We start from the raw sequence: 115,343 nt of genomic DNA, 5'->3' as shown, positions 1-115,343 counted from the left end.
CGGAAATTGGAGGTGAGTGTGTCCAGTTCTTCTGCCGTGACAACGGAAGGCAGCCAGTCATCGTTGATAGCCGTGTTGCGCTCATTCATCCGGTGCATGAACACGAGGGAGACTACGCCGAGTGCGGTCAGGCCCAACAACAAAAAGGTTGTTTGCATAAGAAGTTTTGTTTTGATACGCAGATTTTTCATTTGTAACCCCTTTACCCCTTAAAATGTAATTTAATTTATATAAATATTATCAAAAGTTCCGATAATATAAGAATAGCATTAAATATAGAAAATACAACTATAATATAGAGTAAATTTAAAACAAAAAAATGAAAAGAAGTGAAAAAAAGTGCTTGACTATCGGACAAACATCGTGTATACTACATCTTGCTGTGTTAATGGGCTATCGCCAAATGGTAAGGCAACGGACTCTGACTCCGTCATTTCAAGGTTCGAATCCTTGTAGCCCAGTCTTGATAAAACCCGCAGGAAAGTTCCTGCGGGTTTTGCAGTATTTTGTGAGAATAGCGTCTTATAAATTGCAGAAACTTGAAAAGAAGCAGGAATCCATAAGGAACTGCTTCTTTTTCTGCAGTAGAATTGCTCCTTCTTCTGGACAAGACAGACAAAATGCTTTATAATGTTACTTAATTTTGATGAGAGGTGCAGTATGTACACATTTGGCAGCAGGATACGGTACAGTGAGACGGATGAATACGGTAAACTGACTCTTACAGGTATCATGAATTACTTACAGGACTGTTCGACGTTTCAGTCGGAAGACATCGGGCTGGGAATTTCCTATCTGACGGAACACCATCAGGCGTGGTGGCTTTCTTCCTGGCAGATCGTGATCGACCGGTACCCTGCGCTGGGAGAAGAAGTGGTCATCGGTACATGGCCCTATGACTTCAAGGGCTTTTACGGATACCGTAATTTTACTATCTGTGATCCGGCTGGGAATTACCTGGTGAGAGCCAATTCCGTATGGTTTCTGTTTGACACGGAGCTGGGTCGGCCTGTGAAGGTGAAGGAAGAGAATATCCGGGGATACGGCCGAGGCGACGAGAAGCGCCTGGAGATGGAGTACGCACCGCGAAAGATCACCGTTCCCGCTGAATATGAGGAAGCGGAGTGCGTTACGATCGCAAAACACCACATAGATACGAATCATCATGTGAACAACGCCCAGTATGTGGAGATAGCCAGGGAAGTGCTGCCGTCTGAAATCGAGGTGGGAGAACTCCGGGTGGAATATAAGAAAGCAGCCGTCTGCGGCGATGTGGTTTATCCGCATGTCAGCCGGACGGATGAAGGATACACGGTTTCTCTCTGTGACGAGCAGGGAGCCGCTTATGCAGTGATATGGCTGCGGGGAAAAACGAGAGAGGATGTAAGATGATAGAACTGGGAAAAGTGCAGACCCTGACGGTACAGAGGGTCAAGGAGTTCGGTGTATATGTGGGAGAGGGTGTGGCTTCAGAAGCTTCCGTGCTGCTTCCGAAGAAACAGGTTCCGGAAGGAGCGAAGCCGGGCGATGAAATCAGCGTATTTATTTATAAAGACTCGGAGGACCGTCTGATTGCAACCACGGGAATCCCGAAGCTTTCAGTGGGAGAGACCGCGATGCTTCCGGTAAAGGAAGTGGCCAAGATCGGAGCGTTTCTCGATATGGGACTGGAGAAGGATTTGCTTCTGCCGTTCCGGGAACAGACACATAAGGTACGCCAGGGAGAATCGGTTCTGGTGGCACTGTACGTGGATAAGAGCCAGAGACTGGCGGCCACCATGCGGGTTTACGCTTACATGAGCAGTGAATCGCCTTATAAGAAGGACGATCAGGTGACTGGAACGATCTACGAGATCAATGAGACTCTGGGGGCCTTTGTGGCAGTCGACAATAAGTACTATGGACTGATTCCGAAGAAGGAGCTTTTTGACGATTACCATGAGGGAGATACGGTTTCGGCCCGTGTTACCAAGGTGCGGGAAGACGGCAAGCTGGATTTAAGCCCGAGACAGAAGGCGTACTTACAGATGGATGACGATTCGGCGCGGGTGTTGGAAGTAATCGGAGACCAGTTCGGCGGAGTGCTTCCATTTACGGATAAAGCGGCGCCGGAAGTAATCAAGCGCGAGTTTCAGATGAGCAAGAACGCGTTTAAACGCGCGGTAGGCCATCTTTTAAAAGATGGAAAAGTAAAGATTACCGAGAAAACCATAGAGATATTGAAATAGAGTGGAAAGGAATAACAGGAGGATTGTTTTGGACTCGATAGACTATTATAATAAGTATGCGGCAAAGGTGTTCGAAGAGACAGTGGATCAGGATATGTCGGAGATAAGAACGGAGTTTCTAAATCTGCTGGAGGAAGGGGATACCATCCTTGACCTCGGATGCGGCTCCGGAAGGGACAGCCTGATTTTCTACGAACTGGGATACGATGTGACAGCCATGGACGCATCAGAGGAGATGTGTAAACTGGCGGAGATTCACACAGGGCTGGAAGTACTCAACATGACGTTTGAGGAGATGGATTTCGACAGCGTGTTTGACGGAATCTGGGCCTGCGCTTCCCTGCTTCACGTTCCGGAAAAGGAACTGTCTGCCATTCTTAAAAAGATAGCAAGGGCCTTGAAAGACAGCGGAATTCTTTATATGTCCTTTAAGCTGGGAGACTTTGAGGGCTTTCGGGGAGAGCGGTATTTCTGTGATTACACAGAGGATGCCATGGAGGAAGTACTGAAAGACAACGATCGGTTTGACGTGGTAAAGATCTGGGAAACCGAGGATGTCCGCTCTGGTCATTCTGACACACGGTGGCTGAATGTCCTGGTCAGAAAACAGTAAATCTTACGAAAATATTAACAAGACAGCGCGAAGAAATTCGGCGCTGTTTTGTCGTTTCCGCCCAAATCCGGCATGGAGATACCACAGGTTAGAGATATTAGACAGAAATGCCCAGCCGGATCTTTCTATATTTTGGCGTTTCAGTCATTTTTTTTATTGAATATACAAATTAGCCAAAAGGCAGATTTGGATTTTGGTTAAATGCCATATGGTAAAGATAAGGCCATTCATGTATGATAATGTCAGGAAATGAAAAGGACGGCAGCACAAGGGGCTGCGGGGTCCGAGGAAAAAACAAACACATATTTTTATTCAAAATTAGGAGGATTAAGCGATGGCTAGTTTATCATTGAAGAACATCACAAAGAAATATCCGAACGGATTCGAAGCTGTAAAGGATTTCAATCTGGAGATTGCAGACAGAGAGTTTGTCATTTTCGTAGGACCTTCCGGATGTGGTAAGTCCACAACCCTTCGTATGATCGCTGGTCTGGAAGATATTTCTTCCGGTGAACTTTACATCGATGGCAAATTAATGAACGACGTTGAGCCGAAGGACAGAGATATCGCAATGGTATTCCAGAACTACGCTCTGTATCCACATATGACCGTTTACGATAACATGGCATTCGGTCTGAAACTGAGAAAGACACCAAAGGACGAGATCGACAAGCTGGTTCATGAAGCAGCAAGAATCCTTGACCTTGAGCATTTATTAGACAGAAAGCCGAAGGCATTATCCGGTGGACAGAGACAGCGAGTTGCTATGGGACGTGCTATCGTACGTAATCCTAAAGTCTTCTTAATGGACGAACCGTTATCCAACCTGGATGCAAAGCTGAGAGGCCAGATGCGTATTGAGATCTCCAAATTACATCAGAGACTGCAGGCAACCATCATCTACGTTACACATGACCAGACAGAGGCTATGACACTTGGTACCAGAATCGTAGTTATGAAGGACGGCGTTGTTCAGCAGGTTGATTCTCCTCAGAACTTATACGACAAGCCAGGCAACAAATTCGTTGCCGGATTTATCGGAGCTCCTCAGATGAACTTAATCGAAGCAACCGTTGCAAAGAGCGGAAGCGACGTTACTCTTACATTCGGCGGACACACCATCGCACTTCCAGAAGGAAAAGCGAAGAAGTTAGAGGGCGCTGGATATATTGGCAAGACTGTTGTTTTAGGTATCCGTCCGGAAGATTTACATGACGAAGAAGCTTTCCTTGCATCTTCTCCGAACAGTATTATCGATGCAACCATCAGAGTTTACGAGCTCTTAGGTGCTGAAGTTTACTTATACTTCGATGTTGACGATGCAAACTTTACCGCAAGAGTGAATCCTCGTACAACAGCAAGACCTGGCGATACCGTGAAGCTTGCTCTTGACTTAACAAAGATCCATGTATTCGATAAGGACACAGAACTGGTAGTCTTAAACTAAATTTTATGAAAATTTAAGCAGGCGAGTGCTATACTCGCTTGCTTTTTTTTAGTTTTTGCTTTAATATAGAATAAGGGAAAATTTACGATAAGGAGAGTGTGCCATGATTTCGAATCAAATACTTCAAACGACAATTGAAGGATTAAAAGGAATTACGAGAATTGATTTATGCATTTGTGATACGGAAGGAAAGGTATTGGCAACAACATTTCCTGACGCAGAAGACTATGAGAGTTCTATCCTGGCATTTGTGGATTCTCCGGCTGACAGCCAGGTAATTCAGGGATACCAGTTTTTCAAGGTTTTTGATGAGCACCAGTTAGAATATATTCTTCTTGCCAAGGGAGGCAGTGACGACGTATATATGGTTGGCAAACTTGCCGCCTTCCAGATTCAGAGTCTTCTGGTTGCTTATAAGGAGCGTTTTGATAAGGATAACTTCATTAAGAATCTGCTTCTGGACAACCTGCTTCTGGTGGATATCTACAACCGCGCCAAGAAGCTTCATATTGAGACAAACATCAAGCGTGTCGTATTTATCATTGAGACACAGCACGAGAAGGATGTCAACGCATTAGAGACAGTCCGCAACTTATTTGCTGCCAAGACGAAGGATTTTGTTACTGCGGTAGATGAGAAGAACATCATCCTGGTCAAGGAAGTTCGGGACGGTGAGACGTATGAGGAACTGGAGAAGACGGCAAACACTATACTGGATATGCTGAACACAGAAGCCATGACCCAGGTTCATGTAGCCTTCGGTACGATCGTCGGAGAAATCAAGGAAGTATCCAGATCCTACAAGGAAGCCAAGATGGCGATGGATGTAGGCAAGATTTTCTACAGCAACAAGAATGTAGTCGCATACAGCAAACTGGGTATCGGACGACTGATCTATCAGCTTCCGCTTCCGTTATGCCGTATGTTCATCAAAGAAATCTTCGACGGCAAATCCCCTGACGAGTTCGACGAAGAGACACTCACCACGATCAACAAGTTCTTCGAGAACAGCTTAAACGTATCCGAGACATCGAGACAGTTATACATTCACAGAAATACGCTTGTATACAGGCTGGATAAGTTACAGAAGAGCACAGGGCTTGATTTGAGAGTATTTGAGGATGCAATTACGTTCAAGATAGCCCTAATGGTCGTCAAGTACATGAAGTACATGGAGAACCAGGACTATTAGTGAGGCATGAGCAGTGCGAAAAGAGACAGTAAGAAATCAGCGTTGTGCTGGCACAAAAGCGGATTTCTTGCTGGCTCTTTTCATAGGGCGAAGCCCGGAAACCGAGACAGCGTGCCCCGCTTCATCGGGTATGAAGCGAAGCGGAATCGAGGTTTGCACTGCGGGGGAGTGAGTCGCGACAAAGGAAATTAAAAGACTTCAGAGGATAAAGATGATCGAACTGTGGAATGTAAATAAAACATACGAAACCGGAAACAAGGCTCTGCGTAACATCAACATCACAGTTGAGGACGGGGAGTTCGTTTTCATCATCGGCCGGAGCGGCTCTGGAAAATCTACGCTTTTAAAGCTTCTTTTAAAAGAGGTGGAACCGACGTCCGGCAAAATTATTGTTAACGATATGAACCTAGGGAAGATGCCCAGGCGCTACATTCCAAAATACCGCAGGAGGCTGGGCATGATATTCCAGGACTTCCGGCTGTTAAAGGACCGCAATGTCTATGAGAATGTGGCATTTGCGCAGCGTGTCATCGGCGCTTCCGCAAGGAGCATCAGAGAATCGGTTCCAACCATGCTGACCATGGTGGGACTCTCATCGAAATACAAATTTTATCCGCAGCAGCTGTCAGGAGGCGAACAGCAGCGAGTTGCGATTGCAAGGGCACTGATTAACCGCCCGGAGATACTTTTAGCCGACGAGCCTACGGGCAATTTAGATGGCCACAACTCTATGGAGATCATGAAGCTGTTAGATGAGATCAACAAAAGAGGGACCACGGTAATCGTAGTTACCCACAGCCATGAAATCGTAGACCGCATGAAGAGGCGGGTTATCACCATGGATCGTGGAACCATCGTAAGCGACGAGAAAAAGGGCGGATATACACATGAGGATTAGTACATTTTGGTATTGCCTGAAACAGGGCGTAAATAATATATGCAGAAATATTCTGTTTTCGCTTGCTTCGATCGCGACGATTTCTGCGTGTATTTTTTTGTTTTGCCTGTTCTTTTCCATCGTAGTCAATGTGCAGTATGTGGTTAAGAATACGGAAAGCACGGTGGGAATCACCGTATTTTTTAATGAAGGTACAACGGATGAGACAATTGCCCAGTTCGGCGAGACTTTGAAAGCGAGACCGGAAGTAAAAGAGATCAAGTTCAAGTCGGCCGAGGAAGCATGGGAAGAGATAAAAGGTGATTATTTCGGAGAGGATAAGATGGATTTGGCGGAAGGCTTCCGTGACGACAATCCGCTTGCCAACTCTGCTTCTTACGATATTTTCCTGAATGATCTGGAAAATCAGGAAGAATTTGTTGCCTGGCTGAAGAGTCAGGACATTATCAGAAGGGTGAACTATTCCAGCACCGCGGCGGAAGGAATTACCAGCATCAATAAGGTAATTGGCGTTCTGTCCGTGATGATTATCGGTGTTCTCCTGGCGGTTGCCATTTTCCTGATCAGCAATACGATCTCGGTTGCGGCTGCATTCCGGAAGCATGAGAACGAAATTATGAAATTAATCGGAGCCACGAACTATATGATTCGTGCGCCGTTTGTAGTAGAAGGGGTGCTTTTGGGAATCTTCGGAGCTTTGATTCCCCTCGTCGCCATCTATTATCTTTACCGGAACGCGGTGGGATATGTGGTGGAGAAGTTCAGCATCCTGTCCGGCCTGTTCCAGTTTCTGCCGGTTGAGCAGATATTCCCGTATATGGCGGGAACCGCGCTGGCGCTGGGCGTCGGAATCGGATTTTTTGTAAGTTTCTTTACAATTCGTAAACATTTAAAGGTATAAGGGGAACTGCATATGAAATACAGAAAACGGATAGAGGCGGCCGTCATGACCGCAGTCCTTACCGTATCCTGTATATTTCCTTCCTATGGTACAAAGACTGATGTAGATGCGGCCAGAGAGAGCAAGTCAAATCTGGAAAACGAAAAGAAAGAAATAGAGAAGACGATTGAAAAACTGGAAGTGTTGAAATCTGACACCGCATCTTATGTAAATCAATTGGATGCGGAACTGAATTCCTTAAACAAGCAGGTGACCGCCCTTAATTCCCGCGTTGCGGCAAAGGAAGCGGAGATCGAGGAGGCGGAGGCAGAGCTGGCCGCCTCGAAGGAAGACGAGAGACGTCAGTATGAAAGCATGAAGCTTAGAATCCAATATATGTATGAAAAGGGTGAGACCAGTTATTTAGACTTGTTGTTTAAGTCGGCCGATCTCACCCAGCTTTTTAATCGTGCGGAATATATCAGTCAGATTGCGGCATATGATAGAAAAATGCTGGATCAGTATGAAGCGGCCAGTGAAGAGGTGGCTGCCAGAGAGGCGGACCTAAAGGCAGAACATGAGGAGCTGGTAACGCTTAAGACTAATACGGAAGAAAAGCAGAAGGACGCTGAGCGTCTGATGAATGAAAAGACAGCGGAACTGAAATCCTATAACAGTAAGATCGCAGCCAGCGAGGGAAATCTCTCTGATTTAGAAAAAGACATCGCTGCGCAGGAAGATAAAATTAAGGCTATTGAGGCTGAACTCAAACGAAAAGAAGAGGAAGCGAAGAAGGCCGCATTAGAGGCAGGGCAGAAGTATAATACCGTTAGTATTGGGAATATTAACTTCATATGGCCATGTCCGGCCAGCAGCAGGATCACCTCCTCGTTTGGAGACCGGGAATCTCCGACGGAAGGCGCGTCGTCCAGCCATCAGGGCATTGATATCGGCGCATCCACGGGCAGCAGCATTCTGGCGGCGGCTTCAGGTACCGTAACCATATCTACATACAGTTATTCTGCCGGCAACTATATCATGATCAATCATGGAGGAGGTGTCTCCACCGTTTACATGCACTGTTCGGAACTTCTCGTTTCTGCAGGGCAGGAGGTGACACAGGGGCAGGTAATTGCTAAGGTGGGCTCAACAGGTTATTCTACCGGCCCCCACCTTCATTTTGGCATCCGGGTGAATGGAAGTTACGTTAATCCCATAAACTATGTAAGTCCATAACCCGAAAGACAAGGAGAATAACATTGGAAAACAAAAATAAATTTTGGAAAGGCGCCCTGGTCGGCGCACTTCTGACAGCATTTGCAGGACTGATCATCGTGGGCATGTCCCTCGGAATATTTCTGATTGGGAGAACCGCGATCGACGGGCCACAGCAGGCGGCCGAATCGAATCAGGCAGAAAACCAGGATGGTTCGCTGGATTTAAACCGGATCACGAAGAAGATCACTACGCTTCAACAGATTATAGATAAATATTATCTTTTCGATGAAGATGCCACGAAGGTGGAAGACTGGATCTACAAGGGCATGATGTATGGCTTAAACGATCCGTATACGACGTATTACACCGCTGAGGAGTACCAGAAGTTAAGCGAGGATACGGAAGGCGAGTATCATGGAATCGGTGTCATGATCAGCCAGAACAGAAGCACCGGAATTATTACAGTGATCAAGGTATTTAAGGATACTCCGGCGGCGGAAGCAGGCATGAGGCCGGGCGATGTTCTCTATAAGGTAGGCGACATGGAAGTTACCGGAATGGATATGGATATTCTGGTAAAGGATTATATCAAGGGAAAAGACGGCTCCGAAGTGGCTCTCACTGTCTTCCGGCAGGATGAGGGCGAATACGTCGATTTGAAGATGGAACGCCGCAATGTCACGGTACAGACGGTGGAATACCAGATGCTGGAAGACCATGTGGGGTATATTGCGGTGAGCCAGTTCGATGTAGTGACAGCCGATCAGTTTAAGGCCGCGGTCGATGATCTGGAGAAACAGGGCATGAAGAAGCTCCTGGTTGATTTAAGGAACAACCCGGGCGGCGTTTTGGATACTGTGGTGGGTATGCTGGATTATATCCTTCCGGATGATTTGATTATCGAGGGTGATAAGAATCTGGTGCGTACCAACACGGAAGCGACGCTGCTTGTGTATATGGCCGATAAGAATGGCAAGGGAGGGCAGGAATACGCCTCCGACGGTCATTCTCTCGATATTCCGATGGCTGTTCTGGTCAATGGAGAGTCTGCCAGCGCCTCCGAGGTATTTACGGGAGCCATGAAGGATTACGGTAGGGCGACAGTTGTGGGAACAAAGACATTTGGCAAGGGGATCGTGCAGAATCTGATTCCTCTGGACAATGGAACTGCCATCAAGATGACTACGGCTCACTACTATACACCGTCAGGCTTCGATTTACACGGTAAGGGAATCGAACCGGACGTGGAAGTGGAGCTGAAAGAAGAGTTAAAGAATCAGATTACGGTGGATGTGAAGGAAGATAACCAGATTCAGGCGGCCCTGAAGGCGCTGGATAAATAACTGGTTCCGAAATATGGGAAGGCAAAAAAGGATTAGAATCGAAGGCATGAAAGCCCCGGATTCTGATCCTTTTTTCTTCGTCTTCTTATATTAAGTAGCGGAACAGCTGGAAGAGACGGGAGGTAACGGCAAAGATCCATTTCTTTTTCGCAGGGACCGGTATCACCGGAACGTCCGGGTCAGGGACATAGGAGCCGTCTGCCCGCACCACCAGGGAATCGGCTTCCAGATTGTCGATGCAGGCCTTAAGCTGTTGGTTGAACGCTTCTCCGTCGATGACCAGCATGGTCTCCGTATCCACATAGGTGCTTCTCATATCCAGGTTATAGGACCCCACGATAGAGAGACGGTCGTCCACCAGGATCGATTTTCCGTGGGAAGAGTGATCTCCGAAATATTCACGGAGTGAAACTCCTGTATCCAGTATTTTTCCGCGGTTTCTCGTGTAATCGGAGGAGGCCATAAAATTGTCGCCTACGGAAGTCGCGTTTAAAAGCATGGTGACCTCCGGTACGGAATCGGTGATTTCCTTCATTCCTTTATACATGTCTTTGCTGAAGACAGCGTATGGAGTGTGGATATAAGCCTGTTTCTCCGCATGCGCCATCAGGTACTGGACCTGATACCAGACCCAGGGCTCCTTGGCAAGAATGTGGGTGGGATTGGAGATCAGGGTGGCCTTGTTGATTGCCACGGTCTCCGGTCCGTAGTCGTGACCGGCCAGAACCAGCTCCGGCATGGCTTCTTTCAGGGTTTGGTAATACTCGGCCAGCTCCGCCCTTGCAGCAGGCAGTTTCTTCTTCATGGATGCGGAGGGGGCGTTAAACACAGTTTTGCAGTACCCGGACTGCCACATCGCTTCGAAATATTCGTATGCTTCCGACAGAACGCTGGAGGACCATGCCTCCTCCTGGCCATGCTTCGTGTTATAGATCATCACGTCACGGTCATAGCTTAGATTGCGCAGATTATACTCTCCAAGGAAGTAATCAAAGGTGTTGCGGCCGCCCAGCAGCAGGAGCTTATCGTCAATAAGCAGATATTTGTCATGCATGCGCCCGTTGATGGTCCACGGCTTCAGCGGGTTGGGAATATTATAAAATTTTATCTCAATGTTCGGATTGGTCCCTGCCGCGTAGAAGATCGGGTTTCCCTGCATATGAAGGGTTCCGTACAATCCGTCTACCAGAATCTGGACCTTTACGCCACGGTCCGCAGCCTCCAGCAGGGAAGAGAAGATATCCCGGCAGCTGGAGCCGTCCCGGATATCGAAGGTGGAGAGCACGATGCGTTTCTCCGCCTGATGGATCATTAAAACTCGGCTTTCCAGGGCATCCATGCTGGTCTCTACGACGCGGGCCCTGTCAACACTTTCTGTCTCCGAATAAAAAGAGGCTGGTTCAAAGTTATTTTTAAATTCTTCTCCCGTTTTCTTTGTATGTACGAAGGGAAGCAGGGCCCCTGCCGCCAGGTAAAGCAGATAGAGCAGCAGAGCCCATCTCAGGATGACGAAAATACGCCGTTTCATATCATATCAATCCTTTTTTACAGGTAAAGGACACTAATACTGCAATCCGTAGTGTCCTTATATGTAATTATTTAATTTTGCAGTTTTGAAGGGCTGCGACGAAGGCGTGACAGGCGTCTTCTCTCGTGGCCCAGGAAGTGACGAGACGGATCGCACTGGATCCGTTGGTGCCGCGTTCCTGAATGGAAAAGAGAAAATCCGCGCTTAAGGCTTCGATGACCGCATCCGGAAGGATGGGGAACAGCTGGTTTGTCATGGATTCCGAGAGAAAGGAGTAACCGCACTGTTCAATCCCTTTTCTCAAGATGGCCGCCATATCGTTGGAATGTGCCGCCATATCGTAGAATAAATGGTTCTGGAACAGCTCTTCGAACTGGATTCCCAGAAGCCATCCTTTCGCCATCATGGCGCCGCGCTGTTTGATCATGAAGCGGTAATCCGGCTTTAATTCGTCTCTGCAGATGATGAGCGCCTCACCGAACAGTGCGCCGGCCTTGGTGCCGCCTATGTAAAATACATCCACCAGCTCCGCAATATCGCGTAGGGTCAGATCATTGACCGGGCTGGTCAGTGCCGCTCCCATGCGGGCTCCATCCAGGAAAAGATAGAGATCATTCTGGCGGCAGATATGGTGCAGGGCCTCTAAATCGGCTTTTGAATACTGGGTTCCGATCTCCGTGGAGTTGGAGATATAGACCATCTTAGGCTGAACCATGTGCTCATCGGTATGCGCATCCAGCGCCTTTAAAACGTCTGCCGGGGTTAATTTGCCATCCTTAGACGGCATGGCCAGAACTTTATGGCCGGTAGCCTCGATGGCTCCTGTTTCGTGGACATTGATATGGCCCTTGTCTGTGGCGATAACAGCCTGCCACGGGCGAAGCGCGGCGGCGATGGTAATTAAGTTCGTCTGGGTTCCGCCGGTAATAAAATGGACATCCGCATCGTTTCGTCCAATCTCTTCTTTTATTAAGCGGCGCGCATTTTCGCAGTGAATATCGAGTCCGTATCCGCCGTTCTGTGCTAAGTTGCAGTTCATCATCGCTTCCAGGATCTTTGGATGAGCGCCTTCACTGTAATCGTTGTTAAAACTGTACATAAACAGTCCTCCCTGTATCTGATAGTCTGAGACTAATCATATACCAAATGAGGGGGAATTGCAAGGTGGGAGAGGAAAAGTGGAGGGGGGCTGAGAAGGTGGACGCGATCGTAGCGTTTGTGGAAGGAAGTATGGGGCTTGAGAACTCCTTAACTGCCGAACCGGCATCAGGGCAGCACCGCATCCATCAAATTATTCACAAATTGAGTACATATTATGTTGAATTTTTCTGCTCTCCATATTATTATTTTAGTAAGGTACATGATAAATGAGACAAGACAAAATGATAGTGGCAGTCATAGTCTGGAAACGTTAGAAGGATAAATGGCGGCCCAACAGGCGCTATTGTACGTTTTATACATGAAAGATAAGGAGTTTATTAGAGACATGAGAAAAGAATACATTAATATGAATGTATTCGATGCACTGCAGAAGAGATTTGCGTTTTTATTTCAGGAATTTAAAAATATTTATATCTCATTCAGCGGCGGCAAGGATAGTGGTGTTCTTTTGAATTTGCTGCTGGATTACCGGAATAAGTATGCTTCAGATCGGGTGATTGGCGTATTTCATCAGGATTTTGAGGCGCAGTATACCGTGACTACGGACTATATTACCCGCACTTTTAAGCGACTGGAAAACGAATCTGGCATAGACCTTTATTGGGTCTGCCTTCCTATGGCTACCAGGACAGCACTGAGTAGTTATGAGATGTATTGGTATCCCTGGGATGAAACCAAACAGGATATATGGGTGCGTCCGATACCGGAGTATCCCTATGTCATTAATTTGGCGAAGCCTTTTACCCACTATCGTTACCGAATGCATCAGGAAGATTTGGCAAAGCAGTTTGGCCGGTTTTACAAGGAGGAGCATGGGAATGGCAGTACGGTCTGCCTGCTTGGTCTGCGGGCGGATGAATCTTTGCAGCGGTACAGCGGTTTTGTCAATAAGAAATACGGATATCAAAACGAGTGCTGGATTTCCAGGCAGTTCAAAGACGTATGGTGTGCTTCACCTTTATATGACTGGTCAAATTCTGACGTATGGTGCGCTAATTATCGCTTCAATTATGATTACAATAATTTATATGATCTGTATTATAAGGCAGGATTAAAAATAGACCAAATGCGGGTAGCATCGCCTTTTAACGACTACTCCAAAGATGCTTTGAATCTATACCGCGTCATCGATCCGGAAATATGGGCGAAACTGGTGGGGCGGGTGCGCGGAGCAAATTTTGGTGCGATTTATGGAAAGACAAAAGCGATGGGGTACCGCAGTATTACGTTACCGGAAGATCATACATGGAAATCTTATACTCATTTTCTGCTGGATACATTGCCTGCCCGACTGCGGAATAATTATGTGAAAAAGTTTAATACTTCCATCCATTTCTGGCATGAGACCGGAGGTGGATTACCGGAGGAAACAATCCTTGAGCTTCTGGAAAAGGGATACCACATTCGGAGAAATGGTATCTCTAACTATACAATTAACAAAAATTCCCGTATTATTTTTCTTGGACCGATTCCCGATCATACCGATGATATCAAAAGCACGAAAGATATACCAAGCTGGAAACGAATGTGTTACTGTATTTTGAAAAATGACCATACCTGTCGATTTATGGGATTTGGGCTTACGAGGCAGGAACAAAAACGTGTGGATATTATTAAATACAAGTACGGAGGGATGATAAATGGTAAATAAGGAATTCAGAAGCCCAGTATACAGCATCATTGCGGTACCATTTGAAAAGATTGTACCCAATACCTATAACCCGAACAACGTGGCTCCGCCGGAAATGCAGCTGCTGTACAACAGCATCAGGTTGGACGGTTATACTATGCCGATCGTCTGTTATTATGTAAAAAGCAATGATAAATATGTGATTGTAGATGGTTTTCATCGTTGGCGGGTAATGCGGGATTACCCGGATATTTATGAGCGTGAGAAGGGGATGATGCCGGTTTCGATAATCGACAAACCGCTGTCCGATCGTATGGCCAGCACCATCCGTCATAACCGCGCCCGTGGAACACATGATGTGGACTTAATGAGTAATATCATTAAGGAGCTGCACGAGTTAGGACGTTCCGATGCATGGATTTCCAAACACCTGGGGATGGACCGGGATGAGATTTTGAGGCTCAAACAGATTACTGGCCTGGCTGCCCTGTTCCGCGATGTGAAGTTTGGACAGGCATGGCGGCCCGTGGAGGATTCGGTTCCAGGTGAAGAGCCCTCTGGCAGTGGGAAAACAGATACAGATTACCAGTGAATAGAATGATAGCATTGGCAAAAAACTGGATATGAGTTTTAACCATTCAAACTCCACAGACGGTTTTGAATTAATTTTCAGGCCGTCTTTTTATTTTTCTCTTACATGAGATTTAAATGGTATTTATGTCTATCTTAGGAAATAATTAATTATTTATCCAATATATATAAACACATTGGTGCCACAAATTCGATATAATATATATGATTTAAACTGAAAGGAGTGTCATGCTTTGCTTGAAAAAATACTTATTGTTGATGATGAGAAGGAAATTGCGGATCTGATTGAAGTATATCTTCAAAATGAAAATATGGATGTATATAAGTTTTATTCAGGGGAGGAAGCCCTTGTCTGTATTGGGAGTACGGACTTTGACCTGGCTATATTGGACATCATGCTTCCGGATATCAGTGGGCTTTCGATATGTCAGTCTATACGAAGTAAGGAGTACACATATCCGGTTATCATGCTTACTGCAAAGGATGGAGAGACGGACAAAATTACCGGGCTTACGCTTGGTGCAGATGATTATATTACAAAACCGTTTCTGCCTCTTGAGCTTGTAGCAAGGGTAAAGGCTCAGCTTCGCCGTTACAAGAAATACAATGTGGGCACAGCGGTTCCGGCAGCGAATGAAATCTTTAAGTATGCCGGATTGACGATGAACATTAAGACGTATGAATGTCGGCTTAACGGAGAGACGCTGTCATTGACTCCTACAGAATTTTCCATATTAAGGATTCTTTTAGAGCGCAGGTGCAGTGTTGTCAGTGCCGAAGAATTATTCCATGAAGTCTGGCAGGAAGAATATTATACCAAGAGTAACAATACAATTACCGTACACATCCGCCATCTTCGTGAGAAGATGAAGGATACCGGGGAAAATCCCAGATATATAAAAACGGTTTGGGGGGTTGGATATAAAATTGGGGAAATTTAAAAAAACAAAATATAACTATTCAAAGCTCGGCCGTATTACATTTATCAGAGGATTATGGATTACCATGGGAGCAGTTGCTGCAGTCTTTGCCCTGCGGATGCTGACGCGTGGACACTTGGCAGACGCGATTGTCGGGACAGTTGCACGCAGTCTTTCAATCAGTGAGAAGGAAGCTGATTTGATATATTTCAAGATAGTGACTGTCAATATGCAGTTTATTCTTGCGTTAGTCATAATCATATTTGTTTTTTTGTTATTCCACATGCTTTTGGATACATATAAAAGATATTTTGATGAGGTAGTTGCAGGGATTGACAAGCTTATGGAAGAAAGGGCAGCGATTTCCCTGTCTCCGGAACTGGAGAGTGTGGAGCATAAACTGGCCGATGTAAAGCGGACACTTGCAGAACGGGCGGATAAGGCTAAGAGGGCGGAGCAGCAGAAGAATGATCTGGTGGTATATCTGGCTCATGATATCAAGACCCCACTGACATCTGTGATAGGATATCTCAGCCTTTTGGATGAAACACCGGATATGCCCGATGAGGAGAAAGCAAAATATATCCACACTGCATGGGAAAAGGCGAACCGGCTCAGGACTCTGGTTAATGAGTTTTTTGAGATTACCCGCAGTCACTCAGAAGCTCTTCCGCTTCAAAAGACAAAGGTTGATCTTTACTATATGATTGCACAGATTTCAGATGAATTGTATCCGCAGTTAAATGCATGTGGGAAAATCATAGAGAATCATGTAGATGAGGACATATCTGTATATGGAGATTCTGATAAGCTGGCCAGAGTATTTAATAATATCCTGAAAAATGCCATTTCTTATAGTGAGGAAAACAGCGTTATCAAAGTATCAGCCAGAGAACTTTCAGAATGGACTGTGATTCAATTTGAAAATGACGGGGAAATTCCGGAGGATAAGCTCAATGTGATTTTTGATAAATTCTGCCGTTTAAGCAATGCGAGATTAAGTGAAACTGGAGGCTCCGGCCTCGGACTTGCTATTGCAAAAAATATTATTGTACTGCATGGCGGACAGATAAGGGCTGAAAGCAGTAATGGACGCACTGCTTTCATCATTGAAATCCCATCAGCATCATCAGACTGTCACGGCAGGGGCTACCTGTCAGCCAAATAACCAAACAAGTGCTGCTATTTTTTAACAACCTGTTCCACGATACCATCAACTAAAAGTGTTTGTATCTGTTCTAATTCTTCATCTTCCCTGAACTGTTCCAGGCAGGTCAACACAAAATATAGAGATTTAATCAATACAGTGTGAGGAACGGTAAACTGTACTCCCATTTGCTGGATAAATCAATCTGCGACAGCATGGGAGAAGTAGTGCCCTAGTACTACAGCGATTTCCTGAAAAAAAGCGCATTGTGTGATAAGCCCGGTAAAAAATAAGATGATATAATGTGAACATCAAATACAGGAGGTACAACAATGTACGCATGGGAAGCAATCGAACAATCCTTAACATTTATCGAGGAACACTTAACAGAAGAAATTTATACGGAGGAACTGGCAAATATTGCCGGCCTGTCCCCTTTCTATTTTCAGCGTTTGTTCAAGCGGCTGGTAAATAAACCGGTTCAGGAATATGTGAAGCTCCGCCGTCTGGCAAAGGTGATTGAAAATCTGGGTAATACCGAACAGAGAATACTTGACGCTGCCCTGGACTATGGCTTTACAAGCCATGCAAATTTTACGCGGGCCTTCAAGGAAACGTATGGAATCACACCCGAAGAGTACAGGAGAGATTTACCAATGCTCAACACATTCGACAAGCCGGAAGTTTCCATGAATTACGTCTTAGTAGATGAAGGGGTTCCGCTGGTGGTAGGAAATATCGTCTTGGAAATCCAGAGAAAAACGTTGACGGAACCGGAAGTTTACCTCGGCTTTGAAACTAAAGTCCGTATTTCCGAACAGATTCCGGCTGGTGAAAGCACAGGTGTAGATGTGCCGGGACAGCTCTGGAAACGCTACCATATGGAGAAGACGTTAATCGCAGAAGACGTCGATGCTAATGTGGAAATGGGAATGTCCCATACGGAAGATACGGCACAGGGCCTTTTCACGTATTTTGCGGGAGGTCTTGTTCGAAATATCCCGCATAAACAGGAGGGAGACTTTGTAAAGAGAGAACTCCCTGCGGGAGAATACATCGTTTGCAGGATTGAAGCAGAAAGTTTTGAGGATTTGGTAACGGTTGCCTTGAATCAGGGTGGAAAATACCTTTTTGGTACATGGCTGCCGCATCACAGCTTAACAACGGAGCCTTTTTCAGCAGAAAAGTATTATCGTGACCTAAAGGACATGGCCTGTATGGAAATTTGGGTCAAGCCCATACCGTTAGAAAAAAAAGAGTAGGAGGGATATTGGGATGGATTGGAATATGCTTTATACAAACGGCGATGCTCCATCTCTGAAGCAAATAGCGGAGTATATTGACAATCCGTTATGGGCAGAGTTTGACAGCCGCATCCGGTCCGCTTACCGGATTGAGCCTTATATGGATTACAGCCGCTGTTCCATGCAGCCAGGCTGGAATATTAAATACAAGAAAAGCGGGAAATCTCTTTGTACCTGTTACCCAATGCAGGGTTATTTTATCGCTCTTGTGGTGATAGGAAGCCGTGAACTTACGGAGGCAGAATTATTAATGCCGTTATTTTCTGACTATGTGCAGAAAGTATTCAGAGATGCAAAAACTGGTAACGGACAGAAATGGCTGATGTTAGAAGTACGGGATAAGGAGATTATGAATAATGTTTTTGAACTGATAAATCTTAGAAAGAGGAGTATATCGCCTTAGGAATTTCTTAATCATTCATTTACCATTCCATAGAAAATCAATTATCTCAAATTAAAAAATTGCCTGCTCATCAATGGTATGCTTAAACTGCCTGATAGAGCAGGCAATTTTTATATGAAAGGAGGTAATTTTAGAGTATGGAGGTGGCTGTGAGAAAGAAGTTAAGACGGATTTTTACAATAATGGGAACAACAGCACTGATTTTTACCATAACAGCCTGCGGGAACCGCATGGATGCCATGCAGCCGGATTCTTCCTATGTTGCAGACTTTTTTGATATTCCGGACTCAGTGACAGGAATCGAAAGACTTCTGCTCAAAGATGATATGGCCTATATGTGCTGTCTGGAGGAAGATGGCACGTCCTATCTGGCAGCAATGAACATTGATGACGGTAAATTTTTGAAACAGAATCTGGAGCTGGACGCCTCGGTTTCGCTTCTGGATTTTGGCTTTGCCCCGGACAACAGTATCTGGGCGGTTTGCCTGGAACAGGCCGGTGTCTATAGTTTAAGGAAATTTGACAACAGCGGTTCACTGGTTCAGTCGGTTGACCTGGCAGGTGTGATGGACACCTCAGTCATATCGGCAGTTGGAAGAGATTTGTTCCTCAGCATTGATAGAGAGGGAAATATCTGTGTGGCTGCTAAAGGCAGAAATACGCTGGTCTATCTGTTCGACAATGACGGCAGTTTCTTATTTTCTCTCGACTATGAGGGAAATCTTATGACAACCACAACGACTGCCGGGGGACAGATTGGTATTTGTGCAACTTCCCCGGACCGTATGAACTATGACCTGCTGACAGTGGACATGAAGAGCCTGGATTGGAGTAAAGATAAAATATATCTGGGCGCAACAGCAGGGCTGTACGGAGGTGTGAACAAAGATTTCTATCGGTTTGATTCTTCGGTTTTATATGGTTATGCAGCGGGCGCGCAGGAGGGCAGCCCGGTCTTTAACTGGTCGGATATGGGACTTGGCACATCAGAGGTTCATCTTGGAGAATGCACGGACGGGCGTTTTGTGGTCCTGGCAGCCTCATCTAATCAGACTGAGGTATTATCGTATGAAATGGCGGTTCTGACCAAGGGGGCGGATGAGAGGGAGAATTTGAGTATGGTGAGCCTGAGCGCGACCCCCGGCCTTGTCCAGGCCGTATCTGATTTTAACAAAACAAACGACAGGTATAAGGTTGAGCTGACAGAGTATTTTCCGTATGCGCAGAATGTGACTGACGAGGAATGGGATAATGCCATTATAAATCTTAATACACGTATCATCTCCGGCGATATGCCGGATATCCTGGATATGAGTCATTTGTCTGTACAGATTTATCAAAGCAAAGGGCTTTTAGAAGATCTCTATCCATATATGGAACATGATCCGGAAATCAGGAAAGAGGATTACTTTGAAAATGTCTTTGAAGCTATCAGCCTGGATGGAAAGCTGCCCTATCTTACGGACGGAGCAGCCATATCCACTATGCTGGCCGGTGAAGATATTGTGGCTGGAAACGATGGCTGGACCATTCAGGAGCTGGAAAAGGTCCTTGATACTTACGGAGCCAATTCCATAAACAATCTGTCTGGTGCTTCCTTCCTGAAAATCATGCTTCAGACAGATGGCAGTTTTATTGACTGGAATTTGGGCAAATGCTCTTTTGATTCACCTGAATTTGTAAAAATGCTGGAATTTGCCGGCAAAATACAGGAAAGCAGCCAGAACAGCTTTGGAGGAACGGAGATGAGCGAAAGCTATGCAGCAGCCTATGAGACTGTGCTGAGCGTTTACCACATCACCCGGTACAGAAATTACTACAACGGGAACCTGAGATTTCTTGGACTTCCCGGAGGCGGCGGTGAGTACCACGTAATCAAACCGGAAGTGAAGGTTGGAATCTCCTCGTCCGGCTCCCGGAAGGAAGGGGCATGGGAATTTGTCAGAACACTATTGACAGAGGAGCATCAGATGTCATGTATGATGCTTCCGATTCATAAGAGGGCGTTTGATAAGGTCACGCAGGCGGCGGTGGGGGGAAAATCTGTCTGGACATGGATTTACGAAGACGGCAAGGCAACAAAAGAAGATGTGGAGCTGACAAAGCAGCTTTTAAACAGCGCAGCCTATGTGGAGAATGACAATCAGACACTGGAATCACTGATATTGGAGGAGGCCCGGGAATATTTTTCAGGGGCCAGGAGCGCCCTGGAAGCGGCTGAAAGAATTCAGAGCCGGGCCAGTCTTTATATCAATGAACAAATGTAAAAATTTTATATGCAAAGGAAAGGATCCAAAACTATGAAAAGACAGCTTATGAAAAGAGGAATGATGGGGATATATGCAGCTATCTGCGCGGGGATGCTTTTGGTTACCGGCTGTGCAGGTACAGAGACAAATACAAAAACGGAAACAGAAAGATTTGATGCGACAGAGAGACAGGAAAGTAACCCTGTAATTACTGCCGGTAAGGAGGAGATGGATACCTTTGCAGATGCGAATGACATGATGAAGTCTGCTGATTTGAGCGGTACAGCCGGCGAATGCTCGGATACCGGGTGCGTGATTAATACATCGCCCTTTGCGGACGGCACTTCATCTTCAGGAGATGGGGGCAGCATGACGGTTACTTATACAGAAGACACAGTATTTCAAAAGGGAACCGTGAAATCGGATGGCAGCAGCTACTCTTTGGAGGACAGTGAAAAAGACAGGATAGGGGACAGTGATTTTGTACTGTGTTTTGGGAAACAGCAGGCGGACGGTTCTTACCTGGCAGACAGAATCATTATGATTGTGTTCAATTAACCTGATAGGAGATGATACAGCTATGCGTTTACATATTGGGGAAAAAATAAGAGAACAAAAGGCCATGCTCATTTCCGGAAAGAAATACAGGCCCCTCATAGAAGACCGTGTGCAGCGCATGGCTGTATATCTTATGATTGGATTTTTTACATTCATGTTAGTATGCACAATTATTTCCCGTGTATCGTATTCCTTTACTACCGCCCATGTTTCGGTAGCTTCGATGGCAGGCAAAACGCTGATGAACAGGGCTGAATTGGAGGGGATTATCTATGCGTCATCGGAGAAAGGGATTAGTCTTCCGGATGGCCTTAAGGCCGTTTCCGTCAATGCAGGGAAGGGCAAATCAGTAGAAAAAGGCGAAGCGCTGATAGAATTTGATGTCCCTGCCGCAGAAGAACGGATTAAAAAACTGGAAGAAGAAATCCGTATCCTTAATCTTAAATTGGATATTTCATCAAACAATGGCGGCAATGATGTGATTGAGGCACAGCGTACGCTGGAGGATGCCAAAAAGGCGTATAAGCGGATTGCTGCGAAGTATGCCAGGGCAGAGATGCGGCTGAAAGAAGATTATACAAAGCTTGAAGAAACACTGGCGGATGCGGAAAAGAATCTTATTAATAAGGCAGAAGCGCTTGTGAAGGAAGCGAGGGAAAACCTGCAAAATGTAAGGGAGGACGCGGAGGACGCCATCCGTGCCGCAGAACAGGCGCTGGATGAGGAATCAGAAAATCTTGATGATTCAGAGGATAGTTATCAGCAGGCATTAGAAGCGTATGAGCAGGCGAAAGAGGAACTTAATATGGCAAATCAGAGAGTCAGCGAAATAAAGGAAGCGATTGCAGGGAAGCAGCCGGATGATGCTACGGATTATACGGAGGAGCTGAAGGAGGCGGAGGAGGAACTTTCCATTGCGCAAAAGGCATTTAACCAGGCCAAAAAGGAACTTTCAAAAGCAGACTATAACTCATCGTCCTATGACAGGGCAGACGATAACCTGGATTCCATCAAGCGAGGCTGGAAACGTAAAATTGATAAAGCCAAAGATGCTCTTTATAAAGCAGAAACAGTGCTGGAAGCAGTCAGGGAAGGAAAAGATTTTTCAACTGAGTCTGCAGTCAGTGAGGCCCAGGCTGCTATTGATACTGCAAGAGAAGCGTTAAACCGTGCCCGGCGTGAGTCAGAGGATAACCAATATTCTGAGGAGGAAGAACTTTATGCTGCGGGAAGGGCAGTTGAGACCGCGCAGGCAGCATTGGAAGATGCCCGGAGACAGGCTGAGGTATTGCAGAAGGAAGGTGAGATTGACAGAATTACCTGTGAATCTGAGCGGTCAGATAAAGAGAAATCGCGTGCTGCATTACAGGAAATTCTGGATAATGGGGGACGCCTTTTGGCTCCGGCCCCTGGAACCGTGGTAAGGACGCTGGAACGTGGGGATCAAACAAAGGAGGGGGAAGATGCAGTCATACTTTCCTCAGCTGACAGAGGATTTGTTTTTGAAGGAAAACTGGATAAAGATTCAGCGCGCCGCTTTTCAGCCGGGGACAAGGGAGAGCTTTATTACAAATTGGATGGAAGCTCACAAAAAACAGATGTGGAGATTCAGTCTATCAGCACGCCGGACGAGTCGGACCAGGTTTTAGTAACTGCGGTTCTGCCGGAGGGAAGTTATTCTTCCGGTATGCCGGCACAGCTTTTTCTGAGCAGAAAGAGCGAGACGTACCAAAATTGTCTGCCTCTTACCGCACTCAGAAGTGATTCCGGCGGGGATCACGTTTTCGTACTCCGCAGACAAAGCTCCGTACTGGGAACAGAATGGGTCATTGCAAGGGTAGATATAACAGTAAAGGAAAGAGACAGTCAGATGATGTATGTTGATGGCGCGCTTACGTATTCGGATCAGGTAGTCATAAGCTCGAATAAGATCATATCGGAAGGAGACAGAGTCCGCATTGAAAATTGACAGGTTTGCCCATTACCGGGCGTTGACAATATCAGCATTACTGGCAGCGGTTCTTTGGTGTTTCGCCTGTTCTTTCTATAGTACGGCCATCGGTCACTGTACAAGTGTGAGCATTAAATGGGAAAAGGGCGGTGTCAGCCCCTCAGAGCTTATCAGGAAGCAGACGTATGCAAGGCAGGATGGAGCAGGAAACCAGCCGGAGGTCACCTTATGGGAGACATACCCGGAACAGGAGATAATGGCTTCAAATAAAAAGAAAATAAAAGCAGATATAGCTGCCGCCTTTGGAGACTGCGGGGATATTGTCTCCTCCATGCTGACTGCCGGTGCGTATCCGGCCAGAACGGATGCCTCTGGCTGTGCCGTCAGTACCGGTTTGGCATTCTCCCTGTGGGGCAGTACCAATGTGATTGGGATGCCGGTAAAGGTGGAAGGAAAGCAGTTCTATGTCCGCGGCATATTTGAGGAGGAAGAACCGAGGCTGTTCTTACAGGCACAGGCGGAATCGGAAAAACTCTTATCCAATATGCAGCTGACATTTACAGGTCCGGGAGCAGGGGAGAGGGCCAGTCAGTATCTCTCATCGGCAGGTTTTCCGGAGGGACGGATTCTTGACCTGACATTATTTGCATGGGTACTTGACATGATATTCCGGCTTCCTGCGGTCATTCTGGCAATTGGTATCCTTGGACGCGTGATCGGGCATGGAAAAAGGCTATGCCATTATCCCCTTCTGCTGGCTGTTTATCTTTTAATTGCTTTCGGTATATGCGCCGTATTATGGTTTTGTATAGACCTGCCTGAGTTTCCTTCCGAGTTTATCCCCACAATGTGGTCTGATTTTGAGTTCTGGGGAAATCTGTTTAAGGAGCAGGGGAAAAATATGGTCTCCTGGATGGCGGCCGGACCTGCCTTCCGGGATATGGAGCTTTGGATCTCGTCATTTATGGCAGTGCTGCTTTCTGTGTGTGCCTCTGCCTTTACGGCCGCCGCAGCAATGCTGGTATCCATACGCTCTTACAAAAGAATGATTGTCTATTGTGCGGCATATACGCTGACACTTTGCCTGATTTCATTCAAGATAGCCTCTGCTCACAATATGACCTTTTGTAAAGCAATGTATCTTCTGCCATGTCTTTGGATATGTGTGGATTTTCTCTTTTACTGTCTGAAAGAAACGCTTGCCGCCGATGTTCGTGAAGGGAGGATTTTGGATGAGGAAAAAACGTGAATACAGTGTTCCGATCCGGGAACAAATGGTACCATGGCTGTTTTTGCTGCCGAGCCTGCTGTTCGTAAGTATTATGGTGCTGATTCCTATGCTGGACGCTCTGCGCCGTTCCTTTTTCCTGGCTGCCAGTGACCGGTTTGTGGGATTTCAAAATTATCTGGCAGTACTGAAAAACCATGCGTTTAAGCTGGCGGCAGCCAATACAGCAAGATTTATCTTAGTCTGCATACCGCTTCTGTTACTCTTTTCCCTGGCTGTTTCTTTGATGCTGACCTCCTTCAGGGAAAAGCGCAGCATTTTCAAGACCTCGTTTCTTGTGCCCATGGCGATTCCCGTTGCTTCGATTGTTCTTTTGTGGCGGGTGATTTTTCATAAAAATGGACTTCTCAATGCATTCCTTGCACTTTGGGGTATGGTTCCGGTTGACTGGATTGGAAGTAAGGCAGCCTTTGGTGTGTTGGTGTTTGCTTATCTGTGGAAGAATTTCGGATATGATATGGTGCTGTGGCTGTCAGGACTCAGCGCCATAAATCCGGCATTATATGAGGCGGCGCAGATAGACGGCGCCGGAAGCCTCCAGCGGTTTGTAAGGATTACACTCCCCAATCTAATGCCCACATTATTTACCATTACCGTGCTGTCGCTGCTCAATTCCTTTAAGGTGTTCAGGGAGGCTTATCTGATTGCGGGAGGTTATCCGGATGACAGTATTTACATGCTTCAGCATCTATTCAATAACTGGTACGGCAATCTGGATGTGGATAAGATGTGTGCCGGAGCTGTGATGATGGCAATTCTGGTATTTATTTTAATATTACTGCTGCAAAAAATTATGAACAGAGGAGATAGGATATGAAAAAATGGCTTCTTGGCGTGCCCCTTGTTTTGATTGCGGTCTTTATATGGCTGCCTCTTTGGCTGCTGATATCCGGTACCTTTATGGGAGGGGCAGAGCTGTCTGAAAATCTTGCACCAGTCCTGGAAGGCAGGGGAGGAACGGCTGTATGGCCTGTAATTGCGCGTTATCCGACAGTGGCGGCATATGTGGAACTATTATTGGATACGCCCCAGTTTTTTACGGTATTCTGGAATTCCTGCATGCAGGTTTTTCCAATCATACTTGGTCATGTCCTTTTGGGCGCACCTGCGGCATGGGCATTTGCTAAGTTTCACTTTCGCGGAAAAAAGATACTCTATACTTTGTATATTGTCCTGATGCTGATGCCATTTCAGGTGACCATGGTTTCCAGCTATCTTGTCCTGAATAAGCTGGGCCTGATTGATACCGTATGGGCGGTCATTCTGCCTGGTGCGGCATCAACGCTTCCGGTATTCATAATGACACGTTTTTTTATGGACATACCGGAGGCGGTCATGGAGGCGGCAGCCGTGGATGGGGCTTCCTCATTTCAGACATTTTTACGATTTGGGCTTCCGCTTGGCGCGCCGGGAATCCTGTCGGCTGTGGTATTAGGGTTTTTGGAATACTGGAACGCAATAGAGGCGCCTCAGGCATTTTTAAAAACCCAGGCGCTCTGGCCGCTGTCATTATATATGTCAAACATCACAGCGGATAATGCCGGGGTATCATTAATCGCGTCACTGATTACACTGGTGCCTCCTCTTTTGATATTCCTGTTCGGTCAGAAATATCTGGAGCAGGGCATTATATCTTCCGGAATGAAAGATTAACACAGGGGATTAATTTATGGAAAACAGGAATTTTGCAGGCGATCTGCAGATAAGCAAGGTGAATAAATGGTATCCTGGAGATGTTCATGCTGTTAAGGATATGGATATGGAAATAAAGAGAGGGGAATTTATTGTATTTGTAGGCCCTTCCGGCTGCGGAAAGACAACGCTGCTGCGCATGATTGCAGGACTTGAGAGTATAAGCAGCGGCGAGGTCGTTATGGATGGCAGGATTGTGAACAAGGTTCCGCCAAAGAACCGCGATATTGCCATGGTATTCCAAAATTACGCCCTTTATCCCAATATGAAAGTAAAAGATAATATTGCTTTTCCCCTTAAAATGCAGCATATCGGCAAAACGGAAAGGGAGAAAAGGGTAGCAGAAGTGGCGCAAAAGCTGGAGCTGGATGCTCTGCTTGAAAGGAAACCGGGGGCCTTGTCCGGCGGTCAGCGCCAGCGTGTTGCCCTTGCGCGGGCCATGATAAGAAAACCCGGACTGTTTCTCATGGATGAGCCGTTAGCCAATCTCGATGCGAAGCTCCGCACAGAAATGCGCCGGGAGATTATAACGCTCCAACGGGAGCTGGGGGTAACAACCATATATGTCACCCATGATCAGACGGAGGCAATGACGATGGGGACGCGCATCGCCGTAATAAGCGGCGGTGTTTTACAGCAATTTGGAACACCGCAGGAAATATATAGAAATCCGGCGAATCTGTTTGTTGCTGGGTTCATAGGCTCACCCAATATGAATGTGTGGGACACAGAGCTTATTTCAAATAACGGACAACATTATCTGACCCTGGGAAATGCCCGTATTCCGATGGGTAAAAGCGGTCTGGCCGCAAGAGGACTGCAGGGGCCCATTAAGGCAGGTATCCGTCCGGAACACATTGTGCCGGCGGCACCGGACGATCCTCATGCAGTGCGGATGAAAATCAGCATTTTAGAAAATACCGGGCGTGAAGCGGCAGTTTTCCTCACCGGGGCTGATATACCGGATATGACGATGGTAACAGGCGCGGATTTCTCAGGCCGGGCCGGGCAGGAGGTATATATTCGGCTAAAGCCGGAAAAGATACTTCTATTTAATACAGAGACAGGATGTGCATATGGAGATGTTTATGTATAGAATATATTCAACAGGGATAGAAACTGCGGCTGCATCAGCGATACTGATACCGATTCTTTTTTTATATCATATATTTATATTTCATAACATAAAAAAGACGGCAGCCTATATACTTTTTTCATTATATCTGGCTGCAATATGCTTTTTAGTGGGATTTCCCAATATAGCAGGGATGAGAATCGTTTTATCTCATAACTTTATTCCTCTGCGTGGGATGTTGACCGATATAACGAACAGCTATCTGAATGTTTTGCTTTTTATCCCATTAGGTATATTTGTTCCATGCTTATGGCCCGAATACAGAAGTATGATGAAAACAGTGGGCTTGGGCCTGATGACATCACTGGGTATTGAAATACTGCAGATATTTACCTTTCGCGCAACCGATATAAATGATGTGATAACGAATGTGGCAGGTACAATGATAGGATATTTAATAGGAAAATTGATTATTAATCGGTTTCCACAATTAAACTGGCTTGGCTGCAAGGAACGTGAGTTATATCTTTTATATGTAACGGTTGGCGTAGTAATGTTTTTTTCCCAGCCGTTTATTCAGTCTGTATTAGGTAATTTCTCTTTATAGGGAATTGCCTGGCAGCACAGGAGATGTTACAATGATAAAAAACAAGGAAAGAGGGAAACACAGGTGTGTAAACCGTTTAGGGAGGCAGCATGAAAGGATTCCATCGACAAAATAAATTATTTTCTCTCTGTGGATTGAATTGTGGGCTTTGCCCTATGTATTTGAATAAAAATTGTCTCGGTTGTGGTGAGGAAAATCACTCATGTAAAATAGCAAGGTGCAGTATGGAACATAATGGGATAGAGTATTGCTTTCAATGCAATGAATACCCCTGCGAAAAATACGAGAAGATAGACAAATTTGATTCTTTTATTTCACATCGAAACCAGAAGAGCGATTTAGAGAAGGCCCGGCAGATTGGGATTGAAGCTTACAATGCAGAGCAGGAAGAAAAGGTAGAAATACTGGGCACTCTTCTTGCAGGATATAATGATGGCCGTAAAAAGACCTTGTTTTGTGTTGCAGTAAACCTTCTGAAGATTCATGAACTGAGAGCGGTACTTGGAAAAATTGAGAACAGATCCGATTTGGAAAACCTGACGCTCAAAGAAAAAGCGCTTTTACTGCTTGGTTGCTGAAGGCGGAAGCAGAAAAGAATAATATTGACTTGAAACTGCGAAAGAAAAAGTGAGAATTTGGATACAGACATCGTTCATTAATGGATAGTGAGGAATTGAGAATCGAAGTGAGTTCATCGAAATGTATCCGGTTCTTGGAAAGGACAGAAGAAGAGAGGTGTATTTTTGGTAAGAGAGTATCTGCATATGAATGTTTATGATGCGTTTTTAGCGCGGATGCATTTTCTCTTTGAGGAGTTTGATCATATCTATGTCTCTTTTTCCGGAGGCAAGGACAGCGGTTTGCTGCTCAATCTGGTTCTGGATTATCGGAATCAGCATTATCCGGAAAGGGCCATTGGCGTGTTTCATCAGGACTTTGAGGCACAGTATACGGTGACGACTGAGTATGTGGAACGCACCTTTGAACGGATTCAGGATCAGGTTGAGCTTTATTGGGTCTGCTTGCCCATGGCCACCAGAACCGCATTAAGCAGCTATGAGATGTACTGGTATCCATGGGATGATACGAAGAAGGAACTCTGGGTCCGGGAGATGCCACAAAAAGAATATGTCATCAATCTGGAAAATAATAGAATGACTACATATCGTTACCGGATGCACCAGGAAGATTTGGCAAAACAATTCGGGCGCTGGTACCGGGACGCCCATGACGGCGGAAAAACAGTATGCCTGCTTGGAAATCGGGCAGATGAATCTTTACAGCGGTACAGCGGGTTTTTGAATAAAAAATATGGCTATAAGGATACCTGCTGGATCAGCAAACAGTTTAAAGATGTCTGGTGTGCCTCCCCTTTATACGACTGGTCTACGGATGATGTATGGCACGCCACCTATTTATTTGGTTATGACTATAACCGCCTGTATGATCTCTATTATATGGCTGGACTGAAGCCCTCGCAGATGCGTGTGGCCTCCCCGTTTAATGACTATGCGAAGGATGCCCTGAATCTATACCGCGTCATAGACCCGGAGATTTGGTGCAAGCTTGTAGGGCGTGTACAAGGCGCAAATTTCGCTTCCATTTATGGAAAGAGCAAAGCGATGGGCTACCGGAATATTACTTTGCCAGAGGGGCATACATGGAAATCTTATACGAAGTTTTTATTGGATACACTGCCCAAAAGGCTGCGGAATAACTACGCTAAGAAATTCAATACCTCTATCCAGTTCTGGCATGGGACAGGCGGTGGGTTGGACGAGTCTGTAATTCAGGAGCTTCAGGAGAAGGGGTATCAAATTAGACGAAACGGTGTTTCCAATTATACATTGAACCAAAAATCACGGATTGTATTTGTGGGACCCATACCGGATCACACGGACGATATCAAATCCACAAAGGATATCCCCAGTTGGAAGCGGATGTGTTACTGCATTTTGAAAAATGACCATATCTGCCGCTTCATGGGATTTGGGATGACACGGCAGCAACAGAAACGGTTGGATATGATACGCCGTAAATACAAAAGTATAGAGGAATTCGATTATGAAGTATAAAAGCCCAGTTTATAATGTGATAGCTGTTCCAATAGAGAAGGTACGGCCCAATAACTACAATCCAAATAAGGTTGCTCCGCCGGAAATGAGGCTGCTTTATGAGAGCATCAAAGAAGACGGATATACGATGCCGGTCGTATGCTATTATGTAAAATCGCAGGATATTTATCTGATTGTGGACGGCTTCCACCGGTATCAGGTGATGATGGATCATCCGGATATCTACGAGAGAGAACAGGGATTGCTGCCGGTTTCTGTCATTGAGAAACCGATTGATAAACGTATGGCCAGCACCGTTCGCCATAACAGGGCACGAGGCACTCACGATGTGGATCTGATGAGCAACATCGTAAAGGAACTTCATGAGTTTGGGCGATCAGACGCCTGGATCTCAAAGCATTTGGGAATGGATAGAGATGAAATTTTGCGTCTCAAGCAGATTACAGGTCTTGCCGCGCTATTCAGGGATATAAAATTTGGAGAGGCGTGGCGCCCTGTAGAGGAAGAGACGGAAAAAGAGTAAATAATATTAATGAGTGAAAGTAATAAACGCCCTTTGGCAGAAAAATAAGTGATGTTCTGCAAAGGGAATCAGATATTAATTATGGAGGTATGCTTGCAAATGGATAAATGGTTCACGATTGATCAGATTGATGAAGATACATATATTATCAGCGAATACCGGCATTGGGAGGAGACGCATTGCTATCTGTTAAATGGATCCAGCCGCAGCTTATTGATTGATACGGGTCTGGGAATCTGCAATATTTATGATGAAGTAATGAAGCTGACAAATAAGCCTGTTACGGCCGTTGCCACCCATATTCATTGGGATCATATTGGGGGTCATAAGTTTTTTCCGGACTTTTATGCCCATGCGGAAGAATTGAGCTGGCTGAACGGTGAGTTTCCTCTGACAATAGAAACAATCAGAGAGATGGTGGCAGACCGCTGCGATTTACCAGACGGTTACGATACAGGCTCTTATGAGTTTTTCCAGGGAACGCCAACAAAGGTACTGGAGGATGGAGAGAACATTGAATTAGGTGGACGGAATATACAGGTATTGCATACACCGGGCCATGCTCCGGGGCATATGTGTTTCTGGGAATCAGACAGAGGTTATCTGTTTACCGGAGACCTGGTTTACAAGGACACTTTATTTGCCTATTATCCGTCAACAGACCCGGACGCATACCTTGCTTCTCTTGAAAAGATTTCGGAGCTTCCGGTCAAAAAGGTTTTTCCTGCGCATCATAGTTTGGATATTCAGCCGGAGATTTTAATTAGAATGAGAAATGCGTTCAGGCAGTTACGGGAAGATGGTAAATTACATCACGGCAGCGGTACATTTGACTATGGAGATTGGGCAGTATGGTTATAAAGAGAAGGAAGCAGTATAATTTTATTTAGTTGCGTGCTATACAAAAGGCTTTATCAGAAATAAAGAACAGCTATAGATTGAGGAGCGTTTATATGAAGTATGTATGTACAGTAATATCGGTAGCGGACATCAGCGCCGCAAGAAAGTTTTATGAGGAACTGTTCGGGGTAGAAGTCTATCAGGATTACGGAAGGAATATCGCTTTTACCTGCGGTCTGGCATTACAGCAGGATTTTGACTGGCTGGTAAGTATACCAAAGGAAAAGGTACTGAAGAAATCCAACAATGCGGAGATCGTCTTTGAGGAACAGGATTTTGATGGTTTCCTGAATAAGCTGAAAGCATACTCGGACATCGAATATTTGGGAGAAGTCATTGAGCATAGCTGGGGACAACGTGTAATCCGGTTCTACGATTTGGACGAGCATCTCATAGAGGTTGGAGAGGATATGCAGATGGTAGTAAAGCGGTTCCTTGCTTCTGGAATGACTATGGAAGAAGTCTCTGCAAAAATGGACGTATCCATTGAGGATTTAACAAAACTTCTAAATAGCTAATGTGCAGCGGGCATATAAATAAATTGAAATTTTGAGGAGAGTAAAATTAAATGTTAGACAGGACGATACCATTTTATAACATTATTCTTCGGTGTGATCGTTATTTAACCACTACACCAGTTTTGCATAATGGATATGAATTCCGTATGTATCAAGATGGAGATGAGCGAAAGTGGGCACAACTTGAATATGAAATTGGAGACTTTGATTCAGTTGATGAAGCAGAGCAGTATTTCATTTCAACTTATTGTTCAAAAAAGGCTCTTGATATTACAGAAAGATGTGTATTTGTAGTCAATGAAAAAAATGAAATTGTTGGTTCTTGCATTGCGTGGAAAGAATTAAGAAACGATATATTGGTTGCTTCCCTGCATTGGCTTGTTGTTTCCCCTCAATATCAGGGTAAAGGTATTGGAAAAGCTCTTTGCCAGAAGGTTATGCAGATTTTCGTTGTAAACGATGAGTTTCCAGTATATATCCACACCCAACCATGGAGTTATAAGGCAATCATTTTATATGTTCGACAAGGATTTAAGATTCAAAAAACAGACAGTTTTTCTCAATATGAAAACCAATTTAACTTTGCTATGAATACTTTGAAAAAAATATTACCGGAAAATCAATATGAGGAACTGACATACAATATCGAATTATAAATTCTTTAGGTTGTCGTGAGTAGCACAACAACAATCGGGATGGGCATCTCATAGAGGTTGGAGAGGATATGCAGATGGTAGTAAAGCGTTCCTTGCTTCTGGAATGACTATGGAAGAAGTATCTACGAAAATGGACGTATCTATTGAGGATTTGACAAAACTTCTGAATAACGAGAAAAAATAAAATTTTCAAATATGCTCAAAAACAGAGGAGGATAAAATGCCATATACATTTCAATCAGTGAAAAGCATGGAAATATTAACAGATAGCAGTAAGACTTTTCAGATTATGGAAAGAAAGGTATTTGAAAGCAAAGTAATTTTATTAGTATTTTTTTAAACAATTTAACAAATCGGGATTTGGAGGAAGAAATAATAATGCCAAGTTTAGAAGTGAACATAGAATATATCGAGCAACAAACAATATACGGATTATGGCAAAAGTCAAATGATAAAACAATTTCCAAAGATATAAAGGCTCTATCTAAACAGTATCATGCCGTGGTTTCCATGCCGAAGGGGAAGGTGTTACCCTATTTTGTTCTGTCCAGAAATTACAATGAGCAAAGCCGCGATTTTGAATTGTTTATTGGTAGTGTGAATGACAAGAATAGTTTAGAAAGCTACGTCCTCCCAGCCAGCGAGTACGCCAAAATCACAGTAAAACCTAAATTGGGCTTTTTGTGGGGGGCTTCTATTGGAGAGGCAAAACAATATTTCTATACAAAATGGCTGCCCACAAGTTCCTTTGAAGCATTAAATTTGGAATATGAGTATCACACAGAAAGAAGTACGGAAAAGCAGCCGGCGATTGACATTATCTTTGCCATTCGACGCAAAGCTATCAATTAAAATTAGACCAATTATAATTTGTAGGGAAATTGAACATAGTGATTTTGCTCAATCGATATTTGAAAGGATAAAAGTAAAAATGATTTCTTCAATTTATAACAGACGAAGCACACGGTAATTCATAGATAAACCTATATCTCAAAAAGATATTATAGATATTATCCAAAGTGGAATAAAAGCCCCTTCTTCTAAAAATAGACAACCATGGAAGTTCGTTGTGATACAAGGAAATGCTAAGGAAAACATGATAAATGTTTTCAGGTTGGGAATCGGGAGAGAAGAAAACGATAGCGCATTGTTACCGCAAAGCAGACAACACATAGCTTCTGCAAAATACACTATTGATATTATGGCAGAAGCACCAACCATAGTCTTTGTTGTTAATTCACTGGGGAAAAGTATTATGGAAGAATTAACAACAGAAGAACGTGTTTATGAAATCTGTAATATTCAATCTATAAGTGCTGCTATACAAAATGTGCTTCTCGCCGCTACTGAGAAGGGAATAGGTAGTCTTTGGATATGTGATATTTATTTTGCATATCCAGAACTGTGTAAGTGGTTGAATAGTGACGGACAACTTATTGCAGCTATTGCATTTGGTTATCCAAATGAATTTCCTAAAGAAAGGCCACGCAAGAAGATTGATGATGTAGTGGAGTGGAGAAAGTAATTTGTCAGAATAATAACTTCCAGTTTGTTGAACTGAAAAATTTGAATTGATTTATCTGCAATGAATATGAAAACAAAAGGACAGAAACCATATGAAAACAACACAAAATTTAATGCGGGTGAAGGAGCTATTGCTTACCCCACCCACGTTTTCAGATAATAAGGCCCGACTGCAAACGAATCTGGATACTGATTTTCTCAAACTAATCGCCATTGTTTCAATGCTCATCGACCACATCGGCAGCGTCTTTTTCCCGGAGGTAAGGGTGCTGCGTTGGATCGGACGGCTGGCGTTTCCGATTTTCTGTTATTGCATGACAGTGGGCCTGCTATATACTCATGATATCAAGAAATATTTATTCCGTTTGGGAATATTTGCACTGATTTCTCAACCCTGTTATATCTTTGCCTTTCATCCGTATGACTTTTGGTCGCAGTTTACTAACTGGAATATCTTCTTTACTTTGTTTCTAAGCCTTTTGGCGATGTATGGATGGAAAGAACGCAAATGGTGGCTGTTCGCACTGACCTTTTTTGTGATTTCATGGTGGAACTTCGACTACTCCAGCAACGGAATTTTTTTGATGCTGGTGTTCTATCTCTGCCGCAACAATCCGGTAGTAGGGGCCATGTTCTATCTGCTGTTTACAGTTCCGCCAGCGCTTTTCGCCCGCCCCGGTGATTTTCGGAATCTCACCTTGGGTGGTCTTACATTTGATTGGACTTTTGCAATGGCCTTTGCCGCTTTGTTTATCTTCCCCTGTACCCATACAAACCTGAAGGTTCCACGTTGGTTATTCTATGCCTTTTATCCGATTCATTTGCTAATTATTGGCCTAGTTCGGCTGGTTCTCAAGGTATAATGTTAAGCTTTGCCAATTCATGTTTGTCGTGTTCTTTCAAACCTTATTTTCTTAACCTTTTAAATTAAGAAGCATGGTTTGCAAAACTCTATTTTGTAACCAGGTATTTGATGCCTATGGAGGAAACGCATATGGATATTCAGAAAATTATCAGTTTAGTAACAAAAACGCAAGGGCTAATTAAAAACCGTGAAATGGCCGCCCATGTAAAAGAGAAAGGTCTTGCAGATTATGTAACGCAGGTAGATATTGCCGTACAGAATTTCTTAAAAAAGGAACTGTTTGCCCTTGCGCCGGATATTCAATTCCTTGGAGAAGAAACCGGATTGCAGGAAATAAAAGCGGATAGCTTTTGGATTTTAGACCCTGTTGACGGGACGACAAACCTTATGCACGACTATCAGCACAGCGTTGTATCTTTAGCCCTTTGCCGCCAGGGGGAAATTATTATGGGAATTATATATGATCCCTTCCGCGATGAAGTGTTTTCTGCAATTAAGGGAAAGGGCAGCTTTCTAAATGGGCAGCCCATACATGTATCAAATGCAGAAAAACTATCCGACACAATGATTGGGCTGGGAACAGCAAAAAGAGAAGTGGCCGATGAAAATTTTGCCCGGTTTCGCAGGGTATTTGGTCAGTGCCAGGATGTACGCAGGATTGGCTCTGCCGCTCTGGAACTGGCATATACCGCCTGCGGCAGACAGGGAGGCTATTTCGAGATTTACCTAAATCCCTGGGACTATGCAGCCGGCATGCTTATGATTCAGGAAGCAGGAGGCAAGGTAACTGATTTTACAGGAGAACCGCTTGAACCGAAAAAGGGGAGCAGTGTGGTGGGAACAAATGGATTTATCCATACAGAACTGTTAAAGTTACTGTAAGCTATGTGTTCACTTGGGTACCCTGATGTAGGATAAGGTTAGCTTCTGGGTATCATCTTCTCGAAGCGAAAAATCAGAAGCCAGTCCAGAAAGTGGTGGAACTAACAATGTTCTATTCAATTCTCGGAAAATGCGGACTTAAATGTGGAGGCGGTTTACCCATTGCAAGAGCCGCGAACATCCTATCAGTCATGGCTAATGTAACTTTAGATAGGATAAAATTCTAACTGCTGGTAGTCAGGAGCTTTGTTGTGTGGAAACTATTCTGTCCTTAGGGAGGAGAATTATAATAGAGTACTGGAGTTCCTTTGAGTCTCATTTCCTTTGAGAATTTGAACAAGTAGAGCCTCGTTGAAAATCCTATAGTATACTGACTAAAAAAATGTGAGCAGATGACTATTAGGATAATTTATTAAGCCTGAGCGAATTATGAGACCGTGTGTGCAGTTCAAATGTTATGATGATTATCTAAAATTGGCTTATTAAAGAGCGGGCTGGTAATCTGCTTTTGGAGGCGTTATGAAAGGCTTTGAGAGACAAAACCAACTGCTATCCCTCTATGGATTGATTTGTAGGCTTTGCCTATGCTATTAATTAAGAATTGTTGGTATTCCTTACGTGTGTTGTAGAAAAGGCAGTGTAACAAAAAACAATAAATTAGCTGATGGTCTGGACTCTTCAAGTACATTACCTCTTTATGGATGATGGACACTTTTTTATTAAGTTAATATAGAACCGGAAATTAAACATAAACTATTATCCCTAAGTATAAAGGTATATAACTTAGAGAAAGGAAGAGTAGCAAAGAGCCAAAGACTTAAAGAATGCGATATAGCAAAAAGCCAATATCAACAATTCTTTTTAAGGGGAACAGTACAAAGCTGTTCCTCTTTTGTTTTCAAAATAACAGTATACACCCTCATGAGCAGGGGAATATATAGGACAAAGGTCCGTGGCCCACCATAGTCTTTCTGAAAAGAGATAATTCTACATTCGGAGGGACTATGAAAGTGAAAAAGAAAGATAATATCAGATACCGTTTTACGGGGTATGTATTAGCAGCTTTAAAACGTGCCAAGAGAGATTACATATGCCGTGAAATAAAAATAAGCAATCATGAAAGCCCGTTAGAGAAGCTGCTTCCAGAACCGTTGTGTGATATAACGGACAGTAAGCCATTTTTATGGGAAGAAACGGAGCAGATTCCACTGATACCGGATGAAGTTCGTCAGTATATGGAAAGCCAGATTGGTGAGTCAGGAGAAACGGCGCTTGATGCTCTGACAGATATGGAAATTCTTGTAGTGTTTATGAAGGTTTTTAGACAGCTGACATATCAAGAGATCGGCAGGCATTTGGGCATGGACTATAAAAAGGCCGCCTCTGTTTTCAACTATGCGAAGAAAAAAATGAGGAAAGGATGGAAAATACGCAATGAATTTTAAAGAACTGTTAATGAAGGCTAAGCAGGGAGACAAGGGGGCAAGGGAGGAACTGTTTTTGATGTACCGTCCCATGGTGTTAAGCAGGTCCAGAATCAAAGGAATATTTTCAGAGGACTTATATCAGGAACTTTCTAAGACCTTTGTATCCTGTATTGAACAGTTTTCTATTGAGGGGACTGAAAACGAGCAAAAATAAGACTGAATTTCCTTCTTAATCCGCAGTTAACGACAGGAGGACCAGCAACTATGAGTCTTTAAGGAGACAGAGAGTAAGGGAATACAGCATGCAGAGGCAGGGGTATTCCCTTTTCCTTTAATAGCAATTATCTTTATGTATGCTGCTACATTTATTTCAAGGGTATCTGATACTTGTCCCTTAAGCAGCTTAATAGCAATAGGGGGAGTCAGGACCATAAAGACTAGACAAACACTAAGAAGAATTATCTTTGTGCCTCTAAAACCCAGCTTTACACGCTCATTTTACGTGCAACACAAACAGGACGCCTGTCTGAATTGGCAGACAACTTAATGAGTCAGCGCTTTGGGGAATAGGAAAGCCGCCCAAAGGCGGCTCCTAGCTTTCAGCATTTTACAAAATAATAGAACTCTATGTCATCTATCGTAATCCACACATATGGATTGCCCAATATGTCCCTTACACCGTTTACAACCTGTGTGAACGCTTCATGGAATTTTTCATAACTTTCCACTTCGACAGGATTCCATATAATTATAAAGTTAGCGGTCAACCCATCTAGATCTGGTCCCCGTTTATCCCCACAAAGGAAATAAGATTCGCTTAACCATGCATTTACATATATGCCTGTACTCGCGTATACTTTTTTGGCGGCCTTACCCCAAATCTTAACCAGGATGTTCTGAGTGACAATTTCCGGTATTAGTCCCGCAATGACAACGGTATATCGTTTTGTACGCATATGAATACCCTTTTTTATTAGTATATTCAGTAAACAAAGAAAAAGTTATTGGCTATGGTTTCGCAGCCAGTTTATGGCATTTGATGCGTAAAGTGCACTGCCTAGGGAAAGAATCTCCTCATTAAATACAACGTGGTCATTATGCATCGGTTTGCCGAATAGCGGATTTTCCTCTGGGGTTCCGGCGCCTATTAACATATAGCAGCATGGCCGCTCATAAGTATAAGAGGCGAAATCCTCTGATCCCATACCGCCTTGTGTAAACAATACTATTTTATAAGGCTCATAGCATTCCTTCATGTAGCTGGCAAGCTCCTTGACCATTTCACTGTCATTTTGCAGCGGTGGTGCGGAAGCAATTTCTTTCACAAAAGCTTGTCCGCGAAAGAGAGAAGCTGTCTGAATGGAGATTTCTTCAATTCTGTCAAAGATATATTTGGATATCTTGCAATCCATTGCACGGATGGTTCCCTCCAGAATCACATCTTCAGGGATGATATTTGGAGCTTCGCCGGCAGAAAACCTGCCAACGGTAAGTGCGGCAGGCTGGGTGGGGGCAATTTCTCTTGCGATGATTTCCTGAAGAGACAGATAAATATGGGCCGCAATATTGATGGGGTCAACTCCGGTTTCCGGCATTGCACCATGGCATCCAGTACCTTTTATATGGATCTGAAATAAAGTACACCCAGCCATGCAGGTGCCTGAACCACACATAATTGTTCCAGATGGAATGCCGGAAACAACATGGAAAGCAATGCCTGCATCTACATGGGGATTTTCCAAAACACCGGCCTTAAGCAATGCCTTTGCTCCGGTGAATCCCTCTTAGTCAGGTTGAAATACCAGTTTGACGGTTCCAACCAGATCCTGCTGGTATTGTTTTAATAATTTAGCTGCGCCCAGAAGCATAGTTGTGTGCATATCGTGTCCACATGCATGCATATAGCCATTTTCAGAGGCAAATGGAACGGGAGCAGCTTCTTTAATCGGAAGAGCATCCATATCAGCGCGAAGAAGGATTGTTTTGCCGGGCTGCTTACCAGATATAGAGGCAATAACAGCACTTTCGCATATTTTCTGAGGACAATATCCAAACTCTTCCAATTTACTAAAAACAAATGATTGGGTTCGTGGTAAGATAGAACCTATTTCAGGATATTGATGTAATGTTCTTCTGATTGATATAAGTTCTGGGGTTAGCTGTTTTGCAGACTCAAAAATTGATTTCATATTAATATCCTCCGGGTTAATATTGACTGAATTTTAAGAATATGAAAATGGTTTGTTTCACTTGTTTCTGTTTATGAAGTATATCATAAAAAGTGAAAAGAATGTGAAGTCATATGATAAATAAACAATGAATTAAAAAAGAAAGTGTCTGGAATAGTATGTATGAATAGCACGAGTTGTATGCGAGTTGGAGCCGTATTCAGCAGAACATATAAATAAAGGTAGTAACTAGGAATGATAACAAGGAGGAAGGGATGATAGAATGCTGCATATAAATGCGGATGATTACAAGAAAAGTAAATATTGTTCGTTTGACGTTGGAGGGATAGGAGGATTTATATCAGGAATTGTACAAGACCTTTCTAAACTACATTGATAAGTTTCTGATTGATGTCACCGAAAAAGGACCAAAAAGAGACTGATTTGCGTCCTGACATGAATTGACATGCGATTTTCAATCTTTTATAATGGTATCATCGGATTTGAAAATCTGGATAGAGAAAGCAGCTGGTTCGTCGGCTGCTTTTTCTGACTCAAAAAACAAGAAAGGTGGTATATGCATGAGGGAAGACAGTGAAGGTCGTCTGGCAGAGGAGGTGCAGGAGAGGGAAAAGCGTGTACATGTCCAGCCAATGGGAATCCTTACCGTAGATGCTTCCGGAGCAGCGGCAAGGCAGGAGAGCGGGGATATAACCTGGCATGAGATGGTGAATGCCTACCGCACAAAGAAAATCCTGTCTGGAGGATTAAGTGGTATCGAGCGCCTGGATGGCGGATGGGTAGTAGCAGTCGTCTACTATAAAGATTACCGTGTATTAATCCCCATGGAAGAAATGATGATTAACTTGGAGGGAGACGGAAGGGAAAATTCCAATACGTTAAACCGCCAGACCCGTCTTGCTAACAACATGCTGGGCGCAGAACTGGATTTTATAATCCGGGAGATGGAGGAAAAGTCAAGGAGCGTGGTTGCGTCCAGAAAAGAGGCGATGCTTCGTAAACGCCAGCAGTTTTACCTGGGACAACAGGAGGGCCCCCCTATGATTGTGCCTGGCCGTGTTGTGGAAGCGCGAGTTATTGCCGTGGCACAGAAAGCGGTCCGGTTAGAGGTCTTTGGCGTGGAATGCTCCTTAAAAGCGAGGGATATGTCCTGGGAATGGATGGCAGATGCCAATGAGAAATTCTCCATTGGGGATGTTGTCAGCGTGATGATGAAGAAGATATCCGGAGATTCGATTGAGAATCTGAAGGTAGAGGTAAGTGCCAAAGAGGCAAAGACCAATGTCAACAAGGAAAATCTAATGCGCCTGCGCCGCCAGGGAAAATATGTAGGAAAAATAACAGATGTATTTAAGGGCACCTATTTTATCCAACTGGACTGCAGGGTCAATGCGGTGGCACATTCCTGTAATACAGCCAGCCTTCCGGGGCAGGGAGATGAGGTCGGCTTTCTGGTAACCAGAATTAACGATGAGCGGGAAGTGGCAGAGGGGATTATCACAAGAATTATTAAAAGAAAATAGGAATTTTGTACCTGAGACAGTACCAGATGCTGTCTTTTTTATTTGCACAAATATGAAAGGAGTTTTGATATGCTGAAAGGAATCGTGAAATGGTTTGATGTACGGAAGGGATTTGGATTTATTACAGATGAGGACAACATTGATTATTTTGTCCATTATTCCGAAATCCATGGAGATGGTTTTAAACGGCTGAAGGAGGGGCAGAAAGTGAACTTTGAGCCAGGGGAGGATGACAGGAAACGAAGTGTTGCATTATCAGTGACGGTGGAGGAGCAGGAATGAATTGGCGAATCAGGATGAAAAAGCGGCATGCCTTGTTTGTTTTGGTTGCCACCTGTTCTGCTATCAGCTATCTATTTGGCTTTATAGCCCATGCGGAGACAGTCAGAGGTGAGGAGAGGAGGTTTGAGACAGGAGATACACTGGAGGTTGAGACTGGCCTCGGTGATGGATACAGCACATTGGGATTCACCTGTCTGGATACGGATTACCGGGGTGGATATCTGTTTGTGTCGGATGAGGTCATTCCCTACTCTCTGTGTGTCCGTTATGCGGCTTCCAATAACGATTATACCTACTCAGATGTCAGGACATGGCTTAACCAGCAGCTTGCTGATACCTTGTCAGTATCAGGGGACCTGCTCCCCGTAAAACTTTCAGAGACTGGGGATTCCATATCAGACCGGGTTTTCTGCCTGTCTGTTGATGAAGTAAAGAACCCTGCCTACAAAGCGATTACCAGAAAAATCTGGACACCGCAAAGAGGAATGCGCTACTACTGGACCAGGTCGCCTAGAGAGAACACGACAAACCAGGCCTATATGGTGCAATACAACGGACACATTGCTTCCAGCCGGGTATCATTAACAGAAGCCGGGGTCCGCCCGGCCTTTGTCATACAGAAGGGAGAACCAGATAATACACAGGGCAGAATCTGGTATACCGGGGATACGATGGAACGGTCAATTGCCGGGAAATCATATACCTTTCGCTGTATTGATCCGGATTACTGTGATGCCGGAAGTAACCGGAATGGAGCGCTGTTTCTCTGTGACACCATTATTGGTGGAAGCGAAAGCCTTTTTGACGGGAGGGAAAATGCCTGGGAAGCGTCTGATTTAAGGGCATGGCTAAACCAGGAATTGGAGGATAGGGAAAATCTTGCGGAAACGGTTACAACCTGCCCGTTTACCTATGCGGGAAAAAGTAATAATTACCAGATTTCAGCCCGGAGATTTACAAAGCGCAGCCGCCCGGGACTTAAAGTCACGGACCAGATATTCTGCCTTTCATTGGAAGAAGCGCTCCGGTATCCGGATATCTTATGGAGGCTTGGTGGTGCAGAAGAGAATAATTTTATAAATGCAGGAACCTTCACGGCGGGTTATTGGCTGCGTACACCTGCGGCCGGCGATGGAACGAAGGGTTATGCTGTTACCTATGACGGCCGGGTGGCACCGGAGGATGTAACCAATAAGAAAATCGGTATCCGTCCGGCGTTTGTGGTAGTTCAGGAATAAAAAGAGTTACTTATAGGGAATTTTCTGAGAAAAAGGAGAACAAGATGAAGAAAAAGATGAAGAAGGGGCAGGCAGTTCTATCTGCATGGACCTTGATTGCAGCGATGGGGTTAACTCCAGTTCTTTCTGTATCATATCCAAACGGTATCGCTACCGTTTATGCAAAGGAGGCCGTTAACGAGGCGGTAGAAGAAGCCGGTACAGCTCCAATGGCCAGTCCGTCAGAAGCTAGGCGGGAGAAAGAAAAAGACAGCGCAGAAGGGGAAATGGCGCAAGCAGGTATCACCCAGACTGACCAGAAGGCGGACCAGGATGCAGGAACTTCAGATTTAGAGGACAAAACAGAAGCAAAAGCGGAGGAAGAGGAAAACGAGGCAGGAACGGAGGAAATCAAAACCAAGGAACCAGAGGCAGGGGCAGCAGAAGTCATTACAGATAAAGATGAGCTGATTCCGGCTACTCCTTCCAATGCCATGTTTTACAAAGGTGCCTTGAATATTTGGGGCGGTATGGAAATGAGTGACCATTTTGATGGAGAGGGAACCGAGGAAGAACCTTACGAGATTAACTCGGATAAGGATTTGAAACTCCTGGCGTATCATGTTGCCAATGAGGAAGTGGACGGTTATGAGGGGTACTATTTTGCTTTGACACGGGACATATCCTTAAGCGATACTGCCTCCTGGCTGCCGATTGGATATTTTACAGAAGCCGGGGACAGCGAACCGAAACCATTTAAGGGGAATTTTAACGGACAGGGATACCGCGTGTATAACCTGAAAATCAGTGATACGACTCAGGATTATGCCGGGCTGTTCGGCAGTGTCCATGGAGCGGTGATTGAAAATCTGACGGTGGACGGACAGGTGAATGCTCACAGTAAGGCGGCACTTCTGGTTGGAGAGACGAACGACAGCACCATAAGTAATTGCAGCTCCAGAGGACAGGTGCGTGGCGTAGGTGTCATCGGTGGGATTGTTGGGGAAGCATATGACAGCGTGATTTTGGAGTGTACCAATACAGCTGGAGTCTTGGGGGGAACCGATGCAGACGGCGTAAATGATGCTTACGCTGGAGGAATCTGCGGCTCTGCCCAATCCTCCTTTATGAGTGACTGCACCAGTGATACCACAGATAGCTACAGCGCTCTTTACTCAGAAGGATATGTAGGCGGAATTGCAGGAAATATCTACGAAACGGAAATATATAATACATATGTGGAAGGTAAGGTTGGCAGCACGTCAGCGGATTATATCGGTGGTCTGGTGGGAAGGATGCAGAGCGGCCAGCTTAAGAATGGCCGGTTTGCAGGGACCATTGGAGCATCTACTTCAACGACATTAAAGACAGCGGGACTCTTTGTGGGATATATTGAAGGTGGGACCATTGATTTAGGAGATGACCTCGCCTATCTCTATACGGATAGTGAGGACAAGTACTCATTAAATCCCTTTGGAAATAAATTAACACCGCAAATTCGGCTGGAACATCACATCGGGGCATATTATTCCAACCAGCGGGATTTTTCCCTTTACCAGATGGGAAGTTTTATAAAGCAGACAAACCGTTATTTTTATGAGGAACTGGAAACGGGAGTTTTGGAAATTGGAAAAGAGAATATCCATCACTATGCTCCCAGTAAGACGGGAGATCCGGTCAGGGGGTATTTGATTACAATTCCGGCTGTGGACCATGGTACACTCTCTGTGCTGGAATCCCAGAATAATTTTGCAAAAGAAATCAACTGGGCAAACCCGGGAGCCGTAGCGAAGGGAGCCAAAGTCCTGGTGTATACAAGTCCTTTAAATGAAACGGAGTCAGAGCCCCCTGTATATTATGAATTGGTGCCGGATTCCCTGTTCTGGACAACCGATGATTTTGACAAAGAGGAAATCATTCATACCAATGGGGCTGAAACCTCCTTTACCATGCCGGAAGGAAACATTACCCTGTCTGCTAAATACCGGGCAATGACCAATGGTGTTATCCTGGATAAGACGGAGCTGACGTTTGAGGTAGAACAGATACGCAGCGGTTCCCGTTGGAATCCGCAGATAGGTTGGAAGGTTACTGATCCGCAGAAACTGACGGCTACCGTGATACCGGATACGGCGGCAAACAAGAACATCATTTGGAATGTGAAAGATACGGATGGCTCATCTACCGATATCATCCATGTTACGGAAAATGGGGAGGTATCGGTCAACCAGTCGGCAAAGTGGATTCAGGAACTGATAAAAGCCGGTGTGACCAATCAGGAATTATATCCGTCCAAAAAGATAACAACAGAGGGAACCAATTATGCGTCTGTTACGGTAACCACAGAAGCCGGGCAGAAGCGTTCCAGTGCGTTTGTTACGGTGAATTTCAAGATTACTGACGATACGGTTGTCCCGGTATCAGATGTTAGGCTCGACCAGTCTGAACTGGCATTTGAGATTGTCAGGACATTAGAAGGGGACCGTTTGAATCCTACAGAACGTTATTCCGTCACACCTTCAAAGCGTCTTTATGAAACGATTACTCCGGAATATGCGGACAACAAAAATGTGAAGTGGTCTGTAGGTGATGCGGATATGCTCCGGATTGATTCAGAGGGTATTGTAAGTACCAAAGAGAATGCTAAATGGATTTTAGATTTAATCAGGGCAGAAGAAGAGAGAAATAAAGAGCACCCTTACGCAAAAAAGGAAGCGTCTGGTACTCGTTCCAATTATGTGACGGTTACAACGGAAGATGGAGGAAAACAGTCGGTATGTGCAGTGAATCTTTCCTTCCGTACCGATGACCAGACCATAGCACATGTAGCATCGGTAGCCTTAGATAAAAGCGAACTTAAGTTCAGCATAGAGAAGGTGATGACCGGCAGCCGGGCCAACCCGTCTGTTTCCTATCAGGTGACGGATGCCCAGCAGCTTACTGCTTTCGTGATGCCAGAAGAGGCGGAGAATAAGGAGGTAAGCTGGAACTCGGAGAATGAAGCAGTGGTATCCGTATCAGGTAATGGTCTGGTGACAGTTTTGCCGGAAGCAGCATGGATAAAAGCCCTTGAGAAGGTCGATGCAGATAATCTTGCAAGGGACAAGTATTATGTATCCACGGCGGCGGGAACAATGGAAACCAGTATTCAGGTGCTTACCTTGGATGGGCAGAAGTCCGCAGAGTGCAAAGTCATTGTAGCGTTTAAAACAACAGATCAGACACAGCGGCCATCAAGCGGTTCATCGGGTGGAAGTTCCTCCGGTGGTGGTGGAGGCGGTTCCAGCCGCTCTGTCATAGGAAGTGCTATGAGTCCAAACTCTGACAGTGCTGGAACCTGGATTCAGGATAGTACCGGCTGGTGGTATCAGAATAAAGATGGAAGCTATCCGGCTGCCTGCTGGCAGCTGCTTACTTATAATGGGACAAGTGAGTGGTACCATTTTGATGAGAAAGGATATATGCAGACCGGATGGTTTACAGATACGGACGGGAACCGCTATTACCTTCATGCCGTTTCAGACGGGACCAGAGGACGTATGTATACCGGCTGGAACCTGATTGACGGAGTGTGGTACTATTTTAACCCCACATCAGACGGAACCAAGGGCTCTTTATTCATGAACCGCCAGACGCCAGACGGATACCGGGTAGATGCGTCCGGGGCTTGGGTAGAGTAGTTGGTAAAATTGCATATGGAAGGAAAGGCATGGAGAGAGTATTTTCATGCCTTTTCTTTTGTAGCCATTTTATGAAGTTATTGGGTGCTGGAAGGGATGGCTTTGAGGTAATTCCTTTTAAAAAAATTCAGAAATGCCCTCGACATAGATTCCAGAGACTTTGTATGCTATGGATAGAAGGAGGTGCTTATAATGAGAAAAAGTACAGGTTGGAAGCTGGCCTTCATATTCCTGGCAGTTACCCTAAACCCGATGTCGGCGCATGCAGGAACATGGAAGGATACGTCAGCCGGCTGTCAATACCAGAAAGATGATGGAAATTATGCGACGGCGGAATGGATAACAGAGAATGGAACATCGTATTATCTGAATCAGAATGGAATTATGGCTGTAAATACTACTACACCAGACGGATACCTGGTGGCAGCAGACGGCAGTTGGGTGACCGAACAGCAGGCGCTTGGCGGCTATGTCCGAACCCCGTATGATAACCGGCCTTATTATTACGATCCAGAATGGCAGGTATATATCTTTGATGAAGATACGGACTATGCGTGGGTGAATGACACACGGGTATTGGCTGCGGTCAGGGGAACTATCCCTGCATCGGAGCTGTCAGAAAAGAACCAGGTAGTTTATGAGGAGGTGTGCAGGTTTCTGACTGGTTTTGACTATGGCGCCAGTGATTATGAAAAGGCGACCAGGATTTATGATGAGATTACATTACGTGCGACCTACAACCGAGGAAAATATACACAGGCAGATGATGAGGTCTACAGCATTCTGGTGAATGGGACTGGCAAGTGTGTTGGGTTTGCCAGGGCCTATAAACTTTTGGCCAATGCAGTAGGGCTTAAGTGCGCGCTTCGGGAGGATTACGTGCACATGTGGAATGCCGTATATATAGATGGTCAGGCAAAAAGCATTGATGTATCTTCAACGAGAACGGATGCGTGTTTTTATCTGGATGTAGTGGAACTCAAATGTCCGTTCTGCGATTACAGAAATGTATTCGGATTAAGGGAGGTTTGCCACCCTTGTCCAAACTGCAAAGCGCAGTTGTATAATCCTGATATGAATTAAATAGCCTAAGTCAAACCGGCACAGCAATGTTAGTCTGTGCCGGTTTTTTGGAAATGAGGAAAAATATGATACGACACGATAGATTTTTCAAAAGACTGAAGCGTGGTGGCTCGCTGTTTTTAGCGGTGTTACTTGCGGTTCAGTCTTTTTTTTATGTTGGATTTGGTATTATTTCAGCAGATGCATCGGGGGGAGAAAACAGAGGAAGTACGTTTGCCTATTATGGCTCCCAGAATCTTTTAAAAGAGGGAGCAAGTTTTCCCTTTTATGGAAAAAACTATAATCGGGTTGGCCTTTGGCCATATGGGATTACCAATGTAGAAGGCGGCCATTCAGCACCTGGATACTGCCTGGAACCGAATAAGTCCATGCGTTCGGGCACTTCGGGAACGATTGTAACATATGACCTTGATACGGATGGTGACAACCTGCCCCTTGGGCTGACAAGAGAGGATGCGGAAATTTTATGGTACGCCCTCTCATCATCAGGTAATTTTGAAGGAGGCGTTTCGGGAAATGGGAAAATCGGCCAGGGACATTATATTTTGGGGCAGGCAGCTACCTGGGCCATTATGTCAGGAAATTGGAATGGGTTAGATGATTTCCGTAGTCAGATGGAAGTCCTAATCGAGAACCTGAAAGATCCTATGCTTGCGGTATTGACAAGAGGAGCATTGGAACAATTTTTTAAACAGGTTAATGGAGCCGTGGAGGAAGGAGCCGTTCCACCCTTTGCATCTAAATTTCAAAGCCAGGCGCCGGTACATAAAATGAAGGAAAACGGGGATGGGACCTATAGTATTACATTGGAGTTTGACGGTGATGATTGGAGGCAGTCCACGCTTGTTTATGATTTGCCAGAAGGGTGGAATGTGTCTCTGGAACATGGCAGAATCACATTTACATGTACGACAGGTAATCCCGATATTGGCCTTGTGAGGGGACATTTTCAGGATGGCTCCCTGGGGGCTCAATACTGGGTTAAGCCAAATAGCTTTAAAATCTGGTATCCGGATGGTTGGAACGAGAGCAGTGCAGTAGATGGGAAACAGGCCATGATTACAATGGCAGGGAAACAGGAATCGTGGGAGGTTTGGCTGTCTTTTGGAAAAAGTACAACACACCGAGGGGAAGGAGACTATGAAATTCCATATACCCAGTACCTTCATGAGGAGACCTTTAAGCGGGATTATGTCATTGAACTGGAAAAGCAGTGTTCCGAGACAGGGAAAACTTTGGAAAACTCCACCTTTGAAGTATTAGAAAAGTTTGAGTTTTCGCAGCTTGACGGGACAAATCTGGAAAAAGACCAGTTTATGAAAATGGTGCCCACATCAGAAGGGAAATTTGAAGATTTAACTGTGTGCGATATGGGGCTTGGTACAGATGCCAACGGACATTTTTCGCATTCGGATAAAAAGCTTTATAAATATGAGAAGACTTATTGTGGGGGACACCCAGATACAGTCATTCATTATGTGGATGGTGACTCTGACTCGGCCGATGAAGAAAATGAACGCCGGAAGAAAAAAGCCTGGGATGCCTGGCAGGAGTGCGTGGACTGGTGTGAGGAAAATTGTGATTTCCATTCCATCGATGAGGGCGTTGCCAGAGACTTAATGGAGGAGGACCGGGATGAGGCATGGAGTACCTATATTCACCTGAAGCGTATTTACACAGTCAGGGAAACAGACGCCAGAACCGGATATATCCTTCATGACCTGCACAATGATGATGTCTCCATTGAAATTGTTGAATTTTCATCTTCTCAGTCAGAAGGAGAGGGTGCCATTACCGGCTATTACCCTGGCAATCGGGCAGTTTCGGTTCGAGAGATGGAGGATGTGCCGCAGTTGTCAAAATCGGAGAAGGTTACAGATATTGTTCAGGCGGGAATGTCAGATGAAGGGAATCAAACCAGTGATTCATTTACCGGACAGGAAAAAATACCTGAGGATAAAGGGAATGAACAAGAGCATGCTTTTAAGGAACATGAGAACACAAAGAAACATGAATCGGAATCTTCCGGTGACACAGCAGAGAACGGCGAGGAAGGGGAGAAGGAGGTGGAGGCCGGGTCAGAGGAAACAGCAGATACAACAGAAATAAAAGAGTCTGATGAGGCATCCCAGCCATCAATGGAAAACAGAGAGGAAACAGATGAAGAGGCCAGTCCTGAAGCTGAAACGCAGGATTCTGGAAATGAAGCTGAATCAGTGGAAGAAGAGACCATAACAGATGACCTTCCTACCGTAGCAACCAGATCCCAGATAGGGATAGAAAAGGACGTGGCAACACCGTCAAATGCGTCCACCTATTTGGTTTCACGCCCGGCCTCTATAAAAGTTGGAACAGGCGGGCACTGGGAATGGGATGGTGTCCAGGAAGACAGTGAAGTGGCACCGATTGAGCAAGGCAGCTATCCGTCCGGGTACATTGGTTACGCTTATCTGGTGAAGGATCACAGGACAGAAGGAGAGCTGCATATTAATAAGCGGGATAAAGAACTTTTTGAGCTGGAAGAGGACAGCTATGGAAAAGCCCAAGCAGATGCAACCTTAGAGGGCGCTGTATATGGACTATATGCGGCAGAGGACATCAGGCATCCAGATGGGAAAACCGGTGTTGTATTTTCTGCGGGGGAGTTGGTATCCATTGCCACAACGGATAAAAATGGTGATGCTTCATTCTTAACCATAACAGAAGTATCAGAAACATCAAGAGAGGTACCGAATCTCTATACGAATAATGAAGTGCGGAATGGAAATGGCTGGATTGGACGTCCGCTTATTTTAGGCAGTTATTATATAGAAGAAATCTCACGCTCTGAAGGTTATGAACGTTCTGTAACCGGCAAGAACTTATCTGAGAGCAATCGAACAGGAAAGCCTATTGTCTTAACCGCGTCAGGGAGCGCCTATACAGATGGATTTACCCATAGTATTAATGAATGGTTTGAGGATTCCTATGATTTTACGGTTAAATATTATAAAACAAAGGGTTTCGATATTCTGCTTTCCGGTCTCCCGGAGCGTGTCAAGGCATATGAGGTGACAAGAAAAGAGACTGCATCACAGGAGCAGGTGATAACCGGAACAGAGTGCGTAGAGAAAAAAGATGCGCAGGGAAATATCCTGTACCGGACTGCCGAGGGTGGAGAATACAAGTTAGACGAAACCGGGAATAAGATTATAAAATCAGATGATAGCGGCAATCCGGTGTTGTCTGACCGGGCGCTCACCCAAACGGTTTCGGCAGTGAACCGATTAAATGATTATATCTCATCCATTGAGCGGGAGGAACCGTCCGATTTGGATATGGAAGAATCAGAAGATATTGACGAGGATTATATTTTGTGGGAGACGTCAGCGGCTCTTGCTCTTTCGGGGTATAAGAGTGGGCTGTCTGATTACCCGTTTAAAAAACTCAAATTATCTGGAAAGACAAATGGGAAGATGATAGATGAGATTCTGACCTTCTGCTCCTCGGAAAGTTTTTGGGATGCATATGATGTAGATGCAGTATATGAGGAGGCGGGAACCTGGTATGCAAGAATTCGTTATGGATATAAAGCATTGGCGAACCAGCCAGCCATTTATGAAAGCGGCAGTGGTCTTTTAGTAATCCGAAAGGAATATGAGGGCGGGTTTTATTATGCAGTCTATGAAGAGGGACAGTATGATATGGATGGTTACCGCTTCACAGTAGAGAAAAAGGAACTGGACCTGGAGGCTTTGGGGCAAGACGAAATTCTGTTAAAGACGGTTTATGCACCTGTCTATGAGACCTATGCGGCTGGGGAGTTCATATTGGACAGTGAAGGACAGAAAATCCCGCAGATGGAGGCGGTTCCAATCTATACCAGCCAGGAGGTGGTTTCCTATGAGGAAATTCTGACCCCTGTAAAGACAACCGCAGTGGAGGGCCAGGTGAGCATCCATGTGGATACGGACGAGGAATTTACAGAGGGGGAAAAACATGAGAGAACTTACCGTGTAGTGACAGAACAGAAAATAACAGAATATACAGCAACCGTGAACGTCATGACGACCAAACCTGCACAGAAGAGTGGCTCTTATCTAAAGTTCCCTGTATTATTCTATCCGGGCCAGTATGAAATCTATGAAGATAACGGCACACGGAAAGAGCCGGTTATTATGCTGGAGCGGGTGATTAAGCAGGCAATCGAGGTGAAAAAGGATATTGCTCTGGACTCCTATGAGCATAATACCTATGAGATTCACCGTGACCCGTTTACCGTTCTTTTTGGAGGGTATAACGGAACACAGGAGATGAAGACGCTTCCCGGCTTTTTCTTTAAACTGTATCTGCGTTCTGATTTAGAGAAAACAGACAAGCTTATGAAAAAGGAAGATGGCAGTTATGACTATGTAACATTTTTCAAGGAAAATCCCGATGCTGCGTCTGAGCTTGCAATTGAGTGGGATTTGGAAAAGTATGATGCAGACGGGGATATGACAACCGTACATGCAAACCGGGGCGGAGGGAAGGACGACTACTGGGGACAAAGCAGGATGCTTCCTTACGGTACATATGTTTTGGTGGAGCAGCAGCCAACAGGCATCCCACAAAAACATTATGAGATTGATGCGCCTCAGGAGGTAGAGATTCCTTTTGTTCCACAGATAGATGCCGATGGTACAGTACATGATAAAATCCCATCTAAGGAATATCTTTACGACTCTGCCATGACACCGGAGGAATTGACTGAGCGTTATCAGATTCGATTTAATGAAGAAACCCATATCATATATGCGCATAATAATGACGGCGATTTTGAAGTGTTTAAGTATGGTCTGGAGCCGGACAGCAGAAGGGATTGCCAGAATGAGACAGTAGCGAGGTATTATCATTACGGCTCTATCAGCGAGGATGCTGGAAGTGCAGACCAGGTGTATTATGAAACTTATTACGACCGGGATGGAACGATAGCGGATTATGGTGTAACAATGAATGGAGTGGTTACCATGACCGGAAAGTCTACTGCCGTGGACCGGATGTATGCGAAAGCACTTGTACCCTGGAGTGTGTTAGATCCCAGATATGGAGAAGTAATCAACGATGACGGCGATATCGGAAACCGGGAAGCTGGCCTGGAGACAGATGGAACCTTTAATTTTATTTCCTTTGCAGTCAAGGATTTTGAGAATGAGTTTTACAGCTCCAGACTCAGGATTGAGAAATTGGATTCTGAAACTGGAGAAAATATTATGCATGAAGGAGCACTCTTTAAGATTTATGCAGCCAAAAGGGACGTGATTGGAAATGGTGCTTCCGGTGTGACAGGAAGCGGGGATATCCTGTTTGATGAGGAGGGAACACCTCTCTATGAGGAACGTGAACAGATTTTCATGCAGGACGACACCGGAGCGGAAGTAGGGGTTTTTAAGGCTTATACCACAATCCGGGACGGAGAAGTTGAAGGAGAGGACGGAAGCCTTCATGCAGAGAAGCAGTGTGTGGGGTATCTGGAAACGTATCAGCCGTTAGGCGCCGGCGCTTATGTTCTGGTGGAGGTAGAGGCACCGGATGGATATGTGAAGTCGAAACCTATTGCATTTACGGTATACAGCGACAAGGTGGAATCTTATGAAGACGGCAATCAGGAGAAAAGGACGCAGGCGGTAAAATACCAGTACATGCGTCCCATTGGCGCTGACGGGAAAACCGTTGTAGAGGATATGCACCAGATTATTGTAAAGAATGCACCTACACATATAGAAATACATAAGCTGGAAAACCGTGCGGATGCCGTCACATACCGTGTAGAGGGAGATGAAAAGCAGCTAAATAACCGCGGGGACGTGGATTTACAGTATAAACCCAATGGGGAATTTGCCGGGTATGGTTATGTGACAAAACGCCTTGAAAACGGTCAGGAGAAGATATATGTGGAGAATGCAACACTGACATTGTATGAGGGGTTGGAAGTAAAGCAGACTGGGGAACACGAGTATGAGAAAGTCAAGGTGAAGAGAAATCTATTTGGCTTAGTAATAGGAATCCAGGCGTATGATACCGGCGTGGATACCGATATAAGACAGACTGGGACAAACGCAGCAGGGCAGGCGGAGTGGGATATTACGGAAGAGGATAATCCACCCGTGGACATATGGTATTTTGACTTAAAATATGATCCCACAGAACTTGATGAACAGACCGGCCTCCTCTATGGACTGGATGACTGGGGGAACCGTCTCTGTATGTTGGATTCAGAAACAGGTATGGCTTATGTGACAGATAAAACCGGCGCAGTGATTGTCTGGCCGCTTGATGAAAATGGGGATAAAATCATTTCCCAATCCGTAGAAGTATATACCAACGGGGAAGGAAATTCATCTATCAACATGGATTTGCAGCCAGTACCAGATGAAAACGGGCTTCCTATCTATTATAAGGATGGCGGTGTTACATGGATTGAGAATGAATGGGTGACGGACCATGGTGCCTGTGAAATTGCAAGAGTAAGGCAGGGCGCCTATATCCTGGAGGAGACAGCTGCCCCGTTGTCAGACGGTTATGTACAGTCCGCATCAGTCGGTGTGATTGTCCGTGATGTAAGCGAGAAGCAGTCCTATGTGATGGAGGATGATTACACAAAGATTGAGGTATCAAAGCTTGATATGACTTCCAGAAAAGAGATTGAGGGCGCGGTTTTAACACTCTACGAAGCATACCGCGTCTATGATGATTCCGACCGGGGGTGGCATTTGGAAATTCTCCGGGATATGGAGGACAAACCGATTGTAGCGGAACGATGGGTGTCAGAAGGAAACGTTCCACACTGGATTGACCATATCATGCCGGGAGATTATATTCTTCAGGAAACAAGAGTACCAACAAAGGCCGGCTATGTGACGGCGGAGGATGTGGAAGTCACCATATTGGAAACCGGTGAAGTACAAGGCTATGTAATGGAAGATGATCATACAGCGGTAGAGGTTTTAAAGCTGGACTCCCGGACCGGGGCTGTGATGGATAATCTTCACCGGGCCACACTGGCTTTATACGAAGCCCAGGTAGATGAGAATGGGGAAGTGCAGTATAGAGATGATGGAACCATACTCTATCATCAGGAAAAGAAGGTGTATGAATGGCAGACAGATGATGGAAGTGATGTGAGAAAAACGGCCCATCAGGTTACCATACCGGGTGGACACAGCTACACGGCCTATGATTATGAGATAGATCAGGTTCCGGGAACAAGTCAGGCGGTTTGCTATATCACGGAGACAGGAGCCATGCGTTTCGAGTATCTTCCGGTGGGGAAATATGTGTTGGTAGAAGAGCAGGCTCCTTACGGCTATACAGTGGCAGCACCGGTTTATGTACCAGTCCTTGATGTGGGTTCTAAGGAACGGGTGCAGACCATTACCATGACAGACGAACCGATTCAGGTACTTCTGACAAAAGTGAATGTGGCAGGTGGAAAAGAAATTTCCGGAGCCACAGTTGCCGTCTACCGTGCAAAGGAAGATGGTACACTTGCCAAACACCAAATGAAAGACAAAAACGGGAATCTGTTGTATGTAACCGATACGGACGGCAATCTGTTGCAGGATGAAGACGGGAACCATATTCCGGCTATGGAGTACGAAGATGCGTATCTGGTGGAACGCTGGATTTCCGGCTCAGACGGAACATACACGAAGCGGGACCAGAAAGAAGGCAGGATACCGGAAGGTTATGAAATCGGGGATTTAAGGCTTCATGAGTTAAGTCAGCCGGCCGCAGGGAATTACTATTTTGTTGAGGAACAGTCTCCCTTTGGATATGTGAGGGCTGCAGAACTGCCGTTTGCGATTGTTGATACACTGGATATTCAAAAGATTGAACTGGTAAATGAACTGATTCTGGGCCAGGTTGAGATTATCAAGACCGATAAAAGGAATCCGGAACAAGTTTTATCAGGTGCAAGGTTCCGATTGTCCAATCTGGATACCAATGTGGCGACCATTCTGATAACGGATTCCGATGGCCGGGCAGTCAGCTCCCCGGTCCCCATTGGAGGGATAGGAACGGATGGGGCGGTAAGCCTCTATCATTTCCGGATACAGGAGGTGGAAGCGCCTGACGGTTATCTGCTTGACCCGACAGTCCACGACTTCCAGTTTAATATAAAGACAGACCAGTACCAGACGCTCACCTATCAGTATGAAGCAGCGGATAGCCCTAATAGGGTTATCATTTCTAAAAAGCAGCTTACAACAAAGGAGGAACTGCCAGGCGCCAGCTTAGAGGTCCGCAGAGTCACAGAGATGGTTGACAAGGATGGGACGGCTATACGGATTGACGGTGATGTGATTGAAAGCTGGATTTCCACGGAGGTCCCGCACGAACTGGAATGCCTGACAGAGGGGATGTATGTCCTAATCGAGACACGGGCACCGGAAGGGTATATAGAAGCAGAGAAAGTGTACTTTACAATATCCGGGAACATGACAGTGGATGACATCCCTATGGTGGAGATGTTTGATGATGACACCAAGATTGAAATCAGAAAGGTGGACAGTGAAACCGGGAATCCTTTAAAGGGCGCGAAGATGCAGCTGATTTTGGAAGCGTCCGGGGAAATCATTAAGGAATGGATTACAGATGAAACCGGAGCGATTCAGTTCTTCGGTCTCCCGGCAGGCGTGTACTTAGTGAAAGAGGTAGAGGCTCCGGAAGGATACCAGATACCGGAAGGTCCCATGCGGATTACCGTGACCAAAGATTATAAGCAACAGACGTTTGTAATGGAGAACCGGATGACAGAATTGATGATTGACAAACTGGACGAGGAGACCAGGGAACCGGTAACAGGAGCAGTGCTGCAGCTTACAGATGGGGAAGGAAATCAGGTGGCGAAATGGGTTACCACTGGGGAACCGGAACTAATCCGCGGCTTAAAGGCAGGCTGGTATATACTGGAGGAAATCCAGGCGGCAGACGGCTATCTGCTTTTAAAGGAACCAGTGAGAATCGAGATTACGGAGAAAGCAGGTATACAAACCGTTACCATTACAAACCGGAAACTTGAAGTGGAAGTGGCAAAAACAGATAAAGAGACCGGAGAAAACCTGGCGGGAACAAGACTTCAGTTGATTCGAGATGCCGATGGCATGGTATTGAAAGAATGGGTAAGCGGGAAGATACCTGAAATTTTTAAAGGACTTTCTGCTGGAGACTATACAATTAGGGAATTGACGGCTCCAGAGGGCTATGCAGTAACAGAGCATTTAAACTTCTGCGTGAGTGGAACCGAGGAAAAGCAGGAGATTACCCTGGTTAATGAGAAGATTGTGGTGGAACTCCAGAAGACGGACACCTTGGAAGGCAGCCCAGTGGAAGGCGCGGTTCTTCAGCTTCTAAAGGCTGCGGGTACAAACGAGGAAACTGTAATGAAAGAATGGGTGTCAGGAAAGGAGCCGCTTATCCTAACAGGAATACCGTCTGGTATCTATACCATAAGGGAAACACAGGCACCGGAAGGATATGTCCCAATGGAGGATATGAAAATTGAGATCCTTCCTAATCAGACCATCCAGCATTTTGATATTAAAAACCAGCCAATCCAGATAGAGATAGGAAAGGTTAGCGGAGAAACAGGAAAACTGCTGGGCGGCGCTGTTCTTCAACTGGTAAGAAATTCGGACGGTACAGTAATCCGGGAATGGACATCCAGGGACGGTGAGGCTGAACACTTTAAAAACCTTGCGGGTGGAACGTATATAATACGTGAGGTGAAGGCTCCCTCTGGCTATAAGAAAATGGAGCCGCAGGAAATAGAAATAAAAGATATTGAGGCGATACAGGAATTTGTGGTCAAGAACTATAAACTCACCCATTCAGGTGGCGGCGGTGGCAGCACTCCGAATCACCCGAGACCCTCAGCGGAGTATATGGAACTGTTTAAGATTGATGGAAGAACTGGCCAGAAGCTTGCAGGGGCAAAGATTACCGTTTACAATCCAGACGGCAGTGTCTATGCGGAAGGATTTACAAATGCAGCAGGAACATTCCGGTTTAAGAAACCTTTAAAAGGAGCCTATACATTTAAAGAGACGGAGGCACCAGAGGGATACTATCTAAATGAGGTACTGCATGCGTTTGCAGTAACTGAAGATGGGACCATAGAAGGGGATACGACTATGGAAAACTACAGTAAAACAGAAATGATAATCTCTAAAGTGGATGTAACAACAGCAGAGGAACTGCCTGGCGCCGAGATCGAGGTCACAGACCAGGACGGAAACCATATCTTCTCCGGCATTAGTGATGAAAAGGGAAAAGTATATTTTCCGGTCCCGTCTCCGGGGAAATATCATTTCAGGGAACTGACAGCACCGGAAGGGTATGACAGAAACGAGACGGTCTTTTCATTCATGGTGTTTGAGGACGGCAGTATAATTGGCGACAATACCATTACCGATCAGAAACATTACGGAACAATCACGGCCAATTATGAGACAAATAGAAGGGGAGAGGGTGATTTGATGGTCGGTGAACTTAATCATGCACCAAAGACAGGAGATACCAGCTATTTTGTAGGGGTGTTCATGGCATGGCTTGCATCCGTAGTCAGCCTGTTAATTGTTTCCCTCTCAAAGTGGAGAAAAAAACAAAAGAAATCAAAAACAGGGATAAAGGCTGGCATGTTTCTACTGTTGGCAATAATGGTAGTTAGTACGCCGGTGATGGAGTCTCAGGCAGCGGAAGATGTAATTGAAAATATATATGAGGAACACCAGTATACAACGGAAAACCCCGATTCTAATGAAGCAGAAAAGCTGTTTGAAAAAGAAATTGAGAGAGACGGAAAAAAATACCGTCTCTCAGAAATCCGGACAGAAGTGCTGGAAGAACAGGGGAAAAGGAGTTCTGGAAATTCTTTTGAAATCGCAACAAGCCCGTTTCTTGATGGAAAAGTGGAGGTTAGGCCGAAAGAACAGATAACCCGGAATGGAATTACTTATCATTTGGTAAAATCCCAGAAGGAAGCAGCCGTTATACAGGCTCATGAGGTACCGGTAAGCGAGGAAGTCTTATATGAAGCAGTGGAAGCCAAGGACATGATACCGTCAAAAATCAAGATGACGGTAACAGATGAGAAAACCGGGCAGATGATGGAGACTATTGCAAAAATTTCTGACCAGACATTTGGCGGGGAGCGCCTGGACGATACATTTTCCTTTTCAGCTGTGTTCCATGAATATGGGCTGGACGGCTATTGGATTGGGGACCAGGTTTTTAAACTGAGTGGGACTGAACCAGACTTCACCGGATATGAAGGGCAGCTCCTTTCTCTGATTAAGGCTGATGCTGAGCATTATACCATAGAAGCAGCAAGGTGGGATGGGGAAGCTTACACAGATGAAGCGGGTATCCTATGCCGTAGGGTTGTTATAACTGGTACCAAGAAGGTGAGTGACTGTACAGTGATGTATGAGGGAAGTGCCTATTTTCCGGAGGAGGAAGGCGTACGCCTGATTTCTACCTATGATAGCGGGGAAGAAGGGGGAGAGCAATACACCATGAAAGCAACGGGGGTTTACATACCTAAAAAGAACCATGGAGCAGCGGTCGCCACTGTGATTGGTGTTACCAGTGTCGGTGCAGGTACTGCAGGATATACCTATTATCGGAAAAAGAAGCATAATCAAAACGTATAAGCAAAGAGGGGAGGAATGGGACACATTTCTCCCCATAAAAAATTAATGCCCTTGTATTAAGGATGAACCGTTTTATACAATAGAACTATATTAAGGAGGAAGGAGATAGAAGAAATGAAAAAAAAACAGAAAGTAGTCCGAATACATCCGCGTAAGAAACCTAACCTTACAATGCCCGTTTGTCCTTACTGTGGACGAGACGCTGTTATGCGGCCAGCCGAGTATGTGTATGGTGATGATACGATAACTGCAGGAAGCATGCTGTATGTATGCAGCGGATATCCGGATTGCAATTCCTATGTAGGAGTTCATAGAGGAACGAAAAAGCCTATGGGCTCTTTGGCGGATAAAGAACTTCGTAATAAAAGAATCCGCGCGCATCGTGCCATGAACAGACTGATTGAAAGTGGGTACATGTGCAAAAATGGAGTTTATGCCTGGTTATCCTGCAGCTTAAACCTGCCGCCTAAAGAGACACACATCGGATGTTTTTCAGATTATATGTGTGAGCAGACCATCATGGAGTGTGAGCGAGTATTAGAAAATTGGAAAGGAAAAAGAGCTGCATAAAAGGGGGCATAAGCACATGAGATTAGAGCCATCAGATAAACCAATGTACCACAGAATGGATCAAAGGGATAGAGCATTGATTATGATACCAGTTTTTGGAATAGCAGCCTCATTGGGGCTGTTTTTTCTTGCGGCCCGTTTTCCGGCCATCATCGGTGGACCATTCATCGGACTTGGTGTGTGTGGTATGTTTGGAAGCGCAATTCGCTATTGGAAGCTAAAGCAGTTGATTATGCCATTAAGCGGATGCTGCTTAGAAATTCAGACCAGTTGTTTTGTTGCAAGGCAACCTTGGAAGAGGGAACACTACGAGCAATGCAGAATCTATTTTAAGGAAGTTCAGGCGCTAATAAGGGAAGCCAAAGCAGGTGGTTTTTATCTACAGATTCCAGAAGGCGGTGAGAGTGAAATCCGTGGGTTTGGAGAAAACCGGCGGTGTCTTTTCTATGTCAGCCCATTTGGTTACCCGGAGGATAAGATGCAGGCCATGTACCAGACCATAAAAGAAAGGCTGCCTGAAACGGCAGAAATATATGAATATGAAACATGAATGGATGGGAGTTCCGGAAATGTTAATGAAAAAGCTAATCATAAATGCAGGTGTCATACTGGGCATCCTGGCAGCGGGAGTTTTTATGGAGATTCATCAGGAGGGAGAAGGTGTTTTAAAACTCACAATACTGTGCGTGACCGGCCTGGGTCTTTACTTTCTATACCTTTGTCAGGTTATTTTCCAGAAGAAATATGAGACGCTGGTGGGAGAAGTGACCCTGATACAAAACTGTAAGGGCAGAAAAAGATATTGGGAAATTGAGGTGGTAGATGGGGAAGGCAAGGCAAAGCGACTTCTGGTACCGGTTCAGAGTGGGGTGAGGAAAGGGATTGTGTACCGATTTTTCTTGAAGAATGATATTTTGCTGGGGGTGGAGGAAATGTGATGAGTTATAGAAATATATGGTAATCTGAGGGTGAAGTATGTCAAAGATAGCCGTATCCTGCTTGACTACTTCAGTAGTAATTGCAGTAAGCGTATGTAATAAAATCATTGTATGATTTATTGGTTATATGCCAGATTTTTTTAATAAAATAATTTTAGGCTATCTCTTGACAACAAAGAAAGCAAGTGATATATTCTATATGACGATATAAAATATTTAGTCATAAGGAGGTGAGGAAAATTGCCGCGCTTTACAGAACAAGAAAAAGAAATCATAAACAGGAAACTTTTGATAGAGGGGGAAAAGCTGTTTGCAGCACACGGCTTGAAAAAAGTAACGGTTGATGATTTAGTAGCTGCTGTAAATATATCGAAAGGTTCATTCTACGCTTTTTATCCGAGTAAAGAACACTTATATGTAGAAATCAATTTTCGCTTACAGAAAGAGCTATTTACTAATATTGAAACAGCAATTAAAGGAAGAAAGTATGAAAATCATAGGGACTTAACAAAAGATGTTATCACTTTGGGGGTAACTGGGTTAATTAATTCTCCTATTCTTTCGCAGATCGATTTGTCTTTAATGGACTATCTGCAAAGGAAACTTTCGCCAGATATATTTGACAGTCATATGCACAATGATATACGTATACTAGAAATGCTTGAAGATTTAGGGGTTATTTTTACGATTCCGCATACGGTTATCATAAAATCCCTGTATTCTGTTTTATCCTGTTTGGAACAGTTCAAGGAGGATAAAGAACTGAATATGATACAAAATCTTTTAGTGAATGGCATTGTTCAACAAGTAGTAGCAGAGTAACAATTTTGTTTGGTTATTTGACAGGCAGATAGCCAAACATATTTTTTACAGTTTGTATGACTATATATTTTTATGAGTCATAAAGTTTGAGGAGGACAAAATAATGATTGATGTAAAAAAACTGTATTTTAGCTATACTGACAAACCGTTTGTCGAGAATGTAAGTTTCCATGTTGGGAAAGGAGAAATTTTTGGATTTTTGGGCCCTTCTGGTGCCGGAAAATCAACCATTCAAAAAGTTTTGACCGGACTTAATACAAAATATAAAGGCAGCGTAAAAGTTGCAGGTACAGAAATACGGGAGCGTACAAATCGGTTTTATGAAAATATCGGTGTTGATTTTGAATTTTCAACCTGTTATGAGAAATTCACTGCACGACAAAATCTCGCCTATTTTGCTTCTCTGTATGAAAAGCAGCCCCGGTCTATTGACGAACTATTGCATATGGTTGGATTGGAAAATGACGGAGATAAAAAGGTTGGCGACTTTTCCAAAGGTATGCGTTCCCGCTTGAATTTTATCAAAGCGTTGATACATGACCCAGACATATTATTCCTTGATGAACCGACAAGCGGTCTTGACCCTACGAATAATCGTTTGATGAAAGATATTATCCTTGCAGAAAAGAAACGTGGAAAAACGGTTATCATTACTACTCACAATATGTTTGACGCAACAGAGCTATGTGATCAGGTAGCCTTTATCGTTGCCGGAAAAGTAAGCGCATTGGATAGTCCCCATAATTTGATTATGTCAAGGGGGGCTGCAAAAATACAATATACCTACTATGACAAAGGTGAGAAAACGGGAGAATGTCTGCTTGATAGAACCACAGAAGATAAGTTATTGAAAAACTTAATTTCCGAAAACCGTCTGCTTTCCATTCATAGCAGTGAGCCTACATTAAATGATATTTTTGTAGATATTACAGGGAGGACACTTCAATGAGATTGGGACGTTTAATTTGTGGTGATATACATTTCCAATGGAAATATGGTTTCTATTTTATCTACTTTATTTTAACCGTTTTATATGTGTGTGGGATTGCCGCTTTGCCGGAACATTGGAAAACGGATATTGCTTCTATTATGATATACTCTGACCCGGCAGCAATGGGATTGTTTTTCATGGGAGCGATTGTTCTTTTGGAAAAAAGTCAAAAGGTATTAAATGCTATGGTGGTATCTCCTGTAAAAATATCTGAATATATACTTTCAAAAACAGTTGCGTTGATTGCTATTTCTACGGTAATTGCATTGATATTAGGGTTAGTTTCCGGCAGCAATCATTTGCTTGGTATCGCAGTTGGTACTGCTTTGACATCAGCAATCTTTACTATGCTTGGAATTATTGCAGCTACAAAGATTTCAAACTTGAACCAGTTTCTTATTGTAATTATGCCGATAGAAATTGTTTGCTTTGTTCCACCTATTGCTGGTCTGTTTGTGACTTTACCAAATGTGTTTTGCTTTTTTCCGTTCATGGCTTGTATGAACCTTATAACTGGAAAAAGTATGTTACTATCGTTCGATATGGTAATTGTAATTGCTACGCTGATTATTCTCTACATAATTGCAAGGGATACAGTTGAGCATATGTGGAAAAGTTTGGGAGGTGTAAAGCTATGAAAAGGATACTATCCAGTGCCATACAAGTATTTAAGCAAATCAAAAGCGACCCTATGATGTTTGCGGCTTGCTTCACCCCTTTTATTATGGGAGCTTTAATCAAATTTGGTATTCCATTTTTTGAAAGAATAACAAAGTTTTCTTTACAAGGATACTATCCGATTTTTGATTTATTGCTTTCTATCATGGCTCCTGTACTGCTTTGTTTTGCATTTGCCATGATTACGTTAGAGGAAATTGATGATAAAGTATCGCGGTACTTTTCAATTACCCCTCTTGGTAAGGCGGGGTATCTCTTTACAAGGTTGGTAGTACCCGCAATTATTTCAGCGGTCATTGCTTTTATCGTACTTTTGCTTTTCTCATTAGAAAATCTACCCACTAGAATGATGATTGGTTTAGCACTTCTCGGCTCGGTACAGGCAATCATTGTTTCACTTATGATTATTACCTTATCCGGTAATAAATTAGAGGGTATGGCTGTAACAAAACTTTCTGCACTTACATTGTTAGGCATTCCAGTTCCTTTCTTTATAGATAGTTACTACCAGTTCGCGGTTGGCTTCCTCCCATCATTTTGGGTAGCAAAAGCCGTACAGAATGAAGCAGTTCTTTATTTTCCCATAGCATTGGTAGTAGCTTTGATCTGGTACTACTTCCTTATAAAACGTCTGTTTCGGAAGCTGGCAGGATAAGGGGGCATATATGAAAAAAAATAAAATCCTGCCAAACGAAAATGTAAATACGGCAATCCGGGTTTCCACAATTACACTAATCATCAACCTGATTTTATCGCTGCTTAAATTTGCCGCAGGATATATAGGAAAGTCAAGTGCCATGCTGTCAGACGCTGTTCACTCGGCCTCTGATGTATTAAGCACAATCATTGTGATGGCTGGAATTAAAATATCAGAAAAACGACCTGATAGAGAACACCCCTATGGGCATGAACGTATGGAATGTGTGGCTTCCATTATTCTCGCTGCTGCATTGGCTGTAACAGGAGCCGGAATTGGATATTCAGGTATTAACAAAATCTATTCAGGGCAGTACAAAACACTTTCCGTACCCAGTGGAATCGCGCTCACGGCGGCAGTCTTATCCATTGTAATAAAAGAGTGGATGTACTGGTTTACGAGAGGTGCTGCAAAACATACAAATTCTGACGCACTTATGGCTGACGCATGGCACCACCGCTCTGACGCACTCTCGTCAGTCGGTTCTTTAATTGGCATTTTAGGAGCGCGTTTGGGCTATGCCATTCTTGACCCTATTGCAAGCGTTGTGATTTGCGGTTGTATCTTAAAAGCCGCTTTGGACATTTTCAGAGAAAGCATTAACAAAATGGTGGATCATAGCTGTGACAACACTACTGAAACAAAGATTCGGGAACTTGTACTTCAACAGCAAGGGGTTGAGGGTATTGACGATTTAAAAACCCGCATGTTTGGAGCGAAAATGTATGTAGACATTGAAATATTAGCCGATGGCAGTTTAGTTCTTTATGACGCTCACAGAATTGCCGAGGGAGTCCATCAGGTGATTGAACACAACTTTCCACAATGTAAACATTGTATGGTACATGTTAATACTAATGAACTTCTCCATTCTGCATAGGACGGGGAAGATGATTTAAGGGCACTGAAAGGAGGTGAAGTAGGTTATGGAACAATACTGGTGGATTATCATTGTTGCGGTTTTGATTGTCGTTGGCTTACTTAAAATGGTTATTATGAAAAAATACAACGATAAAAAGAATCCCAAAAAGCGTTCGCATAATGATGAAGATTAGTAAAGAGCAACTAAAAAGGAAAACTGCTATCTGTGTAACAGCGCAAAACGGCAGTTGAAATAAAACCGCCGTTTTCCTTTTTCAAAAATTGGATTACGGAGGGGGTATTAAATTCGCCTTTTTTAAGGACACGGCGGTATCAAGGAGGTATCGCTATGTCCTTATTTTCTATAAATTCAATGATTATCTCGGAAACTCCTTGATTTACGGGCGTTTTCTAAGGATTGTAGGCTGATTTTACTACCAATTTACTACTTACGGAGTTGGCTTTGATATGCCGCCGAAATCCTTTTGAAGATAGACCCCATACCGCCGTTTGGAAATGGCGTGGCACATCAGCAATCAAATAGAGAAACACAACACACCACCAGACAGGCGGCGTTACCTATTCCCACACGGGAAAACAGGAACGCCGCTTTTTTATGCCCTCATGTCACGCAGTAGGGGCAAAGGAAGCCTTGTATCATGGAGCTTTACGGGCGCGGTTTTGACCGGGCAAGGGAAATATACCTTTTCCCTCAAAAATGCCTTTCTATCGCGTGCCCCCCACAGCAAAGGTTTCCTTGCTGTGGGCTTCCTGTATTACCTTTGCAGTTGCCGTTATAATTGTTAAATCCCGGTTGCTCATATCGGCAAGCAGACTGTCAAGCTGCCGCCGCCCGGTAGATTTTTCCGTTTCCACGTTCGGGAAAAAGAACTGGTCTACCGACACATCTAAAAAGGTGACAAGCTCATAGAAGATTTGTAGGCTTGGGTGCTGTCCGCTGTTCTCAATGGACGCAATATAACGTGGCGCAATGTTCAGTCTGTCCGCTAACTGGTTGCGCAATATGCCCTTTGCCTTTTTTGCTTCTTTAATGGCTTGCCCGAAAGCCTTAAAATCATACTTTACTTTGTCCTGCTTCATAATTTTTCATCCTATTACATTTTACCGTTCACCTTTCTGCTTTGGATATGAGTTCACATATCATAGTGTTGATTAGAATAGAACATGGTATTTGCAAGTAATATGTTGATATTTTTGAGGTCAAACATTTATAATGATACATAGAAAGTTTCGATTGGAGGTGATTAACATTTTGAATATTACCCGTTATGCAACTAAAAACGAATGTCTCATTCCGTGGGTGAAATTTTTTTGGCACATTGAAGCCGCAAATGCAGACATACACTATAAACTTCTTCCAACAGATTGTATTGATGTTATATTGAATTTGGCTGATGATGTGGTATATGAAACTGAATGTAATAAAATTATAGCACCCCCTTTTCATATCAATGGACTACGTAGTAAGTACAGTTTTATCCATCAAGAAAAAACCATTCGTATTTTTGGTATATCATTTTATCCTCATGGGCTATATCCCTTTGTGCATAAATCACTTAAGGAAGTTCAAAACAAAGTGGTTGATCTAAACGGGCTTTCATACAGTTTAGGAGAAAAGTTAAAAAAAGCAGTCAGTAATGATACTACTGAAAAAATCATAGCTGAAATTGAAAATACTTTGATTGAGGAGTTATCTATAAAGCAAGATTTTGCGGACAAAGCACAGTTAATATCAGACTTTATAACAATTAGTGATGATATATCTATCAAATCTTTTTGCGATGAACGGTCAATAAACATAAAAACATTTGAGAGAATGGTTTTATACCATACGGGCTATACTCCGAAAGTTTTGCGTCGTATAAAACGTTTCCAGAATACATGTAATCAATTAGTACATCAACATATTAGTTTAACCGATATTACTTACGATAATAATTTTACTGACCAATCATATTTTATAAAAGAGTTTACACGTTTTTCGGGAACAGCACCACGCACTTTTCAGACAGAGAAAGCTACTGTAAAAGAGAATGTTAAATACAAATACCTATGACAGTCGATTTTCTACTATACCTCTTGTTCTATTTTATGTAGACTATGAAAAAAACAGGAGGTATTTTTATGTCTATTGCAACGGAAATCGTAACAATGAAAACTTTACAGGAGGTAACAAAAGACAGCTTTATCAGCATTGTGGACTCGCTTGAAAAGGACTATCATTCAAAGCAACAGGGTTTTATTGACACGGAACTTCTCTATAACGAAGAAAACAGGGAATGGACTATGATACAGCATTGGGCTTCAATGGAAGAACTCAAGGCTGCTTCTGATAAAATGTTTCAAGATGAGGGAGCAGCCCCTTTTGTAAAAGCACTTGACGCTGCAAGTGTCAAAATGAGCATATTACCACAAATAAAAATATGGGGATAAAAAAGTGAAAAAGTTTGAATATCAAATTGAAAAGGTAACAGGGCATTGTTCATGTGGATATAAGGTAGGGGACGTATTTCAATGTGAAGGTATGAATACTCCCTGTACTCCATTTTGTGGAGGTGCTTACATGTCTTTGTTTCCTATTCAAGTCGCCCTACACAATGGAGCTACCTTTAATTTTGAAGAAAACCCAAAGTCAAAAGGAAATTTGGCTTGTCCTGATAATGGGTATGTTGTTTTCAAAGTTACTCTGATTGAGGACTAATTATTTAAGCGAAAAATCATTTAATATTGTACATGGACACTTGTATACGGTTTACCCTCTATTCTTTGCTAAAAAGAAGGTTGGTTTTGATCACATTTTTTGATATTCCTATTACAGCTAACAGGCAAATGGTGCGTGATGATATTTTTCTTTGTGGGAAAAAGTGAGGCGGGAACCATCTGATGTAATGTGCGCTGGCAGCTTGCAGGAGTGTCCATCGCTTGTTTGCTATATGATGCCAATAGTGAAAGGTTTCCAAAATCCCGCATATACTGTATCAAATCCCCTGCATGAGGTACACCATGGCGGACTGCCCTATTAACTCAGCCTCAGAGACTATTGCTGACTTTATCTACCGTAATGGAAGCCAGCAGCAATTTCCTGGTAATTCGGAAGATATTCCCTGTATGGACTTTGTAAGCACTGATTTCAGCATTATATATACCCCGCTAGATACCGTAGAACCCATATCACTAAGTAAGTTTACCTATTATAGTATTCCTGGACTGTACACACTGTTAGATAGTTCCAGCATGGACGCTTCCGGCATTTTGGCAACCCATGCATCACCTGCCCTTAGCAATCAAGGGAGAGGTGTTATAATCGGCATCATAGACACGGGAATTGACTATACCAATCCTTTATTTCGTAATCAGGATGGAACTACCAGAATCTTGAGTATTTGGGATCAGAGCCTTCCAGAAGATAAAAGCCTCCTTCCTGCCGGTGTACCCAACCGCTATAATGCCAGCGGGGCAAGCTATGGCACAGAGTACACGCAGGAGCAGATTAACGAGGCACTGGAATCTGATAATCCGTTTGCCGTGGTGCCTTCTACCGATACCAACGGACATGGAACCTTTTTGGCGGGTATCGCTGCTGGAGGAATCCTGCCTAATCAGGATTTTACAGGAGCAGCACCGGAATGTGAACTGGTAATCGTCAAATTAAAACCAGCCAAACAATATCTGCGCGATTTCTATCTTATCAGTAATGATGCGGATGCTTATCAGGAGAATGATATAATGATGGGCATTAAGTACCTGCGTGTGGAGGCATACAGCCAGAGAAAACCTCTGGTTATTTTACTGGGAATCGGCTCCAATCTGGGCAGCCATGAAGGGACGTCTCCATTGAATGTAATGATTCAAGATATCAGCCGATATTTAGGTATGGCTACGGTAATTGCTGCAGGCAATGAAACTGGCCGGGGGCATCATTACATGGGGTCTGTACCGATAGGGGAAGAGTCCGTTGAGGTGGAAATCCGAGTAGGGAATGCGGAATCCCAACGTGGATTTGTAGTAGAACTCTGGGCCGACACCGCTGATACATATTCGGTTGGATTTGTCTCACCCAGTGGTGAATCCATAGGCCGCATTCCTATCATAGGCAGAAACGAAACCTCTATCCCGTTCCTTTTGGAACCCACGGTCATTACAGTTAATTACCAGCTGATTGAGACAGGCGCAGGCAAACAGCTTGTTTTTATCCGTTTTGCAGCCCCAACTAATGGAATTTGGAGAATACGCGTGTATAATACCCAGTATCTTACAGGGCAATTTAATATGTGGCTTCCGGCCCATACCTTGATTTCTGATGAAACCGTGTTTCTGACTCCCAGCCCATACACGACCATAACCCTCCCGGGAGATTCTCCCTCTCCAATCACAGTAGGAGCCTATAATCATTTAAATAACAGCATCTACATTCATTCCGGCCGTGGATATACAATAGGCGGATTGATAAAGCCGGATTTGGCAGCTCCAGGGGTTAATGTAAGCGGGCCATCGATAGGGCAAAGGAACCAAGACTCCATTCCCATGACTACCCGAACCGGAACCTCGGTTGCTGCTGCCCATGTTGCTGGTGCAGTCGCTAATCTTTTAAGCTGGGGCATAATAGAAGGACATAACATAGCAATGAGCGAAGCCACTGTCAAAGCATTTTTAATAAGAGGAGCAAAACGGAATCCAGCACTATCATATCCCAATAGGGAATGGGGATATGGGGCTCTGAACTTATATGAAACTTTTTTACGGTTAAGAGAAATAAGATGAATTATCTAAAGCATCAGATTCTTATGCATATCATGGATACGGGGGAACTTGATGGATGTTTTGGCTGAGATGCTAAAAAATAGTCTTATCGGTGGTAAGGGATTAATTTTGAGGTAGCAGTGTGCCGCCACAAATACGCTTGCACCGTATCGGTCAACGCCTTTTCCCTTTATATTTCATGTAGAGGACGGTTGGCTCGATATGCTTTTTCAGAGTAGCCAATCGCTGGTCAATGGGGTTCAGCTTAACCCGTATATCCATCTGCCTCCCAATCATGGACGAAAACTTTTCAGCAAGTCAGAAATGGCACGGTTCTTCTGAAAATAGTTGAACAAACCATATGCGGAGGTTAAATATTGACACATACTATATATAGTGATATCATGAAAGTAGTACTGATTTGTGTGTGTTTATAAACCACATTCAAATGTTTGTTCCGGTGGTATCTATACCGGAAGCTAATTTTTAGGTGTAAGCCTTTTATATGAACGAGCCAGGCAGAGTCTCTGTCTGTAAAGTAAGATATCAGAAATCTTTGCGAATTTCTGATGTCTTATTTTTTTGCTTCCAAAAAGGAGAGTGGGAATTTAGGAAAAGATAATTAAAAATCAAGTAAACAGAGACAAGAAGTATAAGACGCCTGATATCCGGAAAGAGAACAAATATGAGATCAGAGTATTTAATTAGGAGGATGTATGAGATACGATTACAGGAAGATTAAAACTGAGAAAGTAGAAGTCAAAGGTATTGTTTGCGAATTTTATGATATGAGAATCGACAGAGCAACAGTACCAGATGGAAAATATCTGTATGAGGTGGCGGGCGATGACGACAGCGGGGCAGAACCAGCAAGGGTAGGAAAAGGTGTTCTGGTTAATTTTTATGGTTCCCTGATATGCAACCAACCACTATTGTTGGAGGAAAAAGTAATGTGGTTAGAAACAGGAGAATTTAAATATGTTTAAAATGAAAACCGGCAGATGCACACTACAGGATAGAACTTAGCGGGGAAGATTTCTCTGCTTGTAAGTAAGACATCAGAAATTTGAAGAAGTTTTTGGTGTCTTACTTTTTGATCAAAAAGGAGTGAATGGAAAAAAGAATGAGAACGAGCAGTCAATTATATAGGGCAGGGACTGCCTGAAATTATGCCTGTGGAGATAGCAGGTTACGTGGTCGATGAAGCAGAAAATCCATTGGCTTTAGACAATGAGGAGTTCACTCCTAAAAATATATCAATCAAAATGTGAGGAAAATTCGTCACGTAAGCCACGAAAAAAATCGTCAAAATTCGAATTGAAAATTATGGATAATGCTACTAACTCGCTAACTTTTATATTCATGCGATTGGTTTCTAATTTTGCATAAGTGCTCTTAGAAATATTAAGATTCATAAGATGCAATTTGGCAACAGTTTCATCTTGTGTTAAACCAGCTAAATGTCGCAGAAATTGAATGTTGTGGCCAATATCCATATCTGGTCTTAGTTTTTGCATATATAATCCCCCTGGTATGTCTGTAAGTTTCGTAATAACGAAATATATTCTTGATTTTATAACCATTAAGAATTATAATGTTTCGTAATAACGAATTTTATACAATGGGGTGAAAAATATTTATTTATGAAAAAGGCTGATATTGAAAGATTACTGTTTTACTACTTATGCGGAAATGAAACGGCAAAAGAAATGTCTCAAGGAAATAATATAACGTATGAGGAGTTCGATAGAATTACCTATATACTCATAGAGTTGAAATTCTATAATCTATTAATGGAATTTTGGGATGAATTTTATAATCAATTCCAAGAGGATATTTATAAGTCGAACGCAGAGGATTTTTCTGATAGCTTTGAACGTGAAATAAGCAGATGTGAAAAATGGCTATATCAATTTTGTAAAGAAGCACCAACACAAGAGTTACAAGGAATTTTAAAAGAAATATTTGATATATCATAATAGATATCCAAAGATGGAGAAAGAAAGGAATTACGCCTTTGCAAATTCCACACCGCAGGAAACACTTACACCAACCTTTGAATTCATAAAAACCTTTGTAGAAGGCAAAGGTGAAAGTATTGTTGCACGGGAATGTGGTATCCCTGCCGTTATGGCGACAAACACAGCAACGAGAAGTATTAAAAATGGACAAATGATAACGGTGGACGGCTCGGAGGGGACGGTGACGATTGATGAATAAAAAGCCGATTTTCGCTTTAAAGCTTGCTACTTTGGTGATTGCGTTAGGATATAGCTTAATTCTTCCGGTCATGCCATTTTACATGGAAAATCTAGGTGCTGGCGGCCGTGAGCTTGGATGGCTCACTGCCGTATATGCTCTGGCACAAACAGTATGCGCACCTTTTTGGGGTGCACTGTCCGACCGAATTGGTAGAAAGCCGATTATCAGCATTGGTATTATAGGATATTCCATCAGTTTGTTCCTGCTCGGTTTGGCTTCATCCTTTTGGACGCTATTTATAGCTCGCAGTTTATCAGGTATTTTGTCATCTGCTACGTCCGTTGCATCTTTGGCATATGTTGGAGATTCCAGCTCGGAGGAAGAAAGAAGTAAGAATATGAGTCAACTTGGAGCTTCAATGAGCGTTGGCGTAATGATGGGACCATTATTGGGAGGCATTCTTGCAGGCTATTCGCTTGCGTTCCCATTTTTTACAGGAGCCGGCATTTCATTTATTGCCTTTCTGCTAATTCTAACACTTTTGCCAGAGTCAATTGAGCATTCAGGACAGACGGAAAAAAGAAAACCCTTTGATTTTTCAGACCTGAAAAGTATAATTTTTGGCTCAGCAGGAATGGTTTTGATACTTTTTTTCGTCGTGCATTTCTGTCAAACAGGCTTGCAAGGAATTACGGGGCTGTATGTCGTAGATAAGTTTGGATTTTCCACTAAGCAAGTTGGTGTTATTTGGATGGCTCTAGCAGGTATTTTGATTGTAGTACAAGGCTTTTTGACTGGTCCTTTAGCAAAAAAAATTGGTGAGAAGCGACTAATACTATAGGTATGTTTTGCAAAGCCTTAGTAGCGTTTGCCATGGTATTGACAACTGGGTTTGTTAGTGTGTTGGTGGTTTTTGGCTTATTTGCGGTATCTTCTGCTATTACAGTACCCACATTAAACGCAACCCTTTCAAAAACTGACAATCAGCATAAAGGAACACTGATGGGATTTGCCAGTACCGCCGGAAATCTTAGCAAAGTTATTGCTCCTTTATTAACTGGGTATCTGTATAAAAGCAATATTGAATTACCATATATAACCATGGGAGGGATAGCCTTAATCGGAGTGGTGATCTGCTGTATCTGGATAAAAAATCAAAAGAATAAATGATGGAAGAGGACGTTTACTTAAACCTATAATATCCTTAATTCACGTCCCCAGACAATCTACAGTACATATTAACTGTCTGGGGTGTTGGCTATAAATTCAACAAGGTAATGATTTGAAAATAGAAGAATGCAAGAAGATACGAAATTGATAAATTTGAAATTATGGGGGTACATAACCATGAAAAAAATGATTGCATATTGTGGACTGGATTGTGAAAAATGTGATGCATATATTGCAACAATCAATGACAACCAAGAATTACGAAAAAAAACTGCGAAGCTATGGGCTGAATTAAATAATGCACCTATTCTTCCTGAGCATATTAACTGTCAAGGCTGTCGTGTTGACGGAATTAAAACCGTATTTTGTGATAATATGTGTGGTATTCGCCAGTGTGCATTAGAAAAGGGTGTTGCTACTTGTGGCGATTGTTTGGATTTAGAGAGATGTCCCACTGTTGGAGAAATCTTAGAGAATAATCCGTCTGCTTTGAAGAATTTGAAAGGATAAATCTTACGAGCTATTTCAAGGAATGCCAACAAAAATTGTAACTGACCATGATGTGATAGATATTGGCGGACGGCAAATTGAAGTGTTGCATACACTTGGACATTCACCAGGGCATTTGTGTTTTTTGGAAAAAGACAAAGGATACTTATTTACTGGCGATTTGGTATATAAAGATATACTGTTTGCATACTATCCTTCTACTGACCCTGAAGTATATCTTGCTTCATTGAACTAACCGTGTGATTAACATAGACCACCAGCTATTGCGTGATACAGAGGTGGGTTACTATATTTCCACACCTAAGACTGGTATGCGAGGCAGGGAAAGGAATGGGCCCTCAACAAGTTGCATGGATTGGATCGGAATGAAAAAAATCCGAGTATCGGCAGGGGTATACAAAATGGCTACCACTGTATGAATCGGATATTCTGATATCACACTACTGCTGTGTTAAGCAGAATGAGGAGCCGATTGCCCTGTATGAGAAGCAGACTGGACGGCATCCCATTTTAGCACTTATGGCAGAGGAATCTGCCAGGCGCAAGGAAGCATATCTTCGTACTGGCTGTAATAGCTTTGAAAGCGAAAGGCCACTTAGTAAGCCAATGGGATTTTGGAGAGCACAGGATGTGCTCCGGTATACAGTGGAAAAACAGTTAGAAATTGCAGAGCCTTATGGTGAGGTGGTCGAAGTGGGGCAAGTTCCCGGTCAGATTGGGTTCTTTCCATCATGTGGGCCGTTTAAGTGCACAGGAGAACAAAGAACCGGCTGTCTGTTCTGTCCGGTGGGCTGTCATCTATTCGTAAGGCTGAAAGCATATAATCCCAAGCTTTATGATTTCTGTATGGAGGAATTGGGAGAGAGAAAGCTGCTTAGCTGAATAGAGAAAAACTATAGGAGAGGATATAAACAGATTGCATGATATTACACAGTAGAGAGGATATGAAGAATTGATACGATTTAGCAATCACATTGGATTGAATAGCTAGATATAGATTTGAAATATTGACAAACACTATATATAGTGATAAAATAAACATGACATTGATTTGTGCCGCTTTTTTACTAAGCGCATTGGAATGTTTGTTCCGGTCAACCGGAAGCTAAGTTTTTCAGGCATGAGCCTAACATAAGAAAGCCAGGCAGAGAAGCAATCTCTGTTTGTAAGTAAGACATCAGAAATTTGAAGAAGTTTCTGGTGTCTTATTTTTTTGCTAAAAAAAGAAAGGGAGAAAGAAAAAATGAACATGGAAACGCGTAAGACAAGTTTTGAAGAGAAGTTAAAGGAGAACTTGGGAGCGGAATATAAAGCGACATTTCCGCAGCGAATGGAAAAACAGGACGAGGAATTTCTCAGGGTTGGAGTCCAAAAATCCGGTGAATCAGCTGGAATTTGGATATACCTAAACGGCAGTGAGTTTCATTGGCTGGATAATGAGGAAGACATTCAAAGGGCGGTAACAAAAGTGATAGAAGAGTACAAAAAAAAGAGAGGATTCTTAAATGGTCCATATCTCACAGGAGATAGCTTTAGCAACGTAAAAAACAATCTTGTTTGTGCATTGGCCAATCGCGAAGACAATGAGGAAGTGCTGAAGTATATACCGCATATCAGATACTACGACATGGTGGCGTACTTCTTGATTTTTATTACGGTGGATGGAGAATCGTATGTTAGAACCGTGGTAAACGAGGATTTAGACCGGTGGGAAGTGGAGCTGCAGGACGTGCTGGAAACGGCAAAGTCAAATACAGATCTCAATCCACCGGTGATTGAAATGGTTGAAATTAAGGACTGGAAGGTGATATCAGCTCCAATAGGAAACACATTTGGTGAGATGCTCCAATCTATCAAAAGCCATCAGGAACAGAAGAACCCTATGTATGTGCTGTCAAATCAAAGTGGCCTGTATGGAGCCAGCAATATGATTGACAATCATCTGTTGGGGCAGATTTCAGAGAGCTGTAATGACAGCCTCCTTATACTTCCGGTAGACATTCATGAGATTATATTAACTCCGTCCAGAAAAAATAGAACCTCTATTGCGGATTGGAAAGCTGTGATGCATGCCTTAAATATTGAAAATAAAGGAGTGAAGCTTTCTGACCTTGTATATTTGTTTGACCGGGCGGATAAGAAACTGCATGTAGCAAAAAATGATGATTTTCAGGCATAAAGCCTGGACAAAAATAAAAGAAAGGAAGGAAAACAAATGAAGTTAGAAGCAAGATGGGATAACGCAGGGAGAGACCAGCTCACAATCGGCGAAATGGTTGAGATGGGAAAGGATGGCTATGAGTTTGTTATCAGCGGAGGCCATATTGTATCTGTTCTAATTAACTTATAAGGAGAGGGCGCATATGAATTTTGCAGATGATTTTTCAAAGACATTCTGTGATAAGGAAGAGTTTCTCGAATTTTTGGATGGGATTGAGTGCGGGGCAGAATGGCAGAAACATCCCACCAATACTGTTCTTGTGATTGCCGGAGAGGAAGAACCAGAGATTGGCGAGAAGATAAAGGACATGGACGAGAAAGAGGAAATCATAAAAGATACAATGAAGAATTCCGGCCTGTTCTTATGCCTTGGCAGTACCTATTATCCGGTCGGACAGACCACCATGAAGTCAATCGAGAGCAGGGCCAGGATTGCAGGTTCTGCGCTATTGGATTTGCCGAAGGGGAAATTAGCCCAGGTATTAAATGACTGTCTGAAAGTGACAAAGGGAAATGCGCTTGTGAGAATTCATGAAGGAAAGGTGCGCGCGGTACATGGCGGAGACCCAAGTGACTATTCCGTCCTGCCAATGCCGGAATTATTTGAAGTAGCATCTATCTATGTTGCAGAAAACTATGACAAGGCTACCTTTTCAAACGGCCTGTTCAGTCATTCTCTGGCAATGGCGTCCTGGAAATTGGAAGAAAAAGGACTCTTGGATACATACCGGGAACTGCTGCTCCAGTATGGCTTACAGGCAGATAACGTATTATCAGCTTTGATTCGTGTCCAGACATCCGATGTTGGCGTAAGTGGTGCGAATATCTATTATTCTCTTCTGCTGGGAGCAGAGAAGAAGCCGTTGATTTTAGGAAAACCATTGAAATTGGAGCATACGAATAATGCATCCATAGAAGATTTCTCTCAGAATATGGGACAGATATTTGCCAGATATCAGGAGGCCATTGGTGATTTGTCGAAGCTGTTTCATGTATATGCCAGCTATCCGGCTAACGTTATGGCTAGTGTTATGATTAAGGCTGGTATCAGTAAGGCGCTGACAGCCCAGACGGTAGAACAGTTTAAGGCCGGACATGGACCGGGAATCTGTAATGGCTATGATATTTATTGTGGAATCTGTGAGGCGATTTTTCTGGCACAGAGCAATGGAATGGGTGCAAAGGCATTAACCGATTTGGAAGAGATGGTTTCACGGTGCTTGACCTATCGTTTCCATGAATATGATATCCCAGGAACGATTCTGTACTGATGAAAGAAATAAGGCAGGGCAGGGAACCCTACTGTTCTGTCAGAAAGGAGACAATATGCTGAACCTGAATTATGAACCAGATGTGCTGGTGGAGGATATAACAACCCTATCCCATGACGAATGGAAATTATACAGAACACTGGGGATTGGGGGGAGTGATGCGGCGGCCGTGTGCGGCATCTCGCCATGGAAAACAGCCAGGGATTTATATGAAGAGAAGGTACATAAAAAAATCAAAGAACAGAATGATGATGGCTGGGTAGCAAAGGAAATCGGAAAGCGTCTGGAGGAATTGGTGGTTCAGATTTTTATGAAACGCACAGATACCAGACCGTATGCTGTGCGTAAAATGTTCCGGCATCCGCTGTATCCGTTTATGATATCTGATTTTGATTTTTTCGTTAAGCTTGATGAAAAGATCTATTTATTGGAGTGCAAAACCTCGTTCAGTTACCACCACATGAATGGCTGGGAAGGTGGAAATATTCCGCCGCACTATGTTCTCCAGGGCATTCATTATATGAGTGTGGCTAACGTAGATGGCATAATTTTTCTCTGCCTTCATGGTAACCATGAGGGTTCTCTTATCATACGGCGCCTGGAGCGTGATTTGGCACAGGAAGAAGAACTGATTCGGCAGGAATCGTATTTCTGGAATCAGTGTGTAGCTTTAAGAAAACCACCTAAGTATACGGAGAAGGCTGACTTAATGCTTAAAAGCATTCAGGGACGCTATGGTGTGCAGGAGAATAAACAAATTGTACTCCCACCATCATATGCGGCAAACATGACGTCCTATCTGAAACTGAAAAAACGGAAGTCAGAATTGAAGCGTCAAATGGATCAGATAGATGAACAGATGAAACTTGCCTATGCGCCAATAAAGGAAGCCATGGAGGGAGCTGAGGAAGCGGTACTGGAAACTGGTAATATCAGGTATTTGGCCGGCTATAATAGGAAAGTTACAACTTCCATCAATAAAGACAGCCTGGAGGTGCTGCAGCTTATGCATCCGGATATTTACAGAGAGTATGCGCAGACAAATACCTCACAGTCTTTTTATATTAAAGAGGATAAGGCAAGTTAGGGGAGGAAAACGAAAATGGACGAAGAAATGAGACAGCCAGAAGAAATGGTATCTGTGATAGATGGAAAGAAGGTACAGGAAATCTTGGTTGGCCGATATCTCAATGTTGTTATTGTGGACCATACGGATTTTATGAAGCTTATGTTGAAGGAAGACTACAGAATCAGGCATAATTTTATGATGTTGATTGGGCAGTGGTTTATATGTTTATCCTCCAGTAGTGAGTGGGATGAACGAAATGAGGGCAGTGTGAAATTGTCCTGTAAACTGAAACCAGAGCTTTCAAAGACCAATTTATGGCCTTGGGTCACGTATGGGGATTCTGCACCCAATGAAGTTTCGGTCAGCGGCCACCAGACGGAATCAGTTGAACGGCTGTTTGCAGCATATTTATCTAAAACAGAATGGGAAATTTGCAATCCATTTCGCCAGTTCCTGGTTGCTATGCAAAAGGAGGACCGTGCACTTCAGCAGATATTGACTCGGTTCGCAGTGGAATGGTGTGACTGGGTGGTAAAAGAGGAAAAAGAAATACAGGGAGAATCTTACCGTATTGCCAGTCTGATTGCATCAATACCCTCCGTCTTACTATAACATAGGAGGAATTTTGACTGATAATGAGAGACATTTTCTGGAATTAAAGCTTAGAGTTTGGTTAAGAAAGCTGAAACGGGAAAAAGCCGGTTTTGCCGGCCATAGAACTCCGAATGACTGGTCCTGTGAGCTAACAGATACTGCGAAAAAATACTTATGTGATGTGGTTTATTCCGGTCAGGGCGGTTATGTGCTTGCGAGTGAAGAATCTCGCTTATTTACTGAGTTGCAGCAGGCTGTGACTCAGGCAAAGGTAAAGGAAAAACTCCATCAGGCATTGTTTGTGGATATGGATTTTGAGATGGTACGAGATCTGGCATATGGACTAAGAGGCCAGGTGGAGACAATTATGATGGAATACAAATCACACGTTAAGAAAGGGAATGAACATGGAACAAAAGATTTTAACACTACAGGAAAAAATGGTAAAGATCCGCTCGGAGATACCTGCATTGGTAAAACGCGCATACAGTGAGGACGTGAATTATGATTTTATAAAGATTGATGATATTTTCCGCTATCTGACCCCGGCAATGAACCGATGGAATGTGAACTTTGAAATTGTTTCGGAATGTGCTTCAAAGAGAAACGAGAATGGGGACTCTGTCTATGTTGAATTCTTAGCATATTGTCAAATGTGGCTGTATGAGGCAGATTTAGAACTAAAGTGGATTAATGCAGAGAAGCCAGAAGACGAGGTAACCGTTACAATCCACGCCATCGGTACCCATGAAATGCCGGAGAAAGCAAAAGGCAGTGCGCTCACATATGCCATGAAATACTACCTAATGGATAAATACTGCATCGACCAGGGCGGTGTAGACCCGGATATGCGGGATTTTCCATCGGATACATATGATGGGAGCATACCGGAATATGATGGCTTGTCCTCTGATGCATATGATTTCTCAGATCGGGATTCAGAAGGGATAGCAGGAGATGCCTCTGGAATAACCGATATGGAACTGGACGCTGAAATGGAAGGCGGACAGGAAGTACCGGAGGAAGAACCGATGGAGGAAGCTGAGGAGAGCGAAGTTGATGCATCTGAAGAACGTTCCATGATGAATGATTTAGAGATGAACCCAGAATCAGGGCAGGAGGAAACGAATGCGGAAGAAACAGCAAAACAACAAGATGGGGGTATGGAATCAGATGCAAAAAAGACCAGAAAGAAGTCTGCAAAAGATAAACAGAAGGCAGATAAGGGAGACACGAATCGTCCGGTTCTGAGCCGCCATATCATGCCGGAGAATGGGACGATGGTGAATCTGCCAAACGAAGTAAGCCCACAGCCGGCTGTAAATATGACAATTGAGGAAGCTGGCAATATTGTTTGCACATTTGGTATCTATAACAATAAATGTCTGAGTGAGCTGCTCAATCAGGGAGAAGAAGGGGTGAAGGCGTTGGAGTGGATAGCCTATAATTACCGCGGCAGAAATGAAACAATCCGACAAGGCGCCAGATTGCTTTTGAGCACGCTGTAGGCCGCATGGTGAAAGCAGCGGGAGAGAATACTTAAAAGATGTTTAACATATCAGATGTAGCAAATTTGTTGGGAATTAAGAGGCTGACGGAAGGAAATTCCTTTAATGTCGTATGTCCGTTCTGTGGCGATACCAGAGGAAAAATGAATTTCCGTATTGTAAAAGACGGTGAGCTGGCAAATACCTATCACTGCTTTAAATGCGGTGCTCATGGAAATATGCTGACACTCTATGCAGAACTGATGGGAATTTGTGGTGTGGATCGGTATAAAATTGCCTATCGTGAAATTAAGACGGCGCTGCATGAGGGCGCTGGCTGCAGAAACAGCTATGACAGCAGCTTCACAGGAACGATGACACAGATAGAGGAGGAAGAAACAGCAAGTCTTGAGAAAAGAAGTCAGATTTATCAGAGACTCATAGAGATGCTGTCCCTGTCGGAAACTCACCGTAGAAAACTGATGGACCGGGGACTAACAAGCAACCAGATTGAGGCATTCCATTTTCGCAGTACTCCAGTTCATGGGACTGAGGGGCTCGCAAGGAGGCTGATAAAAGAAGGATATTCTCTTGCGGGCATACCGGGATTTTACATGAATCAAAACCAAAACTGGGATATTGCGTTATATCGGAATAACCAGGGAATCCTATGCCCGGCTTACAGTATATCCGGAAAGATTGAAGGTTTTCAGATACGGTTGGATGCTCCCAATGATGATAAAAAGTATTTGTGGTTAAGCAGTACCAATAAAAAACGTGGTGCCGGCAGTAAGAGTCCGGTCAGTTTTGTTGGAAATCCATTTGACAAGACGGTACGGGTAACGGAAGGAATATTAAAACCGATTGTCGCTCATGCTTTATCCGGATACAGCTTTTTGGGGACACCGGGAGTAAACCAGTATAAGAGCCTTGAGAAGGCATTGGCAGTCCTAAAGGAGAACGGTCTTGAGATGGTCATGGAATACTTTGACATGGACAAATTCATGGATATCGGCTGCTATGGTGATTATAAGTCCTCTACCTGTGGTAAATGTCAGAACAAGGAGCGTTACTATGGAAGGAAGATTTGTGAAGAGAAACGGAAAAAGCGGGACCAGATTCGTGCGGGGTGCTGCAGGCTCTATGAGAGCTGTGACCGGCTAAAATTAAAATGCATCCGCAAGACCTGGGACCAGAGAGAAGATGGGATTTGGGCTGGAAATGATAAGGGAATTGATGATTACTGGTGGTCTGGCCTGAAGAAAAAAGAGGAGCAGATTGGATATGATGGGATGGACAGAACAATTCATCATCGAAGCAGTTTGCCGTCATACGGAACAAGAGTTGCGTAGTGATGAGACAAAAACAGAGAGAATGAAGCTTAGTGCCTGTAGCGCCTTAGAAAGTATCAGAAGACGTGTCAATGGATACGGAGCAGAGTGTTTTGCATTTGTCCTGTTGGTTGGGATTATGTTAAAGAAAAGTCAGATGATACTGAATGCAGATACAAAGGGGGAGCTGGAAGCGATTTTAGAGCCTTCCGTACCCCGGTGGAATTACGGAGGATTTCTCACAGGTCCCTATCATGTACCGGAAGAAGAAGCAATCTTTTGGTCGAAAGCTTCATTGGAGGCCCCGTTGAATGATGAAGGAGCAAGACGGTACCGGGATGTGGCTGCAGTAGCCTTTCCAGAGGAGATGGCTGAAATCTGGGGAACAGATGATACAGGAGAAGGCGGCATTGCCGTATAAAAAGGCAGGGAGAGAAACCATCTTTCCGTGTCTATTTTTGCGCATGAAGCTAAGATGGAGCAATCCAAAAGTGGGTTTGTATAAAAACGAAGGAGGATAACAAATGAACAGATGTATATTTGTGGGAAGATTGACAAGGGATCCGGAGGTGAGTTTTTCAGAGAAAGCCCAGATGTCGATTGCCAGATTTACTGTGGCGGTGGACCGGATACCAAAGAGAGAAGGAGAACCAGAAGCAGACTTTTTTAACTGTGTGGCATTCGATAGGAAAGCAGAGTTTGTGGAACAGTATTGGTACAGTGGTATGCGTGTGGTGGTAAGCGGAAGAATGCAGAATGATAACTACACAAATAAAAAGGGAGAAAAGGTATATGGCGTTTCTTTGAAAGCGGACGATGTTGAGTTCGCTGATGGAAAGAGAGAGGCAGATAATGGGCAGGCGCAGAGCACGGCTCCGTCCAGAGCAGCAAATCCTGCAAATGCATCAGCGGCACAGATGTCCAAAGAAGCTCCGGTGACGAGAAATGCAACACAGGCACCCAGAGCAGCCACTGCGGCATCCAGAGCAGCAGCGCCAGCTACGAATCAGGGCGCCGCAAAACCGGCTGCCAGCAGAAATACATCACAGCGTCAGGCACCTAGCCGAAGCGCGGTAGGAAGAAGCGCATCCCAGCGAGGGGCTGCGAGGGCAGCTGCCGGCGATGACTTTATGAATGTAGCGAGTGGAATGGAAGAAGGTCTTCCGTTTAATTGATTTAACAGTATGAATACAGACGGCTAGGATGTGATGGCGCATTCTAGCCGCCTGCTTTTGGAGGATAAACGAGGATGAATGAAAAGAAAGTACAGAAATTCATCATGGTATTTTTAATGTGCACAGAGGGGGCCGTGATGTTACAGCTGGCAGCTCCCATGATTTTGGGACTTATTGTGAATGCGGTATCGATTGGGATTCCATTTGCAGTGTATTACTTGCTTATCAGAAAAAAATGGAGAATCAGGATAATTAAATCATCGGAGGAAAAAGAGCAGTCTGGCAGTGGAAGTGGAGCGGCCGAGGAAGGTCTGGATGATGGAAATAATGGTCAGGACGAAACGGACAACCCGGTATATGAATGGTATACACGGTGCGGAAGGGAACGAATCAAAGCGATATCTACCAATATATTTGCACATGGAAAAAATGAATTTTGGATTCGTACCGATGGTGTCTGTAATATCCGCACCCCTAAGGGTTACAGACGGGCTGGCAATCTTCCTGGATATCCTGGCGCGCAAGCCAATACTATTACCGAATATTTAAAGCAGGACGGATTTTATGCAGTCAATGATGGGAGATACATTTATGTTTCAAGGTAAGCGGGAGGAAGAGAACCGATGGTATGTAAATTTAAGAGCCGACTGTATATAAACCCGGGGAATGGTTATACCGTGGCTGAATACAGCAGTATGGAGCTGGATTGTATTCCAAGTGAAGCAGTCATATCCAATTATGGAACAGAGGTGACGTTCACTGCATTTGGAAAAGAACTTCCTTGTATGGATAATGTGGAGGTTGAGATGGAGGGAGACTGGAAAAGGTCCGAGAAATATGGCCTTCAGTTCGGTGTTGACTGGTCCAGGGTTCTCCTTCCCAAAAGCCGGGAGGGAATCATCGGTTATCTGTCCTCCGAATTGATTAAGGGAATCGGCCCGGTTATGGCAAGAGAGATTGTCAACCGGTTCGGAACCGATACCTTCACTGTTATGGAGAATCATCCCAATGAACTCCTTTCTATTAAGGGAATTACTGAACAGAAGCTGGAATTTATTATTGAATCCTATCAGAAGAGTGCGGAATTAAGGGAATTAATGGCGTATCTTGCACCTTACCACGTCACACCCAAAAAGGCCGAAAAAATCAAACAGCATTTTGGTCTGGAAGCAGTGACACTGTTGAAGGAAAACCCATACCGTCTTTGTGAAATCAAAGGGTTTGGTTTTATTACCGTTGATCCCATTGCCAGAGCCAGTAAAGACCTCGCTCCGGATGAGCCTAAAAGGATTAAAGCGGCTATTCAATATGTTTTGAGAAAGGGCGCTGAAGAAGGAAATCTGTATTTAGACAGTACCATCATTGTCGATAGGGCATATAAGGTGCTCAATGCAGGCTTTCCAACTGATACAGTCAGGCGCGGACAGATTAAGCTGGCAGGAAATGAGCTGGTAATGAAGGATAAGCTTCTGGAGGCAGATGGAACGGCTATTTATTTAAAGGCATACCGGGAGGCGGAGAAAGAGGCAACGTATCATCTTGTCAGGCTGCTCCGTTCACCGGGGAACACGTATAATATTGAACGGGAATTAGAGGCTGTTTTAGCAAAAAGTAAAATGACGCTTGCACAAAAACAGGAGGAGGCAGTCCGAATGGTATTTCAATCCCAGGTATCCATCATCACTGGCGGCCCTGGAAAGGGAAAGACTACCATCCTAAAAATTATTCTTCAGATATTTGAACGTCTGGAAAAAAATAAGTCTGTACTACTTTGTGCACCCACAGGCAGAGCCAGGAAAAGACTTTCAGAGAGTACCGGGTATCCGGCATTTACAATCCACAAAGCATTATATGTAACGGATGATGAGATGGACAATATGGAACCCGAAATCCTCGAAGAGGATTTGATTATTGCGGATGAATTTACCATGTCCGACATGAAGCTTGCCAGTATGCTGTTTTCAAGAATCAAGACAGGAGCCAGACTTATATTGGTAGGTGATGCGGATCAGCTTCCATCGGTGGGACCGGGAGATGTATTTAGAGAATTAATTGTCTCCGATGTGATTCCAGTTACGGTTCTGGACGAGTTTTTCCGACAGGCGAAGGGGTCAAATATCATATGGAATGCGGATTTGATGAACAGAAATCAAAAGAATCTTCTTTATGGAGATGATTTTACCTTTACCTATGTGGAAGACGCATATGACGCCGCAGAAAAAATTTCAGAAATATATCAGGAGGAATTGGAAAGAAGCGGCGGTGATTTGGATATGGTTCAGGTATTATCACCTCTGCGCACAAAAACGGAGGCAGGGGTAACTGCTTTAAATAACCGGCTGCAGGGAATTGCCAATCCGTTTGCTGTTGATAAAGCGGAGTGGCAAACCAAGTACGGTTTGTTCCGTGTTGGTGATCGGGTTATGCAGACGCATAATACAGAAGAGATTGCTAATGGAGATATTGGAAGGGTTGTCCAGATTGGAAAATCAAAGGCTGGGGAAATGGAAATGACCGTGGATTTTGGAGATGTCATTAAAACATATCAGGAAGATGAGTTATCAATCCTTGAGTTAGCGTATGCAACAAGTATACATAAATCACAAGGAGCTGAATTCCCAATTGTGATAATCCCGGTACTTACCTGCTTTTGGCCGATGCTAAAGCGAAATATTTATTATACAGGAGTTACGCGGGCAGAATTTCGGGTTCATCTTGTTGGATCAAAGAAAGCTCTCTATATGGCAATTTCCAACAGTGATATCGGCAAGAGAAATACCCTGTTGGCAGTAAGGTTGCGTGCAGAGGCACAAAGACAGGGGCTGATTCCTGGACAAGAAGTTGCATAAGAAGGAGGAAATCAAAAGATGATGAAGATTTTTGAAAACTGGACATTTACCAGAGTTTTGCCGGAACCATTTGCGGGCGTGGCTGCAAACCGCGGGAAAAAAGACACAACGGAGGCATCCTGTCTTTCCGTCCATAATCATATGTCAAGAATGAAGCGTGCAACCCTGCACGCTTCCACTTTAAAAGCACTGCTGGCCGTATCTGCAATTATAAGAGGAGACCAGGAAGGCGCATTTGGTGTACAGACAGTGTCGGGAACGGTTAAATGGTATTGTATGGAGTACGCAAAGCCTGTGGCTGCCGGTTCTGAAATAAGAATCGGTGTGTACCATCCACAGGATGGTAAATGGAAAGGGATTGTAAAGAACGGAACAACACTGGCGGCATATCCGCAGATTGGTAAGCGGGGGGCAAGCGGCAGGGAAATTATCATGATGTTCATTTTTGCAAGCTTAGCAGAAGGTTCTCTTCATGACGATGAATTTTCCAAAGCCTTCTTGCTGTTAAACGATGAGATAAAAAATGGATATCCGGATGCGGATAAGGCAACGGACCTGGCTTTTCTATGCTGTGACAATCTGTACCGAAGAATTGTCAATAGTGCGTCTCTCGGTGAGTCTGGTATTTTGTTTGACGGGGATAGTATTGCGTCTGGAAATGTACCGTTAATTCTTACCAGTCAACTGGCCGATGGAGATTATAACCCGACCGAGACGATATATGGAAAATTTCAGGTTCTGGAATGTAAGGACTGTGAAAGAACAATATTAGAATTAAAAGAGCAGTATGACCGCAAATTTGAGCTTACCGATGAGGAAAAAAATCTGGTTCCTAAGCTGCCGGAAAAATACAATGTATCAGCAGAAGCACAGGAGATTATGGACGCGGTTATCAACAGCCCCATGCGGGTTTTCCTTAGTGTAGGGGAAGCTGGCACGGGTAAATCAACAAACGCAAAAATTATAGCACAGTTGTTGGGATTGCCGTACTATGCTTTTACATGCAGCGAGGGAACAGATGAAGTGGATCTGGTATCTTCCATGGTTCCCAATACAGGTGAACGGCCGGGAAAGATTCAGATTCCCATGCCAACGTATCAGGATCTAATCATGGACCCGGCTTCCGCTCTGGCGCAGATATGTGGATTGTACGACAACGAAATCAGTGAAGAAGAGGCGTTTAGAAAAATCCTGACCATGTTTTATCAAAATGGATTTGAAAATGGGAAGGATGATAAGAAATTTGTCATGGTAGAGTCCCCTATTGTGACTGGGTGCAGAAGACCATCACTGGTGGAAATACAGGAGCCTTCTGTTATTACCAAACCAGGTACTCTGGTTAAGTTAAATGGACTGCTGGATGAAGGTGCGGCAATCACACTGACCAGTGGAGAAGTGGTGAAACGGCATCCCGACACAGTAATCCTCATTACAACCAATATGGGATATAAAGGGTGCCGGGGATTTAACGAATCCGTTTTGTCCAGAATGCGTATGGTTCATTACTTAGAGCCGCTCAATGCGGAGGCAATGGTAGCCCGGGTCAAGAAGAAAGTGAAATTTGACGATGAGACTTTCTTAAAGAAAATGGCGGATATTGTTTGTGAAGTACAAAAACACTGCAATACAGAAATGATTACGGGCGGAGTATGCGGATACCGGGAATATGAGGACTGGGTGTGGGCTTACCTTATACAGAAGGATATATTGAAAGCAGCAAAATGCACGCTCGTTGCGAAAGCAGCGCCGGAACCAGAGGAAAGGGAGGAAATTTATAAAAAACTGGTGATACCCGCGTTCACAGAGGCGCATGCGGCATAAAAAAATGAGGAGGAACCAATGAATAAAAAAGTGCAGCAAAAACATAATCAAATAAAAAATAGAATGGGAAGGCTGACGGATAAAGATTTTTTTCTGTCTCAATCCTATCATGGCACCATGTTAAAATCTGTCAGATTGTTGGGACAGAAGAATGATATTACCCTGCTCATGGATTATGAAGAGTCCGATGACGCCAGGATTGCGTTTACAAATGGACGGCTCCTCTACTTAAATACGGCGAATCCAATCACAAATCTGATGACGAGCCGGGTGTCTAAAATAAAGAGCCATGAGGGGTTTATAGCCCATGAATGCGGCCATCTTAGATGTTCGGATTTCAAACGGCGGGGCCGGTATGTAAGCGGATTCTCCAGATGGCGTGTGTATCCAAAGCCTCCACAGGTGCAGCTGGTATACGAAAGAAAAGCCTGGGAGGAGATGAAAGGATACTTAAATGCCCATAACGTGGTGGCAGCCTCGGTGATACAGAAAACCGCTTCTTATATAAATAACGTACTGGAAGATGTGTATATTGAAAGCTTTATGTGCCAGAAGTATCCGGGCAGTATTCAAAATGGAATTCAACGTAATGCCGCGCTTATCATTCATCATATTCCAACGCAGGAAGCGCGTAAGGCAGAAAAGAGCGATGGACTGACTATTATGCTGGATATGATTTTCCGCTATGCCAGAGCCGGAAGGACAGAGGCAGAAAAAGAATATGATAAACAGTATTGTTCCCGCTTAAATTCCTGCCGTAAAATCATTGATGAGGCAGTGGTAAGCGCTGACCCGGATATTCGCTTTTATGCTACGAACCGCCTGATGCTAAAGTTGTGGAAATACATCAGACAGGCCATTAAAACAGCGGCAAAGAGCCTGAAAAATGAAATAAACCGGCTTTCGGAGGAAGAACTGAGTAAGAAAATTCAGGAGTATTTAAATCGGAAAATGTTATGGGTGGCACTTTCAGAGACCATCGGTGCTTCGGAAGAACAGAATGAAGTGGAAGAGGAAATTGAAGGCTGGGACGGGGAGCTGGAAGGGGAACCGGAATCTCAAAATCAGAACGGTAAGAACGAAGAATTAGAAAATGCACTTGAGAAAATGCGAGATGGGCAGAGGCAGGAAGGAGGAGAAGAGGAAACAGAGGAAGGATTGGAGATCGATGAGACATTATCTAATCTTTTGCAGAAAATAGCAGAGGAGAAGTTTCTGCTGGATGAGGAATCGGATTTAAAAAGGAATCTGGAGGAGGAGGCAGCAGATTTTAAATTGGACGGTATCCACAAAGATTCAGTGATTGAAATGCACCGGATGACAACAGTTCCCCAGGGATTGGAAAAAGAATATAAAATGATTGCTCCAGAAATAAACCGAATCACAAAACGGCTGGAAGCATCGTTTGAAGATGTGCTGGAGCGGCTGGAGGGAGGTACGCAATCAGGTCTTTACATGGGGAAACGTTTAAGCCGTGGAAATCTGTACCGGCTAGATGATAAGATTTTTGAAAAAACAATAAAACCGGAAGATGGATTTTCAATCGCATTTGCGGTTCTGCTTGACCTTTCAGGTTCTATGTCATCCGGTGGCAGGATTGAGTCTGCACAAAAAGCGGGTCTTGTCATGTATACGTTTTGCCGGAATCTGGGAATACCGGTTATGCTGTATGGCCATACAACCCATGATACGGGATATACGGAAGTGGTAGACATTTACTCTTTTGCAGATTTTGATTCTGTAGACAATCAGGATTATTTAAGAATCATGAGTGTTAGTACCTATGATTGTAATAGAGATGGAGTAGCACTTAGATTTGTAGGACAAAAACTGCTAAACCGGCCAGAGGATATAAAAATATTATTAATGATTTCCGATGGACAGCCTTATGCCCAAGGATATAAAGGCGAAATTGCAAAAGCAGATTTGCAAGAAGCCAAATATAGCCTGGAAAAAAGAGGAGTTAAGTTGTTTTCCGCAGCAATCGGTGATGACCGTAAGATGATTGAGGAAATATACAAAGATGGATTTCTGAATATTGCAGATTTCAATACAATGCCAGTCAAACTGGCAGGTCTCATCGCCCGGTTCATCGGATAGAGGAGGAGACATATGGCAGAAAGGGAAGAACGGGACTGGTCTAACGTAGTATCCGGTCAGATTGCAGTGTATAAAACAGATAAGGCGCTGTTAGAGCTCATGGATAATTTAAAACCAGCGTCATATTTATTTCCGGCTCATATCCATGCGTCCGGAGACGTGTCAGAAGTTGGGGAAAGGTCCTTAATCCGTCTTAATATGCTGGATTACAGCAAAGGAACTGGGGATAATACAGTGAGTGTCTATGCCAATATCAGCCCAGAAGAAGCTAAATACATATACTCGGCGCTCTTTAATCATCTGTGGGAATTTGATTATCCCCAGGAAAAGATTTTTGGTAATCCAGATAAGGAGGGGTACAGTATTGTCACAAAACTTAATATTGTCCGGTATGATACTGATTCCCAGGGGAATAAACGTAATTACCCATGGTTTGTAGAAATACAAAACGGACGCGGAATTGCAATGAAAAATTCCAATGGTGGCCGGTATTGTAAAAGGAATAGTTATATCTGTGACAAGAAAGCCAGTCTGTACATCAATGATAAAGACCTGTTTATCCTATTTTGCAAGACAGACGCTTATATACGCGCATTTGAGATGGAGTATGCATTTCGGGAAAACAGGATCGGAAACTTTACCAGCTTGTATGGTCTTTTAAAGAATGAGATACAGGGAGCAGCCGACAGACTGCTCACTTGTATCCATAGGGAAGATGAGGAACCTATGAAAAAGGCAGGATGATTTAGTTCTAAAGACCCAGGCTAAAGACCCTGTAAAAGTTGTTTGCTTGAATAAGAAGGGCAGATATGATATATTAGATTTGTAAAAGCATAAATTGTCTGGAACAGAAAGGAGGGCTTCTATGTGCCAAATCTCAATCCGCATACCGGATGCAGTTATGTATGATACACATATGAGTGAGGAGGAGGCCGCTGCATTTGCCAGATGTATGGTAGCAGTAGGATATTATACGCAGAATAATGTGTCCATAGGATACTGTGCCCAGATAGCCGGTATGACAGAAGAAGAATTTATTAAATATCTGGGAAAGCGGAAGGTCAGTATTTTCCAGTTTGACAATAAAGCAGAGTTTTTGGAGGAACTGGAGAATGCGTAGAGTGATTGTAAATTCCACCCCCATCATTGTACTTTGTAATATTGGATTATTGGATATACTGAAGGCGCTCTATGCAGAGATTTGTATCCCGGAGGCTGTGTACCGTGAGGTGACAGAGAAAGACGATTCGGCATGTCAGGTATTAAAGACTGCATTGAATTGGATACATGTGGAAAAAATCACAAACCAGTCAGATAAAAAGATGTATAAGGCGAAGCTTCACGATGGAGAAGTGGAAGTCATGATTCTGGCCCAGGAGGGGACAGCGGACGATTTAGTCGTGATAGATGACAATGCTGCTAAAAAAACAGCAAAATATCTCGGTCTAAAAGTTACCGGAACAATCGGAGTCCTTTTGAAAGCCAAGAGAGAGGGGATTATCCCGGAGATTGCTTCCGTTCTCGAAAAAATGAAAAAGAACGGATTTTATATCAGCGAAAGCCTGGAACAGCTGGTACTGGAACAGGCAGGAGAACGACACAATATATAGTGCAATGAAGTTGACAAAAACTATATATGGTGGTAAAATGAGTGGGAAAGCTGATTTATGTAATCCAAAGATTACAAATGTTTTTTGTTCCGGTGTTTAACTGGAAGCATGATTTTTGAAGTAACAGAATAAGAGCAGCTATTGTGCTGCGGGAATGAAGAGACATCAAAATGAATTGTTTTGGTGTCTCTTTTTTTGTTTGCAGAAAGGAGGAAGAAGCCAGAAGGCGGAAAGGAGGGAGCGGATGAGAGATTCTTACAATCCGGAGGGATATCATTGCCTTATCATTGCAATCTTAATGGGAGTCAATGCAAGGGAGGCCCGGTTTCTGTATGAACATGGCCTGAATAATCCGATTTCCCAAAAAATCTTAAAAAAGAAGCATCCCAAAATTGTGCGGGTGTCAACAAGAAAGGAGAGAAAAGAAGTTATACAGCAACTGAGAAGCGAGGGTTACAGTATAGAGGCTATCGCAGATATTTTAAACTGTGACCATTCCACTGTGAAACGAAATTCTAAATTGAAAAGGAGATTCACATCATGATGACATTAGAAAAATTTGCCGAAGCTGTCAGCTCTGAAGTAGCCAAAAGATTAGGGGCCGGTTTCCATGTGCATGTTCTGAAACCGGTTATCAACAATGGCATAGTCCAGACACAGTTGTGCATTGAAAAAGAGGGGCAGCAGTTTCGCCCCTCTATTCACTTGAAAGATTTTTTTGAGTGCTACAAAAAAGGAACAGGGCTTCAAGCGATTATTGATGAGATTCTGGAATGCTATGCATCGGCGCCAGATATACCGGCTGGTATGCAGGAGATTGTAAATGATATGAGTTTTGAGAAAATCAAAGACAAAATCATGTGTAAACTGGTAAATACCCACGACAACGCTTCTATGCTGGAGAACATCCCAAACATTCCATATCTGGATTTATCCGTTATATTTTTATTATTATGTGAAGAAACAGAAGAAATAGCAGCAACCTTAATGATAACAAATAAGCATTTGAACTATTGGTCTGTGGACAAAGAGGAATTGTATCAGAGAGCATTGGTCAATATGGTAAATAAGTATCCACCAGTGCTTATGAAAATAACGGACATGATGTATGTGTTAACAAACCGGATTCACTTTTGTGGTGCCGAAGTCTTACTCTATCCCGGGCTCATGAGATACTGTGAATTACATGTGGGAAAGGATTTCTTAATCATTCCTTATAGTGTAGATGAAGTGATTCTGTTTCCGACCCTGGGTGTCGAGGATGCTGTAGTTTCTCAGGAACTGGCGGATTTGATACAGTCCATTAATGCAGAGGAAGTTCCGGCAGATGAACGGTTATCCAATCATGCATATAGATATTGTTCCGCTGAGGATAAGGTTATATGCATTTAAGGTGACTTTCATTAGGATAGGAGAGGTTTATGCATATTCATAAATTTGCAGATATCGCCTCGTTTGCAGAGATTGGGGTTGGAGGGAATCTTCCGGCAACAGAAGAGTACCGGGAATTCATCAAAAAGCTCCACCCTACACAGTTCCTGACAGGACGGCTGACAGCTCCGTTATACGAAGTAGAGTATTCCTATGTAACTGTGCGGGGAAATTACCGAAAGGCTTATAAATATATCCTGCTGCGTTTGGAGCATGATGATCTGGACCTGGAGATTGAAATGATATTCTCAGACTGGGTAGAGGAATTAAACCGTAAATGTCCATACCGGCGTATTTTAAATGCACAAATTCTTAAAATAAAGCCCATAGCGTATGCAACAATCCCATTTGAAATCTAAAAAGGTTCCATTCCCTCATTTCCCGGAGAAAACTCCTGGTTGCCGTTAAAGGCCAGGTTACTGCGGACCGAGGCCTTGAAAGAAGAGCGGTTAGCGGCGTAAAAAGACACACCGGAAAGAATGGCTTTTCCGTCAATAGCAGAATAATTGCGAAGGACGGGAGAGAATGGAACAATACAGACTTTTTGATGATTTTTCAGATAAGGTAAAACGGGCAATCCAGTTGTTTCAGATGTTTGAAGATGCTGCGGTCCGGTATCATAAGGATGGTTATTACCTTGCCTTCAGCGGCGGAAAAGACAGTGATGTGCTTTATGTGCTTGCAAAGATGGCCCATGTGAAGTTTCAGGCACATTATCATTTGACAACAGTAGATCCTCCGGAGCTGGTGCGGTTTATACGGGAGGCATTTCCAGATGTCAAGGTTGAGTATCCGGAGCTGACCATGTGGGATTTGATTGTCAAGAAGCAGATGCCGCCGCTGCGTACAGCACGCTACTGTTGTGAAGTGCTGAAAGAAGGAGGGGGTGAGGGAGCCTTTACGGTGACCGGAGTCCGCTGGGAAGAAAGCAGGAAAAGAGCCAACCGGGATTTCTTAGAGATTCATAAGAAGAAAGGGGCTATTTATCTAAATTGTGATAACGAGGAAGATCGTAGAAAATTAGAAATATGCAGCTTGAAGGGAAAAAGAATATTAAATCCCATCATCGACTGGACAGAGGAGGACATCTGGTGCTTTATCCGTAAGTATCAGGTGCCTTATTGCTGTCTGTATGACCAAGGCTTTTGTAGGATTGGGTGCATCGGTTGCCCTCTGGCAAGCATAAGAAGCCGGGAACGGGAATTTGAGCGATATCCCAAGTACCGCGATGCTTACATACGAGCTTTTGACCGTATGGTAAAGGCGCGTACCGCCAGTGGTAAATCTAAGGGAAACTGGAAGGATGGTGAGAGTGTGTTCCGCTGGTGGATGTATGGAAATGAAAAAACAGATAAACAGGTTGCAGGTCAGATGGAGCTAAAGGATTTTATCGACATGGCGGCTTAGTCACTTCACTGGGTTCGTAAAAGGCATCAATGAGTGGAGTAAAACGTATTGCACGTAAGCACCCAATACGGCCGTAATGTACGTATAACGAAAGAAGGAGGACCAAATGAAAAAACAATCGTGTAGGAACTGCCACAATATTGATCTGAATAAAAAAGAGGAAACAGAAGGAAGGCTGAGTGGACGCTACCGTTATGGCTGCACCGTACAAAGAAGCGGGTTTATATGCGGCTTTATTATCAGCGATGAGAAACTGGAAGCTTTGGTATGCCCAAACTGGAAAGGAGGGAAGATGGAGGAGGCCGATTACGAAAGGCTGGCGGACGAATTTGGGGAAAGGCTTCAAACTCTGTATGACCGGTGGAATATGTGGAAAATAAGGGGGTGCCCGGAGGCGGATGTGCCTGACGGAGAATATTTAAATCGACTTCGCAGTGGAATAGAAGCAATGATGAGGCAGATTGAGAATACCTTCGCTGAGGCAGATTACCCAGAATGTTATTATGCCCCGCTTCCTCCGGTTATGGATGTGGATTACATGGCGAATTGCCAGCAAATTAAAGAAACCGCAATTCGTGCGCTTGAAGAATACCGAAATAATAAGGATTATTTATGGTTAGCAGACCATATCCAACATTTGGATAATGAGGACAAAGAAAACAGTGAGGCTTACCGTCTCTTGTGTCATGTACAAAGTTTGGAAGAAGCGATTTGCGAAGATGCCTACTTGCAGATGAAGAGAGTGAGCTTCCAGGAAAGCCTGTATGATGACATGGCTAACTGTAAAAGGCGTATTTTGAAAAGAAAGCGCCGGCCATCAAATAAGAAATCGAAAAAAAATAGCCCGCAGATTGTTGGTCAGTTAAGAATCGGTGATTTGAAGGCTTCATAAGGAGGAAAAGAATGGACCATCTTATGTTAGTAAAAAATCTGTTCAATGATATGTTTGTGTTTCTTAATGGTACTCAACCGCTGCCTTTAGAATCGCTGGATGATGTCTACCAGGGGGAACCACTATTTCTGGCGCTGATTGGAGGTTTGGACCAGGCACTTTTGGTTGATTATAATAGCGCAATGCAGGAAAGCTATGGATTCTATAAGAAGTATTGCGGCAGAGAACTTACTGAAGAGGAATGGGAACAAGTGGTAGAAGAAATCCAGATGTTCATTGATAAATGGAACAATAGCTGGTGTAAGGGAATGATTTTGGCGTTATTGGCGTTGATGGAACAGGAAGAGGACGAGCGGAAAGGAGAAGGAAAGATGGAGCAGGCAGAAAGTTCCGGAGATGAAGAACTGGATAGCATGGATAATGCTGCATAAAGTCAGTATAGCCGGGGAATGGTGAATTCTCCGGCTGGATTTAAAGGAGTATGACAATGGTAGAAAAATTATATAAAAAGGTTAAGAATATTCAAGATTTTAACGAGACAGCCAGTAAGTTGCGTCAAATGGGACTAAAGGATGAACTTAAAAATCTTGCCGGGAAATATAAGGTTCCTGAAGTGGATTTGAAAGAGTTCCTCTCTGGAAAGCGGTATTTCCTGATAGACGGAGGAGAGACGCAGAAAGATTATATGTCAGCCCGGAGTAAGCTGTTGGATGAAATGTTTAATCTGAATGATCCTCAATTTACGGATGTTATCGGCAACTATCTCATAAAGTGCTGTGATAAAAGCGATTTTGCTGACCTGGTGCTCCAGAAACACAAGACACTGCAGCGGTGTGTTGAGTCAATCATGAGTCGGGCGTATGAAATGGTAAGCGATGAGGTGAAAAAAAGTGGCCGATATGCAAACATGGCTGTTTTGGAAGACACAGTTTTTAAATGGGTACGGGATTATTATTTAACGGATGACCGCGAAAAGGAGGACGAGAGAAGAACGGAAGCAGAAGAGGCCTTCCACAAACGATTGTCGGCGCAGATGAATACTCCGAAGGGAAACAAAAACAAAACCGCTAAGAAACGCAACGCTTCCAAGAAAAATAAAGCAGGTGGAGCAAACAGCAATGCATCTGAGAGGGAAGGAAAACATTCTTCAGCCAAGACTGAGGCAGCTGACCAGAATAAAGACCAGATTGAGGGCCAGGTTTCTCTGTTTGAGAACGGCCTGGCTGAATAAGGAGGAAATGACCATGTTGATTGCATTTAAGGGCTTTGATAAGGATTTAACTTGTACAAACCACGGTAATACATACCAATATCGATTAGGCGTGTGGAATGAGGAGGATAAAGCAAATTGCGGAATAAATGGAATGCATTGTGCTGAAAACCCATTGGACTGCTTATCCTACTATCCGGACTGGGACAGGGCAGTGTATTACATGGTTGTCGCTGATGGTGATATTGACGAGGATGCATATGACAGCAAAATTAGCTGCACCCGGTTGAGGCTTATAAAGAAACTGGACAAAGGAGAATTTGTGGCTCATAGCTTAAAATATCTTCTTGATCATCCATTTAGAAAAAATAATCACCTTGTGTGTCTGAATCAAGGCGTGGCAAAAAACGGTATTGTGATTGTCAGAGGAGAGAATCCTGTTGCCAAAGGCGCAATAGGAGATGTTCTGGGATTTGCAAAGGAAGTGAGAAGCCAGTCCGAGATTACAGAGATAGGAATACATGCTGTGGATGGAAAAGAGATTCTTCCAGATACTTGGTATAGCATCAATGGAAAAATAAGAAAGGCAGGATAAGAGTCATGAAGAAAATAAGACTGAAAAAGCTGGGACATCTGTATGCAACAGATGAAATGCTTTGTATGGCAGAACAGGATATACCGGAGAATAAAAAGATTGGGTGGCAAAGAGTTGAGCCTGTCTTCCAGCGAGAGGTATATCTGCAGAGTAAAATTTGTGACGGTATTTTGATGGTTGCTATCTATTTGGCGAGGGATTTACGGCTGGGAAGTAAAAAACCATTATATGAAATTTTCATTGATAAGAGTAAAAGAGAATATCTCACTTGGGATACAGTAAAGGGAAAATGGCGGACCGCGTGTGTGGAGGCTCTTGAATTTCCGCATTATTACAGTTATTCATGTGCCTACATAACACCAGAAGAAGACATTAGATTGGCTGAATATCTGGGAGTTACCCAGAAAGGTATGAAAGGTATCTACCAGTACCAGCAGTCCATCCTGGAGGAGCGTCTGGAGAATAGATATAAAAAAGAGACATCTCTATGGGAGGCGGCGATGAAGTTGGTCCCCGATGTTCCAAAAGATTGGCTTCGCTGGGTAAACAGACATGGATTGAATGAGAATTTTATATTTTATGACTATTCAAAAAATGTGAAAGAGGGGTTTTGTACCTGGTGCGAGAAAATAGTACCAGTGAAGAAAGCCAGACATAATACATATGGTACCTGTATATGCTGCGGGCATCGTATCCAGTATAAAGCTAAGGGAAAAGCAGGGAGGCTTTGTACAAAAGAAGAACAGGTTTATTTACCGCAAAAGTACGGTGATGGTCTTATAATCCGGCAGTTTACAGCACAACGATTTTATCAGAAAGGGGAGTATAAAACACCAAAAATAATGTGTAATGAAACCGGAAGAGTTATTTATGATAAGAATCTAACAGACACACAGTATTACTATGGCAGGTATAAACAAAGAGGATACCGCTGGATTAAAGGCTATCCCAGTTACTCGTTTTTTTATGGATACAACGATTATAAACTAAACCATGCTGGTGCTGTGTATAAACGTACAGTACCAGCACTGTCCCGCCATATATTAAACAGGACAGGTCTGCCGCAGTTGATATCTACCGGATACAAAATAAGTCCGAATGATTATCTTAGCGGCCTGGCTGAGGCCCCGTATCTGGAACGCTTTATCAAGGCAGGACTAAAACACCTTACGCTGGATGCACTCAAGGGTCGGATTGAGGTGTCAGAATCCCATAGTTTGGCAAAGTCGCTAGGAATAGACGGAAACCGTTTGGGACGGTTGCGGAATAATGATGGGGGCGAATTGTTTCTTATATGGATGCGGTATGAAAAGAAAAAACGCAAAAATATCGTGGATTCAGTAATTTGCTATTTTGAAGAACAGGATATCCGACCGGAGAATATAAAATTCATCCAGGATAGAATGAGTGAATTAAGAATATGCAATTATCTGAAACGTCAGTATGCATTAACTAACCGGCCTCCCCTGGAACTTCTATCTACCTGGCAGGATTATCTCAATATGTCAAAACGGCTGAAACGTGATATCACATTGGAAATATTCTATAAGCCCAAAAATCTGGTTGAAAGCCATGATGAAGTTCTACAGTTGTGTGAAGATAAAAACATAACGCTTCAGGCAGTTGATATCGCAAAAGTATATCCGGATGTGGATGCAATCTGTGAGTCCATTAAAGAAAAGTATGAGTATAGTGATCAGAAGTATGTACTTCTTATTCCAAATCGGATTGAGGATATTATACAGGAGGGCAGGGCACTTAGGCATTGTATACGATTCAGCGATGACTATTATGAACGGATACAGAGAAGGGAAAGCTATATTGCATTTTTGAGAAAAGCAGATCAGCCAGAGAAGGCATTCTATACATTGGAGTTTGAACCGGACGGGACTGTCCGTCAAAAGCGTACAAGCGGTGACCGACAAAATGTGGATTTTAACCAGGCTGTCAGCTTTATAAAAAAATGGCAGAAGGCAATCCAGCCACGATTAACAGAGGAGGATTACCGGCTGGCCAAAGTAAGCGCAAGTCTCCGTGTAGAAGAATTTAAAGAACTGCGGAAGAAAAATGCGAAAGTATGGCATGGTCATCTTGCGGGCATGCCTTTAGCTGATGTTCTGGAAGCTGATTTGATGGAAGTTTCTTTGTGTATGGAGGATGCAGGGATAACGGAAGCAGACGGTCAGAATAGCGAACTTGTGGCCGCATAAAATCAAGGAGGGATACGACAAATGAAACAGAAGCTTTACTATATTAAGAATGAAACAGCGGAAAAAGCGATTTATAAGAATTTTGAGAAGCAGAGATTTTCAGTGATAGAAAAAGACAGCGAACCTCCAATGGTACTATCGTTTTTCGATGATAAAAATGTGACTGATGAATATGAGTATGTTTATATTCCACGCGAGATGTCTAAAAAAGAGGTTGAAGGTCGTTTTGAAGTGGAGAAGCAATGCCCTATGTGTGGAACCGTTACAAGTATTTATCTTACAGATGAGGACATGGATAAATACAGCTGTTACAGCAACTCGCGTTTCAATCGTAGGGGAAGCGGCCTGCCGGCTCCGCATATCCAAAACTTATTTCCGGACCGGACAGAAGAAGAACGGGAATTAATGATGTCAGGGTACTGCTATTGGTGCCAGGAATTGATTTTTGGAGAGGATGAGTTTCTTCTAATGACAGAAGCAGAATTTTCGATGGAGCCAGACCACCTCATTGCATATAACCGTGCAGACCATGATGGATATCAGTGGTGGAATAAGTGGTTTCCACAAAAGGGGACGGATGGAAACCAGTACATGGTGCAGGAAATGAATAAATTCTCTGCGTATATTTTGGAGGAACAGCTTGGCAAGGGCATTTCCGACATTCCGAAACTTGGAGCGTATTATGGAGCAGAGCCATCTGAAGACAAGGAATATCACTTGTACTGCGAGGGAACATATTGTAATTTTCATGTGAAGCTTATAAATAGGAAGAGAAGCTACAATGTGTACATATATGTTTACGAAACAGAAGAGTAAATAAAAAATAGGCAGGAAGCCGCCGGGACATATGATATCTGGCGGCTTCCGTACCATTTCTTATAAGAAGAGGATATGGGATGAGAGACTATATTAACAGAAATATCAGGATAGATGGAAGATTGATTCCCTATCCGGTGTATACATCTTGGGAATATTTTGAGTTGCATGATGGGATTGAAGATGTGGAAGATTTTGTAGATTCAAATCCTGCGATAGAAGAATTAGTGACTCAGATTTTAGCGTTAAAACAGAGTTGTTTTCTTTTAGCGTCATACAACACATAGCTGCCAAAGCTTAAGCGACAGTTTGTTTTCCCTAAAACTTAAACTTATTAAAGAGCTCAAAGAGAAATATAATTATAATTTTGATGATGTATGGATGGAAAATCTCATAGGCAGGATTTGATACCATAATGACATTGTTCCGTAGTTATTATACAAATATGAAAAAAGATAGTTGCCCATAGTGGCATGAAATGGAGGCTTATATGAAATATGAAGAATTTATTGCGGCGCTTTGCCAGAAAATACGCGAAGTAACAAAAGGATGGAATGGAACGAGTATAGAATTTAGGACAACACCACAGAACAATGGGAGAACCTTGGATTTACTGGTGGTGAGCAAGCAAGGAAAAAAAATGAATGGAACTTACGAATTGAGTTTCCATACACAGGAATTATATGAAGCACTTGCATTTGACAAAATGGATTTGAAACATATTTTGAGAATAGTGGAAAGTAAACTGAGACAGGCTGGGGAAGTTGGAAAAATCAGCCCGCTGGAAGTCGCTGATGATTATGAGCAGATACGAAGTCACCTGATTATTCGGCCGATTAATTATGTAAAACACATGGAAAAGTTAAAAGACGGAATGTACGATTTAATTGGTGACATTGCTTTGACTGTCTATATTCATATTGGCTTTGTTCATGGAGCCTATGTAAGCAGTGCTGTGAGTTCCGAGTACCTGGAGATATGGAATAAAGGAAAAGAAGAGGTAATAAAAGAGGCATTTACGAATACATATAATTTATTTCCGCCAATTATGTTGACAGGTCTTGAGGCATATTCTGTTATGGATACCGATATATTTCAAAAGGATGCTGGATATGATATGGTTGGGGTTACAAATGAAGTCATATTCAATGGAGCAGTTTCAATTTTCCTTCCTGGAGTAGCAAAAAAATTAAGTGATATCTTAGGGGAAGATTTATATATTGTATTCCTTAACTATGATTATGCAGTTATTCATCCTGTCAGCATTATACGGCCAGAGGAGATTCGCAGTTTAATAGCTAGCGTCAATTCTGATAGTCCGGATGAAGAAGGATTTTTGTCGGATATGATATTCACATACAAACGCAATACTGATAAAATGGAAGTAGTGAAAGAAGTTCATAGTTAGGTAAAGTTTTCTGTATGATACAGCAGTGTATGTATGAGAGTATATACACTGCTGTATTTTTATTTCGGTATATTGTATAATGGGGGTAGATAATTAGATGGCTGAAATTGTAATTTAAAAGGTGGTTTAAAATGGACATTAAGGAACTATACAACATATATCAAGGAAATCCGGAGAAATTTAAAAAGATTGTATTGTATCGCAACCTTCTTGGCTCGCCAATTTCATATAATTACAAAGATTCAGATTTAGAATCTTTAGTACAGATGATAATGTCAATGGATGAAGAATATGAAACAGACTTTGGATTTATGATGATGGAACTGGGGGTGGCTTATGAGGCTATTTATAGTAACATGAAAAAAAATAATGCTGCCAGAGAAAATACGGAATTTATGAATTATCCATTGGATTATCAATTGAGGGCATTAATTTCGTTATTTGAGGATCAGCATAAACTTGGTATTGAGTTGAATAACATAGATGGTAAAAAGCCAATCACAGGGATAAAGCATTTGGTTGCAAATGTAGAATCTGAAATCTATCCTGGTATGAGATATTCAACATCACAGAATAGCGAAAATCTAATAGAGCTGATAGATTATTCAATTCCTTATTTATATTATTATGACAGTAATTTTGAAAAACCTTGCGATAATCTAACATATGAGCAATGTTTGCAATGTCCGGATATTATGAAGTTCGTTCATCATTCAAATTTTTGTGAATTAATAAACGGATTATGGTCCCTTTATATATATAAGGATTACTCGGTTAAACTTGGAAAAACGGATACAGATGATGATATTACAGTTTTTGTGCCCAATTCCAATGAAGCGAGCCTGATTGATTTTGTTGCAGGAATACGCAGAGAGGCCAGAAGATTTCAAAATAGTATTGATTTATTGATATCAAATCAAAATAGAATAATTAATGGGAATAAGTTTATAATACGCCTTGCCAAGAAAATAAAGTTGGATTTGTGGAAGAGCATTTTTGAACTGGAATTGGAGGTTTACTTGCGTTGTAATTTATCTGCTAACTGCACAATGAAAATTATAAAGCAGACGGATATTTTTCCAGCCTATTTAAGGCAAACGTTACCATATGGTGAATTGAATGACTTCCTTGAGGTGCATGAATTTTTGGTGACAATGAGCGGAATTTATTCAAATATCTTAAATCATAATTGGGAAGAGATTGAACATGATCGGTTTAATTATCTATGTCCAGTAGTTGATATTGATTTGCTAATTAAAAGTTTTTCACGATTATATGGCAAGAGTTTAAATACAGCAGCTAAGCTGGTGGAGTGGTTTATATATTATCCGCAACGCGGGAAAGAGGGCGATTTATTCTCAAAACCGTTGGTTCAAATAAGTGGTAAAAGGGTTTTATTTGCCCCTAATTTGATTCGGCAAATTAATATCACCCGAATGCTTGAGCAGATTATGCTGGATTATAAAATAAAGCGGGCGGCAATTGGAGATGAGTATGAATCCTATTTAAGAAATAAATTGTCGCAGTCTTCCTTATGGTATGTCTATGCAGATAAAATAGAATTTAAATCCTCTATAGGAAATACAGATTTTGATGTTATAGCTTTATTTGATAATCATGTTGTGATAATTGAAATAAAGCATCTGGTGACACCTTACGATCCCAAACGTTACTATGAAGACCGCCAAGAGATAAAGAAGGCCATAAAACAGCTTAAACTAAGGAAACAAGTTTTATTAAGGGATTGGGCCTTGATTAGAGATATAACCAATGGATTTCTTCCTCCTGAACCTTATCCGGAAGAACGGATTATTCAATTGGTCTGCACGAATATAGATAGCTTTACATCGCTGGAAATTGATGGCATAAGAATTGTTGATGAGTCCGTTCTAATCAGGTTTTTTTCTGACAATGGCCAGTATATAAAGATATGGAGTGGGTCGAAGATTTATAAAAAGGAGAAAATATGGGAAAATAGCCAACCAACCATCGATGATTTTAAGAGATATATTGCTTCTCCGACTGCGGTGAAATGGTATAGGGAGGTTGTAAAAAGAAAAAATATAACAATACCAAGATATGGAGAAGGAGAATATCTTGGCACGGTAAATTATATTTTAGATGAAGATATAGTAAAATTTGATAGACAGATATAAAGCCCAGCCTGTGTTTTGCAGATGATAGCGCTGGGGGATATAAGCACCAGAATCTGTTTCCATGAGGGGCGCAGGAAGCATATTGCTTCTGGCCACACTAATCAGAAGTGCCCCTATTGTAAAACGCCGCCTCGTTTTTCGGGATGGCGTTGTTGGTAAGGTTGGCAACTCTGTACCTAGTAGTGATTTTTATTCCCAGATCAAACTATACTTTTGACTATCTCTTTATAAGTTCTTATATGCCGGTATAGCCTGTATTTACAGGCTTCCCGGCGTTTTTCGTATCGGAAGATATTCTTAAATCTTCTCATATCCCCTCATGTTTCAGTGTTCAAAGGTAGTAGAAAGAGTAGTAAAACCTCTATTTACTACTGCGCAATCAACCGTTCCATTTTCGCTAATGCACTGTCAGAAGTGGCATGAGCATAATAGTTCAACGTCATGTTGATGTTGGAATGTCCCATGATATACTGTAATGCTTCCTCATGGCACTTGTACTATAATTAATAAATTTAGTTATAATTATTTACAACTTGAGAGTTTTACTATTCGATAAATCTAAAGTAACGGTCGCTGTTTCAAAGTGTATTTCATATACTATCAGTGATTTCCAACCATATTCTATTGTTTCTCGATAATCAGGTATCTTCTCGCAAAAACAATCTGCCAAATCAAAAATAGTTTTTTTACTCTTGATAGCAGTTCCTCTCGCTTTTATATGCTCGTTTTCTTTTTTTGGAATTGTTGTAAAGGCAACATTCTGATTTTGTTTCATTTCTTTTACTTTGACGTTATTTTTAAATGTTGCAAAGTATACAATATTATTTTCGGGATTGAAATAATAATTGACAACTCTAACATTTGGAATGCCGTCTGTTCCGATAGTTGCCAACGCAAGGTCAGTCTGTGCTGCCATCATTTTTTGAAATTCTTTTAGTGTATCCATAGAAATCCTCCTTTTATTATTGATACATGATTAGTATAATATAAAAAGGTATCAGAACATGACTCCATTTAACGAAATAAGGAGGTTTAAACAAATGCGTAAATCAACACGATTGAATGACATGATGATTTTTTTAAATGATAAAAGTTTTTTTAACTTGAAAGATATTATGCAAGAGTACGGAATATCTAAAAGTACAGCAATTCGAGATATACAATCTTTAGAAGAAATCGGTATGCCCATATTTTCGGAAACTGGAAGAAATGGACGTTATGGGATTTTGAAAAACAGACTTCTTTCACCAATTATTTTTACTGTTGATGAAATGTATGCTTTGTATTTTGCTATGCTAACTTTAAACGCCTATGAATCGACTCCTTTTCATTTAAGTATTGAAAAGTTAAAGATAAAGTTTGAAACTTGCTTGTCTGATGAACTTATTAATACTATTAATAAGATGGAACATACATTAAGCCTTGAGGGGACTAAGCATTATAATAGCAGTCCTTTACTAAAAGATATTTTAGAAATGGCAGTAAAAGATACGGTGTGCTGTATCTCTTATAAAAAAGGCGAATTCGTATCAGAAGTACAAGTGCAGTTTTTTAATATATCTTCATCTTTTGGACAATGGTATGTTACAGGTTTTAATCATGACAGGCAAAGAGTTCAAGTTTTCCGTTGTGATAAAATTATTGATATTTCAGAAAGTGAGTGCTATATACCGAAGCCAAGGCAAGAACTTCTAAATCGTTCGACAAACATATTTAAGTCTGAAAATGCTACAGATTTTGAAGTTCAAATATTAGATAAAGGAGTGGATTTATTTTATAAAGAAAATTATCCCTCAATGGAATTAGTCAAATATGATGGACAATATAAAATAAAAGGATTTTACAACGTAGGGGAAGAAAGATTTATTGCTGATTATTTACTTTCATATGGAAAATTGATTAAGTCTATCTATCCAGAGCATTTAAAAAAACTTGTATCGAAACGAGCAAAAGAATTGTACCAATATTACGATAATCTATAAAAATAAGGCATATAATGTGATACCTACGTTGTCTTTGTCTGATTATCAATGAATTTCACGGCAACTTTGACTTTCACATTATTCTCATGGCAATAAAATCCCCCTTTATTCCTCTTGATTATCTCAAAACAGTAAAGAAAAAGTCCTGTCAAGAGCCTTGCCACCATAGTTGGTGCTTGCACTCTTGATCGGACTTTTTGTTTGCTGTATCTTCTGTGAGAGGATAAAGGCTATTCATCTTCATCATCAAAATTCATATTTACAATAACCTTGCCTTTGCCGAATTGAACATACGGGTTCATGTGGACAAAATGATTATGTGAGGAAGAACCCACAGTATATCATGGGGCATTAAAATATCAGTATCACTATGAACTGGTATGCTCATGCGTCCATAGATACGGCAAAATCAGAGGTTCAGCGTCTAATCGCATAGAAGTATTTACCACGATTTTAACCACGTTTGATAGGAAAAATATAAGAAGTTAGACCTTGATATGCGAGGTTTACCACAAAAGAAAAATGCCCGAATAGCTGATAAAATGGAGCTATTCGGACATTTAAGAAGATATGAAAATATAAGGAAAGAGACATATATAATTTAAAATAATCAATTTATTTCTATAAGATTTCTAAATAATCCCATTCTAATCCTATTTATACTATATAAGGTTTATTTTTTGTACATTGAAAATAGCATAGGTTCAGTTGTCCTATAACAAAAACTGAAATCGAGCATACGAGAGATACGCCATAGCAGAAATGCTGCGAAATATATCAAATCAAAATAAGCCCGGGCAGGGGTTTGATGGCTTGTGACGGCCGCATAAGCTGTGCGAGGATGATATCAGTTGGAAACTTGTGGGGACTGCCGCTCACCTAATGAGGGGAGGCTGCGTTAGTATGGAAACATCTGGCGTGGTTTAAGCTGTTTTGCGAACAGGTAGGACAACTCCAGATGCCGGGGGACGAGTAAATACGGCATGAAAATTTGCTTTGGAGAAAGCACAACCACCTTAATGAAATGTTATAAGAAGTAAAAAAATTGTGAAATGCTCTTGAGGAAACAAAAGCCAATTTTTTACAATGATTGTAGAGAAACAGACTGTTTTAAAAACTGAGCGGTTTTGTGAAATCAATATAGTATTAGCGATTAGTCTAAGATTGAACCACGTTAGGTGGCATCAATCATGCTCATGGCTAGTTGCCTTTGTAAAGGGGGTGACAGCGATAGAAGTTTTACAGAAAGATAAAAAAGTATATAACGCAGAGGAAATCCAGGAGATTTTAGGGATTGGGAGGAGCAAAACATATACCTTTTTGGACGAGGCGTATCGGAATCAAAAGCCGTTCCGGGTCCTTAAAGTTGGAAAGCTTTTCAGGGTTCCTAAACAATCTTTTGATGACTGGCTAGACGGAATTAGTTAAGGCGGGTGAGACAGTTGAAAAGAAAACCACAGAATAGTGCAGCTTTTTTTGAAAATAATTCATGGTATCACCGTACCAAGATACTTCAGGACGATGGTTCGATAAAGTACAGCAAAAAGGGCGGGTTTGCTACCAGTGAAGAGGCTGATAAGAGTTATAGGCGACACGAAGATGAGTTTAAAAAGGCGTATCGGGCCTATCATCTGGCACATCAAATCAATACAGAAGTCACGCTTAAGGATTATTTGATTTATTGGTTTGAGGAGATATTCTCTCAAAGAATTGAAACAACAACCAGAATGGTAGGCGCGTATGCGGTTTATGACTTAATCCTGCCGAATATTGAGTACGACATCAAGGTCCGGTTTACCAATGTAGAATATCTTGATGCATTATTGGAGCGGGTAGCTAAGGTCAGTGCCTCTGCAGGAAATAAAGGGCGGGAGATTCTAAATATGGCAATGAAAGAGGCAGTAATCGGTGGGTATATTAAAACCAATCCGGTTATTGGCACAAAGCCGTATAAGAGACAAAAGCCAAAGATAACAATTCTGAGTAAAGAAAAAATCAAGGTCCTGCTGAAAGCGTCTTCCGAAAATAACTGGTATTTGGAAATATTGTTAGGCCTATTCTGTGGCTTACGAAAAGGCGAGATTCTTGGACTTAAATTCAGTGATTTGGATATGGAGAAGAGGACCGTAACTATCAGAAGGCAGATTGCTTCAGATCCACTTATTAAAAAAGGGAGTGGAAGTAAAATAGACAATTACGGACTGATAGAACGTGATCCCAAAACACCAAACAGTTTCCGGGTTTTGCGGGTTCCAGCCATAATCATAGAAGAACTGGAAAAACGGAAACGACTTGTGGAGTTCAATAAGGTAGTTTATGCCGGTCAATATGATGACAAGGATTATATCAGTTGTCAGAAAAATGGAAAACCACATAGTTTGTCAGCTTTAAATAGCGCTTTAACTGGAATTTGTAGCAAGAATGGCCTCCCGCATATCACGGTACATGGATTAAGGCATATGTATGCAACAATTCTGATTGAGATGGGGGTTCCACTGATTAAAATATCTGCATTACTTGGGCACGGCTCTGTCCACACAACGTTTGAATATTATTGTGACGTGATGGATGAAAACGAGAATATTCTGGCATTTATGAATCAAGCGTTTGTTCCGGTGGAAAGGAGGGCAGTATGATAATTGATTTGAGCCTTCAGCAGTATGTGGATTGGGAAGTAAAGCCAGTGATTCCTATAAAGGGAAAATTCGGATACCGTGTTGTTTTAAAATACATAGATGGTACTGAAAGAACTCAGCAAAAGTCGGGATTTAAGACAGATAAAGAGGCTAATGCTGCCAGGGATAACACAATAGGTAAATTACATGCTGGAACTTATATTGTATATGAGAATGTTAAAGTAAGTGACTTTTTAGAGTTCTGGATAAAGGAGGATATATGCAAGAGGGTAAGAAGCGAAGAAACTTATGCTGCTTATTCCAATATTGTGTATAACCACATTATTCCAATCCTTGGAAAGAAAAAGATGTCAGCCGTTAACCGTGGAGATGTTCAAAAGCTGTATAACGACCGTGCAGAATATTCTGTATCGGTCTCAAGGCTGGTTAAAACGGTGATGAATGTCTCTATGAACTATGCTGTAGCGAAAAAAATCATTGCGGAGAATCCGGCAGTTGGTATCAACCTTCCTAAAACGGTAAAGAAGAAGGAATACCATGCCCGCAGTATTGACACACAGAAAACCCTGACAATGGATCAGATTCTGATTCTATTGGAGGCCAGCAGGGACACGCCGATACATATGCAGATCCTGTTTAATGTATTAATGGGACTTCGCAGAAGGGAAATCAACGGCGTGAAATATTCGGATATTGACTATATTAACCGAACACTAAAGCTTCGCCGGCAGTTGGGGAAGAAAATCAACACAAAAAAAGAAGACTTTCCACCTAAAACCTTTACAAAACAGGAACTTGGATTGAAGACCCCATCGAGCTATCGTGATATTCCGATACCAGATTATGTGTTTGAGGCGATTCTGCAACAGAGGGAGGTGTATGAGAGAAATAAGAGTCGCAGGAGAAGCCAGTTTCAGGATTCAGGATATGTTTGCTGCTCTAACTACGGAAAACCGCGAAGCAAGGATTTCCATTGGAAATATTATAAAAAACTATTAGCGGATAACAACCTGCCGGATATAAAGTGGCATCATTTACGCAGTACCTTCTGCACACTGCTTTTGAAAAATAATTTTAATCCCAAAGCGGTATCCAAATTAATGGGACATGCAACGGAGCTAATCACCTTAGATGTATATGGTGATAACCGGGAAATTATCGCTGACTGTGTAGATGAAATTCAGCCGTTCATAGATGAGGTGCTTCCGATAAAGGAGGTAGACAAGCAGCTTGAGGAAGAACTGTTGGAAATCGAAGTTCCGGCAGAAGATTATTTTTAAAAATTAAGGGCAGTAGTAGTTTCAATCAAATATCAATTTGGTTCTCAAAATGAAACAAGGCGCAGGGAAAGAACAAATGTTCCTACTTGCGCCTATACTTTTTCCTTTCGCTATGTTATAATTTTGGTGACATTTGGTATTACTAATTTCATTGAGTTTATATAGTGTTGCGGAGTTAAGAAAATAGCATTTTGGTGACCTTCATTCGTAAAATGGCAAAAGTTCGTCTATTAGGCAACTCAAAACAGTCTTCTTTTACGAATTTCTGCCTAATAGGCGAACTTTTTAAGTGGTCACCAAGGAAGGAAAAAGCGAAAATGGAGTTCAAATTACACTCAGAATACCAGCCCACCGGCGACCAGCCGCAGGCGATTGAAGCCCTTGTAAAAGGCTTCCAGGAAGGCAACCAATTCCAGACTTTACTAGGGGTTACGGGCTCTGGCAAGACCTTCACCATGGCAAATGTAATCCAGCAAATCCAGAAGCCGACCCTCATCATTGCCCACAACAAAACCCTTGCCGCACAGCTCTACAGCGAGTTCAAGGAATATTTCCCGGAGAATGCGGTCGAGTATTTTGTCTCCTACTACGACTACTACCAGCCGGAAGCCTACGTCCCTTCAACGGACACATACATTGAAAAGGACTCTGCCATCAATGACGAGATTGACAAGCTGCGCCACTCCGCCACGGCTGCGTTGTCTGAGCGGGAGGATGTAATCATTGTGGCCTCCGTGTCGTGTATTTATGGTCTGGGAAGCCCCATCGATTATAAGGAGATGGTAATTTCCCTGCGGCCTGGGATGGAAAAAGACAGGGACGAGGTGATTCACAAGCTTATCGACATCCAGTATACACGAAATGATATGGATTTTAAGCGAGGCAGTTTCCGCGTAAGAGGCGATGTGCTGGAGATTTATCCGGCTTACTCGGGCGGAGACGCTTACCGGGTGGAGTTCTTCGGGGACGAGGTGGAGCGGATTACGGAGATCGATTCGCTTACCGGAGAAGGGAAGACGGAGCTGGGACACATCGCGATCTTCCCGGCTTCCCATTACGTGGTTTCAAAGGAGAAGTTGGAGCTTGCAACTCAGACGATACTCGCAGAGCTTAAGGAACAGGTGGCTTATTTTAAAAGCGAGGATAAACTGCTGGAAGCGCAGAGAATTTCTGAGCGGACGAATTTTGATGTGGAGATGATGCGGGAAACCGGGTTCTGTTCCGGTATAGAGAACTACTCCAGGCATTTAACTGCATCCAGGGCGGGAGAGCCGCCCTGCACGCTGATCGACTATTTTCCTGATGATTTCCTGATTATTGTGGATGAGTCCCATATCACCCTGCCTCAGGTCCGGGGTATGTTTGCGGGAGACCGGTCCAGGAAGACGACCCTGGTCAATTATGGATTCCGTCTGCCTTCCGCTCTGGATAACAGACCACTGAATTTTGAGGAATTTGAGTCGAAGATCGACCAGATGATGTTTGTGTCGGCAACACCTTCTGTCTATGAGGCGAACCATGAGATGCTGCGGGTGGAGCAGATTATCCGGCCTACGGGACTTTTGGATCCGGAGATCGAGGTGCGTCCGGTGGAAGGCCAGATCGATGATCTCGTCTCGGAGGTCAACAAGGAGGTCGCGAATAAGCACAAGATTCTGATCACAACGCTGACAAAACGTATGGCCGAGGACCTGACGGATTACATGAGGGAGATCGGAATCCGGGTTAAGTATCTTCACTCCGATATCGATACGCTGGAGCGTTCGGAGATTATCCGTGATATGCGTCTCGATGTATTCGATGTACTCGTCGGAATCAACCTGCTGCGTGAGGGCCTCGATATTCCGGAGATTACGCTGGTAGCGATTCTTGATGCGGATAAAGAGGGCTTCCTCCGTTCGGAGACGTCTCTGATCCAGACGGTTGGGCGTGCGGCGCGTAACTCTGAGGGCCACGTAATCATGTACGCGGATTCTATCACGGATTCCATGCGGGTGGCGATCGAAGAAACGAACCGAAGGCGCGCGATTCAGCAGCAGTACAACGAAGAACACGGCATCACGCCGACGACCATCAAGAAGTCAGTCCGTGATTTAATCGCTATTTCGAAGGCAGCGATTGAGGACAAGAAGTCCTTTGAAAAGGATCCGGAATCCATGGACCAAAAGGAACTGGAGAAACTGGCGAAGGAGCTGACGAAGAAGATGCATCAGGCGGCGGCAGAGCTGAACTTCGAGGAGGCCGCAAGGCTGCGTGACCGTATGGTGGAAGTGAAAAAGATGCTCCAGGAACTGGACGAGTAAATAAAACCAGAAAACTATCCGTAAATCATAGAAAGTCAGTAGCATTTGATATTGACAATAATTCTCAATAAGTGTAGAATTTCTATGGACGCCGGAATATATGAGGTGCCCAGGCCAGCGATTGTGAGGCCTGGGTTTTCCATTTTATAAAACAGGGGAAATGCATTTGAAACGGCAGTCCGGAGGAGAACAGAATGAAATTGCACGAAGGCGAAATAGGTAAGACATATATTGTCTACAGCGTAATGGTGGATGACACGATTACGAGGCGGCTGGAGGCCCTCGGCGTCAACGAGATGACGCCGGTAACCCTGATGAATAAAAAAGGCAGTGGGACCGTGATTATAAAGGTAAGGGGTACCCGTCTGGCGTTAGGGCGCAGAATATCAGAGGGAATTGAGATCAGGGAGGCCGCAGACCATGAGTGATGAAAATAGGGTAATTAACGTAGGCTTCGTCGGAAATCCGAACTGTGGTAAGACAACGCTGTTCAACGCCTTCACAGGAGCAAAATTAAAGGTGGCAAACTGGCCCGGAGTTACGGTGGAGCGGGTGGAAGGTGAAACCAGCTATAAAGGACAGCCGATCCGTGTCATTGATACACCAGGAATCTACAGCCTGACTTCCTATACCATCGAGGAGAAAGTCACAAGAAAATGCATCGAGGATGGGGAAGTCGACGTCATCATCAATGTAGTGGATGCCTCTTCACTGGAACGAAATCTTTACCTGACCCTTCAGCTCCTGGAACTGAAGAAACCGGTAATCCTCGCTTTGAATATGATGGATATCGTGGAGGACCGCGGGATGGAAATCGATCTGCACCGCCTTCCTGAGATGCTGGGTTCCATTCCTGTCGTACCGGTATCGGCCAGAAAGCGTACCGGCCTGGATGTGCTGATGCACGCCGTGGTTCATCACTACGAGGAAGGTCCCCAGGGCACGGTAGTGGGGTATACCCCCCGGATCGAAAACAAGATTTCCAAGGTGGAGACGGTGCTTAAGGCCCACTATGGGGAGATGGACAATTTACGGTGGCATGCCATCAAGTTTATGGAATACGATGAGACCGTATGGAATGATCATCCGGTAGATTTAAATAACATTATTGACCATAATTACGAGAAAGAGATTATTAATCAGAAATACGATTACATAGAAGAGATCATAAAGGAGTGTCTGGTCAACAAGGAATCAAAGGCCGCATCGACCGATAAGATTGACGCGTTTTTAACGCATCCAATCTGGGGAATTCCTATTTTCTTAGGGATCATGGCAATGGTATTCTTCCTGACGTTCACGGTCGGTGATTTCTTAAAGGGATTTTTTGAAGTCGGTCTCGACTGGCTCTCGGGCAGTACGCTGTATTTCCTTCAGAATATTCACGCTTCGGAATGGATCACGTCCCTGGTTGTGGATGGCATTGTGGCCGGTGTCGGCGGAATTCTGACGTTTCTGCCGAATATTTTTATCCTGTTTCTGGCCCTGGCCTTTCTGGAGGACAGCGGTTATATGGCCAGAGTTGCCTATGTCATGAATGAGACGATGGGGCGGGTAGGGCTTTCCGGCAAGGCATTTTTACCCATGCTGTTAGGCTTTGGCTGTACCGTGCCTGCCGTCATGGCGGCCAGGGCTCTGCCAAGTGAAAAGGACAGAAGAAGAACCATTCTGATCACACCGTTTATGTCGTGTTCAGCCAGACTGCCTATTTATGTTCTGTTTGCGGATATGTTTTTTCCGCGGCATGCGTTGATCGTGGCCTATTCCCTGTATCTGATCGGACTCGCTGTAGCCATAGCGGTGGCCCATGTGACGCACCGGATGTCAAAGGGCGGGGAAGAGGATACCCTGTTGATTGAGCTTCCCGAGTATAAGACGCCGAATATGCGCACGGTGGCCATCTATGTGTGGGATAAGGTAAAGGATTACTTGAGCAAGGCGGGAACCACCATATTCCTGGCTTCCATTGTCCTGTGGTTTGTGTTAAACAGCGGACCATCCGGATTTGTGGAGGATGTTTCCAACAGCTTTGCCGCTATGATCGGGCGGGTTCTGGTGCCTGTTCTGAATCCTGCCGGCCTTGGGGACTGGAGAATCGCGGTGGCGCTGATATCAGGCCTGTCGGCTAAGGAGGTCGTGGTATCCAGCTTCTCCGTTTTGTTTGGAATTGGAAACATCAATTCGGCCGGAGGCATGAACCAGCTCTCCGGAGTTCTGTCCTCCATTGGTTTTAGCGGGGTCAATGCTTATGCGCTGATGATTTTCTGCCTGCTGTATTCTCCGTGTATCGCTGCGGTGGCAACCATACGAAAAGAGACCGGTTCTACAAGATGGACTCTGGGAATGGTTCTGTTTCAGATATTGACCGCATGGGGAGCCGCGGTGCTTGTGTTCCAGATTGGAAGCTTACTCTTTTAATTTCAATAAAAATAGTTTGTAACGCCCGAACGGTAAAGTTGTTCGGGCGTTTTTCTATACAGGTATGAAAATGAAATTAGGATTTAATCAGGAACTGGACATGACAGGATGCCGGATTAAAGCAGCGAGTAACCTTTCTTTAACTGTTCCAGCAGTGCGGTGAAAAGGGACGGAAACTGGTCCGTTTCATCACCGTTTCCACTCAGATAACGGATGATGACGGTGGATATCTCCTCAATATAATCGGCACATCTGTGGAAACAATCCGCTGCTTCAATCCAGCCTGCCTGCGGCCGTACCATACCGCTTTCCTCCGACCGCACCATACCGCCTTCCTCCGATTGTACCATTCCGTTTTCTTCCAACCATTCCGTTCCGATTTCGACAAGCATTTGGGCCATTTTGTCGAATGTTCCCCGGTAACGTATTTCATCCGGCTCCGCGATTCCCTTCAGCGCATTAGGAACTGTGGGAACGGTACCAAAAAATGTGACCATATTCAGCAGGATTTTGTCATACTCTTCTTTTGTCAGCTGTTTTTTCCAGTCGGGAAGCTCGCGGATCATCTTTTCAAGGCCTTTGTATCCCAGGAATGAAGCGGGAGGATTCAGAAAATGCTCCTTTTGAAGCGCCAGAGCTTCGGAGGCAATCTGGTTCTTGCTCCTTTTTTCCGTCATTCTGACCGTACAGATCGTATTTTCACTGCTTAATCCTGGATAACTGCAGTTCATGCTGTTTTTCAGTTCGTCATATCCCAGGGTAAGAAGCTGCGTCCGGCCGCAGTCATAGAGGCAGATGAGGCGCTGATCGTCGTCGTATCCTGTCATCAGTACGTAATGAAAGGGAATGTGCTCCTTCTGGTAAAGCTTTGGATAATAGGAGAGATAGTACATATCGAGAGCCCCCAATACAACGGGATGACCTGCGTCGATTTCCTCTTTCGCCTTTTTCAGCGCCCGTTCAAAGGTGCTGTAGGAATGGTGTGCGTAGGTGAACCCTGCGATCGGCGCCAGAAATGCATACATGTGTTTTGTCCGGCCGTCGCCGAGGGCTACCATGCGTTTCAAGTCTGATTTGTCTGTTTTTCGGTAGCAGAAGGAGCCAAAGCCGGAGAGCAGAAAGAAAAATCCATCCGGGAGAGATTCTCCTGTTTCGTTCATATAGAGATCTTCGATTCCATTCCACATGCATTCATAGTCGTGGGAGTGGTGTTTCAGTTCAATGATTTGTTTCATAGTACACCTCGCTTTTCGTGATTATGTTTCTCGTGTTATCCTGATCTTAAACCATGACATTGTGATAGAGTCAAGAGGCTTTTGAGCATTTGTACGACCGGTTTATCTATTTTTAGACATATTTCTGTTTTTGTCTAAAAACCATCCAACTTAAATAAATTGTATAATTACAAAAAGGCAAAATGGTATTATTGTTAAGGTCGTAAAGATTTGAAAAGGGTGATGGCTGTGAAGACGAGAAAAATAAGAGAGAAAAAGCAGAAAAAGCGTTTTAGTATGGTTGATGTAATTGTACAGAAAGGCAGATGGATCGAGAAAATTTTTGCCATTGCGGTGATTCTTTCGGTGATATCTGCCTGTTTTGTGCATGTGAATTACGATTTGAGCGAATACCTGCCTGACTGGGCGCCTGCTAAGGAAGGCTTAAACCGGATGGAAGAGGAGTTCGGCTATCCGGGAACCGCCCGTGTGATGGTGGGGCCGGTGACGCTGTATGAAGCCAAGGCCTATAAGGACCGGATTGCGGAGATTGACGGCGTGGACATGGTTATGTGGGCGGATACGACGACAGATGTGTACAACGCCAATATCTTTATTAACTACGACGATATCCAGGATTACTATAAAGATGGCTATGCGGTGATGGATATCATTTTTGAGGAAGGCGATTCCAGCAGTTTGACGAAATCTGCCAT

General features: G+C 43.4%; 106 protein-coding genes, 1 tRNA gene and 7 pseudogenes (2 of these 114 cut by a window edge). 103 read left to right on the top strand and 11 right to left on the bottom strand.

What is annotated here, in order from left to right:
• On the bottom strand, positions 1–191 hold the 5' portion of the coding sequence (locus M1L66_RS25845) for a methyl-accepting chemotaxis protein (protein WP_434688780.1). It extends 1,498 nt beyond the left edge of the window; only the first 191 of its 1,689 coding nucleotides appear in the window; it begins with the start codon at positions 189–191; its stop codon lies beyond the left edge, outside the window.
• Positions 192–389: 198 nt separating this feature from the next.
• Here M1L66_RS25845 and M1L66_RS25840 point away from each other — a divergent pair.
• The 10 genes from M1L66_RS25840 to M1L66_RS25795 all read left to right on the top strand — a co-directional run bounded on the left by M1L66_RS25840 (position 390) and on the right by M1L66_RS25795 (position 9,819).
• A tRNA-Gln gene (locus M1L66_RS25840) sits at positions 390–461 on the top strand.
• Between the two features lie 199 nt (positions 462–660).
• Positions 661–1,392, top strand: coding sequence for an acyl-[acyl-carrier-protein] thioesterase (locus tag M1L66_RS25835; protein ID WP_002602295.1), 732 nt, complete (start codon positions 661–663; stop codon positions 1,390–1,392).
• Entirely contained in the window at positions 1,389–2,228 is an 840-nt protein-coding gene (locus M1L66_RS25830; protein WP_187024646.1) for a CvfB family protein, read from the top strand. Before M1L66_RS25835 ends, M1L66_RS25830 begins: the two co-directional genes overlap by 4 nt.
• A 28-nt stretch (positions 2,229–2,256) precedes the next feature.
• On the top strand, positions 2,257–2,841 hold the full coding sequence (locus M1L66_RS25825) for a class I SAM-dependent methyltransferase (RefSeq protein WP_002602297.1): 585 nt from the start codon (positions 2,257–2,259) through the stop codon (positions 2,839–2,841).
• Between the two features lie 334 nt (positions 2,842–3,175).
• Positions 3,176–4,288: an ABC transporter ATP-binding protein gene (locus tag M1L66_RS25820; protein ID WP_187024647.1), complete on the top strand. Its 1,113-nt coding sequence runs from the start codon at positions 3,176–3,178 to the stop codon at positions 4,286–4,288.
• 103 nt (positions 4,289–4,391) lie between these two features.
• Positions 4,392–5,480: a PucR family transcriptional regulator gene (locus tag M1L66_RS25815; protein ID WP_002602299.1), complete on the top strand. Its 1,089-nt coding sequence runs from the start codon at positions 4,392–4,394 to the stop codon at positions 5,478–5,480.
• A 211-nt stretch (positions 5,481–5,691) separates the two neighbouring features.
• Positions 5,692–6,378 carry a cell division ATP-binding protein FtsE gene (ftsE, locus tag M1L66_RS25810; RefSeq protein ID WP_002602300.1) on the top strand — a complete coding sequence of 229 codons (687 nt, stop codon included), beginning with the start codon at positions 5,692–5,694 and terminating at the stop codon, positions 6,376–6,378.
• Complete coding sequence (gene ftsX, locus M1L66_RS25805) at positions 6,368–7,279, top strand: permease-like cell division protein FtsX (RefSeq protein WP_055654328.1); 912 nt, start codon at positions 6,368–6,370, stop codon at positions 7,277–7,279. Before ftsE ends, ftsX begins: the two co-directional genes overlap by 11 nt.
• A gap of 12 nt (positions 7,280–7,291) precedes the next feature.
• Entirely contained in the window at positions 7,292–8,494 is a 1,203-nt protein-coding gene (locus M1L66_RS25800; protein ID WP_434688779.1) for a murein hydrolase activator EnvC family protein, read from the top strand.
• 23 nt (positions 8,495–8,517) lie between these two features.
• Positions 8,518–9,819 (top strand): S41 family peptidase, encoded by a 1,302-nt coding sequence (locus tag M1L66_RS25795; RefSeq protein ID WP_434688778.1) that lies wholly within the window; start codon positions 8,518–8,520, stop codon positions 9,817–9,819.
• Positions 9,820–9,904: 85 nt separating this feature from the next.
• Here the strand turns inward: M1L66_RS25795 and M1L66_RS25790 are convergent, their stop codons facing one another.
• On the bottom strand, positions 9,905–11,347 hold the full coding sequence (locus M1L66_RS25790) for a phospholipase D family protein (RefSeq protein ID WP_187024650.1): 1,443 nt from the start codon (positions 11,345–11,347) through the stop codon (positions 9,905–9,907).
• A 67-nt stretch (positions 11,348–11,414) separates the two neighbouring features.
• Entirely contained in the window at positions 11,415–12,446 is a 1,032-nt protein-coding gene (locus M1L66_RS25785; protein WP_434688777.1) for a threonine aldolase family protein, read from the bottom strand.
• A gap of 65 nt (positions 12,447–12,511) precedes the next feature.
• On the opposite strand from M1L66_RS25785, the gene M1L66_RS25780 reads away from it, so the two are divergent.
• The 5 genes from M1L66_RS25780 (at position 12,512) to M1L66_RS25760 (ending at position 16,817) form a co-directional block, all read left to right on the top strand.
• Complete coding sequence (locus M1L66_RS25780; protein WP_434688776.1) at positions 12,512–12,718, top strand: hypothetical protein; 207 nt, start codon at positions 12,512–12,514, stop codon at positions 12,716–12,718.
• 115 nt (positions 12,719–12,833) lie between these two features.
• Positions 12,834–14,159, top strand: coding sequence for a phosphoadenosine phosphosulfate reductase (locus tag M1L66_RS25775; RefSeq protein ID WP_025531406.1), 1,326 nt, complete (start codon positions 12,834–12,836; stop codon positions 14,157–14,159).
• Positions 14,149–14,730 carry an IbrB-like domain-containing protein gene (locus M1L66_RS25770; RefSeq protein ID WP_187024653.1) on the top strand — a complete coding sequence of 194 codons (582 nt, stop codon included), beginning with the start codon at positions 14,149–14,151 and terminating at the stop codon, positions 14,728–14,730. Before M1L66_RS25775 ends, M1L66_RS25770 begins: the two co-directional genes overlap by 11 nt.
• A 232-nt stretch (positions 14,731–14,962) precedes the next feature.
• A complete protein-coding gene (gene vanR / locus M1L66_RS25765) occupies positions 14,963–15,670 on the top strand; it encodes a VanR-ABDEGLN family response regulator transcription factor (protein WP_434688775.1) in 708 nt (235 codons plus the stop codon).
• Positions 15,657–16,817 carry a sensor histidine kinase gene (locus M1L66_RS25760; protein WP_003500226.1) on the top strand — a complete coding sequence of 387 codons (1,161 nt, stop codon included), beginning with the start codon at positions 15,657–15,659 and terminating at the stop codon, positions 16,815–16,817. The genes vanR and M1L66_RS25760 overlap by 14 nt, the downstream gene beginning before the upstream one ends.
• 14 nt (positions 16,818–16,831) lie before the next feature.
• Here the strand turns inward: M1L66_RS25760 and M1L66_RS25755 are convergent.
• Positions 16,832–16,981 (bottom strand): annotated as a pseudogene (locus M1L66_RS25755) (TetR/AcrR family transcriptional regulator); the annotation flags it as partial.
• Positions 16,982–17,128: 147 nt separating this feature from the next.
• Between M1L66_RS25755 and M1L66_RS25750 the strand changes: the two are divergent.
• The 23 genes and pseudogenes from M1L66_RS25750 to M1L66_RS25640 all read left to right on the top strand — a co-directional run bounded on the left by M1L66_RS25750 (position 17,129) and on the right by M1L66_RS25640 (position 37,507).
• Entirely contained in the window at positions 17,129–18,058 is a 930-nt protein-coding gene (locus tag M1L66_RS25750; RefSeq protein ID WP_003500230.1) for an AraC family transcriptional regulator, read from the top strand.
• A gap of 13 nt (positions 18,059–18,071) precedes the next feature.
• Positions 18,072–18,503: a DUF3788 domain-containing protein gene (locus tag M1L66_RS25745; protein ID WP_002591367.1), complete on the top strand. Its 432-nt coding sequence runs from the start codon at positions 18,072–18,074 to the stop codon at positions 18,501–18,503.
• 137 nt (positions 18,504–18,640) lie between these two features.
• Complete coding sequence (locus tag M1L66_RS25740) at positions 18,641–20,770, top strand: ABC transporter substrate-binding protein (RefSeq protein ID WP_434688774.1); 2,130 nt, start codon at positions 18,641–18,643, stop codon at positions 20,768–20,770.
• A 33-nt stretch (positions 20,771–20,803) separates the two neighbouring features.
• Positions 20,804–21,310, top strand: coding sequence for a hypothetical protein (locus M1L66_RS25735; protein ID WP_434688773.1), 507 nt, complete (start codon positions 20,804–20,806; stop codon positions 21,308–21,310).
• 22 nt (positions 21,311–21,332) lie between these two features.
• Positions 21,333–23,279: a hypothetical protein gene (locus M1L66_RS25730; RefSeq protein WP_434688772.1), complete on the top strand. Its 1,947-nt coding sequence runs from the start codon at positions 21,333–21,335 to the stop codon at positions 23,277–23,279.
• Positions 23,269–24,510, top strand: coding sequence for a hypothetical protein (locus M1L66_RS25725; protein WP_434688771.1), 1,242 nt, complete (start codon positions 23,269–23,271; stop codon positions 24,508–24,510). The genes M1L66_RS25730 and M1L66_RS25725 overlap by 11 nt, the downstream gene beginning before the upstream one ends.
• Positions 24,494–25,366: a carbohydrate ABC transporter permease gene (locus M1L66_RS25720; RefSeq protein ID WP_117633451.1), complete on the top strand. Its 873-nt coding sequence runs from the start codon at positions 24,494–24,496 to the stop codon at positions 25,364–25,366. Before M1L66_RS25725 ends, M1L66_RS25720 begins: the two co-directional genes overlap by 17 nt.
• Entirely contained in the window at positions 25,363–26,202 is an 840-nt protein-coding gene (locus M1L66_RS25715; protein ID WP_434688770.1) for a carbohydrate ABC transporter permease, read from the top strand. Before M1L66_RS25720 ends, M1L66_RS25715 begins: the two co-directional genes overlap by 4 nt.
• Before the next feature lie 16 nt (positions 26,203–26,218).
• Complete coding sequence (locus M1L66_RS25710) at positions 26,219–27,337, top strand: ABC transporter ATP-binding protein (protein ID WP_434688769.1); 1,119 nt, start codon at positions 26,219–26,221, stop codon at positions 27,335–27,337.
• Complete coding sequence (locus M1L66_RS25705) at positions 27,330–27,923, top strand: VanZ family protein (protein WP_002591375.1); 594 nt, start codon at positions 27,330–27,332, stop codon at positions 27,921–27,923. The genes M1L66_RS25710 and M1L66_RS25705 overlap by 8 nt, the downstream gene beginning before the upstream one ends.
• An 89-nt stretch (positions 27,924–28,012) precedes the next feature.
• Positions 28,013–28,554: pseudogene (locus M1L66_RS25700) on the top strand (DUF3795 domain-containing protein).
• 133 nt (positions 28,555–28,687) lie between these two features.
• The gene (locus M1L66_RS25695; protein WP_006774512.1) at positions 28,688–29,998 is read left to right on the top strand and encodes a phosphoadenosine phosphosulfate reductase; all 1,311 of its coding nucleotides are present in this window, start codon (positions 28,688–28,690) and stop codon (positions 29,996–29,998) included.
• Positions 29,988–30,521, top strand: coding sequence for an IbrB-like domain-containing protein (locus tag M1L66_RS25690; RefSeq protein WP_002591378.1), 534 nt, complete (start codon positions 29,988–29,990; stop codon positions 30,519–30,521). Before M1L66_RS25695 ends, M1L66_RS25690 begins: the two co-directional genes overlap by 11 nt.
• A 99-nt stretch (positions 30,522–30,620) precedes the next feature.
• Positions 30,621–31,382, top strand: a complete 762-nt coding sequence (locus tag M1L66_RS25685) for an MBL fold metallo-hydrolase (protein WP_002591379.1) — start codon at positions 30,621–30,623, stop codon at positions 31,380–31,382.
• A gap of 92 nt (positions 31,383–31,474) precedes the next feature.
• Positions 31,475–31,939 carry a VOC family protein gene (locus M1L66_RS25680; protein ID WP_006774514.1) on the top strand — a complete coding sequence of 155 codons (465 nt, stop codon included), beginning with the start codon at positions 31,475–31,477 and terminating at the stop codon, positions 31,937–31,939.
• Between the two features lie 50 nt (positions 31,940–31,989).
• Positions 31,990–32,595, top strand: a complete 606-nt coding sequence (locus tag M1L66_RS25675) for a GNAT family N-acetyltransferase (RefSeq protein ID WP_118042184.1) — start codon at positions 31,990–31,992, stop codon at positions 32,593–32,595.
• A gap of 38 nt (positions 32,596–32,633) precedes the next feature.
• Positions 32,634–32,779: pseudogene (locus M1L66_RS25670) on the top strand (glyoxalase); the annotation flags it as partial.
• Positions 32,780–32,973: 194 nt separating this feature from the next.
• Positions 32,974–33,447: a GyrI-like domain-containing protein gene (locus M1L66_RS25665; protein WP_117565621.1), complete on the top strand. Its 474-nt coding sequence runs from the start codon at positions 32,974–32,976 to the stop codon at positions 33,445–33,447.
• A 121-nt stretch (positions 33,448–33,568) separates the two neighbouring features.
• The gene (locus M1L66_RS25660) at positions 33,569–34,120 is read left to right on the top strand and encodes a nitroreductase family protein (RefSeq protein ID WP_349769015.1); all 552 of its coding nucleotides are present in this window, start codon (positions 33,569–33,571) and stop codon (positions 34,118–34,120) included.
• A gap of 91 nt (positions 34,121–34,211) precedes the next feature.
• Entirely contained in the window at positions 34,212–34,982 is a 771-nt protein-coding gene (locus M1L66_RS25655) for a TraX family protein (protein WP_187024672.1), read from the top strand.
• Between the two features lie 131 nt (positions 34,983–35,113).
• Positions 35,114–35,866, top strand: a complete 753-nt coding sequence (locus M1L66_RS25650; protein WP_349157152.1) for an inositol monophosphatase family protein — start codon at positions 35,114–35,116, stop codon at positions 35,864–35,866.
• A 1,004-nt stretch (positions 35,867–36,870) separates the two neighbouring features.
• Positions 36,871–37,311, top strand: coding sequence for a sigma-70 family RNA polymerase sigma factor (locus M1L66_RS25645; protein ID WP_006774517.1), 441 nt, complete (start codon positions 36,871–36,873; stop codon positions 37,309–37,311).
• Entirely contained in the window at positions 37,301–37,507 is a 207-nt protein-coding gene (locus M1L66_RS25640; RefSeq protein ID WP_002591395.1) for a helix-turn-helix domain-containing protein, read from the top strand. The genes M1L66_RS25645 and M1L66_RS25640 overlap by 11 nt, the downstream gene beginning before the upstream one ends.
• 385 nt (positions 37,508–37,892) lie before the next feature.
• Here the strand turns inward: M1L66_RS25640 and M1L66_RS25635 are convergent, their stop codons facing one another.
• Together M1L66_RS25635 and M1L66_RS25630 are read right to left on the bottom strand one after the other, a co-directional pair.
• Positions 37,893–38,249, bottom strand: coding sequence for a hypothetical protein (locus M1L66_RS25635; RefSeq protein ID WP_002602364.1), 357 nt, complete (start codon positions 38,247–38,249; stop codon positions 37,893–37,895).
• 45 nt (positions 38,250–38,294) lie between these two features.
• Positions 38,295–39,482, bottom strand: a pseudogene (locus tag M1L66_RS25630) (M20 metallopeptidase family protein).
• Between the two features lie 560 nt (positions 39,483–40,042).
• On the opposite strand from M1L66_RS25630, the gene M1L66_RS25625 reads away from it, so the two are divergent.
• From M1L66_RS25625 to M1L66_RS25555, 15 genes are all read left to right on the top strand, one after another.
• Positions 40,043–41,005 carry a S1 RNA-binding domain-containing protein gene (locus M1L66_RS25625; protein WP_070102369.1) on the top strand — a complete coding sequence of 321 codons (963 nt, stop codon included), beginning with the start codon at positions 40,043–40,045 and terminating at the stop codon, positions 41,003–41,005.
• Between the two features lie 69 nt (positions 41,006–41,074).
• Positions 41,075–41,287, top strand: coding sequence for a cold-shock protein (locus M1L66_RS25620; RefSeq protein ID WP_002591407.1), 213 nt, complete (start codon positions 41,075–41,077; stop codon positions 41,285–41,287).
• On the top strand, positions 41,284–42,525 hold the full coding sequence (locus M1L66_RS25615) for a DUF6273 domain-containing protein (protein WP_434688768.1): 1,242 nt from the start codon (positions 41,284–41,286) through the stop codon (positions 42,523–42,525). Before M1L66_RS25620 ends, M1L66_RS25615 begins: the two co-directional genes overlap by 4 nt.
• Positions 42,526–42,569: 44 nt before the next feature.
• Positions 42,570–46,184: an Ig-like domain-containing protein gene (locus M1L66_RS25610; RefSeq protein ID WP_434688767.1), complete on the top strand. Its 3,615-nt coding sequence runs from the start codon at positions 42,570–42,572 to the stop codon at positions 46,182–46,184.
• A gap of 192 nt (positions 46,185–46,376) precedes the next feature.
• Positions 46,377–47,267 carry a transglutaminase domain-containing protein gene (locus tag M1L66_RS25605; protein ID WP_434688766.1) on the top strand — a complete coding sequence of 297 codons (891 nt, stop codon included), beginning with the start codon at positions 46,377–46,379 and terminating at the stop codon, positions 47,265–47,267.
• Between the two features lie 65 nt (positions 47,268–47,332).
• Positions 47,333–58,942: a SpaA isopeptide-forming pilin-related protein gene (locus tag M1L66_RS25600; protein WP_434688765.1), complete on the top strand. Its 11,610-nt coding sequence runs from the start codon at positions 47,333–47,335 to the stop codon at positions 58,940–58,942.
• Positions 58,943–59,056: 114 nt separating this feature from the next.
• Positions 59,057–59,512 carry a zinc-finger-containing protein gene (locus M1L66_RS25595; protein WP_434688764.1) on the top strand — a complete coding sequence of 152 codons (456 nt, stop codon included), beginning with the start codon at positions 59,057–59,059 and terminating at the stop codon, positions 59,510–59,512.
• Positions 59,513–59,528: 16 nt separating this feature from the next.
• Positions 59,529–60,062 carry a hypothetical protein gene (locus M1L66_RS25590; RefSeq protein WP_349157139.1) on the top strand — a complete coding sequence of 178 codons (534 nt, stop codon included), beginning with the start codon at positions 59,529–59,531 and terminating at the stop codon, positions 60,060–60,062.
• 19 nt (positions 60,063–60,081) lie between these two features.
• Positions 60,082–60,450, top strand: coding sequence for a hypothetical protein (locus tag M1L66_RS25585; protein WP_117565962.1), 369 nt, complete (start codon positions 60,082–60,084; stop codon positions 60,448–60,450).
• 240 nt (positions 60,451–60,690) lie between these two features.
• On the top strand, positions 60,691–61,272 hold the full coding sequence (locus tag M1L66_RS25580; RefSeq protein ID WP_118042174.1) for a TetR/AcrR family transcriptional regulator: 582 nt from the start codon (positions 60,691–60,693) through the stop codon (positions 61,270–61,272).
• Positions 61,273–61,375: 103 nt separating this feature from the next.
• A complete protein-coding gene (locus tag M1L66_RS25575; protein ID WP_002591416.1) occupies positions 61,376–62,221 on the top strand; it encodes an ABC transporter ATP-binding protein in 846 nt (281 codons plus the stop codon).
• On the top strand, positions 62,218–62,901 hold the full coding sequence (locus M1L66_RS25570) for a fluoroquinolone export ABC transporter permease subunit (RefSeq protein WP_006775583.1): 684 nt from the start codon (positions 62,218–62,220) through the stop codon (positions 62,899–62,901). Before M1L66_RS25575 ends, M1L66_RS25570 begins: the two co-directional genes overlap by 4 nt.
• Positions 62,898–63,596, top strand: a complete 699-nt coding sequence (locus tag M1L66_RS25565) for an ABC transporter permease (protein ID WP_434688763.1) — start codon at positions 62,898–62,900, stop codon at positions 63,594–63,596. Before M1L66_RS25570 ends, M1L66_RS25565 begins: the two co-directional genes overlap by 4 nt.
• 10 nt (positions 63,597–63,606) lie before the next feature.
• Complete coding sequence (locus M1L66_RS25560; protein WP_434688762.1) at positions 63,607–64,518, top strand: cation diffusion facilitator family transporter; 912 nt, start codon at positions 63,607–63,609, stop codon at positions 64,516–64,518.
• Between the two features lie 46 nt (positions 64,519–64,564).
• Positions 64,565–64,693 carry a hypothetical protein gene (locus M1L66_RS25555; RefSeq protein WP_006775586.1) on the top strand — a complete coding sequence of 43 codons (129 nt, stop codon included), beginning with the start codon at positions 64,565–64,567 and terminating at the stop codon, positions 64,691–64,693.
• A 532-nt stretch (positions 64,694–65,225) separates the two neighbouring features.
• On the opposite strand, the gene M1L66_RS25550 is transcribed toward M1L66_RS25555, so the two are convergent.
• A complete protein-coding gene (locus M1L66_RS25550) occupies positions 65,226–65,600 on the bottom strand; it encodes a helix-turn-helix domain-containing protein (RefSeq protein ID WP_434688761.1) in 375 nt (124 codons plus the stop codon).
• A gap of 172 nt (positions 65,601–65,772) precedes the next feature.
• On the opposite strand from M1L66_RS25550, the gene M1L66_RS25545 reads away from it, so the two are divergent.
• From M1L66_RS25545 to M1L66_RS25525, 5 genes are all read left to right on the top strand, one after another.
• Positions 65,773–66,576 carry a DUF6597 domain-containing transcriptional factor gene (locus M1L66_RS25545; RefSeq protein ID WP_434688760.1) on the top strand — a complete coding sequence of 268 codons (804 nt, stop codon included), beginning with the start codon at positions 65,773–65,775 and terminating at the stop codon, positions 66,574–66,576.
• A 68-nt stretch (positions 66,577–66,644) separates the two neighbouring features.
• Complete coding sequence (locus tag M1L66_RS25540; RefSeq protein WP_002591423.1) at positions 66,645–66,953, top strand: antibiotic biosynthesis monooxygenase; 309 nt, start codon at positions 66,645–66,647, stop codon at positions 66,951–66,953.
• A 4-nt stretch (positions 66,954–66,957) separates the two neighbouring features.
• Complete coding sequence (locus M1L66_RS25535; RefSeq protein ID WP_434688759.1) at positions 66,958–67,221, top strand: TIGR04076 family protein; 264 nt, start codon at positions 66,958–66,960, stop codon at positions 67,219–67,221.
• A gap of 302 nt (positions 67,222–67,523) precedes the next feature.
• Positions 67,524–69,281, top strand: a complete 1,758-nt coding sequence (locus M1L66_RS25530) for a S8 family peptidase (protein ID WP_039892495.1) — start codon at positions 67,524–67,526, stop codon at positions 69,279–69,281.
• A 695-nt stretch (positions 69,282–69,976) separates the two neighbouring features.
• Positions 69,977–70,246 carry an LPD28 domain-containing protein gene (locus M1L66_RS25525; RefSeq protein ID WP_117565654.1) on the top strand — a complete coding sequence of 90 codons (270 nt, stop codon included), beginning with the start codon at positions 69,977–69,979 and terminating at the stop codon, positions 70,244–70,246.
• A gap of 270 nt (positions 70,247–70,516) precedes the next feature.
• Here M1L66_RS25525 and M1L66_RS25520 read toward each other — a convergent pair whose 3' ends face one another.
• Entirely contained in the window at positions 70,517–70,777 is a 261-nt protein-coding gene (locus M1L66_RS25520; RefSeq protein ID WP_039894257.1) for a helix-turn-helix domain-containing protein, read from the bottom strand.
• 126 nt (positions 70,778–70,903) lie between these two features.
• Here M1L66_RS25520 and M1L66_RS25515 point away from each other — a divergent pair, with 126 nt between their 5' ends.
• The 37 genes and pseudogenes from M1L66_RS25515 (at position 70,904) to M1L66_RS25335 (ending at position 102,794) form a co-directional block, all read left to right on the top strand.
• Positions 70,904–71,239 (top strand): hypothetical protein, encoded by a 336-nt coding sequence (locus tag M1L66_RS25515; RefSeq protein ID WP_434688758.1) that lies wholly within the window; start codon positions 70,904–70,906, stop codon positions 71,237–71,239.
• Positions 71,240–71,252: 13 nt separating this feature from the next.
• Complete coding sequence (locus tag M1L66_RS25510) at positions 71,253–71,480, top strand: PEP-utilizing enzyme (protein WP_434688757.1); 228 nt, start codon at positions 71,253–71,255, stop codon at positions 71,478–71,480.
• Positions 71,473–72,303 (top strand): MFS transporter, encoded by an 831-nt coding sequence (locus M1L66_RS25505; protein WP_434694331.1) that lies wholly within the window; start codon positions 71,473–71,475, stop codon positions 72,301–72,303. Before M1L66_RS25510 ends, M1L66_RS25505 begins: the two co-directional genes overlap by 8 nt.
• 32 nt (positions 72,304–72,335) lie before the next feature.
• Entirely contained in the window at positions 72,336–72,632 is a 297-nt protein-coding gene (locus tag M1L66_RS25500) for an MFS transporter (RefSeq protein WP_434688756.1), read from the top strand.
• Between the two features lie 177 nt (positions 72,633–72,809).
• Positions 72,810–73,142 carry a DUF3795 domain-containing protein gene (locus M1L66_RS25495; protein WP_025531836.1) on the top strand — a complete coding sequence of 111 codons (333 nt, stop codon included), beginning with the start codon at positions 72,810–72,812 and terminating at the stop codon, positions 73,140–73,142.
• Positions 73,143–73,146: 4 nt separating this feature from the next.
• Positions 73,147–73,371: pseudogene (locus M1L66_RS25490) on the top strand (MBL fold metallo-hydrolase); the annotation flags it as partial.
• 401 nt (positions 73,372–73,772) lie between these two features.
• On the top strand, positions 73,773–74,024 hold the full coding sequence (locus M1L66_RS25485; protein ID WP_434688755.1) for a hypothetical protein: 252 nt from the start codon (positions 73,773–73,775) through the stop codon (positions 74,022–74,024).
• 331 nt (positions 74,025–74,355) lie between these two features.
• A complete protein-coding gene (locus M1L66_RS25480) occupies positions 74,356–75,321 on the top strand; it encodes a DUF5688 family protein (protein ID WP_434688754.1) in 966 nt (321 codons plus the stop codon).
• A gap of 36 nt (positions 75,322–75,357) precedes the next feature.
• Complete coding sequence (locus tag M1L66_RS25475) at positions 75,358–75,492, top strand: hypothetical protein (RefSeq protein WP_002591431.1); 135 nt, start codon at positions 75,358–75,360, stop codon at positions 75,490–75,492.
• Positions 75,493–75,505: 13 nt separating this feature from the next.
• Positions 75,506–76,633 carry an endonuclease III gene (locus M1L66_RS25470; protein WP_434688753.1) on the top strand — a complete coding sequence of 376 codons (1,128 nt, stop codon included), beginning with the start codon at positions 75,506–75,508 and terminating at the stop codon, positions 76,631–76,633.
• A 55-nt stretch (positions 76,634–76,688) separates the two neighbouring features.
• The gene (locus tag M1L66_RS25465; RefSeq protein WP_039892736.1) at positions 76,689–77,720 is read left to right on the top strand and encodes a YqaJ viral recombinase family protein; all 1,032 of its coding nucleotides are present in this window, start codon (positions 76,689–76,691) and stop codon (positions 77,718–77,720) included.
• A gap of 15 nt (positions 77,721–77,735) precedes the next feature.
• A complete protein-coding gene (locus M1L66_RS25460) occupies positions 77,736–78,314 on the top strand; it encodes a hypothetical protein (RefSeq protein WP_434688752.1) in 579 nt (192 codons plus the stop codon).
• Between the two features lie 13 nt (positions 78,315–78,327).
• Positions 78,328–78,789, top strand: a complete 462-nt coding sequence (locus M1L66_RS25455) for a hypothetical protein (RefSeq protein WP_002591435.1) — start codon at positions 78,328–78,330, stop codon at positions 78,787–78,789.
• Positions 78,767–79,804: an ERF family protein gene (locus M1L66_RS25450; RefSeq protein WP_434688751.1), complete on the top strand. Its 1,038-nt coding sequence runs from the start codon at positions 78,767–78,769 to the stop codon at positions 79,802–79,804. The genes M1L66_RS25455 and M1L66_RS25450 overlap by 23 nt, the downstream gene beginning before the upstream one ends.
• Before the next feature lie 38 nt (positions 79,805–79,842).
• Complete coding sequence (locus M1L66_RS25445) at positions 79,843–81,135, top strand: DNA primase (protein ID WP_434688750.1); 1,293 nt, start codon at positions 79,843–79,845, stop codon at positions 81,133–81,135.
• Positions 81,136–81,253: 118 nt separating this feature from the next.
• Positions 81,254–81,535, top strand: a complete 282-nt coding sequence (locus tag M1L66_RS25440; RefSeq protein ID WP_227127677.1) for a hypothetical protein — start codon at positions 81,254–81,256, stop codon at positions 81,533–81,535.
• Positions 81,536–81,638: 103 nt separating this feature from the next.
• Positions 81,639–82,289, top strand: a complete 651-nt coding sequence (locus M1L66_RS25435; RefSeq protein ID WP_289583490.1) for a single-stranded DNA-binding protein — start codon at positions 81,639–81,641, stop codon at positions 82,287–82,289.
• Positions 82,290–82,363: 74 nt separating this feature from the next.
• A complete protein-coding gene (locus M1L66_RS25430; protein ID WP_434688749.1) occupies positions 82,364–82,894 on the top strand; it encodes a hypothetical protein in 531 nt (176 codons plus the stop codon).
• Positions 82,895–82,912: 18 nt separating this feature from the next.
• The gene (gene recD2, locus M1L66_RS25425; protein ID WP_434688748.1) at positions 82,913–85,138 is read left to right on the top strand and encodes an SF1B family DNA helicase RecD2; all 2,226 of its coding nucleotides are present in this window, start codon (positions 82,913–82,915) and stop codon (positions 85,136–85,138) included.
• Positions 85,139–85,156: 18 nt separating this feature from the next.
• Positions 85,157–86,959 (top strand): hypothetical protein, encoded by a 1,803-nt coding sequence (locus M1L66_RS25420; RefSeq protein ID WP_434688747.1) that lies wholly within the window; start codon positions 85,157–85,159, stop codon positions 86,957–86,959.
• 18 nt (positions 86,960–86,977) lie between these two features.
• Complete coding sequence (locus tag M1L66_RS25415) at positions 86,978–89,059, top strand: cobaltochelatase CobT-related protein (protein ID WP_434688746.1); 2,082 nt, start codon at positions 86,978–86,980, stop codon at positions 89,057–89,059.
• A 12-nt stretch (positions 89,060–89,071) separates the two neighbouring features.
• Complete coding sequence (locus tag M1L66_RS25410) at positions 89,072–89,803, top strand: hypothetical protein (protein WP_006775503.1); 732 nt, start codon at positions 89,072–89,074, stop codon at positions 89,801–89,803.
• A gap of 121 nt (positions 89,804–89,924) precedes the next feature.
• The gene (locus M1L66_RS25405) at positions 89,925–90,179 is read left to right on the top strand and encodes a UPF0175 family protein (protein WP_002602380.1); all 255 of its coding nucleotides are present in this window, start codon (positions 89,925–89,927) and stop codon (positions 90,177–90,179) included.
• Entirely contained in the window at positions 90,172–90,669 is a 498-nt protein-coding gene (locus M1L66_RS25400) for a DUF3368 domain-containing protein (protein WP_434688745.1), read from the top strand. The genes M1L66_RS25405 and M1L66_RS25400 overlap by 8 nt, the downstream gene beginning before the upstream one ends.
• A gap of 244 nt (positions 90,670–90,913) precedes the next feature.
• The gene (locus M1L66_RS25395; protein WP_039892437.1) at positions 90,914–91,213 is read left to right on the top strand and encodes a helix-turn-helix domain-containing protein; all 300 of its coding nucleotides are present in this window, start codon (positions 90,914–90,916) and stop codon (positions 91,211–91,213) included.
• Positions 91,210–92,061: a DUF5688 family protein gene (locus M1L66_RS25390; protein ID WP_227127687.1), complete on the top strand. Its 852-nt coding sequence runs from the start codon at positions 91,210–91,212 to the stop codon at positions 92,059–92,061. Before M1L66_RS25395 ends, M1L66_RS25390 begins: the two co-directional genes overlap by 4 nt.
• 29 nt (positions 92,062–92,090) lie before the next feature.
• A complete protein-coding gene (locus M1L66_RS25385) occupies positions 92,091–92,459 on the top strand; it encodes a hypothetical protein (protein ID WP_006775511.1) in 369 nt (122 codons plus the stop codon).
• 166 nt (positions 92,460–92,625) lie between these two features.
• On the top strand, positions 92,626–93,507 hold the full coding sequence (locus M1L66_RS25380; RefSeq protein WP_434688744.1) for a phosphoadenosine phosphosulfate reductase family protein: 882 nt from the start codon (positions 92,626–92,628) through the stop codon (positions 93,505–93,507).
• A gap of 292 nt (positions 93,508–93,799) precedes the next feature.
• Positions 93,800–94,399 (top strand): hypothetical protein, encoded by a 600-nt coding sequence (locus M1L66_RS25375; protein ID WP_434688743.1) that lies wholly within the window; start codon positions 93,800–93,802, stop codon positions 94,397–94,399.
• 11 nt (positions 94,400–94,410) lie between these two features.
• Positions 94,411–94,830 carry a hypothetical protein gene (locus M1L66_RS25370; protein WP_006775514.1) on the top strand — a complete coding sequence of 140 codons (420 nt, stop codon included), beginning with the start codon at positions 94,411–94,413 and terminating at the stop codon, positions 94,828–94,830.
• A gap of 56 nt (positions 94,831–94,886) precedes the next feature.
• On the top strand, positions 94,887–95,630 hold the full coding sequence (locus M1L66_RS25365; protein ID WP_434688742.1) for a Cas9 inhibitor AcrIIA9 family protein: 744 nt from the start codon (positions 94,887–94,889) through the stop codon (positions 95,628–95,630).
• Positions 95,631–95,643: 13 nt separating this feature from the next.
• On the top strand, positions 95,644–96,204 hold the full coding sequence (locus M1L66_RS25360; RefSeq protein ID WP_118042693.1) for a DUF7666 domain-containing protein: 561 nt from the start codon (positions 95,644–95,646) through the stop codon (positions 96,202–96,204).
• Between the two features lie 5 nt (positions 96,205–96,209).
• On the top strand, positions 96,210–98,414 hold the full coding sequence (locus tag M1L66_RS25355; RefSeq protein WP_227127691.1) for a PcfJ domain-containing protein: 2,205 nt from the start codon (positions 96,210–96,212) through the stop codon (positions 98,412–98,414).
• 102 nt (positions 98,415–98,516) lie between these two features.
• The gene (locus tag M1L66_RS25350; RefSeq protein WP_434688741.1) at positions 98,517–99,230 is read left to right on the top strand and encodes a hypothetical protein; all 714 of its coding nucleotides are present in this window, start codon (positions 98,517–98,519) and stop codon (positions 99,228–99,230) included.
• A gap of 80 nt (positions 99,231–99,310) precedes the next feature.
• Positions 99,311–99,517: a hypothetical protein gene (locus M1L66_RS25345; protein WP_434688740.1), complete on the top strand. Its 207-nt coding sequence runs from the start codon at positions 99,311–99,313 to the stop codon at positions 99,515–99,517.
• Between the two features lie 203 nt (positions 99,518–99,720).
• Positions 99,721–100,638, top strand: a complete 918-nt coding sequence (locus M1L66_RS25340) for a DUF5688 family protein (protein WP_434688739.1) — start codon at positions 99,721–99,723, stop codon at positions 100,636–100,638.
• A 131-nt stretch (positions 100,639–100,769) separates the two neighbouring features.
• Complete coding sequence (locus M1L66_RS25335) at positions 100,770–102,794, top strand: nuclease-related domain-containing protein (protein ID WP_434688738.1); 2,025 nt, start codon at positions 100,770–100,772, stop codon at positions 102,792–102,794.
• A gap of 368 nt (positions 102,795–103,162) precedes the next feature.
• On the opposite strand, the pseudogene M1L66_RS25330 reads toward M1L66_RS25335, so the two are convergent.
• Positions 103,163–103,270, bottom strand: a pseudogene (locus M1L66_RS25330) (site-specific integrase); the annotation flags it as partial.
• 50 nt (positions 103,271–103,320) lie between these two features.
• The gene (locus M1L66_RS25325; protein WP_434688737.1) at positions 103,321–103,740 is read right to left on the bottom strand and encodes a pyridoxamine 5'-phosphate oxidase family protein; all 420 of its coding nucleotides are present in this window, start codon (positions 103,738–103,740) and stop codon (positions 103,321–103,323) included.
• Positions 103,741–103,834: 94 nt separating this feature from the next.
• On the opposite strand from M1L66_RS25325, the gene M1L66_RS25320 reads away from it, so the two are divergent.
• The 7 genes and pseudogenes from M1L66_RS25320 to feoB all read left to right on the top strand — a co-directional run bounded on the left by M1L66_RS25320 (position 103,835) and on the right by feoB (position 113,413).
• Positions 103,835–104,776 carry a helix-turn-helix transcriptional regulator gene (locus tag M1L66_RS25320; RefSeq protein WP_002591467.1) on the top strand — a complete coding sequence of 314 codons (942 nt, stop codon included), beginning with the start codon at positions 103,835–103,837 and terminating at the stop codon, positions 104,774–104,776.
• Positions 104,777–105,101: 325 nt separating this feature from the next.
• Positions 105,102–105,212, top strand: a pseudogene (locus M1L66_RS25315) (site-specific integrase); the annotation flags it as partial.
• A 1,006-nt stretch (positions 105,213–106,218) separates the two neighbouring features.
• Positions 106,219–107,412, top strand: coding sequence for a site-specific integrase (locus tag M1L66_RS25310; RefSeq protein ID WP_434688736.1), 1,194 nt, complete (start codon positions 106,219–106,221; stop codon positions 107,410–107,412).
• Positions 107,409–108,692: a tyrosine-type recombinase/integrase gene (locus tag M1L66_RS25305; RefSeq protein WP_434688735.1), complete on the top strand. Its 1,284-nt coding sequence runs from the start codon at positions 107,409–107,411 to the stop codon at positions 108,690–108,692. Before M1L66_RS25310 ends, M1L66_RS25305 begins: the two co-directional genes overlap by 4 nt.
• Before the next feature lie 317 nt (positions 108,693–109,009).
• The gene (gene uvrB, locus M1L66_RS25300; RefSeq protein ID WP_434688734.1) at positions 109,010–110,995 is read left to right on the top strand and encodes an excinuclease ABC subunit UvrB; all 1,986 of its coding nucleotides are present in this window, start codon (positions 109,010–109,012) and stop codon (positions 110,993–110,995) included.
• A gap of 194 nt (positions 110,996–111,189) precedes the next feature.
• Positions 111,190–111,423, top strand: coding sequence for a FeoA family protein (locus M1L66_RS25295; RefSeq protein WP_002602399.1), 234 nt, complete (start codon positions 111,190–111,192; stop codon positions 111,421–111,423).
• Complete coding sequence (feoB, locus tag M1L66_RS25290) at positions 111,416–113,413, top strand: ferrous iron transport protein B (protein WP_434688733.1); 1,998 nt, start codon at positions 111,416–111,418, stop codon at positions 113,411–113,413. The genes M1L66_RS25295 and feoB overlap by 8 nt, the downstream gene beginning before the upstream one ends.
• A gap of 116 nt (positions 113,414–113,529) precedes the next feature.
• On the opposite strand, the gene M1L66_RS25285 is transcribed toward feoB, so the two are convergent.
• The gene (locus M1L66_RS25285) at positions 113,530–114,648 is read right to left on the bottom strand and encodes a BtrH N-terminal domain-containing protein (protein ID WP_434688732.1); all 1,119 of its coding nucleotides are present in this window, start codon (positions 114,646–114,648) and stop codon (positions 113,530–113,532) included.
• 222 nt (positions 114,649–114,870) lie between these two features.
• On the opposite strand from M1L66_RS25285, the gene M1L66_RS25280 reads away from it, so the two are divergent.
• Positions 114,871–115,343 carry the 5' end (the start) of an efflux RND transporter permease subunit gene (locus tag M1L66_RS25280; RefSeq protein ID WP_434694329.1) on the top strand. The gene runs 1,837 nt beyond the window's last position, so the window shows 473 of its 2,310 coding nt (coding positions 1–473); it begins with the start codon at positions 114,871–114,873; its stop codon lies off the right edge, out of view.

Origin of the sequence: Hungatella sp. SB206 (genome assembly GCF_051132295.1) — a bacterium.
Classification (GTDB): Bacteria; Bacillota; Clostridia; order Lachnospirales; family Lachnospiraceae; genus Hungatella; species Hungatella effluvii.
Note: the sequence above shows the minus strand (reverse complement) of the source record. Positions and strands in the feature narration are given on the sequence as shown.

Coding starts and splice junctions, on each gene's coding strand:
- M1L66_RS25835 (WP_002602295.1), top strand. CDS start 661: ATGTACACATTTGGCAGCAGGATACGGTACAGTGAGACGGATGAATAC.
- M1L66_RS25830 (WP_187024646.1), top strand. CDS start 1,389: ATGATAGAACTGGGAAAAGTGCAGACCCTGACGGTACAGAGGGTCAAG.
- M1L66_RS25820 (WP_187024647.1), top strand. CDS start 3,176: ATGGCTAGTTTATCATTGAAGAACATCACAAAGAAATATCCGAACGGA.
- M1L66_RS25815 (WP_002602299.1), top strand. CDS start 4,392: ATGATTTCGAATCAAATACTTCAAACGACAATTGAAGGATTAAAAGGA.
- ftsE (WP_002602300.1), top strand. CDS start 5,692: ATGATCGAACTGTGGAATGTAAATAAAACATACGAAACCGGAAACAAG.
- ftsX (WP_055654328.1), top strand. CDS start 6,368: ATGAGGATTAGTACATTTTGGTATTGCCTGAAACAGGGCGTAAATAAT.
- M1L66_RS25800 (WP_434688779.1), top strand. CDS start 7,292: ATGAAATACAGAAAACGGATAGAGGCGGCCGTCATGACCGCAGTCCTT.
- M1L66_RS25790 (WP_187024650.1), bottom strand. CDS start 11,347: ATGAAACGGCGTATTTTCGTCATCCTGAGATGGGCTCTGCTGCTCTAT.
- M1L66_RS25785 (WP_434688777.1), bottom strand. CDS start 12,446: ATGTACAGTTTTAACAACGATTACAGTGAAGGCGCTCATCCAAAGATC.
- M1L66_RS25775 (WP_025531406.1), top strand. CDS start 12,834: ATGAGAAAAGAATACATTAATATGAATGTATTCGATGCACTGCAGAAG.
- M1L66_RS25770 (WP_187024653.1), top strand. CDS start 14,149: ATGGTAAATAAGGAATTCAGAAGCCCAGTATACAGCATCATTGCGGTA.
- M1L66_RS25750 (WP_003500230.1), top strand. CDS start 17,129: ATGTACGCATGGGAAGCAATCGAACAATCCTTAACATTTATCGAGGAA.
- M1L66_RS25745 (WP_002591367.1), top strand. CDS start 18,072: ATGGATTGGAATATGCTTTATACAAACGGCGATGCTCCATCTCTGAAG.
- M1L66_RS25740 (WP_434688774.1), top strand. CDS start 18,641: ATGGAGGTGGCTGTGAGAAAGAAGTTAAGACGGATTTTTACAATAATG.
- M1L66_RS25735 (WP_434688773.1), top strand. CDS start 20,804: ATGAAAAGACAGCTTATGAAAAGAGGAATGATGGGGATATATGCAGCT.
- M1L66_RS25730 (WP_434688772.1), top strand. CDS start 21,333: ATGCGTTTACATATTGGGGAAAAAATAAGAGAACAAAAGGCCATGCTC.
- M1L66_RS25720 (WP_117633451.1), top strand. CDS start 24,494: ATGAGGAAAAAACGTGAATACAGTGTTCCGATCCGGGAACAAATGGTA.
- M1L66_RS25715 (WP_434688770.1), top strand. CDS start 25,363: ATGAAAAAATGGCTTCTTGGCGTGCCCCTTGTTTTGATTGCGGTCTTT.
- M1L66_RS25710 (WP_434688769.1), top strand. CDS start 26,219: ATGGAAAACAGGAATTTTGCAGGCGATCTGCAGATAAGCAAGGTGAAT.
- M1L66_RS25705 (WP_002591375.1), top strand. CDS start 27,330: ATGTATAGAATATATTCAACAGGGATAGAAACTGCGGCTGCATCAGCG.
- M1L66_RS25695 (WP_006774512.1), top strand. CDS start 28,688: ATGAATGTTTATGATGCGTTTTTAGCGCGGATGCATTTTCTCTTTGAG.
- M1L66_RS25690 (WP_002591378.1), top strand. CDS start 29,988: ATGAAGTATAAAAGCCCAGTTTATAATGTGATAGCTGTTCCAATAGAG.
- M1L66_RS25685 (WP_002591379.1), top strand. CDS start 30,621: ATGGATAAATGGTTCACGATTGATCAGATTGATGAAGATACATATATT.
- M1L66_RS25680 (WP_006774514.1), top strand. CDS start 31,475: ATGAAGTATGTATGTACAGTAATATCGGTAGCGGACATCAGCGCCGCA.
- M1L66_RS25675 (WP_118042184.1), top strand. CDS start 31,990: ATGTTAGACAGGACGATACCATTTTATAACATTATTCTTCGGTGTGAT.
- M1L66_RS25665 (WP_117565621.1), top strand. CDS start 32,974: ATGCCAAGTTTAGAAGTGAACATAGAATATATCGAGCAACAAACAATA.
- M1L66_RS25655 (WP_187024672.1), top strand. CDS start 34,212: ATGAAAACAACACAAAATTTAATGCGGGTGAAGGAGCTATTGCTTACC.
- M1L66_RS25650 (WP_349157152.1), top strand. CDS start 35,114: ATGGATATTCAGAAAATTATCAGTTTAGTAACAAAAACGCAAGGGCTA.
- M1L66_RS25645 (WP_006774517.1), top strand. CDS start 36,871: ATGAAAGTGAAAAAGAAAGATAATATCAGATACCGTTTTACGGGGTAT.
- M1L66_RS25640 (WP_002591395.1), top strand. CDS start 37,301: ATGAATTTTAAAGAACTGTTAATGAAGGCTAAGCAGGGAGACAAGGGG.
- M1L66_RS25635 (WP_002602364.1), bottom strand. CDS start 38,249: ATGCGTACAAAACGATATACCGTTGTCATTGCGGGACTAATACCGGAA.
- M1L66_RS25625 (WP_070102369.1), top strand. CDS start 40,043: ATGAGGGAAGACAGTGAAGGTCGTCTGGCAGAGGAGGTGCAGGAGAGG.
- M1L66_RS25620 (WP_002591407.1), top strand. CDS start 41,075: ATGCTGAAAGGAATCGTGAAATGGTTTGATGTACGGAAGGGATTTGGA.
- M1L66_RS25615 (WP_434688768.1), top strand. CDS start 41,284: ATGAATTGGCGAATCAGGATGAAAAAGCGGCATGCCTTGTTTGTTTTG.
- M1L66_RS25610 (WP_434688767.1), top strand. CDS start 42,570: ATGAAGAAAAAGATGAAGAAGGGGCAGGCAGTTCTATCTGCATGGACC.
- M1L66_RS25605 (WP_434688766.1), top strand. CDS start 46,377: ATGAGAAAAAGTACAGGTTGGAAGCTGGCCTTCATATTCCTGGCAGTT.
- M1L66_RS25600 (WP_434688765.1), top strand. CDS start 47,333: ATGATACGACACGATAGATTTTTCAAAAGACTGAAGCGTGGTGGCTCG.
- M1L66_RS25595 (WP_434688764.1), top strand. CDS start 59,057: ATGAAAAAAAAACAGAAAGTAGTCCGAATACATCCGCGTAAGAAACCT.
- M1L66_RS25590 (WP_349157139.1), top strand. CDS start 59,529: ATGAGATTAGAGCCATCAGATAAACCAATGTACCACAGAATGGATCAA.
- M1L66_RS25585 (WP_117565962.1), top strand. CDS start 60,082: ATGTTAATGAAAAAGCTAATCATAAATGCAGGTGTCATACTGGGCATC.
- M1L66_RS25575 (WP_002591416.1), top strand. CDS start 61,376: ATGATTGATGTAAAAAAACTGTATTTTAGCTATACTGACAAACCGTTT.
- M1L66_RS25570 (WP_006775583.1), top strand. CDS start 62,218: ATGAGATTGGGACGTTTAATTTGTGGTGATATACATTTCCAATGGAAA.
- M1L66_RS25565 (WP_434688763.1), top strand. CDS start 62,898: ATGAAAAGGATACTATCCAGTGCCATACAAGTATTTAAGCAAATCAAA.
- M1L66_RS25560 (WP_434688762.1), top strand. CDS start 63,607: ATGAAAAAAAATAAAATCCTGCCAAACGAAAATGTAAATACGGCAATC.
- M1L66_RS25555 (WP_006775586.1), top strand. CDS start 64,565: ATGGAACAATACTGGTGGATTATCATTGTTGCGGTTTTGATTGTCGTT.
- M1L66_RS25550 (WP_434688761.1), bottom strand. CDS start 65,600: ATGAAGCAGGACAAAGTAAAGTATGATTTTAAGGCTTTCGGGCAAGCC.
- M1L66_RS25540 (WP_002591423.1), top strand. CDS start 66,645: ATGTCTATTGCAACGGAAATCGTAACAATGAAAACTTTACAGGAGGTA.
- M1L66_RS25530 (WP_039892495.1), top strand. CDS start 67,524: ATGGCGGACTGCCCTATTAACTCAGCCTCAGAGACTATTGCTGACTTT.
- M1L66_RS25525 (WP_117565654.1), top strand. CDS start 69,977: ATGAGATACGATTACAGGAAGATTAAAACTGAGAAAGTAGAAGTCAAA.
- M1L66_RS25520 (WP_039894257.1), bottom strand. CDS start 70,777: ATGCAAAAACTAAGACCAGATATGGATATTGGCCACAACATTCAATTT.
- M1L66_RS25515 (WP_434688758.1), top strand. CDS start 70,904: ATGAAAAAGGCTGATATTGAAAGATTACTGTTTTACTACTTATGCGGA.
- M1L66_RS25510 (WP_434688757.1), top strand. CDS start 71,253: ATGGAGAAAGAAAGGAATTACGCCTTTGCAAATTCCACACCGCAGGAA.
- M1L66_RS25505 (WP_434694331.1), top strand. CDS start 71,473: ATGAATAAAAAGCCGATTTTCGCTTTAAAGCTTGCTACTTTGGTGATT.
- M1L66_RS25500 (WP_434688756.1), top strand. CDS start 72,336: ATGGTATTGACAACTGGGTTTGTTAGTGTGTTGGTGGTTTTTGGCTTA.
- M1L66_RS25495 (WP_025531836.1), top strand. CDS start 72,810: ATGAAAAAAATGATTGCATATTGTGGACTGGATTGTGAAAAATGTGAT.
- M1L66_RS25475 (WP_002591431.1), top strand. CDS start 75,358: ATGAAGTTAGAAGCAAGATGGGATAACGCAGGGAGAGACCAGCTCACA.
- M1L66_RS25470 (WP_434688753.1), top strand. CDS start 75,506: ATGAATTTTGCAGATGATTTTTCAAAGACATTCTGTGATAAGGAAGAG.
- M1L66_RS25465 (WP_039892736.1), top strand. CDS start 76,689: ATGCTGAACCTGAATTATGAACCAGATGTGCTGGTGGAGGATATAACA.
- M1L66_RS25460 (WP_434688752.1), top strand. CDS start 77,736: ATGGACGAAGAAATGAGACAGCCAGAAGAAATGGTATCTGTGATAGAT.
- M1L66_RS25445 (WP_434688750.1), top strand. CDS start 79,843: ATGTTTAACATATCAGATGTAGCAAATTTGTTGGGAATTAAGAGGCTG.
- M1L66_RS25440 (WP_227127677.1), top strand. CDS start 81,254: ATGTTAAAGAAAAGTCAGATGATACTGAATGCAGATACAAAGGGGGAG.
- M1L66_RS25435 (WP_289583490.1), top strand. CDS start 81,639: ATGAACAGATGTATATTTGTGGGAAGATTGACAAGGGATCCGGAGGTG.
- M1L66_RS25430 (WP_434688749.1), top strand. CDS start 82,364: ATGAATGAAAAGAAAGTACAGAAATTCATCATGGTATTTTTAATGTGC.
- recD2 (WP_434688748.1), top strand. CDS start 82,913: ATGGTATGTAAATTTAAGAGCCGACTGTATATAAACCCGGGGAATGGT.
- M1L66_RS25420 (WP_434688747.1), top strand. CDS start 85,157: ATGATGAAGATTTTTGAAAACTGGACATTTACCAGAGTTTTGCCGGAA.
- M1L66_RS25415 (WP_434688746.1), top strand. CDS start 86,978: ATGAATAAAAAAGTGCAGCAAAAACATAATCAAATAAAAAATAGAATG.
- M1L66_RS25410 (WP_006775503.1), top strand. CDS start 89,072: ATGGCAGAAAGGGAAGAACGGGACTGGTCTAACGTAGTATCCGGTCAG.
- M1L66_RS25405 (WP_002602380.1), top strand. CDS start 89,925: ATGTGCCAAATCTCAATCCGCATACCGGATGCAGTTATGTATGATACA.
- M1L66_RS25400 (WP_434688745.1), top strand. CDS start 90,172: ATGCGTAGAGTGATTGTAAATTCCACCCCCATCATTGTACTTTGTAAT.
- M1L66_RS25395 (WP_039892437.1), top strand. CDS start 90,914: ATGAGAGATTCTTACAATCCGGAGGGATATCATTGCCTTATCATTGCA.
- M1L66_RS25390 (WP_227127687.1), top strand. CDS start 91,210: ATGATGACATTAGAAAAATTTGCCGAAGCTGTCAGCTCTGAAGTAGCC.
- M1L66_RS25385 (WP_006775511.1), top strand. CDS start 92,091: ATGCATATTCATAAATTTGCAGATATCGCCTCGTTTGCAGAGATTGGG.
- M1L66_RS25380 (WP_434688744.1), top strand. CDS start 92,626: ATGGAACAATACAGACTTTTTGATGATTTTTCAGATAAGGTAAAACGG.
- M1L66_RS25375 (WP_434688743.1), top strand. CDS start 93,800: ATGGAGGAGGCCGATTACGAAAGGCTGGCGGACGAATTTGGGGAAAGG.
- M1L66_RS25370 (WP_006775514.1), top strand. CDS start 94,411: ATGGACCATCTTATGTTAGTAAAAAATCTGTTCAATGATATGTTTGTG.
- M1L66_RS25365 (WP_434688742.1), top strand. CDS start 94,887: ATGGTAGAAAAATTATATAAAAAGGTTAAGAATATTCAAGATTTTAAC.
- M1L66_RS25360 (WP_118042693.1), top strand. CDS start 95,644: ATGTTGATTGCATTTAAGGGCTTTGATAAGGATTTAACTTGTACAAAC.
- M1L66_RS25355 (WP_227127691.1), top strand. CDS start 96,210: ATGAAGAAAATAAGACTGAAAAAGCTGGGACATCTGTATGCAACAGAT.
- M1L66_RS25345 (WP_434688740.1), top strand. CDS start 99,311: ATGAGAGACTATATTAACAGAAATATCAGGATAGATGGAAGATTGATT.
- M1L66_RS25340 (WP_434688739.1), top strand. CDS start 99,721: ATGAAATATGAAGAATTTATTGCGGCGCTTTGCCAGAAAATACGCGAA.
- M1L66_RS25335 (WP_434688738.1), top strand. CDS start 100,770: ATGGACATTAAGGAACTATACAACATATATCAAGGAAATCCGGAGAAA.
- M1L66_RS25325 (WP_434688737.1), bottom strand. CDS start 103,740: ATGGATACACTAAAAGAATTTCAAAAAATGATGGCAGCACAGACTGAC.
- M1L66_RS25320 (WP_002591467.1), top strand. CDS start 103,835: ATGCGTAAATCAACACGATTGAATGACATGATGATTTTTTTAAATGAT.
- M1L66_RS25305 (WP_434688735.1), top strand. CDS start 107,409: ATGATAATTGATTTGAGCCTTCAGCAGTATGTGGATTGGGAAGTAAAG.
- uvrB (WP_434688734.1), top strand. CDS start 109,010: ATGGAGTTCAAATTACACTCAGAATACCAGCCCACCGGCGACCAGCCG.
- M1L66_RS25295 (WP_002602399.1), top strand. CDS start 111,190: ATGAAATTGCACGAAGGCGAAATAGGTAAGACATATATTGTCTACAGC.
- feoB (WP_434688733.1), top strand. CDS start 111,416: ATGAGTGATGAAAATAGGGTAATTAACGTAGGCTTCGTCGGAAATCCG.
- M1L66_RS25285 (WP_434688732.1), bottom strand. CDS start 114,648: ATGAAACAAATCATTGAACTGAAACACCACTCCCACGACTATGAATGC.